At 46.2% G+C, this 115077-nt stretch carries 115 protein-coding genes, 1 other RNA gene, 1 pseudogene and 1 riboswitch (2 of these 118 running past the window's edge); of the genes and pseudogenes, 72 read left to right on the top strand and 45 right to left on the bottom strand.

Annotation, left to right across the window (positions count from 1 at the left end):
• Positions 1-669: the 3' portion of a M14 family metallopeptidase gene (locus tag MJB10_RS19280; RefSeq protein ID WP_314797337.1), read on the top strand. 216 nt of this gene lie to the left of the window's left edge; the window shows 669 of its 885 coding nt (coding positions 217-885); its start codon lies off the left edge, out of view; the stop codon is at positions 667-669.
• 506 nt (positions 670-1175) lie between these two features.
• Here MJB10_RS19280 and MJB10_RS19270 read toward each other — a convergent pair.
• Positions 1176-1355 (bottom strand): hypothetical protein, encoded by a 180-nt coding sequence (locus MJB10_RS19270; protein WP_314797333.1) that lies wholly within the window; start codon positions 1353-1355, stop codon positions 1176-1178.
• A 255-nt stretch (positions 1356-1610) separates the two neighbouring features.
• Positions 1611-3860 (bottom strand): FAD-dependent oxidoreductase, encoded by a 2250-nt coding sequence (locus MJB10_RS19265; protein WP_314797331.1) that lies wholly within the window; start codon positions 3858-3860, stop codon positions 1611-1613.
• A 123-nt stretch (positions 3861-3983) separates the two neighbouring features.
• Between MJB10_RS19265 and MJB10_RS19260 the strand changes: the two genes are divergently transcribed.
• Positions 3984-4763 (top strand): AraC family transcriptional regulator, encoded by a 780-nt coding sequence (locus tag MJB10_RS19260; RefSeq protein WP_314797330.1) that lies wholly within the window; start codon positions 3984-3986, stop codon positions 4761-4763.
• A 78-nt stretch (positions 4764-4841) separates the two neighbouring features.
• Here the strand turns inward: MJB10_RS19260 and ytvI are convergent, their stop codons facing one another.
• From ytvI to MJB10_RS19245, 3 genes are read right to left on the bottom strand one after another with little or no spacing between them, the layout of a single operon-like run.
• Positions 4842-5954: a sporulation integral membrane protein YtvI gene (gene ytvI, locus MJB10_RS19255; protein ID WP_314797328.1), complete on the bottom strand. Its 1113-nt coding sequence runs from the start codon at positions 5952-5954 to the stop codon at positions 4842-4844.
• Between the two features lie 18 nt (positions 5955-5972).
• Positions 5973-6719, bottom strand: coding sequence for a type I methionyl aminopeptidase (gene map / locus MJB10_RS19250; protein WP_314797327.1), 747 nt, complete (start codon positions 6717-6719; stop codon positions 5973-5975).
• Between the two features lie 35 nt (positions 6720-6754).
• The gene (locus MJB10_RS19245) at positions 6755-7114 is read right to left on the bottom strand and encodes a winged helix-turn-helix transcriptional regulator (protein ID WP_314797325.1); all 360 of its coding nucleotides are present in this window, start codon (positions 7112-7114) and stop codon (positions 6755-6757) included.
• A gap of 225 nt (positions 7115-7339) precedes the next feature.
• Between MJB10_RS19245 and MJB10_RS19240 the strand changes: the two genes are divergently transcribed.
• Both MJB10_RS19240 and MJB10_RS19235 read left to right on the top strand, forming a co-directional pair.
• Positions 7340-7642, top strand: a complete 303-nt coding sequence (locus MJB10_RS19240; RefSeq protein WP_314797323.1) for a HesB/IscA family protein — start codon at positions 7340-7342, stop codon at positions 7640-7642.
• Positions 7642-7866, top strand: coding sequence for a DUF1450 domain-containing protein (locus tag MJB10_RS19235; RefSeq protein ID WP_314797322.1), 225 nt, complete (start codon positions 7642-7644; stop codon positions 7864-7866). Before MJB10_RS19240 ends, MJB10_RS19235 begins: the two co-directional genes overlap by 1 nt.
• Positions 7867-7927: 61 nt before the next feature.
• On the opposite strand, the gene MJB10_RS19230 is transcribed toward MJB10_RS19235, so the two are convergent.
• Complete coding sequence (locus tag MJB10_RS19230; RefSeq protein WP_314797320.1) at positions 7928-8422, bottom strand: glutathione peroxidase; 495 nt, start codon at positions 8420-8422, stop codon at positions 7928-7930.
• Positions 8423-8488: 66 nt separating this feature from the next.
• The gene (locus MJB10_RS19225) at positions 8489-9379 is read right to left on the bottom strand and encodes a TIGR01777 family oxidoreductase (RefSeq protein ID WP_314797319.1); all 891 of its coding nucleotides are present in this window, start codon (positions 9377-9379) and stop codon (positions 8489-8491) included.
• Positions 9380-9579: 200 nt separating this feature from the next.
• Here MJB10_RS19225 and MJB10_RS19220 point away from each other — a divergent pair, with 200 nt between their 5' ends.
• From MJB10_RS19220 to MJB10_RS19205, 4 genes are all read left to right on the top strand, one after another.
• Entirely contained in the window at positions 9580-10803 is a 1224-nt protein-coding gene (locus tag MJB10_RS19220) for an MDR family MFS transporter (RefSeq protein WP_314797317.1), read from the top strand.
• A gap of 113 nt (positions 10804-10916) precedes the next feature.
• Positions 10917-11011: riboswitch (cyclic di-GMP riboswitch) on the top strand.
• A gap of 106 nt (positions 11012-11117) precedes the next feature.
• Positions 11118-11423, top strand: coding sequence for a hypothetical protein (locus MJB10_RS19215; RefSeq protein WP_314797315.1), 306 nt, complete (start codon positions 11118-11120; stop codon positions 11421-11423).
• 171 nt (positions 11424-11594) lie between these two features.
• Positions 11595-11993 carry an SMU1112c/YaeR family gloxylase I-like metalloprotein gene (gene gloA2, locus MJB10_RS19210; RefSeq protein WP_314805752.1) on the top strand — a complete coding sequence of 133 codons (399 nt, stop codon included), beginning with the start codon at positions 11595-11597 and terminating at the stop codon, positions 11991-11993.
• Positions 11994-12067: 74 nt separating this feature from the next.
• Positions 12068-12220: a hypothetical protein gene (locus tag MJB10_RS19205; protein ID WP_314797314.1), complete on the top strand. Its 153-nt coding sequence runs from the start codon at positions 12068-12070 to the stop codon at positions 12218-12220.
• Between the two features lie 332 nt (positions 12221-12552).
• Here MJB10_RS19205 and MJB10_RS19200 read toward each other — a convergent pair whose 3' ends face one another.
• Positions 12553-13701 carry a THUMP domain-containing class I SAM-dependent RNA methyltransferase gene (locus tag MJB10_RS19200; RefSeq protein WP_314797312.1) on the bottom strand — a complete coding sequence of 383 codons (1149 nt, stop codon included), beginning with the start codon at positions 13699-13701 and terminating at the stop codon, positions 12553-12555.
• Between the two features lie 145 nt (positions 13702-13846).
• Between MJB10_RS19200 and MJB10_RS19195 the strand changes: the two genes are divergently transcribed.
• Positions 13847-14482, top strand: coding sequence for an O-methyltransferase (locus MJB10_RS19195; RefSeq protein ID WP_314797310.1), 636 nt, complete (start codon positions 13847-13849; stop codon positions 14480-14482).
• Positions 14483-14540: 58 nt separating this feature from the next.
• Here MJB10_RS19195 and MJB10_RS19190 read toward each other — a convergent pair whose 3' ends face one another.
• Positions 14541-14726, bottom strand: coding sequence for a hypothetical protein (locus tag MJB10_RS19190; RefSeq protein WP_314797308.1), 186 nt, complete (start codon positions 14724-14726; stop codon positions 14541-14543).
• A 68-nt stretch (positions 14727-14794) separates the two neighbouring features.
• Positions 14795-15583, bottom strand: a complete 789-nt coding sequence (locus MJB10_RS19185) for a metallophosphoesterase family protein (protein ID WP_314797306.1) — start codon at positions 15581-15583, stop codon at positions 14795-14797.
• Positions 15584-15726: 143 nt separating this feature from the next.
• On the opposite strand from MJB10_RS19185, the gene MJB10_RS19180 reads away from it, so the two are divergent.
• Entirely contained in the window at positions 15727-17004 is a 1278-nt protein-coding gene (locus tag MJB10_RS19180; RefSeq protein ID WP_314797304.1) for a CapA family protein, read from the top strand.
• A gap of 19 nt (positions 17005-17023) precedes the next feature.
• Positions 17024-17650 (top strand): fumarylacetoacetate hydrolase family protein, encoded by a 627-nt coding sequence (locus MJB10_RS19175; protein WP_314797302.1) that lies wholly within the window; start codon positions 17024-17026, stop codon positions 17648-17650.
• A gap of 56 nt (positions 17651-17706) precedes the next feature.
• On the opposite strand, the gene MJB10_RS19170 is transcribed toward MJB10_RS19175, so the two are convergent.
• Positions 17707-18375 (bottom strand): HD-GYP domain-containing protein, encoded by a 669-nt coding sequence (locus MJB10_RS19170; RefSeq protein WP_314797300.1) that lies wholly within the window; start codon positions 18373-18375, stop codon positions 17707-17709.
• Positions 18372-18878: a GAF domain-containing protein gene (locus MJB10_RS19165; RefSeq protein ID WP_314797298.1), complete on the bottom strand. Its 507-nt coding sequence runs from the start codon at positions 18876-18878 to the stop codon at positions 18372-18374. Before MJB10_RS19165 ends, MJB10_RS19170 begins: the two co-directional genes overlap by 4 nt.
• 153 nt (positions 18879-19031) lie before the next feature.
• On the opposite strand from MJB10_RS19165, the gene MJB10_RS19160 reads away from it, so the two are divergent.
• Positions 19032-19847: a DUF92 domain-containing protein gene (locus MJB10_RS19160; RefSeq protein WP_314797296.1), complete on the top strand. Its 816-nt coding sequence runs from the start codon at positions 19032-19034 to the stop codon at positions 19845-19847.
• Here MJB10_RS19160 and MJB10_RS19155 read toward each other — a convergent pair.
• From MJB10_RS19155 to MJB10_RS19135, 5 genes and pseudogenes are all read right to left on the bottom strand, one after another.
• Entirely contained in the window at positions 19831-20127 is a 297-nt protein-coding gene (locus MJB10_RS19155) for a LapA family protein (protein ID WP_397386546.1), read from the bottom strand. The two genes, MJB10_RS19160 and MJB10_RS19155, sit on opposite strands and share 17 nt — an antisense overlap.
• A gap of 118 nt (positions 20128-20245) precedes the next feature.
• Positions 20246-22036, bottom strand: coding sequence for an oligoendopeptidase F (pepF, locus tag MJB10_RS19150; protein WP_314797295.1), 1791 nt, complete (start codon positions 22034-22036; stop codon positions 20246-20248).
• Positions 22037-22262: 226 nt separating this feature from the next.
• A complete protein-coding gene (locus MJB10_RS19145) occupies positions 22263-22445 on the bottom strand; it encodes a hypothetical protein (RefSeq protein ID WP_314797294.1) in 183 nt (60 codons plus the stop codon).
• A gap of 284 nt (positions 22446-22729) precedes the next feature.
• A pseudogene (locus MJB10_RS19140) lies at positions 22730-23371 on the bottom strand (TerC family protein); the annotation flags it as partial.
• A gap of 263 nt (positions 23372-23634) precedes the next feature.
• Positions 23635-23880, bottom strand: a complete 246-nt coding sequence (locus MJB10_RS19135) for a low molecular weight phosphatase family protein (protein WP_314797291.1) — start codon at positions 23878-23880, stop codon at positions 23635-23637.
• A 188-nt stretch (positions 23881-24068) separates the two neighbouring features.
• Here MJB10_RS19135 and MJB10_RS19130 point away from each other — a divergent pair, with 188 nt between their 5' ends.
• Positions 24069-24773 carry a class I SAM-dependent methyltransferase gene (locus MJB10_RS19130; RefSeq protein ID WP_314797290.1) on the top strand — a complete coding sequence of 235 codons (705 nt, stop codon included), beginning with the start codon at positions 24069-24071 and terminating at the stop codon, positions 24771-24773.
• Positions 24774-24912: 139 nt separating this feature from the next.
• Positions 24913-25110, top strand: coding sequence for a cold shock domain-containing protein (locus MJB10_RS19125; RefSeq protein ID WP_028556542.1), 198 nt, complete (start codon positions 24913-24915; stop codon positions 25108-25110).
• Between the two features lie 30 nt (positions 25111-25140).
• Here MJB10_RS19125 and MJB10_RS19120 read toward each other — a convergent pair whose 3' ends face one another.
• Positions 25141-25827, bottom strand: coding sequence for a TetR/AcrR family transcriptional regulator (locus MJB10_RS19120; RefSeq protein WP_314797283.1), 687 nt, complete (start codon positions 25825-25827; stop codon positions 25141-25143).
• A gap of 141 nt (positions 25828-25968) precedes the next feature.
• On the opposite strand from MJB10_RS19120, the gene MJB10_RS19115 reads away from it, so the two are divergent.
• The gene (locus MJB10_RS19115) at positions 25969-28194 is read left to right on the top strand and encodes an MMPL family transporter (protein ID WP_314797277.1); all 2226 of its coding nucleotides are present in this window, start codon (positions 25969-25971) and stop codon (positions 28192-28194) included.
• 49 nt (positions 28195-28243) lie between these two features.
• On the opposite strand, the gene MJB10_RS19110 is transcribed toward MJB10_RS19115, so the two are convergent.
• The 3 genes from MJB10_RS19110 to MJB10_RS19100 form a co-directional block, all read right to left on the bottom strand.
• Positions 28244-28891 (bottom strand): nitroreductase family protein, encoded by a 648-nt coding sequence (locus tag MJB10_RS19110; protein WP_314797272.1) that lies wholly within the window; start codon positions 28889-28891, stop codon positions 28244-28246.
• A 137-nt stretch (positions 28892-29028) separates the two neighbouring features.
• Positions 29029-30207, bottom strand: a complete 1179-nt coding sequence (locus MJB10_RS19105; protein WP_314797267.1) for an MFS transporter — start codon at positions 30205-30207, stop codon at positions 29029-29031.
• Positions 30208-30227: 20 nt separating this feature from the next.
• Positions 30228-31550, bottom strand: coding sequence for a multi antimicrobial extrusion protein MatE (locus tag MJB10_RS19100; RefSeq protein WP_314797263.1), 1323 nt, complete (start codon positions 31548-31550; stop codon positions 30228-30230).
• Positions 31551-31719: 169 nt separating this feature from the next.
• Between MJB10_RS19100 and MJB10_RS19095 the strand changes: the two genes are divergently transcribed.
• From MJB10_RS19095 to serS, 5 genes are all read left to right on the top strand, one after another.
• Positions 31720-32034, top strand: coding sequence for a hypothetical protein (locus MJB10_RS19095; RefSeq protein WP_314797260.1), 315 nt, complete (start codon positions 31720-31722; stop codon positions 32032-32034).
• Between the two features lie 33 nt (positions 32035-32067).
• Entirely contained in the window at positions 32068-32700 is a 633-nt protein-coding gene (locus MJB10_RS19090; protein WP_314797253.1) for a hypothetical protein, read from the top strand.
• A 43-nt stretch (positions 32701-32743) separates the two neighbouring features.
• Positions 32744-33769, top strand: coding sequence for a tetraprenyl-beta-curcumene synthase family protein (locus MJB10_RS19085; protein ID WP_314805749.1), 1026 nt, complete (start codon positions 32744-32746; stop codon positions 33767-33769).
• Positions 33770-33804: 35 nt separating this feature from the next.
• Complete coding sequence (gene pfkA, locus MJB10_RS19080; RefSeq protein ID WP_314797251.1) at positions 33805-34773, top strand: 6-phosphofructokinase; 969 nt, start codon at positions 33805-33807, stop codon at positions 34771-34773.
• 299 nt (positions 34774-35072) lie between these two features.
• Positions 35073-36356 carry a serine--tRNA ligase gene (serS, locus tag MJB10_RS19075; protein ID WP_314797250.1) on the top strand — a complete coding sequence of 428 codons (1284 nt, stop codon included), beginning with the start codon at positions 35073-35075 and terminating at the stop codon, positions 36354-36356.
• 66 nt (positions 36357-36422) lie between these two features.
• On the opposite strand, the gene MJB10_RS19070 is transcribed toward serS, so the two are convergent.
• The 7 genes from MJB10_RS19070 to MJB10_RS19040 all read right to left on the bottom strand — a co-directional run bounded on the left by MJB10_RS19070 (position 36423) and on the right by MJB10_RS19040 (position 41726).
• Complete coding sequence (locus tag MJB10_RS19070; RefSeq protein ID WP_314797249.1) at positions 36423-37379, bottom strand: D-2-hydroxyacid dehydrogenase; 957 nt, start codon at positions 37377-37379, stop codon at positions 36423-36425.
• A 68-nt stretch (positions 37380-37447) separates the two neighbouring features.
• Positions 37448-38641, bottom strand: a complete 1194-nt coding sequence (locus MJB10_RS19065; protein ID WP_314797248.1) for a putative glycoside hydrolase — start codon at positions 38639-38641, stop codon at positions 37448-37450.
• A 154-nt stretch (positions 38642-38795) separates the two neighbouring features.
• Complete coding sequence (locus MJB10_RS19060; RefSeq protein WP_314797246.1) at positions 38796-39029, bottom strand: Sec-independent protein translocase subunit TatA/TatB; 234 nt, start codon at positions 39027-39029, stop codon at positions 38796-38798.
• 121 nt (positions 39030-39150) lie between these two features.
• Entirely contained in the window at positions 39151-39309 is a 159-nt protein-coding gene (locus MJB10_RS19055) for a hypothetical protein (protein ID WP_397386545.1), read from the bottom strand.
• Positions 39310-39475: 166 nt separating this feature from the next.
• Positions 39476-40297 carry a YitT family protein gene (locus MJB10_RS19050; RefSeq protein WP_314797242.1) on the bottom strand — a complete coding sequence of 274 codons (822 nt, stop codon included), beginning with the start codon at positions 40295-40297 and terminating at the stop codon, positions 39476-39478.
• 151 nt (positions 40298-40448) lie between these two features.
• On the bottom strand, positions 40449-41126 hold the full coding sequence (locus MJB10_RS19045; RefSeq protein ID WP_314797240.1) for a DUF4247 domain-containing protein: 678 nt from the start codon (positions 41124-41126) through the stop codon (positions 40449-40451).
• Positions 41127-41189: 63 nt separating this feature from the next.
• A complete protein-coding gene (locus tag MJB10_RS19040; protein ID WP_314797238.1) occupies positions 41190-41726 on the bottom strand; it encodes a DUF4178 domain-containing protein in 537 nt (178 codons plus the stop codon).
• Between the two features lie 286 nt (positions 41727-42012).
• Here MJB10_RS19040 and MJB10_RS19035 point away from each other — a divergent pair, with 286 nt between their 5' ends.
• Complete coding sequence (locus MJB10_RS19035; protein WP_314797236.1) at positions 42013-43623, top strand: DEAD/DEAH box helicase; 1611 nt, start codon at positions 42013-42015, stop codon at positions 43621-43623.
• A gap of 60 nt (positions 43624-43683) precedes the next feature.
• Here the strand turns inward: MJB10_RS19035 and MJB10_RS19030 are convergent, their stop codons facing one another.
• On the bottom strand, positions 43684-43770 hold the full coding sequence (locus MJB10_RS19030) for a sporulation protein YjcZ (RefSeq protein WP_141692673.1): 87 nt from the start codon (positions 43768-43770) through the stop codon (positions 43684-43686).
• Between the two features lie 207 nt (positions 43771-43977).
• On the opposite strand from MJB10_RS19030, the gene MJB10_RS19025 reads away from it, so the two are divergent.
• Together MJB10_RS19025 and ssrS are read left to right on the top strand one after the other, a co-directional pair.
• Positions 43978-44823: a YesL family protein gene (locus MJB10_RS19025; RefSeq protein ID WP_314797234.1), complete on the top strand. Its 846-nt coding sequence runs from the start codon at positions 43978-43980 to the stop codon at positions 44821-44823.
• 51 nt (positions 44824-44874) lie between these two features.
• A non-coding RNA gene (gene ssrS, locus MJB10_RS19020) (6S RNA) lies at positions 44875-45056 on the top strand.
• 53 nt (positions 45057-45109) lie between these two features.
• Here ssrS and xylB read toward each other — a convergent pair.
• Entirely contained in the window at positions 45110-46633 is a 1524-nt protein-coding gene (gene xylB / locus MJB10_RS19015) for a xylulokinase (protein ID WP_314805742.1), read from the bottom strand.
• Positions 46634-46950: 317 nt separating this feature from the next.
• Here xylB and MJB10_RS19010 point away from each other — a divergent pair, with 317 nt between their 5' ends.
• Both MJB10_RS19010 and MJB10_RS19005 read left to right on the top strand, forming a co-directional pair.
• Positions 46951-48297 (top strand): Nramp family divalent metal transporter, encoded by a 1347-nt coding sequence (locus MJB10_RS19010; protein WP_314797232.1) that lies wholly within the window; start codon positions 46951-46953, stop codon positions 48295-48297.
• Positions 48298-48442: 145 nt separating this feature from the next.
• Positions 48443-48832, top strand: coding sequence for a DUF1499 domain-containing protein (locus tag MJB10_RS19005; protein ID WP_314797230.1), 390 nt, complete (start codon positions 48443-48445; stop codon positions 48830-48832).
• A 46-nt stretch (positions 48833-48878) separates the two neighbouring features.
• Here MJB10_RS19005 and tpx read toward each other — a convergent pair whose 3' ends face one another.
• Positions 48879-49397, bottom strand: a complete 519-nt coding sequence (gene tpx / locus MJB10_RS19000; RefSeq protein ID WP_314797228.1) for a thiol peroxidase — start codon at positions 49395-49397, stop codon at positions 48879-48881.
• A 157-nt stretch (positions 49398-49554) separates the two neighbouring features.
• Between tpx and MJB10_RS18995 the strand changes: the two genes are divergently transcribed.
• Complete coding sequence (locus MJB10_RS18995) at positions 49555-50439, top strand: LysR family transcriptional regulator (RefSeq protein ID WP_314797226.1); 885 nt, start codon at positions 49555-49557, stop codon at positions 50437-50439.
• A 55-nt stretch (positions 50440-50494) separates the two neighbouring features.
• Here MJB10_RS18995 and MJB10_RS18990 read toward each other — a convergent pair whose 3' ends face one another.
• The gene (locus tag MJB10_RS18990) at positions 50495-51184 is read right to left on the bottom strand and encodes a zinc metallopeptidase (RefSeq protein ID WP_314797224.1); all 690 of its coding nucleotides are present in this window, start codon (positions 51182-51184) and stop codon (positions 50495-50497) included.
• Positions 51185-51205: 21 nt separating this feature from the next.
• Positions 51206-51646, bottom strand: a complete 441-nt coding sequence (locus MJB10_RS18985; RefSeq protein WP_314797222.1) for a MerR family transcriptional regulator — start codon at positions 51644-51646, stop codon at positions 51206-51208.
• A 306-nt stretch (positions 51647-51952) separates the two neighbouring features.
• On the opposite strand from MJB10_RS18985, the gene MJB10_RS18980 reads away from it, so the two are divergent.
• From MJB10_RS18980 to MJB10_RS18970, 3 genes are all read left to right on the top strand, one after another.
• The gene (locus MJB10_RS18980) at positions 51953-53338 is read left to right on the top strand and encodes an ammonium transporter (RefSeq protein WP_314797220.1); all 1386 of its coding nucleotides are present in this window, start codon (positions 51953-51955) and stop codon (positions 53336-53338) included.
• Positions 53339-53377: 39 nt separating this feature from the next.
• Positions 53378-54457 carry a DUF294 nucleotidyltransferase-like domain-containing protein gene (locus MJB10_RS18975; RefSeq protein ID WP_314797218.1) on the top strand — a complete coding sequence of 360 codons (1080 nt, stop codon included), beginning with the start codon at positions 53378-53380 and terminating at the stop codon, positions 54455-54457.
• A gap of 94 nt (positions 54458-54551) precedes the next feature.
• Positions 54552-55286 (top strand): exonuclease domain-containing protein, encoded by a 735-nt coding sequence (locus MJB10_RS18970; protein WP_314797216.1) that lies wholly within the window; start codon positions 54552-54554, stop codon positions 55284-55286.
• Here the strand turns inward: MJB10_RS18970 and MJB10_RS18965 are convergent.
• Together MJB10_RS18965 and MJB10_RS18960 are read right to left on the bottom strand one after the other, a co-directional pair.
• On the bottom strand, positions 55280-55699 hold the full coding sequence (locus tag MJB10_RS18965; RefSeq protein WP_314797214.1) for a M67 family metallopeptidase: 420 nt from the start codon (positions 55697-55699) through the stop codon (positions 55280-55282). The genes MJB10_RS18970 and MJB10_RS18965 overlap by 7 nt on opposite strands.
• 39 nt (positions 55700-55738) lie before the next feature.
• Positions 55739-56977: an MFS transporter gene (locus tag MJB10_RS18960; protein ID WP_314805739.1), complete on the bottom strand. Its 1239-nt coding sequence runs from the start codon at positions 56975-56977 to the stop codon at positions 55739-55741.
• A 175-nt stretch (positions 56978-57152) separates the two neighbouring features.
• Between MJB10_RS18960 and MJB10_RS18955 the strand changes: the two genes are divergently transcribed.
• Positions 57153-57686: a TlpA disulfide reductase family protein gene (locus MJB10_RS18955; RefSeq protein ID WP_314797212.1), complete on the top strand. Its 534-nt coding sequence runs from the start codon at positions 57153-57155 to the stop codon at positions 57684-57686.
• A 51-nt stretch (positions 57687-57737) separates the two neighbouring features.
• Here the strand turns inward: MJB10_RS18955 and cimA are convergent, their stop codons facing one another.
• Positions 57738-59357 (bottom strand): citramalate synthase, encoded by a 1620-nt coding sequence (gene cimA / locus MJB10_RS18950; protein ID WP_314797210.1) that lies wholly within the window; start codon positions 59355-59357, stop codon positions 57738-57740.
• Positions 59358-59567: 210 nt separating this feature from the next.
• Here cimA and MJB10_RS18945 point away from each other — a divergent pair, with 210 nt between their 5' ends.
• From MJB10_RS18945 to MJB10_RS18915, 7 genes are all read left to right on the top strand, one after another.
• Positions 59568-60872, top strand: a complete 1305-nt coding sequence (locus tag MJB10_RS18945) for a DNA polymerase IV (protein ID WP_314797208.1) — start codon at positions 59568-59570, stop codon at positions 60870-60872.
• Between the two features lie 3 nt (positions 60873-60875).
• Complete coding sequence (mobB, locus tag MJB10_RS18940; RefSeq protein WP_314797206.1) at positions 60876-61379, top strand: molybdopterin-guanine dinucleotide biosynthesis protein B; 504 nt, start codon at positions 60876-60878, stop codon at positions 61377-61379.
• Between the two features lie 66 nt (positions 61380-61445).
• Positions 61446-61679, top strand: coding sequence for a ferredoxin (locus MJB10_RS18935; protein ID WP_029193460.1), 234 nt, complete (start codon positions 61446-61448; stop codon positions 61677-61679).
• A gap of 161 nt (positions 61680-61840) precedes the next feature.
• Complete coding sequence (locus MJB10_RS18930; protein ID WP_314797202.1) at positions 61841-63688, top strand: CHASE2 domain-containing protein; 1848 nt, start codon at positions 61841-61843, stop codon at positions 63686-63688.
• 31 nt (positions 63689-63719) lie between these two features.
• A complete protein-coding gene (locus MJB10_RS18925) occupies positions 63720-65552 on the top strand; it encodes a FecR domain-containing protein (RefSeq protein ID WP_314797200.1) in 1833 nt (610 codons plus the stop codon).
• A 26-nt stretch (positions 65553-65578) separates the two neighbouring features.
• A complete protein-coding gene (locus MJB10_RS18920) occupies positions 65579-67183 on the top strand; it encodes an NHL domain-containing protein (RefSeq protein ID WP_314797199.1) in 1605 nt (534 codons plus the stop codon).
• 129 nt (positions 67184-67312) lie between these two features.
• Positions 67313-68830: a L,D-transpeptidase family protein gene (locus tag MJB10_RS18915; protein ID WP_314797197.1), complete on the top strand. Its 1518-nt coding sequence runs from the start codon at positions 67313-67315 to the stop codon at positions 68828-68830.
• Positions 68831-68952: 122 nt separating this feature from the next.
• On the opposite strand, the gene MJB10_RS18910 is transcribed toward MJB10_RS18915, so the two are convergent.
• Positions 68953-69087 carry a hypothetical protein gene (locus MJB10_RS18910; protein WP_314797196.1) on the bottom strand — a complete coding sequence of 45 codons (135 nt, stop codon included), beginning with the start codon at positions 69085-69087 and terminating at the stop codon, positions 68953-68955.
• 366 nt (positions 69088-69453) lie between these two features.
• Here MJB10_RS18910 and MJB10_RS18905 point away from each other — a divergent pair, with 366 nt between their 5' ends.
• The 8 genes from MJB10_RS18905 to MJB10_RS18870 all read left to right on the top strand — a co-directional run bounded on the left by MJB10_RS18905 (position 69454) and on the right by MJB10_RS18870 (position 77617).
• Positions 69454-70809 (top strand): ABC transporter substrate-binding protein, encoded by a 1356-nt coding sequence (locus MJB10_RS18905; RefSeq protein WP_314797194.1) that lies wholly within the window; start codon positions 69454-69456, stop codon positions 70807-70809.
• Between the two features lie 88 nt (positions 70810-70897).
• Positions 70898-71803, top strand: coding sequence for a carbohydrate ABC transporter permease (locus tag MJB10_RS18900; protein ID WP_314797192.1), 906 nt, complete (start codon positions 70898-70900; stop codon positions 71801-71803).
• A gap of 41 nt (positions 71804-71844) precedes the next feature.
• Positions 71845-72684 carry a carbohydrate ABC transporter permease gene (locus tag MJB10_RS18895; RefSeq protein ID WP_314797191.1) on the top strand — a complete coding sequence of 280 codons (840 nt, stop codon included), beginning with the start codon at positions 71845-71847 and terminating at the stop codon, positions 72682-72684.
• A 144-nt stretch (positions 72685-72828) separates the two neighbouring features.
• Positions 72829-74244: a PTS transporter subunit EIIC gene (locus MJB10_RS18890; RefSeq protein WP_314805736.1), complete on the top strand. Its 1416-nt coding sequence runs from the start codon at positions 72829-72831 to the stop codon at positions 74242-74244.
• Positions 74245-74282: 38 nt separating this feature from the next.
• The gene (locus MJB10_RS18885; RefSeq protein WP_314797190.1) at positions 74283-75116 is read left to right on the top strand and encodes a PRD domain-containing protein; all 834 of its coding nucleotides are present in this window, start codon (positions 74283-74285) and stop codon (positions 75114-75116) included.
• 155 nt (positions 75117-75271) lie between these two features.
• Positions 75272-76369, top strand: a complete 1098-nt coding sequence (locus tag MJB10_RS18880) for a quinone-dependent dihydroorotate dehydrogenase (protein ID WP_314797188.1) — start codon at positions 75272-75274, stop codon at positions 76367-76369.
• A 27-nt stretch (positions 76370-76396) separates the two neighbouring features.
• Positions 76397-77194 carry a GTP pyrophosphokinase gene (locus tag MJB10_RS18875; protein ID WP_314797186.1) on the top strand — a complete coding sequence of 266 codons (798 nt, stop codon included), beginning with the start codon at positions 76397-76399 and terminating at the stop codon, positions 77192-77194.
• Between the two features lie 3 nt (positions 77195-77197).
• Positions 77198-77617 (top strand): DUF309 domain-containing protein, encoded by a 420-nt coding sequence (locus tag MJB10_RS18870; protein WP_314797185.1) that lies wholly within the window; start codon positions 77198-77200, stop codon positions 77615-77617.
• Between the two features lie 60 nt (positions 77618-77677).
• On the opposite strand, the gene MJB10_RS18865 is transcribed toward MJB10_RS18870, so the two are convergent.
• On the bottom strand, positions 77678-78190 hold the full coding sequence (locus MJB10_RS18865) for a thioredoxin family protein (RefSeq protein ID WP_314797183.1): 513 nt from the start codon (positions 78188-78190) through the stop codon (positions 77678-77680).
• A gap of 166 nt (positions 78191-78356) precedes the next feature.
• On the opposite strand from MJB10_RS18865, the gene MJB10_RS18860 reads away from it, so the two are divergent.
• The 8 genes from MJB10_RS18860 to MJB10_RS18825 all read left to right on the top strand — a co-directional run bounded on the left by MJB10_RS18860 (position 78357) and on the right by MJB10_RS18825 (position 92812).
• A complete protein-coding gene (locus MJB10_RS18860) occupies positions 78357-79877 on the top strand; it encodes an RsmB/NOP family class I SAM-dependent RNA methyltransferase (RefSeq protein WP_397386544.1) in 1521 nt (506 codons plus the stop codon).
• A gap of 5 nt (positions 79878-79882) precedes the next feature.
• On the top strand, positions 79883-80629 hold the full coding sequence (locus MJB10_RS18855; RefSeq protein ID WP_314797179.1) for a pseudouridine synthase: 747 nt from the start codon (positions 79883-79885) through the stop codon (positions 80627-80629).
• A 214-nt stretch (positions 80630-80843) separates the two neighbouring features.
• Positions 80844-82055: an S-layer homology domain-containing protein gene (locus MJB10_RS18850; RefSeq protein ID WP_314797177.1), complete on the top strand. Its 1212-nt coding sequence runs from the start codon at positions 80844-80846 to the stop codon at positions 82053-82055.
• A gap of 119 nt (positions 82056-82174) precedes the next feature.
• Complete coding sequence (locus MJB10_RS18845) at positions 82175-88522, top strand: PKD domain-containing protein (protein ID WP_314797175.1); 6348 nt, start codon at positions 82175-82177, stop codon at positions 88520-88522.
• A gap of 109 nt (positions 88523-88631) precedes the next feature.
• Entirely contained in the window at positions 88632-89435 is an 804-nt protein-coding gene (locus tag MJB10_RS18840; RefSeq protein WP_314797173.1) for a Cof-type HAD-IIB family hydrolase, read from the top strand.
• A 117-nt stretch (positions 89436-89552) separates the two neighbouring features.
• Complete coding sequence (locus tag MJB10_RS18835; protein WP_314797171.1) at positions 89553-89933, top strand: hypothetical protein; 381 nt, start codon at positions 89553-89555, stop codon at positions 89931-89933.
• Positions 89902-91386: a hypothetical protein gene (locus MJB10_RS18830; RefSeq protein WP_314797169.1), complete on the top strand. Its 1485-nt coding sequence runs from the start codon at positions 89902-89904 to the stop codon at positions 91384-91386. Before MJB10_RS18835 ends, MJB10_RS18830 begins: the two co-directional genes overlap by 32 nt.
• Positions 91373-92812, top strand: a complete 1440-nt coding sequence (locus MJB10_RS18825; protein WP_314797167.1) for a glycosyltransferase — start codon at positions 91373-91375, stop codon at positions 92810-92812. Before MJB10_RS18830 ends, MJB10_RS18825 begins: the two co-directional genes overlap by 14 nt.
• A gap of 69 nt (positions 92813-92881) precedes the next feature.
• Here MJB10_RS18825 and MJB10_RS18820 read toward each other — a convergent pair whose 3' ends face one another.
• Positions 92882-92965 carry a YjcZ family sporulation protein gene (locus tag MJB10_RS18820; protein WP_314805733.1) on the bottom strand — a complete coding sequence of 28 codons (84 nt, stop codon included), beginning with the start codon at positions 92963-92965 and terminating at the stop codon, positions 92882-92884.
• Between the two features lie 155 nt (positions 92966-93120).
• Between MJB10_RS18820 and MJB10_RS18815 the strand changes: the two genes are divergently transcribed.
• Positions 93121-94206 carry a hypothetical protein gene (locus tag MJB10_RS18815; protein ID WP_314797165.1) on the top strand — a complete coding sequence of 362 codons (1086 nt, stop codon included), beginning with the start codon at positions 93121-93123 and terminating at the stop codon, positions 94204-94206.
• Positions 94207-94286: 80 nt separating this feature from the next.
• Here MJB10_RS18815 and MJB10_RS18810 read toward each other — a convergent pair whose 3' ends face one another.
• A complete protein-coding gene (locus MJB10_RS18810; protein ID WP_314797163.1) occupies positions 94287-94916 on the bottom strand; it encodes a nitroreductase family protein in 630 nt (209 codons plus the stop codon).
• 211 nt (positions 94917-95127) lie between these two features.
• On the opposite strand from MJB10_RS18810, the gene MJB10_RS18805 reads away from it, so the two are divergent.
• The 4 genes from MJB10_RS18805 to queC all read left to right on the top strand — a co-directional run bounded on the left by MJB10_RS18805 (position 95128) and on the right by queC (position 97379).
• Complete coding sequence (locus MJB10_RS18805; protein WP_314797161.1) at positions 95128-95409, top strand: hypothetical protein; 282 nt, start codon at positions 95128-95130, stop codon at positions 95407-95409.
• Between the two features lie 69 nt (positions 95410-95478).
• Positions 95479-95952: a 6-carboxytetrahydropterin synthase QueD gene (gene queD, locus MJB10_RS18800; protein WP_314797159.1), complete on the top strand. Its 474-nt coding sequence runs from the start codon at positions 95479-95481 to the stop codon at positions 95950-95952.
• Positions 95952-96632 (top strand): 7-carboxy-7-deazaguanine synthase QueE, encoded by a 681-nt coding sequence (locus tag MJB10_RS18795; protein WP_314797158.1) that lies wholly within the window; start codon positions 95952-95954, stop codon positions 96630-96632. Before queD ends, MJB10_RS18795 begins: the two co-directional genes overlap by 1 nt.
• A gap of 54 nt (positions 96633-96686) precedes the next feature.
• Positions 96687-97379, top strand: coding sequence for a 7-cyano-7-deazaguanine synthase QueC (gene queC, locus MJB10_RS18790; protein WP_397386643.1), 693 nt, complete (start codon positions 96687-96689; stop codon positions 97377-97379).
• Between the two features lie 47 nt (positions 97380-97426).
• Here the strand turns inward: queC and MJB10_RS18785 are convergent, their stop codons facing one another.
• Positions 97427-98332 carry an AraC family transcriptional regulator gene (locus tag MJB10_RS18785; protein ID WP_314797154.1) on the bottom strand — a complete coding sequence of 302 codons (906 nt, stop codon included), beginning with the start codon at positions 98330-98332 and terminating at the stop codon, positions 97427-97429.
• Positions 98333-98469: 137 nt separating this feature from the next.
• On the opposite strand from MJB10_RS18785, the gene MJB10_RS18780 reads away from it, so the two are divergent.
• The 5 genes from MJB10_RS18780 (at position 98470) to MJB10_RS18760 (ending at position 103073) form a co-directional block, all read left to right on the top strand.
• Positions 98470-99312, top strand: a complete 843-nt coding sequence (locus MJB10_RS18780; protein WP_314797153.1) for a sugar phosphate isomerase/epimerase family protein — start codon at positions 98470-98472, stop codon at positions 99310-99312.
• 2 nt (positions 99313-99314) lie between these two features.
• The gene (locus MJB10_RS18775) at positions 99315-100334 is read left to right on the top strand and encodes a Gfo/Idh/MocA family protein (protein ID WP_314797151.1); all 1020 of its coding nucleotides are present in this window, start codon (positions 99315-99317) and stop codon (positions 100332-100334) included.
• A 280-nt stretch (positions 100335-100614) separates the two neighbouring features.
• Positions 100615-101280, top strand: coding sequence for a hypothetical protein (locus tag MJB10_RS18770; protein WP_314797149.1), 666 nt, complete (start codon positions 100615-100617; stop codon positions 101278-101280).
• A gap of 106 nt (positions 101281-101386) precedes the next feature.
• Positions 101387-101515 (top strand): hypothetical protein, encoded by a 129-nt coding sequence (locus MJB10_RS18765; RefSeq protein ID WP_314797147.1) that lies wholly within the window; start codon positions 101387-101389, stop codon positions 101513-101515.
• A 181-nt stretch (positions 101516-101696) separates the two neighbouring features.
• Complete coding sequence (locus tag MJB10_RS18760) at positions 101697-103073, top strand: MATE family efflux transporter (protein WP_314797146.1); 1377 nt, start codon at positions 101697-101699, stop codon at positions 103071-103073.
• A gap of 149 nt (positions 103074-103222) precedes the next feature.
• On the opposite strand, the gene MJB10_RS18755 is transcribed toward MJB10_RS18760, so the two are convergent.
• Both MJB10_RS18755 and MJB10_RS18750 read right to left on the bottom strand, forming a co-directional pair.
• Entirely contained in the window at positions 103223-103984 is a 762-nt protein-coding gene (locus MJB10_RS18755) for a MerR family transcriptional regulator (RefSeq protein WP_314797144.1), read from the bottom strand.
• Between the two features lie 68 nt (positions 103985-104052).
• The gene (locus MJB10_RS18750; protein WP_314797142.1) at positions 104053-104346 is read right to left on the bottom strand and encodes a Rieske (2Fe-2S) protein; all 294 of its coding nucleotides are present in this window, start codon (positions 104344-104346) and stop codon (positions 104053-104055) included.
• A 96-nt stretch (positions 104347-104442) separates the two neighbouring features.
• Between MJB10_RS18750 and MJB10_RS18745 the strand changes: the two genes are divergently transcribed.
• From MJB10_RS18745 to MJB10_RS18735, 4 genes are all read left to right on the top strand, one after another.
• Complete coding sequence (locus MJB10_RS18745) at positions 104443-105546, top strand: threonine aldolase family protein (RefSeq protein ID WP_314797140.1); 1104 nt, start codon at positions 104443-104445, stop codon at positions 105544-105546.
• A gap of 80 nt (positions 105547-105626) precedes the next feature.
• On the top strand, positions 105627-105821 hold the full coding sequence (locus MJB10_RS26745) for a helix-turn-helix domain-containing protein (RefSeq protein WP_397386543.1): 195 nt from the start codon (positions 105627-105629) through the stop codon (positions 105819-105821).
• A gap of 473 nt (positions 105822-106294) precedes the next feature.
• Positions 106295-106555: a hypothetical protein gene (locus MJB10_RS18740; RefSeq protein ID WP_314797138.1), complete on the top strand. Its 261-nt coding sequence runs from the start codon at positions 106295-106297 to the stop codon at positions 106553-106555.
• Positions 106556-106593: 38 nt separating this feature from the next.
• Positions 106594-107283 carry a metal-dependent hydrolase gene (locus tag MJB10_RS18735; RefSeq protein ID WP_314797137.1) on the top strand — a complete coding sequence of 230 codons (690 nt, stop codon included), beginning with the start codon at positions 106594-106596 and terminating at the stop codon, positions 107281-107283.
• Here MJB10_RS18735 and MJB10_RS18730 read toward each other — a convergent pair.
• Positions 107278-107733: a helix-turn-helix transcriptional regulator gene (locus MJB10_RS18730; RefSeq protein WP_314797136.1), complete on the bottom strand. Its 456-nt coding sequence runs from the start codon at positions 107731-107733 to the stop codon at positions 107278-107280. The two genes, MJB10_RS18735 and MJB10_RS18730, sit on opposite strands and share 6 nt — an antisense overlap.
• Positions 107734-107919: 186 nt before the next feature.
• Between MJB10_RS18730 and MJB10_RS18725 the strand changes: the two genes are divergently transcribed.
• Positions 107920-108138: a helix-turn-helix domain-containing protein gene (locus MJB10_RS18725; protein ID WP_314797135.1), complete on the top strand. Its 219-nt coding sequence runs from the start codon at positions 107920-107922 to the stop codon at positions 108136-108138.
• Between the two features lie 75 nt (positions 108139-108213).
• Here MJB10_RS18725 and rbsK read toward each other — a convergent pair whose 3' ends face one another.
• On the bottom strand, positions 108214-109152 hold the full coding sequence (gene rbsK, locus MJB10_RS18720) for a ribokinase (protein ID WP_314797133.1): 939 nt from the start codon (positions 109150-109152) through the stop codon (positions 108214-108216).
• 181 nt (positions 109153-109333) lie between these two features.
• Between rbsK and MJB10_RS18715 the strand changes: the two genes are divergently transcribed.
• From MJB10_RS18715 to MJB10_RS18700, 4 genes are all read left to right on the top strand, one after another.
• Positions 109334-110719: an ADP-ribosylglycohydrolase family protein gene (locus tag MJB10_RS18715; RefSeq protein ID WP_314797130.1), complete on the top strand. Its 1386-nt coding sequence runs from the start codon at positions 109334-109336 to the stop codon at positions 110717-110719.
• A 119-nt stretch (positions 110720-110838) separates the two neighbouring features.
• A complete protein-coding gene (locus MJB10_RS18710) occupies positions 110839-111687 on the top strand; it encodes an AraC family transcriptional regulator (RefSeq protein WP_314797128.1) in 849 nt (282 codons plus the stop codon).
• A gap of 218 nt (positions 111688-111905) precedes the next feature.
• Positions 111906-113696 carry a sensor histidine kinase gene (locus MJB10_RS18705; protein WP_314797126.1) on the top strand — a complete coding sequence of 597 codons (1791 nt, stop codon included), beginning with the start codon at positions 111906-111908 and terminating at the stop codon, positions 113694-113696.
• On the top strand, positions 113697-115077 hold the 5' portion of the coding sequence (locus tag MJB10_RS18700) for a response regulator transcription factor (protein WP_314797124.1). The gene runs 176 nt beyond the window's last position; only the first 1381 of its 1557 coding nucleotides appear in the window; its start codon is at positions 113697-113699; its stop codon lies off the right edge, out of view.

Here is a 115077-nt window from a genome sequence, read left to right as displayed (position 1 = left end):
GTCGAGGATCTCGCCTGTGCGTATGCACGCGGCACGGCGTGGCGGGAGCGTAATGTGAGACGGATTCTATCCGAGTATTCCCTCTGGGTCGTGCCAATGGTGAACCCCGATGGCGTCGAACTGGTGCTGCAAGGGTTGACGGATGATCATCCGTATCGCGATGCGTTACTGACATGGAATGAAGGTTCTATTTCATTTCTGAATTGGAAAGCGAACATTCGCGGCGTTGATCTCAATGATCAATTCCCTGCACATTGGGAGGAAGAGAAGGCTAGGAGGGAGCGGGAAGGGCCAGGTGAGCGAGATTATGGCGGAGAAGCGCCATTATCTGAACCTGAGGCCGTCGCACTCGCACATTTTACCCAGAGTCATGCCTTCGAACGCGTTCTTGCGCTGCATACACAGGGAAGAGAGATCTATTGGAACTATCGCGACTATGAGCCGCCTGAGTCTGAACATATCGCGTTACTGCTGGCGCAGGCCAGCGGCTATGAAGCCGTCAAGCTGACGGGCAGCGATGCGGGATATAAGGATTGGTTCATCCAACATTTTCGCAAGCCAGGCTTTACGATCGAAGTTGGGTATGGCGTAAATCCGCTGCCTGTGGAGACGTTTGCGTCGCTGTATGAGGAACTTGTGCGGCTGCTTTTGACGGCTTTGGAGATTTAAATGGTGCAGATATGAAATAGTAGGCTAGCACGAATATGTTTCCCCTTCACGCCATGAACCGATTAGCCCAGCCTTCATATACTGGAGGGAGGAAGCTGCAGGGAGGCGTGAATATGGCACCACCTAAAGGGAAAGGCAAGTCAGTCAAGAAGAAGAAGGAACTCTCGAACCGTCCACAGTATACGATGAGGATCGTCGAGTCCGCTACGTGCTCAGTGTGCAAAACCCCATGCTCGCGAGGTATGCGCTATTTATCTATGATGTCGCAGCCAGGGGCAGTTGGCAAAGGAGTCCCATGTATTCTAACTAGAAGGAAAATAAATTAAACGCGATCCGCCTCTCGATGCCGAGGGGCGGATTTTCTTTTGCGGGGGTGCTGGCGCTGGAAGGTGGCGCCGAGCCTCCCGAAACGGGCGTCTCAGCAGCCATCCCCCGTACCCGCGCCCCAAAATAAAAAGCCCTGGGAGCAAGCTCCACAGGGCATTCAGCATGACTTGGTATATAGATTAATGATGGGGTGTGAGTAGTTTGTCTGCTAGACTTTGTTTGACTTTCTTGAGCGCGTCGGTCTCAAGCTTGTGGTTGGCATTGAATTTCGAGCCTGTTAATGCAAGCGCTTCCTTAACGGTCATTTCAATACGAATAATTTCTTCACCATGAGGAATTTGAACGAAATTTTCGGGCATTTTCATCACTCCTATGTCAGCTTTTAAAAGCGAAAACATTGATTCTACGCACTTTTAATATAACACATCATGTAAGGTTACACAAGGGGAATTCATGCCTATTTTCCAACTATTTGGAGCGGCTTGTCCTAGATTTTTGAGTAGGCCCCAGGGCGTAGAAGCGTAGAAAATTCGCCTTTTTCTCTCTTTCTCAGTATGTACCAAAAGAACCGATTTTACCCCTGTGTAGGAGGTAGAATCGGTTCTTTATCGATCTTATGAATAACAACGGAGCTCGACAATCTCCGCATGCGAGCATCCATTCGTTGCGGTGACAACAACACGCAGACGGTCAGCCCTAACCGTCTCGTCGAGCACATGGACATGATGCCGTGTATGATTTTGATTGCCTTCCGCAACGGTCACCCAAGCATCCAGCACCCGAACCTGCACCGAGTAGTCTCGAACTAGCTCAGGCATCACCTCGAACTCCGTACGGTGATGATGCAAATTAATCAAATCTTCATTGACGTCATCATTGAAGGTAATATGCACAGTACGGATCGCTTGAGGCGCTGACCACGACGCCTCCAACCACTCTTCCGCTAGCACGCCTCGCCCCGCGGAAGACCATAGATGCGGCCCGCCGTACGGCCGCTTGTAACCGTCAGCCGCTTTCTCAGCAGCATAAGCGGCTGTAGGCGAGAGAAGTCGGAAGCAGATCGGCTTCCGCAAGAAGTCCTTCGCACTCCAGTCGATGACGGGCTGCGTATGATGCATGTCTCCGAAGTCGACAGTGTCCTCGGAGGAAACATCATGCTTGAAACAAAGCACGCCGGTTCTAGGGCGATCCGATAGATGAACGGACAGCACAGGATTGCTTCTAAGCACCAGGAAAGCGTTCTGAGCTTGCTCCGGTTCCCATTGCAGCCCCAACTTCACCCATTGTTGCTCCCCCACGCCAACAGGCACAGTGACGGACGCGACCAACGCCTGCGGCACATAGTTCTGGGGCTTGCCTGTCTGCCATAATTCAACCGTAAGCTCCGTATCGGCCTCAGCATCCAAGAGCAACTCCAACCCGTCTAGACGCGGATCTACGGGCAACAGAAGCCCGACTGCAGCCCTCAGCGGGCATACGCCAGCTGACTGCTCCAGTGCAAGCTGCGTCAGCGTGCTGGAGGCGCTTAGCGCCGCGCTGCGCACCAGATCACCCTCGTCGCGGTTCGCGACGCCGAGGATCGACGCATCCTGCCGCAGCAGCGTCTGCTGCAGCTCCTGCAAGTGCTGCTGGTACAGCTCGCGCGGCGACACGCCCTTCGCTGCACAGAGCGCGGCGCCTGTACCCGCCGCCTCGCCAATGACCGCGCACGTCGCCATGACGCGCGTCGTGCCAAAAGCGACATGGGACGCGCTAATATTGCGTCCAGCCATCAACATATTCGACACGTTGGTCGAATAGAGCGAACGGAAAGGAATATGGTACGATCCGTCCATATGCATGTGCTTGGAGCCTTTCTCGGTGGCATACATACCTTGAGGCGGGTGCAAATCAATCGACCAGCCGCCGAAGGCGACGCGGTCCTCGAAGAGCTCTTGTGCAATCACATCATTCTGATTGAGCACATAATCGCCGACAAAACGGCGATATTCCCTTTTACCAGGAATCGAACCGATCCATTCCAACGTTAAATTCGCGCTATCGAATTTGCCCGAATTTTTGATATAGTCCCAAATGCCATAGATGACCGAGGATAGCTCGTCACGAATTCGCTCATTATCATGGACGGTATCATGCTCGCCGCCCCATTCAATCCACCAATACGCGCATCCATTATCGCCGCTGCGAATTACACGTTTCATGGGGATTGACGTTTGCGTAATATCTTTGGCGAAGCTAGGAGGGATATATTTTACAGGACGTCCAGCATCTTTGGTGTAGAACAGCAGAGTGCTGCCAAGTGTGATATCATCGGGAACGAGCGGTGCCCATTCTTCCTGAAATTCGCTCTGAGCTTCACGGCCAATTCGAAATTTGGCGCCTGCAAGAAAGCCGACCAAACCATCACCTGTACAATCGAGGAACACGCGGCTTTCAAAACGAATGCGACGCTCCGAGCCCATCATCCACCCCGTGACTGCTTCAATACTGCGGTTCGTTTCATCCCCCGAAGCGTCCACTTCATGGACATCGGTATTGAGGAACAACGTAATATTCGGCTCTGCCTTCACCTTTTCCAATACGACTAAATCCCAGATATACGGGTTGCCATCGATATTGCGATACTGATTTTCAATGAACAATTCGCCCATGATGCCTGTTTCACGCGCATTGCGATGGACACCGTGCGAGGTCGCGCCGCAGACCCAGACACGGATTTCACTGCTGGCATTTCCGCCAAGTACAGGTCGGTTTTGGACCAATGACACCGTTTGACCTAATCGGGCGGCAGCAATGGCTGCACAAACACCCGCGAGCCCGCCGCCAATGACGGTTATATCCGAAATTACAATTTCATGCTTCATAGTAGGAGCACCTCACTAGGTATAGAATGTCTCTGCTTTCATTTTAAAATAGGACATATCCTTTTAACATACAGTGGGTTACAATTGTCATATACTTTATTTCACGTGAAAGGGACGTGACATATGACCTATCAAGATCCAGCAATAAAACTTCTCTCCCACGTCTACTGGGTTCAGAAAAAAGAGTTTATGTACGAGCGAGACGAATACGCCTGCTGGACCTTATTTGCTGTGGAAGAAGGAAGTTTTGACTATGAAATCAAGGGAGATAAAGGCGAAGCTAGGTTCGGAGACGTTGTCATTTGTCCGCCAAGATGCGTATTTCGAAGAAAAACAAAAGAACCGCTGACCTTTCATTTTATCCAATTTATTCGTGATGAAGGTGTGGAGGGGGAAGAGGACTGGTTGGGGAAAATTCGTATAGCGGATACGTCACGCCTCGCTTCGAATTACCGTTATTTGCGCACGTTACAAGGGTGGGATGAAGCGAGTACAGGGCATAAGCTGCATTTGGTCAATGATCTGCTGCGCATGATTCGTATGGAACGGAACGTCAGGGTTGAGGCAGCAGCAGCGATCCAAGACGAGCAAATGAACAGAGCACGCAGTTTGCTGACAGGACAAGCCTTCGGCGAATTATCCATGCTGGAAGTGGCCAGCGGATTAGGACTAACACCCGTACAATTCACACGCCAGTTTCGCAAAGCGTTTGGACAAACGCCCACTGATTTTATTAGTGACTTAAGGATGACTAGAGCCAGATATTACTTGGAAAATACAACATTGACTCTCGATGTCATTGCCTCGCAATGCGGTTACGAGAATGGCTTTTACTTAAGTCGCATCTTCACGCAAAAAGTAGGGATGGCGCCCTCTGTGTATCGCAGCATGTTTCGGGTTTAATCCCGACATAACAACACCCCCAACGCTTCACGAGGAAGTTTCGGGGGTATTCGCTATTTCAATCAGGTTATGTAAGTGTTAATCACCCGTATATGGCAGTGTGCCTTCGGTGTATTCGTTCTCTGGTTTTCGAATCCAGCGTTGTAAATACCCTTGCGTGTGCAGCGCTTTGATGAGAATAATCAGTACGGGGGAGAGAATGACCCCTGCAACGCCGAACAACGACAGAGAAACGATCATGAACGCTAACGTTGTAAACGCGGATACACCAAGGGATTCACCTGTAATCTTCGGCTCCATAATTTGACGGACTAGAATAACGACCAGTAATAAGGCGCTGAGCCAGATCGCGAGCGTCGTGTTGCCGACAATAAACAAGTAAATGATCCATGGAATGAATAACGTGGATACGCCGAGCAGCGGCAGCACATCGAAGATTCCAGATAGCAATGCAATCGAGAAAGCGTTATTCACATCTAAGACAAGCAGCGCTATGAAAATCACGATGAAGGTTAACGTAATCAGCTTGGCCTGAGCTTTGACATACGAAACGATCCCTTTCACTACATTCTCTCTAAGGAAAAAGAATGCCGCTTTGAACGTATTCGGTGTTTGCTCGCTTGCAAGCCGCTTCCATGACTCAATTTCAATACTTAAAAAGTAGGCAAGGATGATTCCGACGATGAAATTGAACATGAAGGTAGAGAAGGAGGTCAAGGAAGCGACCAGTCCAGAAAGGAAAGCGACAAGCAGGGTAGACGCCTTGCCTGCGATTTGCCCAGCGTATTCCTTGGCTTTATCACTAACGTCGGTTGGCAGCGTTTGGAATTGATTATTCAACTCACTGATGCGATGAATGATCTGATCGTTGAACACGGCCTGATAATCGTCGATTTTATCGACTAAACTCATAATCTGGCTGGTGAAAATAACGATGGCTCCTGCCAACGCGCCAAGTATAACGAGCACGAAGAGCAAGGTCGATATGGCGGAAGCCAGCGATTTGCGCATCCCTCTTCGATGCAAGAAACGAGCTAGAGGCTCGATCATCATGAAAATGATCAGAGCCAGAAAGATCGGTGTGGCGATAGCGTATAGGTAACTGAATAACAGCATGAATAAGTAGACGGTAAGTGCAATGAGCGCAATATCAAAAACCGTTCGCCAATATTTCTTGTAAAAAGAGAGCATTCCCTGTTCCTCCAGATCTTATTGTTCCGTCAAAATAACCGGTCCTTGACTAGTGATCGCAATTGTATGCTCATACTGGGCTGAAAGGCTTCCATCGTACGTTCTTGCTGTCCATCCATCTTGGTCAACCTTGGAATGATATTTCCCGACGTTCAGCATCGGTTCAATCGTGAAAACCATGCCTTCTTTAATGCGCGGCCCTTTGCCTGCTGGTCCGTAATGCGGCACTTGCGGCTCTTCATGCATCTCGGCGCCAATGCCGTGACCGATGAAGTCTCTAACGACCGAGAAGCCTTGTGACTCCGCGTATACTTGAATCGCATGGGAGACATCGCCGATGCGATTGCCGACAACCGCTTTCTCAATGCCTTTGTAAAGCGCTTCTTTCGTGACGGTCAACAGCTTTTCTGCGGTTGGTGAAATGTTGCCTACGGCGTAGGACCATGCTGAATCAGCCAGCCAGCCATCAATGCGAACGACCATATCAATCGTCACAATATCTCCGTCATTTAGCGGCTCTTTCTTTGGGAAGCCGTGGCAGATGACATCATTGACTGATGCGCAAGTCGCGTAGGGGTAGCCGTGGTACCCTTTTTGCTCAGGTGTTGCACCGTTTTTAGCTAGGAAGCCTTCAACGAATTGGTCGATTTCCCATGTTGTGATCCCAGGGCGGATCATTTTGGCAATTTCTTTATGACAATCCGCCAGAATGCGGCCCGCTTTACCCATGGCTTGAATTTGTTCTTTAGTTTTGATAGTAATCATCACGTTCACTCCTCAATAAGGTCCCTAATTCATGATTATGTCCATTTTGCGGACCAAAGCTTCATTTCTTTAATAATTTGATGCAGATCCTGCCCTTTTGGTGTCAACGTATACTCGACAGTTACGGGAACCGTAGGAAACGCCATCCGCTCCAGAACGCCATGTTCTTCAAGGTGGCGAAGAATGTCTGTTAGCGATTTCGGGGAGATGCCAACAATTTGACGCTGCAGTTCGCCGAAACGCTTCGTGCCAGAAAACAATTCGCGTAGGACGAGAAAAGCCCATTTACCGCCGATGACTTCCAGCGTTCGTTCAATAGAGCATTCAATTTCCTTGGGGATTTTAGGCACATAATTGCTGAGTGGAGCGACTTTTTCATTTTCTAACGTAGACATAAGACCGCTTCCTTTCATCCAAAGTCAAATACATACTTACCTTAAGGTAAGTAGGTTAAGAAACGATAATAAGGTGCAAATGCACATACTGCTTCTTATTTTAAAGTTCCTACGTAGTTTTGGCAATAGAAGGGAACAATTTGGACATGTTGAGAGCAGGTTGATTTCATGGCGTAGATTCTTTACAATAGAATTAAAATTTATCGTTTCAGGAGATGTGTACATATGAAAGTCAAAATTTCTCGCAATGCAGCAAAAGTACTTCAATTGGAGCTTAATAAAGAAGAAAACCAAGGTTTATCAGTTCGTGTTCAAGTGACGCATAAACATGGTGATCACGCTCACTATGGTTTGGGTCTTGACGATAAAACTCCTAATGACGTTGTAGTTACCACCGATAAAGGCATTGACGTTCTTCTTGATCAATCCGAGCCGCTGCTGGATGGTGTTCGTATTGACTACTTCTACACACCGGAAGAGGGCTTCATGATTACTAACCCTAGCAAGGGGAATCACGGAGACCACTAATGCGCAACGATATTCGCATTTGTGACAAGTGCAAACACATGAAGGTGAAAACGGCCCTAGCCAAAATTGATGTGATTGCACCTGGTACGGAAGTCAAAGTCGCTTGCAAATCGTATTGCGGTCCATGTCAAAGGTATGCATTTATTTTTATTAACGGCCGCTACATTACAGGCGAAACAGAAGATGAAGCCATTGAGAAAGCCAAGAAATATGTGAAAAAATAAAAGCATCCGCCCTCGTGGCGGATGCTTTTATGCTTCTTTAAGCGATAGAGATGGCTTGTGATTATGCGTGAACAGCGGTCTTGGCAAGCAGCTTGCGTACGTATGCCTCGATCTTTTGCGGTTTCGTCGTAGGTGAGAATCGTTTAATGACTTGACCATTCTGATCGACGAGGAATTTCGTGAAATTCCATTTAATGCCTGAACCGAATAAGCCAGGGGCTTTGCTTTTCAGATATTTGTATAACGGGTGCGCATCCGCGCCATTCACATCAATTTTGGAGAAAAGCGGGAAATTGACACCGAAGTTTAATTGGCATGCTTGCTCCACTTGTGCGTCATTGCCTGGCTCTTGATCTTTGAATTGGTTGCAAGGGAAGCCAAGCACGCTAAAGCCTTGATCTTTGTACGTATCATGGAGTTCTTGAAGCCCCTTAAACTGAGGGGCAAACCCGCATTTGGTTGCCGTGTTGACAATGAGCAGAACCTGATTGTTGTAATCGGCAAGCGATTTCTCTTCACCGCGGATCGTGCGGACTTGAAATTGATGAATGCTCATAGGCTCACAACCTTTAATTGTATTTGACATAATTAAATTGTACACAATTTTAATTGAAAAGAAAAGTTATTTTTTCATCAATTGGGCCAGCGCCTCTTGGAGCTGCGGGAACTTCCATACGAAACCATGCTGCTGTAAAACCCGAGGCAGGACCTTCTGACCCTCCAACAATAGCACGGAGAGCTCGCCGAACAATAGCTTCATCATGAAGGCTGGAACTGGGAATATATTCGGTCTTCTCATAACAGTCGCCAATGTACGTCCAAATTGTTGATTCGTCACGGGATTGGGAGCCGTTGCGTTGACAGGACCTTCAATATCATCGTGATCTACGCAGAAATCAATTAAACGCACCATGTCATCGATATGGATCCATGACATCCATTGTCTGCCGCTGCCGACGGTACCTCCAACACCAAGCTTATAAGGCAAAGCCATTTTCGGAAAAGCGCCTTCGAGGTTATCCAGCACAAGTCCAACACGAACTTTCACCACGCGAGTTCCTTGGATTTGATCGGCGGCATGCTCCCACTGCTTAACAACGGATGCTAAGAAATCCGTGTTTCGGAATGGGCTAGTCTCGTCGAAAGTGTCCGTTTCTGACGTTCCGTAATAGGACATCCCGGATGCATTCACAACGACACGCGGCTTCACGTCCATACTTGCAACGAGTTTGGCAACGTTAGCCGCTGCGTCTAAGCGGGACTGAATGATACGAGATTTGGCCGCCGCTGTCCACCGCTGACTGATCGATTCGCCAGCTAAGTTGACAATGGCATGCAGCCCTTGTAGGGTATCGGGCTTCATCTTCAGATCATCCCAAGTAACCGTTGTTACACCTGGGATACGGGTAGCAGAGGAACGTGAAATGTTAATTAGCTCGTAACCTTGTTCTAACCAATAAGCGATTAATCGTTTACCGATAAAGCCGCTGCCGCCTGTGATTGCTATTTTCATCGGAAACACCTCCATACAATCAGTATAAAGAGTTCATCCAATCATTACCAATGGCAGATTTGTGATCATGATGGCATTCATTCGTTTGCAAAATAACGACACCATTCTCGCTTTTTCGTGTATAATAAGTCTTCGGTGTGTATTTATTAACCATTGGTAATTATTTGATTCATCTTCAACCATGAAGGGAGCGCGAGCACATGAATCGTGTACGTCAATTTCTACATGCCTATCATCCGATTGTACATACATTAATTTTGGGCACGGTTATGGCTAGGGCAGCTTCTTCAATGAGTTTGCCGTTCCTCGCTATCTATTTGGCTAAACACTCGGATATGAGCCCAAGTTTGATCGGGATTGTCATTGGGATGGGTGCGTTGGCAGGAACAGTAGGCGGATTTGTAGGTGGTACGTTATCTGACCGATTTGGTCGACGTGTCATCATGCTTGGGGCACTTTTCGGATGGGGCTTCGTCTTCTTAGGTTTTGGCATTGTGAAGCTGCCTGTTCTGTTTATGCTGTTGAACATGCTCAATGGGTTGTGCCGCTCGTTCTATGAGCCAGTGTCTCAAGCGTTAATGGCTGATTTAACGGAACCTGCGAAGCGGAGACAAGTGTTCTCGCTGCGCTATATGGCGATTAACATCGGTGTGGCTGTCGGCCCGCTGCTCGGCGCTTTTTTTGCGACGATGAACGGTGCGCTGCCTTTTCTGCTGACAGGCGTTATTTATTTAATTTACGGCATTACGTTGTACGCGCTCCTCATTAAATTTGGCATCAAGCAAATTGAAGGGGAGAAGAAGTCGAAGATAACGTTCGGATCGGCATGGAATGTCATTCGCAAAGACATGACTTTCCGTTTGTACATCATCGGCGGCATCATTGGGGCGATTGGCTACTCGCAGGTTATGGTAACACTCTCCCAGTATCTTCAGATGGATTTCACCAATGGTGTCAACATGTTCGCGGTGCTCATGAGCGCCAATGCGATTGTCGTGATTGCCATGCAGATTCCGCTTGGTAAGTGGGCTGAGAAGTATCCCCCGTTAACCGCGATCATCGTTGGCAACATCATGTTTGCACTCGGTGATGTGGGATTTGCCTTCTCGCATTCGCTGACTTGGCTCATCATCTCCATGGGTATTTTCACCTTTGGTGAAATTTTGAATTATCCAGCCGCTAATCTGCTGATTGATAAGCTTGCTCCAGAGAACATGCGAGGTACCTATTTCGGGGCGCAAACATTAACGAATCTGGGCCACTTTATGGGGCCTTGGATCGGCGGCTTCTTGCTTGTGTCTTTTGGCGGGAAAACGCTGTTTCTTCTCATTGCAATTTTGTCGATGGTTGGCTCGATTTTCTACTGGAGGGGCACGAAACGTCATATTTCGGTAAAAAGTTCGTCGAAAATGCAAGTTTTTTGATGGATTTCGTAAAAATGGTTCCATGGAACTATTCGAATTGTGAACGACTTCCCTTATTCTTGAGAGTATAAAGATCAACATTACGCTTTATCTAACTATTTGCTTGCACGTCATCTCGACAAAGGCAAAGCTGGCGAAAGCCAGTGACGCAAAGCTACAGGGGCTTTACTTCTCCTGCTTAGGGACAAGCAGCCAGCCAGCCGCCGAAAGATTGGGAATTCATTCAGAACCCCACTAATTCGGATCCCCTTGGTGGGGTTTTTCTCTGTCATAATTTCGATATTAAAAAATTGTAAACAGGAGGCTCACTCAGCATGAAATTGGATCATCACCCACAGGAAGAACAAAAAGCTACCTCATTATGCGGAAACCATGTTGCTCGTTTGGTGCCATCCACGGATGGACCGAAACTGATGATTAACCGCGAAGAGTACGCACTTAACGAAACTTGCTGGGACGTTGAATTGTTTCACGGAAGAAACAACAGCATTCTCATTTTTTATTGGAAGGGCGAAGTTAAGCTATCGGTGAAAATGCCCCCAATGTCGCAAATCGAAGGTTTTTTAACTAGACTTTTTCAATGCCTGACTTCCAAATTAAGAGCGGTTCAGCCTATCTAGGCGAACCGTTCTTTTTTCTCATTGTCACCAATCGACACGAACGGCTATAATGAGGCCATATCCATAAGTAGTCCTAAAGTGCTATATCGAGGGAGTTGCATGGTATGAGATTGATTACACGTTGGGATTGCATGAACAGGCTTAGGTCGTTTATGGAGGTACAAGGTGACTATACACTTCAAACAGATACACCACGTAGCAATTATTTGTTCTGATTATGAACGATCCAAGCATTTCTATGTCGAGCTGCTCGGACTTACCGTTATCCAAGAAACGTATCGTGCAGAGCGGGATTCTTACAAATTGGATTTACGGATCGGGGACACAGATCAAGAGATTGAACTATTCTCTTTTCCGAATCCGCCACTACGCGTAAATCAACCTGAGGCTCGTGGACTGCGGCATTTGGCATTCGTTATCACCAATATGGATGAGACTGTGGAGGCCTTGACACACAAGGGGATCACGGTGGAGCCAGTACGGATTGATCCAATCACGGGGAACCGCTACACATTCTTCGCCGATCCAGATGGGCTCCCCTTGGAGCTGGTTGAAGTAATAGAATGTTAATTTAGGAATAAACATAATCCTCCTCACCAATACTAAGTTTTATCTTGCGATCATGAGGAAGGAATTAACAACACATGGACATTGATGCTTTTTTGGCAGAAGTGCTTAGCTCCAATGAGGATTGGCATGTATCTACGATGGATACCGTAACGGTCATAGACCCGATTATTGCAAAAGATAATCCTGATTTTGATCCTTATGAAGAGTATCAAGCATCAGAATTTTAAGAGGTACAATAGCTTTTAAGCCTGCAAGCCCATGGATAGGGTCGGCAGGCTTATTTCATTTATTTCATGGCGTTGGAATTGCTGATTTGGTAGCGAAACGGAACGTAAATGCGCTATTTTGCCGAAATGGCTGATATTCAGGGTTTGACGGAACGTGGATACTCTATTTATCGGATTTTCGTGGTTTTTGACCACTTTCCGGCAAAATAGCATACTGACGTTCCGCTCGAGGCCCATTTTGATGCTAGAAGAAGTTGTTAGCGCACTCACGTTCCGTTTAGGAGCAATTTCAGGGCTGAAATGTCCGCCTGCCGCCGAAGTCAGCTACATGCTTATCTATCGTGTCTTCGAGGAGGTAACGGACCAAGGTATTGATACAGGTTACACTCGATTCGTCCATTGAACAGCTTGCGCTTCTTATCCGCGCGGCGATTCATATAATGCTCGAGCTGCGTAGTCGGGCTCAGAATGAACAGACTCCACGACGGCATCGGTGTCGTTAGAGCCCCGAGCTGGCGCAGCGCCAGCTCGGCATCCTGCTGTTCACCAAGCCGCTCGCCGTACGGCGGATTGGTGATCAGGCAGCCGTAATCGCCGCGCGGACGCGCCTTGGCGATCGGCTCAACCTTGAGCTGGAACTGCTTCGCCAGTCCAGCGGCCTTAGCGGCTGCCTCTGCCACTTCGATGGCAGCCGGATCGATGTCGCTGCCCACGATGTGCAGCGGCACGTTATCGCGCACGACGTCGAAGGCTTCGTCGCGCGCTTTGTCCCACAGCTTGCGGGGGATATTCCCCCAAGCTTCACTTGGAAAGCTGCGCCGCAAGCCTGGCGCAATGTTCCAGCCGATCATCGCGGCCTCGATCGGGATCGTGCCCGACCCGCAGAACGGGTCGTACAGCGGGCGGTCGACGTTCCAGCGGCTGAGCAGGATCATGGCTGTGGCCATGGTCTCTTTCAGCGGTGCTTCAGTGACCAGCTTACGATAGCCGCGCTTATGCAGGCTCGGTCCTGTCGTGTCGATCGTGAGTGTTGCGATATCGTTCAGTAAAGCGACTTCGATCACGTAGCGAGCTCCGTTCTCAGGGAACCACTCGGTGCCATAGCGCAGCTTCATTTTCTCAACAATGGCTTTCTTCACAATCCCTTGGCAAGCAGGGACGCTGGATAGTTTCGATTTATGGGAACGTCCTTCAACGGGAAACTCGGCATCATTCGGGATCCAGTCCGGCCAAGCCAGCGCTTTCGTCCCTTCAAACAGTTCGTCGAAGGTGAGTGCTTGGAATTGTCCCATATGAATGAGAACGCGATCCGCTGTTCGCAGCCACAGGTTGCAGCGACAGATCGCCAGCTCGTCACCAATGAATCGGACGCGGCCATTCTCGACGGTTACTTCGGTATAACCGAGATCACGAATTTCTCGAGCAACAACAGCCTCAAGTCCCATTGGGCATGTGGCGATTAATTCAATTTTATGCGACATAGTGTTTGTCCTTCCATCCGGGTTGTACAACGCTCAGAAAACTCATACAATAATCAAGTATAGGACAAATAGGTGACACTTACAAACGGATACTGTACAAAATAAGCGAATTCATCTCATTTTAATCACAAGGAGGTCCATATACATGGAAACCATTACAGCAGAAAGCTACATGGAAGGCTTATATCAAGAAGATACCGTTCTTGCACGGGTCAAGGAGGTCATCGTTGCTCATAATATGCCAGAGATCTCGATCGCGCCAGGGTACGGCAGATTGTTGACGATGCTAGTTACGATGATCGGGGCAAAGCGAGTCTTAGAAATCGGGGCGCTAGGCGGGTACAGCGGGATTTGTCTAGCAAGAGGGTTACAGGCTGGGGGAAAGCTGATCTCGCTTGAGTTGAAACAGGAATTCGCCGATGTGGCTAAGCAAAATGTGATCGATGCGGGCCTTGGCGAACACGTGGAGTATCGCATCGGCGAAGCGCTCCATCATTTGAACGATCTGCAAGCAAAGGGCGAACGCTTCGATTTCTTCTTCATCGATGCGGACAAAGTGAATTATCCGAATTACTTGGAGCTGGCAATTCAATTAGCGAATCCAGGTGCGATTATCGCGGGAGACAACACGCTGATGCGCGGCAAAGTAGTCGACGAGAAGCAAACGAAAGCATCCGTCCAAGCGATGCGTACGTTCAATCAACGTATTGCTACCGATCCTAGGTTGGAAAGTACGATACTTCCAGCGTATGATGGGCTAGCCTTAGCGCGTGTGAAATAGAACAAATGAATAAGAGCGAGGGGCTTTGGGCAGCCCGTCGCTCTTTTACTTTATATCTTCATGAACTTGATCGACTCGGGGTTGCAGGTTGAAGCTGTGTAAGAGGAACCTTCGACTGTGACGGAGACACGATGGGAGTTGTCTGCTGTTTCTTCAAAGTCATCGTACCGAGGGTATGCCAGTAGATGAACAAGCACTCGGCACACACGATAATGAGAATAATTTTACGCCAATTAAGTTTCATCAGAAGCTGTCCTCACTTTCCGCTCTACGCTCTATCTTAGCATGGAGTGGAAGTTATTTCCATAAGTTTCAATTCTTCTCCTCTAAATGAACTAACCCCGTCGTAATTTCTAACTCGTAACGCCGACTCCCTGGCATTCTGGCCTCGTACGCGAAACGCACAGCTTGTTCAATATCGTACGGTACACGAACGAACTGAATCGCGAATCCTGCCTGCATGGAAGTATCCGCTTCCCCCTCCAAAATGCAATAACTCGCTTGGGGAATCCCGTCATACGGCACTCCGACACTCCCCACATTGAACAGGATTAAGCCTCGCCGCTCCTTGGAAGCACCAACGCCTTTCTCAGACGGGTTATTCAATGTCAAAAGATAAGGAATATGGATATCCCCATATCCGACGATATCGGGTTCTTTGCCATCGGCAGGCGTTCCGGTCATCGGCGTATGGTGGAACATCGCAAGTCGCTCGCGTTTGGATGCCTTGCGTTTCAGGCGATGAAAGACACTTTCGGCAGATGCGTGGAACAGTCGAATACGTTTTCCGCTGAGCGTCAGATCGATCGCATAGGGGAGCTGCTTCAGATATTGCAACCGCTCATCGCCGAGCAGTTTCTGCTGCCATAATCCCTCTGGAAGCTCCTGCGGATACGTAATGCCCAGATCCCAGTTTCCTTGCACAACAGCTTCGCAGGCTTGCTTCACAAGATCAACGACCTCATTGGAGCTAGGTCCCTTGCCAACCAGATCGCCTAAACAGACGATACGATTTACCCCTCTTTTCTCGATATCTTTAAGCACAGCCTGGAGAGCTGGCAGATTGCCATGTATATCCGAAATGATTGCGATTCGTTCCAATGCAGATCTTCCTTTCTTTATTTTTCCAATAACGAGGATGCTTTGTTTCATTTATACCACACGGCATCCCGTATGAAAATGTGAGTCACTTCCTATTACCCAATAATGTCGTCTTCTGTTATAATTTGTAGGGGGAAAGGGGAATGTTTCGATTGGAATCCAGACAAGATCGTCACCGCAAGCTGAAGAAGGATCGCCAGCAAGGCCAAAAGCCTTCGCTGAAAGTATTGGGTATTTTCACACTCGCTGCAGTCGCTTGTTTTGTCATTGGGAGCGGGGCAGCCTATTGGAGCTCAAATCACAAGAACGCAGAAGAGCAGGGCGCGGCTGCAACGTCGGAAGCAGTCATCTCACCTAAACCAACGCCAACGACAGTCAATGCTTCTCCATCTGCTAAAGTAAGTCCCAAGGCTACAAGCACAGCAACACCGACAGCAACACCTACGACCCCAGTGACCGCAGCAAATTCAACGGGAACGGGCACCCAAGTGAAGTTTTCTTTTGTGGGGGACGTCATCATGGCCGCCAAAGTGGAAGATATTTTAAAGCAAAAAGGTTATGATTACCCGTACACAAATGTAAAAGATTTTTTAACAAAGCCTGATTTTACAATCGCGAATTTGGAATCACCCATTACGACAAGAGGCACCGTTCAATCCAAAGAGTATGTGTATCGTTCCTCGCCTGAGGCATTGCCAGCCTTCAAATCAGCTGGGGTGGATATCGTCAACCTAGCGAACAATCATATTTTGGATTATGGAACGGATGGCTTACTGGATACGATGAAATCGCTGGATGAAATTGGAATTCAGCGAGTCGGCGCTGGCAAAGATATAGCAGAAGCGTATCAACCAGTAATGGTTGAGAAAGACGGCTTGAAAATCGCCGTTTTTGGATTTAGCCGTGTCGTCCCTACGCAAGATTGGAAAGCGGGCAAAGGGCATCCAGGTGTTGCGGAGACGTATAGCTATGTCATGCCCGTTGAAGCGATTCAGAAAGCCAAAGCAACCGCCGATCTGGTCGTCGTTGTGACGCATTGGGGCGTAGAGCGCGATGATAAGCCTGATAAATATCAAACCGAACTCTCCCATCGCTACATCGATGCAGGAGCAGACCTTATCGTCGGCGGACATCCGCACGTGTTGCAAGGCTTCGAGCAGTACAAAGGGAAATGGATTGCGTATAGCTTAGGCAATTTTATTTTTACAACGAATGATAATCCTAAGACATGGGAGACGGTTATTTTAGAAGCTGCATGCTCCAAGGAGAAGTCCTGCGACCTCCATCTTGTTCCGATTTTGACCAAATCCGCGCTGCCGACACCAATGAACGAAGCTGATGGAAGCAAGCTATTCGAACGATTAAGTGGAATCTCCTTCGGGGCGCAGGTTGATGCGCAAGGAAATGTCCGCAAGAAATAAGAAGAGGAGCTCACCCCATATGACAACTACGATCAAAAACATTTATTGCGTAGGGCGTAATTATCGCGCCCATGCAGCAGAACTTGGGAATGATGTTCCAGATCAACCGATGATTTTTACGAAACCTACACATGCTTTAGCACAAATGGACGGGGAGTCCCTAACATTACCGAGTGATCAAGGGGATATCCACTACGAGGCTGAGCTGGTGTTACATATTGCGAAGCCATATGTGCCTGGAATTGGCGTCGATGAAATCGTCGATCAATACGCGCTCGGCATTGATTTCACATTGCGCGATGTGCAGAATGTGATCAAGAAGAAGGGGCACCCGTGGCTGCCAGCCAAGGGGTTTCTGGGGTCGGCGCCACTTACAGCGTTCCGACCATTTCCAGGCGCAGCGTCTTTAGCGGAGTCTAACTTTCAGCTTCGTCAGAATGATCAAGTCGTGCAGGACGGCAATATCGCCAATATGATTTTCGATCTACAGACAATCATCGATTATATTGCGAAGCACTACGGTCTGGGACCTGGCGATATCATCTTCACGGGAACGCCAGAAGGCGTAGGCCCTGTACGGCATGGCGACCGATTGGAGCTGCTATGGGGAGAACAATCCTACGGGGCAGTCACAATCAACAAGTAAGCGAAAAGGGCAGTCTCTTTGGTCATATAGACCTTGGAGAACTGCCCTTATTTTTATTAGCTTAATGCAACATCCGAGTACTCTTCACGAACCTTGAGAATAGCAGGCAATTGCTTGAAAAACGCATCAACGACATCGGGATCGAAATGCTGCCCGCGCTCTTCTTGAAACAATTGGAGTATACGATCCAGCTCCCATGCTTTTTTGTACACACGTTCACTGCCTAAGGCATCGAAGACATCAGCAATGGCTGTAATGCGTCCGTAGATGTGGATCTCTTCCCCTTGAATACCGCGCGGATATCCTCGCCCGTTCCACTTCTCATGATGCTCATGCGCGACGACTGCTGCGGTTTTAAGAATGTGGCGGGTGGAGTTTTTGAGCAAATTGTAGCCGATCAGGGTGTGATTTTGCATAAGCTTGAACTCTTCATCTGTTAATTTGCCAGGTTTATTCAGAACGGCATCAGGAATTGCGACTTTGCCGATATCGTGCATCGGTGAAGCCATTTTGAGCAGCTCAGCTTCCTCTTGGCTCATGCCTAATCCGAGTGCCAGTATATAGGAATACTCGGCCACACGCTTCACGTGATTACCTGTTTCCTTGGAGCGGCTTTCGCCGATTTCGCCCATACGGAAAATAATCTCTTTCTGTGTTTCTTCAATCTCGTTGGTTAAGAGAGCGGATTCGAGGGACTTCCCTGCATAGGAGGAGGCCAATGTCAAATACTCCATATCTTTATCAGAAAATTGCTCGGTTGTGGTAAGCTTATTAATAGCTTGGTAAGCCCCATGATCTCACCTTGGCTATTTCGAAACGGAATAACCATGAGTGCTTTCGTACGGTAACCCGTTTGTTGATCCGTACGCAGGGCGCCATTTTGCAAATAGGATTTATATTCCTCATTGGTATACGCATCATGAATGAATACAGCTTGATCATTCGTCACGGCGTAGCCGACGAGGCCGGCCGAACTTGGAATGCGGATTTCATCTAGACCATGGGCCACTTTGGACCAGAGCTCGTTCTTTTGTGTATCGAGAAGCCAGACGGTACAGCGGTCGGAAACAATCATCTCGCGGCCCATATCCGCCATTAGCATTAGTACTTTATCGAGTGTACGTTCATTCGCAATCTTGGCAGCGTAGTCGAAAATGACACGCAGCATTTCCTCGGGCTCCAGATCTTTTTTCAAACGTGGATTGATTGTAGTGTGCTCTTGCTCCATGTCAGCCTCCTATCGCTTCTCACCTTCATAGTATCACAAAGTTGGTTGTTTATGGTTAACAATTTGCAGATATTAGTGAATCATGTCGAATAAATGATACAATTAATCTGTGAAATGGAATAGGATCGGAAAGGGAAGAGGAGGAAACCAAAGATGGATTGGCTGCTGGGGTGCCTAGGAAGCGTCCTGATTGCAGGCGCAGCATATTGGAAGCAATCATTGTCACGATCCGGGTTTATCGCAGCCGTACTGCTAGGTATGACGATGTACGCACTAGCCAGCGCAGCATGGTTCGGGACATTAATCGCTTTTTTTATATCATCCAGCCTCTTATCTAAGCTCAAGCAAGCGCGTAAAGCGGCAGCGGAGAGCGGATATGCCAAAGGGGGAAGACGCGACGCTGGGCAAGTAGCCGCAAATGGAGGCCTTGGCTTATTGCTATGTATCGGTCACAGCATCTGGCCGAGTTCCATATGGTGGTTCCTCTATGTGGGCGTCATGGCTACGGTGAATGCGGATACGTGGGCAACAGAAATTGGAGGAATGAGCAAGTCTGTCCCTCGGTCTATCGTGAGCGGAAAGCGTGTAACGGCGGGAACTTCGGGCGGTGTTACCCTGCTGGGCTTAACCGCTTCCTTAGCGGGGGGAGCCTTCATTGGCTTGGTTGGAGGCGTCTTGCTGCATGTAGGTGAATCATCGGAGAGTACAAGCGGCGTGGCCATGCTCGTCCTCCAAGGAGCCATTGCTGGGTTAGGCGGATCACTGGCGGATTCTTGGCTTGGTGCAACACTGCAAGTGATGTATCGCTGTGAGATTTGCGACAGGACGGTTGAGAAGCCAGAGCACTGTGGTAAGCAAGGAGTGCACATCCGTGGTCTCCGAGGGATGACGAACGATCTTGTGAACGCAGGATCATCCATCTTCGGAGGGGCGTTATGTTTGATCTTGAGTATTATTCTTCTGTCTTGATTTGCTGGACAGAAGTAGCTGGTGCAGGCGGTTGTAGCGCATCATGAAGCTGCTTCTCCAATTGTTTGAGCTTCCGCTGCAGCTTGTACTGGCGAACCATCCCAAAGAGACCAACAATTAAACCGCCTAGGAGTGTCGACGTTAATATAACGAGAATTAAAGGTGTTGATGTGGTGACGAACAAGAAATTCACTTGGACGGGTTCCACATTGACGACGGCGAAAACCGCTGTAAGCAGTGCGAACACGAGAGCACTGATGAGAATCCATTGCATTTTCATAGGGTGACGTCCTTTCCATTATGGTAAAAAAGGTTGAAAGCCATTGCTTTCAACCTTTTTCGTGCATGAGATATAAGAAAGTATAAGTTTCACTTTATACATTTGCTTATAATATCGCTTACTTCGTCAGCTCTTCCATTTGATCCAGCAACGAGCTGAATACGCTCATCGCTTGCTTGATCGGCTCTGGCGTTGACATGTCGACACCGGCTTTTTTCAAGATATTCAGCGAGTAATCGCTGCCGCCGCTTTTGAGGAAGCCGAGGTAGCGTTCAACCGCTGGCTCGCCTTCATCCAGAATTTGCTTCGCAAAGGAGGTAGCCGCAGAGAAGCCCGTTGCATATTTATACACGTAGAAGCTGTTGTAGAAGTGAGGGATGCGTGCCCATTCCATCTCGATGTCTTGATCAACCACCATGTCATTGCCATGGTATAGCTTATTCAATCCATAGTAGATTTCACTAAACTCTTGCGGTGTTAAGGATTCGCCTTGCTCCGCTTTGTCATGGGTAATCATTTCGAATTCCGCAAACATCGTTTGACGGAACACTGTCGTCCTGAACTGATCCGCATAGTACGTGAGCAGATACATTTTTTCCTTCGGATCTGTTACACGTTTCAACAAGTAGTCCATGAGAAGCGCTTCGTTCAGCGTAGATGCAACCTCTGCCAAGAAAATTGTATATTGCGCGTAGCGGTATTCTTGATTTTCATCCGATAAATAGGAATGAATCGCGTGACCCATCTCATGGGTCAACGTAAACATGCTGTTCAAGTTGTCTTTATGGTTGAGCAACACGTAAGGATGTGTGCCGTAAGCGCCCCAGCTGTAAGCGCCGTTACGTTTGTTCTTATTCTCATACACATCGATCCAGTGGTTATCGAAGCCATCTTGAAGAATTTTCAAGTAATTCTCGCCAAGCGGTGCCAAGCTTTTCTTAATTTCTTCTTTCGCTTGTTGGTACGTAATGTCCATTTTAAACTCTTCAACTAGCGGTGCAAACAGGTCATACATATGTAACTCATCAACCTTGAGCAGCTTTTTACGGAGTTTGAGATACCGTTGCAGCTGCGGCAAAGAATCATGAATGGTGGAAATTAAGTTCGTATACACTTCTTTCTTGATATTGTCGCCGAACAGCGAGGATTCAAGAACAGAAGGGTAGTGGCGGGCTTTGGCATAAAAAATGTTTTTATTGATGTTCGCGGCGAGCGTCGCGCCAATCGTATTCTTGTTGTTGCGGTACGTCTCATACACCGCGTGGAAGGCGTTCTTCCGCACTTCTGGATTGCGGCTTTCCAGGAATTGAATGTAGCTGCCGTGTGTCAGCTCAACTTCCTCGCCGTTCTCATTCTTCACCTTCGGAAACTTCAGGTCCGCATTGTTCAACATGCCGAAAATCGTGCTTGGCGCACCAGCCATCGTGCCAGCTTGTGCAAGCAGAGCTTCTTGCTCTTTGCTGAGCGTGTGCGGCTTCTGACGAATCATTTCTTCTAACGTGTCTTTATAAAAGGATAAGGAAGGTTCATTCACCAGCTCTTGCAGCTTCGCTTCCGACAAGCTCAAAATCTCAGGGGAGACATAGGAGAACGCTTCGCCTACCTCGACACTGATTTTTTTGGCTTTATCAGATAGGGCTTGGTACATGGGTTCAGCTGTATCCTCATGATGCTTCATGTTGGCGTACACATAAAGTCGTTCTGTCTTCAGTGAAACTTCGTCTTCCAATTGGAAAATTTGCTTGATTGTCGCAGCATCGTTGAGCTTTCCTTGGAAGGCACTGATTTTGCTAAGCGAGCCTTTCACCTCTTGAAACTCTCCATCCCATGCTTTCTGATCAGCGAACAAATCTTCCAATTGCCAACGGTTTTCGGCTGGTACTTGCTTGCGTTCCAATAATTGAGCCATCGGAGCCCTCCTGTCCTTTTTTTGAGATTGGGGTAAGCTGGTATCCTTTGCGTGTAAATCAGCCATGGGGACGGAGCTTAACAGAATTCCCATTGCAGCCGTTACATAAATCCATCGCATAGCGGTCACGCTCCCGGCATGTTCCCATGAGGGATGATCTTGATGAAATCCCAGTTCATGGTTTTCACCTAGTATGACCGTTAATGGATGCAATTATCATTATACATCAAGATCCAACATGGAAGAAACTGAGCAAGATGAGTACGAAGGAGATCGAGACCATAACAATCGCTAGCAGGGCAAGATATCGCTTCGTTTGTGCGGGAAGGCTGTCTTTTTTCATAATTAAAATAATCGCAAGGCAAAAGGATACAATTACAAATGTGAGAATAGAGCTTGAATCGGTCATGAGAAATCATCCTTTTTCCTAGAATATGACGTTTGTATCGTAGTCCATGATACTCATTTTCGCTGTGCGGCGTCAAAATTCCTTTTTCAACCAGCATGCTGCTTAGTCGCCTCTGTCGATTCGTCCTCCTCATCTTCCTTGACGAGAATGAAGGTGCCGCGTGCATCCATTTTGACCCTGTAACGGTCTTCTGGTGAAATTTGCGCTTCCTCACTAAGCTCCTTCGGCAATGTTAATTGTCCGCTTTCTCCGACTTGCACCTGATAACCAATCAACTTCGACCATTTGCCAGCACCCAGTACGAGCACGATGAGCAAACCGATGAACAGCCACTTCCCTAAGTGATTCGTCTCGAAAAAAGGAGCCAGGAACCCCTCACCCGTTATCATTTTACCGGCGGTCAAAGCAAGCACGGCTGCGCCGAGATAGACAATTGAAGGATATTTCTCAATCCAAGCAATGAAGAGGGTGCTGCCCCAGACGACGATAGGAACACTAAAGAATAGACCTGTTACGACGAGTAGAAAATTCCCATGCGCAGCGCCAGCAACCGCGATAACATTATCTAATCCCATGACCGCATCCGCGATAATGATCGTTCGAATGGCTCCCCACATACTGTCTTTTGCTTGCATATGTTCATGATTCTTTTTCTCACTGAGCAGCTTATATGAAATCCAGAGAAGCAAAATTCCCCCGATCAAAAGAAGTCCAGGAATTTGCAAGAGTTGAACAACGATAAGTGTAGCGACGGCTCGAATCCCAATAGCACCGATTGTGCCCCATAGAATGACTTTCTTCTGTGTTTCCTTCTTTAAATTACGTGCGGCCATCCCAATCACAATGGCATTATCTCCAGCTAATACTAAGTCGATGAGTATAATGCTAAGCAGTGAAACGAAAAAGCTCGCAGACAACCAATCCATACCGAACACACTCCTTCAAGGTTAGTTTGATACATGCAAAAAGAGCCCACATCGATGTTTGATGAAGGCTCCCATGCATCAAAAAAGACCTTCACCAATAAACATGGCAAAGGTCTTGCTAACAACGTGATCGTTGCCAATAAAGCCGGGATGGGATGAGGATCCGAATTGACGACTTTACTGTATCAGCTACTCCCCTTTGGAGTATTGCTATGAGATTATAGTTTATTTATATGCAACTCATCTCAAAATAGTCAACTTTATTACACTTTCCTGAAAGCTTCCATAATCGCTTGCAATTCTTCTTCCGTTCCATCGAACTTATCTGGAGCAAATCGCTCGCTAGCCCAGTGCAGCATAGCAGGACGTCCAATGAACGTATGGCATTCTTCGCCCCATTGATCCGAGATCTCGGTCAACACAATTTTGGTTCCTTGCACTTCAACATTGAGCATGTTCCATTTATCTTTTTTGTAAATCGTATGTCTTTTAAAAGGTTGATGCGACATGGCTGTTCCCCGTTTCTGTAATAAGCTTATTCCTATATGCCATCGTAACATAATCAGCCTGTTTTTCCAAACAAGCTGTGGTGTTTGACGGGAAAAATCCCTCTTGCACACGCCAAATTCTCGTGGTAGAATTCTCCTAATCCTTTCCAGAGGGAAGGGATGACGAGCCGAGCTGAGGAGAGATGAATATGGAAACAAAGCGAGTTTATGAGCAAATTGGGGTCGCGATGACCTCGAGATCTTTGGTCGAGTACGAGAACATGTTTATGTTAGAGACGGACAGCTACATTGGAAAACGCGTGTTGGATGTTGCAGGCGGGGCCTCGTCATTTACGATGGAAGCGCGCAGCCTTGGCATTGATGCGGAGGCGGTTGACCCGCTGTACGAGAAGTCACCATCGGAGATTGCTAAGCATGGGATGCAAGAGATCGAAGTGGTCGCTGCCAAAATGGCCAAATTAACGGATGTCTATGACTGGACGTTTTACGGTTCTTTGGAGAATCACAAGGCTGGGCGTATCGTCGCATTGCAACGCTTCGTTGACGATTTCTCAAGCGAAGAGGGCAAGTCGAGATATCATGTGGGAGCTCTGCCGCATCTACCTTTTGCCGATGAGAGCTTCGATTTCGTCAGCTGCAGTCATTTTCTTTTCTTATACGAGGAACAATTCGATTATGCGTTTCATTTGGCAGCGGTGAGAGAATTGCTGCGTGTGTGCAAACACGGTGGTGAAGTTCGCTTGTACCCCCTTATGAATTTCAAGACGGTTGAATACTCGCATCTCAGTGCGTTAATCGATGAGGTAGAGAAGGATGGTTGTACCGTTCAAAAGAAGGAAGCTAAATTACCTTTTTTGCCGAATTCTCATCAATTTTTAAGCATAAAAAAGTAGTGTGCTGCATAGTGGAAAACGTTGGTACATCAACAAATTTCGGCTTGTACGCCTCGTAATTTCCGTTGATTTATCCCCCTGTTGATGGTATAATTTCCTTATTCGCCATAGATGGCGATATTTTTAGGAGGTTGTTCACTTGAAGGGTACAGTTAAATGGTTTAACGCAGAAAAAGGCTACGGTTTCATTTCTGTTGATGGAGGCGACGATGTATTCGTTCACTTCTCCGCAATTCAGGGCGAAGGATTCAAAACATTAGAAGAAGGCCAATCCGTTGAGTTTGATATTACTCAAGGTAACCGTGGTCCTCAAGCAGCTAACGTCACCAAATTATAAGATACTGGGGCTCCCTACTTATAAATAGTGTCATAGCACAAGCAAAATAAGACAGTTCTCGGGTTCACTCGAGGCTGTCTTTTTTGTTTTATTTTTTTCATTTGGTGGGAACATGCCATACCAGAGTATATCGATAATTTGCTTCGCAGCTTCTTCCTCGTAGGGAAACATTTTATTCCCGTTACCATCACGTGCGTGGCCCATCATGAGGAGTGAGGTGTAGGCTCGGGCAATTACACGAGAGTCAACGGGACCGATCTCGCCAGTTTCCGCCGATTTTCTGAATTCACTTTCCAACACATCCAGAATACCTTGCTCCGACTTTCGCATCACCTTCATTTGCTCCTCAGAAAGTGTAGCCTCCATCTTGCGCATGAAAGAATGCAGATCGAAATCAATCGCTCTCAGATGGCCGACTGTAATACCAAACAGTCGGTCACGAAGTGGCGTGGGCTCGCTTAAACGCTTAATAGTTATATGTCTTACGTTATCCATTAATTGAATCATGGAAGCTGTAAGTAAGTCTGATTTGGATGGGAAATGATAATAAACGGAAGCTTTGGTTACCTTGCATTCTTTAGCGATATCGTCCATGGAGACAGACTCGAAGCCGCGTGACAAAAACAAGGGGATGGCTGTCATCAAAATTTTCTGATTGAGAGGTAGGTCACCCTGGGAAGCACGGGGTCTGCCCAGTGTTTTCGATTTTTTTTCCATATGTGTCACTCCTGAAACGAATCTAATAAGGTGAATTTAAATAAAACTTGATTAATTAACTATACAGTATATATAATTAATGATAAGCCATGAATCATTATAACACAATACTATTTCACTTATAGGGAGAGATACAACCTTATGCACGAGAATCCTTTGTTCAGTAAGCTTGGCGGATTAGTTGCAGGCCGCCGCAGCAAATGGGTTACATTAGCCGTATGGATTTTACTTACTGGCATTTTATCCGTCTTTTTACCTAACGTCAATTCACAAGAAAATAATGCGGCGCAGCAATTGCCGAATGACGCGTGGTCGATGGAAGCCGCAGCACTCATGAAAGAACATTTTCCGAACAACGAAGGAGTACCTGCGCTTGTGGTCTGGTATCGGAACACAGGACTTACGGATGCCGACTTAGCGGGTGTACAGAAGGTAGCGAAGCAACTTACTGAAGCACCTTTAGCCGCTCAGAAAGGCGTTCCGCCGCTGCATCAGATGCCTGTGCCAGCTCTGAAAGCGATGGTTGCCAAGGATGGCAAGCTGCTCGTGTTGCCGATTTCCTTTATCGAGGGAACGGAAACCGATATTTTGCAGGAGAGTATGAAAAAGCTCGAAGAAGTGACAGTTAGTCAACTAGGCAGCGATCCATTCGAGTCTCCTTTAGATCAAGAGGGGCTGCATGCTAGAATAACAGGTCCTGTCGGCATTCAGACGGATGCTACAGCCTTGTTTAAAGGAGCTGATTTTGCGCTCTTAATGGCTACGGTGTTACTTGTCTTGTTACTGTTGATTTTGCTCTATCGTTCGCCGATATTGGCGATCATTCCGCTTATTGGTGTTGGTTTTGCGTATGGGATCATTTCACCTATTCTTGGCTTCCTGGCCAAGCAGGGCTGGATTACAGTCGATGCTCAAGCAATATCCATTATGACGGTGTTGCTGTTCGGTGCGGGGACCGATTACTGTTTGTTCTTCGTTGCTCGTTATCGTCAAGCATTATTGGCCGAAAAGGATAAGTATGATGCGCTCCGCGTCTCCTTTGGCGGTTCCACAGGTGCGATCGGCATGAGTGGACTGACGGTCATTGTGTCATTGTTAGGTTTACTTTTTGCACACTATGGTTCCAATCATCGCTTCGCCATTCCGTTTAGTGTAGCGATTCTCATCATGGCGATCGCTAGCTTGACATTAGTGCCTGCGCTGCTCGCTATCATTGGACGCGTTTCTTTCTTTCCGTTCATTCCACTGACGCCAGACATGCGCGCAGAGAAGGAGGCTCGGAAAGGAAAAAGAATTCGCGAGCAGAAGCCTGTGAGTGCCATGAACGCTGCATTAGGGCGCATCGTAACGGAGAAACCGAAGAGCGTGCTGGTGATCTCCCTGCTGATTCTGATCTCGCTCGCGGCGTTTGCGCCACAGATTAAATTCACGTACAACATACTGGAATCTTTCCCATCGTCCATGCCATCCCGCGAGGGCTTCTCCTTGCTGTCGGAGCATGTATCACCCGGGTCGCTTGCGCCTGTCAAAGTTGTTGTGAACACGGAAGGGAAGCAAGTGGATATCCCCGGTGCACTAATGAAGCTTCCGTATGTCGAATCGGTGAGTAAACCTGAAGACAGCCAAAAGGACGTCAAATACAAAGCGTTCCAACTGATTTTTAAGCAAGACCCTTATGATCTAGAAGTCATTAATCACATTCCTGAGATCCACAGCACAGCGGATTCAGCGTTGTCTGCAGTAGGTGTGGCTGCGCCGCAAGTGTGGGTTGGCGGTGAAACGGCTACACAGTATGACACCAAAACGGTCGTTGAACGTGATACAAAAATCGTGATTCCAGTCGTCATCGGTGTTATTGCGATCTTGCTGCTCCTCTATTTGCGCTCTATTGTTGCAACACTCTATCTCATCGCGACAGTGCTGCTTTCTTACTTCTCTGCGTTAGGCGCAGGATGGCTTATCCTGCATTATTTCATGGACACAACAGCCATCCAGGGGCTGATCCCGCTATATGCCTTCGTATTCCTAGTCGCGCTAGGTGAGGATTATAACATCTTCATGATTTCAAGCATTTGGCAGGAGCGAAATCGCTTGAAGTTGAAAGACGCGATACGACTCGGCGTAAGTTCGACGAGCAGCGTCATTACGTCGGCAGGCTTAATTTTGGCAGGAACCTTCGCTGTGTTAGCCTCATTGCCGATTCAAGTGCTCGTGCAATTCGGCGTGATTTGTGCCATTGGTGTGCTGCTGGATACGTTCATCGTACGACCGTTCCTTGTTCCTTCGATCACGATGCTGCTGGGCCAAGCGGTATTCTGGCCGAGTAAGGTGAAGCGAGAACACTCCGTGGAGCGAGCGGAGACATAGATTTTGCTTAGAAAAAAGAGCTGCCCGCATGTGCGGACAGCTCTTTCTTTTAGTCGATAATTTCAAGAATATCATCGATTTCCTTGCGAGCCATTTTACCAGGGCGTTCCTTCGGATGGCCAAGGGAAATAACCATGTTGATTTGATACTCGGCTGGAATCTCGAGATAAGCACGGATCTGATCTTGGGCCAACAGGACGGGGCCTGTCATTGGACATGTTGCTAAGCCTCTCGCATGTGCGGCAAGCATCAGGTTCTGTGAAGCTAGACAGGAGCTCTTGATGCCTTCTTCATCCCATACATGGTTGTCGACAAGCTGAATCGGATCGAAGATGCGATCACGGAATTTCGATTCATACGGTGTCGCTAGACAAATGATGAGGACTGGCGCATCGGAAAATGCGGTCGCATAAGGGCCGAAGGAGCGGACCAGCATACGCGCTTCTCTGGAAAGTCCTTTCTCCTCCGCCTCCGCGGCGCGAAGATGGAGCTGATCCCAAGTTAATTGCTCAATATGTTTGATTTTCTCTTTATTTCGAATGGCAATAAACTTCCATGTTTGTGAGTTCGTATCACTGGGTGCATAACGCGCGCAGTCAATAATTTCACGGATATCTTCGGTTGCGACTTCTTGCTCGGTAAAGTTACGAACGCTGCGTCGTTCTAGAACGATCGTTTTAAAATCTTCATACATCATGGTAAGGGTGTACCTGCCTTTGCTGCTCATTTTATACATATGTTCGGTCTTTTTTTTGTTACTTGGTACTAAGACTATATCCTATTATAGGGCAGATGGGTTGATAGATCAACTGCCGTTGCCGCCGCGCATACGGATTAGGATCGACCAGGAAGCGCTTCTTCATTCTGAAATAAATATGTACAGAGGAATCCGATGGCTGAGACGGTGGAAAGGCATGCGGCTATGAGGTAAACCGTGCTTCCGCCTGCTGAATTATAAATAACGCCCCCTAGCATCCCGCTAATTAATCCTGCCACACTGGACCAAGCGACTGCGAAGATCGCTTGACCTGATGAGCGGTATTCGTCCGGAATGATTTGGCTTAAATAGCGATTCGCCGTGAATAAGAAAACGCCGAAGGTTAAGCTATGCAAGAGTTGGATCCCGATGACCCAAATCGGATCATCGATGTAACTCATCATGATGAATCGAAACGCATAAATCAAACCAGCGAATGCAAGCAGAGGAAGCTCTTTAAACCGATGCCCGTGTTTGCTTAAGAAGAAAAAGACAGGAATTTCGCTAAGCGCAGATGTCATCCACGCATAGCCGATAAGGGAATCCGATGCGCCAAGCTGTCGCATATACAGTGCCAGAAATCCATCGTTGAATCGGTGTGAAACCGACATAATGACAACGAGGAGCAGGAACCAGAGAAACTTTTTGGAGCGAATGATGTTCACCATACCGCCGAATGCCATTTTTTTGCCGCCTTGGCGCGTGTCCTTCAGCAGGAAGAGAATGATGAGCGTGCAGCTGATCGTTAAAAAGAGCAGGACTGGCGTGAGTCCCGTCCCATACGCACGAAGCAGCAGACCGAAGCCGCCGGCAGCTATGGCAAAACCAATCGAGCCATAGGCGCGGAAGGAAGCGTAGCTTTTTCCGCTGCTGCGGATATGCAACATAACCTGACTGTCATTCAGAGAGTTCACAGGCTGTTGAAAGAAGAAAAACGCGGCTAGCGACACATAGAGGAGGGAGAACCACCCCGCTGTGGTGACTAGAACGGCCGTCACTAGTTGTCCCAGCACGAGAATAATCATAATCTTCTTAACGGTTTGATAGCGGTCGCTGAGAAATCCCCAAAGCAGGTTCGTCGCGATCCCAATCAGCGGACCGATGGCGTAGAGCATGCCGATTTGAATTTTGGAATATCCTTTATAGTCGAAATAAAGCGGGAAAAAGGTGACCACGATCCCCATGGTCGTGAAGAACGAAAAGGTAAACATTTTGAGCAACACATCGTTGCGTTCGATGGATTTAGATTTGGACATGGTGAATCCTCACGATTTCATTATGTATTTACTTGCGTTTGTCTAGGCTGTTGAACGTCATTCGTTCGCTTTAGTACATAAGTCACAACGAGTAATTCGGCGAGCATGCCCACCGACTGCGCGAAAGCGCCAATCATGCCGTTCCAGCCAGGAACCGTTGCAATGGCAACGATTAAGGACAGTACGGTAGTAGTAGCATTCGCAGATTGCGAGAAAACCATGATCTTGGTTTGACCGCGAAGCATAATAATGCCATTCATATAATCGAGCCATGGGAATACGATCGTCATGATCATGAAAATGCGCAAGGCCTCTAGGCTCGCTTGCTTCAAATCAGCATTCACACCCATGACATGTGTCATAAACCACGGACCTAGCGGTGTATAAGCGAGTATCGCGATCAGTGTTCCTGGTATAAAACTTAATACAAGGATGAATCTTCGCACTTGCCCAGCATCTTTTCGATAAAAATTGAGTACGATTTGATGAATGTAGGAGAAGAAACTCATGACCAATTGTGTTAACGAACCAGCAATCGCAAAGGATGAGATGGCTAGATGGGTATGTGTCGTTTTGCCTAACATCGCATTAATGGACGGTCCGATGATCACGGCGATGACAGATGAATATAATAAGGGTTTGTAAAAGCTGAAGATTTGCCCCTTCGTCTCGATGGGATGATTCGGCGCCTTCTCTGGAATGACACGTCGGATCAAGCTCGTACCTTCCCAAATGGCAACAGCGGCTTCGATAATCATCCCGACAAGGAAAATGATGGCACCCACACGCCCGTCAGAGACGTTGTCTGTCGTGATGAAATACAGGGAGAGCAGGTACATGGCGACAATGCGCACACCCATACCGATGGTTAGCCATTTGGTCCGCATGTTGAAAATAATGATTCCGTGAAATAAGCAGCGCAGTCCTGAGAAAATGCTTACGTACATAAGAATTCGGTACACACTTAGCGTAGATGCCAGCAGGTCAGCCTCGACGCCAAAAAAATAAACAAACACCCATTTGCCAAGCGGAGTGTAACAAAGCAAGAGGCCAAGTAGTATGATACAAGCAAACACATAAGAACTGACAACGCCCATCGCGCGAAACGAGACACGATCTCTTACAAGTGCTGAACAGGCCTGTCTTAACAGTACAACGGGTTTCTCTGTGAGTCCTAGAAGACTGAGGGGGATTGCATAGCTGGCAATGACGAGTTCGGGCTGATCCGCCCTGGCCAATGTGCTATTGATGATAACGTGTGAGAGGGTTACAAGTGTTGCCGATAGTCCGAGGGGGAGGAAAAAGGAGATGAGCTGTTTCCATGTGATTGTGTTCGCATTCATCCAAATCGCACTCCTTCGTTTTATACCAATCAATTCCTAAGTATATCAGAAATTGAAATGAGGATGACATACAATTTTAACTGGAAACCCACGGTTTGAAGTGATACATTAAAAGGTAGAATGTTTCTTGAACAAGGAACATGGTTTTGCCTGCAAGGAGGTACATAGCATGAGCAATTATTTTCAATATGATGAGCGGCTTGGCATTGAGATACCCGTTCTTGAATTGGAATGGGATCAGTACTCGTCAACGATTCGCATGGAAGTTCTCTTTCAATGGGAGCAAATTCGGGGCGTTATCCCGGATCGCATTCTCAAATTGGAAAAGCAAATCATTGAAAAACAAAATAAACTCGACGTGGAAGACGATTTTCTTACAGCCTGTACGCTAAATTCCGATATTGCTGATTTGGCTTCAATCATAAATGATCTTCATCTCTGGTTCCGAACGAATCAAGATTTAGAATCCAAAACCCACCACTAATGGAATGGTTGATAAGGAAGGGAGAATACCTGCATGCGTAGCATCAAGGATGGGAATAATTGGATTGAGACGATTGCGAAACCACTTCTAGCGCATCTGCCTGCCCTATACCCAATTGAAGAGTGGGATATGGCGATGGATACACGTATTGAAGCACTTTCACCCTCGATCATTACACAAGGAGTTCCAGAGCAACTTCCTTATGGGCAAGCGATCAAAGCGGGGCTTTTTCTTCTAAATGAAAGCTTAGATAAGGCTCATGAAATCGCGCAGGAGATTACGAATGCAACAGGCAGCTATTGGCATGCGTTGATGCACCGTATGGAAGGCGATTATAGTAATGCGAAATATTGGTTTAACGATGTTGGTCATCATCCTATTTTTTCTAACCTTATTCAATATGTGAGAGATCATTTATCTACGAAAGATTTCATGGAATTGGAGAATGAAGCGCTTCGTCATAAGCTTGAAGTCCTCGTCACATCACCCGTTTGGAATCCATGCGTATTTGTTGATGTCATAGAAATTCAAGTATCCTTAGTCCAGCATCCGACCATTGATGGTTGGTTGCGTGACATCCAGAGAGCCGAAATGCAATTATTACTTCAATATTGCTATGAACAAAGTTGTGGAGGAAGTTTGCTTGAAGCCATTGGGCAGAAATAGTACAAGAAGCCTAACGAAGGTTCCACAAGGCCCGATTCGTTTAATGCTTAGTGTGTACCGCTATATTTTACCTGAAGTGAATGAGCAGTTGACTGCATGGAAGACGAAGGCTGCAAGTATTCCTGATGGGGAGCTTCGCACGCAGGCTTTAGCCAGTATTGCGACGAAGCAATTCCATTGTCAGGGCGGCGCCGTGTATGCAACTGCTCATTTATCGATGCGTCATGTGCTTATACCGCTGATCGTAGCTTTCCAAACCATTAGTGACTATTTGGATAATTTATGTGATCGAAGTACGTCCTTGGATCCCGTGGATTTCCGCCAACTCCATCAATCGATGCTGGATGCTGTTGATCCCGCTCAGCCTCTGCACGATTATTATGCTTATCGTGAAGAGAAGGAAGATAATGGATATTTAAGTGATCTTGTTCGGCAATGCCAAGCTTCGATTAGCTTAATGCCATCCTACATGAAAGTCGCGGATCAAGTGAAGGAATTGGTGGGCTTATATTGCGATCTACAAGTGTACAAGCATATCCGGAAGGAATTGCGTGAAGCGCAATTGCATCAATGGTGGCACGATCATCATCATAAATATCGACATATTGGCTGGAACGAGTTTGCGGCAGCAACGGGGTCCACGCTCGGTATGTTTATGTTGTTTTTAGCGGCATGTGATCTAGATCTCACGGAGGAGCAGGTGGAGTCGATTCGCGAAGCCTATTTCCCATATGTATGCGGACTACATATTCTGCTGGATTATTTAATTGATCAAGAAGAGGATATTGTAGGCGGCGATCTTAATTTCTGCACGTACTATGATTCCTTGGAAATAACTGTGGAACGAATCGCTTTTATCGTAGAAGAGGCGAGAAGTAAAATTTTGTTCTTGGAACATCCGAGATTTCATCGTATGATAATCGAAGGTTTGCTTGCCCTTTATTTATCTGACCCAAAGGTCAAAACGCAACAGCAAGTGAAGAAAATCTCAAAGCGTCTCATGAAGAACAGTCCATTAACCCGATTGTTTTTCTGGATCAATAGCATGTACATCCGTACGACATCATGAATGTGATGCACACGAATTATGAAGGAGGAAGACAAATGTCAGCAGTAAAGTCAATTGCCGTTCTAACCAGTGGAGGAGATTCTCAGGGGATGAACGCAGCCGTTCGTGCGGTAGTGCGCAGCGCTTTATTCCATGGGCTCGAAGTTTATGCCGTTCAACGTGGGTATCAAGGTCTCATTAACGATGATATTCGTAAAATGGATCTGCGCAGCGTAGGCGACATTATTCAACGCGGAGGCACGATCCTTCAAACGGCGCGTTGTAAAGAGTTTATGACGCTGGAAGGGCAACAAAAAGGCGCAGAGAACTTGCGCAAACGCGGCATCGATGGCTTAGTTGTCATCGGTGGAGATGGATCTTATCAAGGCGCGAACAAATTAAGCAAATTAGGAATTAAAACAATGGGTCTGCCGGGTACAATTGATAACGATATCCCGTTCACAGACTTCACGATCGGCTTCGACACTGCGGTTAGTATCGTGGTTGATGCGATCAATAAATTGCGGGATACAATGACATCGCATGAGCGTTCTTCCGTTGTTGAAGTCATGGGACGTCATTGTGGTGAAATCGCCTTGTATGCTGGACTAGCTAGTGGTGCAGAAACCATTATCGTGCCGGAAGTGCCTGTGGATGTAACGGAAGTGGCGAATCGCATGAAGGAGAACTTCGACCATGGCAAACGCCACAGTATTATTTTAGTTGCTGAAGGTGCAGGAACTGGCGAAGGCGTTGCCAAGCAGATCACGGAAACGAACGGTATTGAACCTCGTGTAACGGTACTGGGTCATATTCAACGCGGTGGGTCGCCAACGCATAATGACCGTATTTTAGCAAGCCGTTTAGGCGATTTTGCTGTGCGTAAACTGATGGAAGGCGATTCTTCCAAGGCTTGCGGCATCATCAAAGGTGAGTTGGTTGCGACGGATATCGATCTCGTTGTCAATACGAAACGAACGTTCAACATGGAACTTTACGAATTGGCAAGCCGTTTGTCCCAATAAGTATACAGGTTCCAGCTTCTACTTGATCTTTCGTTTGGAATGATTTATAATTTCGATTCATATAGCAACATCATGTCAATGAAGAGCTTCCAACTCGGAGACGTTCATGATCGGAAAGTGAAAGCACACTTTCTCTAAATAAACCGGCACCGCCCGTTATCGCGGAACCAAGCGGATGCATGACAGCTTATGTCATCATCAAGTTGGGTGGCACCGCGAGCAGAACGCTCCTCGTCCCAATCGGACTGAGGGCGTTCTTTGTCTTTTTCACACATACGAAGAGGAAGCGGTGACGGGAAATGCTGGATATCAAATGGATTCGGAATCATCAAGAGCAAGTAAAGGCAGCTGCCAAACAAAAAGGAATGGCTTGTCATGTCGAGGAATTACTCCTCATCGATGACAAGAAGAAAGAGTTGCTTGGGCGCGTCGATAAGTTGCGAACGGAACGAAATCGTGCGTCAGATCAGATCGGTGCCCTCTTGACTCAGAAGCGAAGGGCAGAAGCGGAGCAACTGAAGGAACAAGTTCGAGGAACCAATCAAATCCTCGTGAAGCTGGAAGCAGAGTTAACAACATACATGCAACGCTATGACGCACTGATGCTGAAAGTGCCAAATCTTGTTTCGCCAGATACGCCATTCGGCGAGAGCGATCTGGACAATGTTGAACTGAGGAGGGTTGGCGAGAAGCCAACTTTCACCTTCGAGCCGCTTGATCACGTTCAACTAGGTGAAGGGTTAGGGATAATTGACTTTGCGCGAGGCGTGAAAGTAGCAGGCAGCCGCAACTATTATCTCAAAGGAATGGGGCTCTATTTGCATAGAGCCGTTCAACAGCTAGCAATCGATCTGCTGACTGATCGGGGCTTCACGGTCATGGATGTACCGTTGATGGTACGCGAAGAGACGCTGCTTAATGCCGCGTTCTTTCCAGCTGGCAGAGATCAAACCTATGAGCTGTCGGAGGACAACGCTTGGCTAGTCGGTACGTCGGAAGGCCCGTTAGTCTCGTATTATGCGGGCGAGGTTGTTGATTTATCACAAGGGCCTATTCAATTGGCGGCGGTATCCAATTGCTTCCGCAAAGAAGCGGGCTCGGCAGGTCGAGACGTGAGGGGGTTATATCGCGTGCATCAGTTTGCTAAAGTGGAGCAAGTCATTTTGTGTGAAAATGATACGGAAGAAGCGGAACGTCAGTTGCACAGCATTACGCAAAATGCCGAAGATTTGCTTGCGCAGCTTGAGCTTCCTTATCGCGTTGTTGCTGTCTGTACGGGCGATATGGGAGCCAAGAATTACAAGCAATTCGACATAGAGACTTGGATGCCGAGCCGACAAGCGTACGGTGAGACACATTCGTCGTCGAGTTTGCTCGACTTCCAAGCGCGACGCAGCAATTTGCGTTACCGTGATAAGAACGGCGAGCTGCGCTACTGCTACACGCTGAATAACACAGCTGTGGCTTCGCCGCGGATCTTAATCCCGCTGCTGGAGAATCACCAACAAGCGAATGGATCGATCTACATTCCCCATGCGCTTAGACCTTATATGAGAGGACTGGAAGCTATTCCAGCGCCATAATAAAAAGCAACTTATCCTGATACCAGTGTACAGTGATAAGTTGCTTTTTTCATTTTTGTGTAAGGACTAGTAGCCTTCCTCTAGGTTCACGACATTCATCATTTCTCCGCCGTCAAGCATCGCTCTCAGGTTATGATAGAAGATCTTGGAGACACGGTCCGTATAATGCTCAGAAGATCCTGCGATGTGCGGTGTAAGGATAACATTGCTCATGTGCCAAAGTGGAGACGAAGCAGGGAGCGGTTCTTGTTCAAACACATCAAGCGCTGCGCCCGCAATCTTACCTTCTTGGAGCGCGGCAATAAGTGCTTGTTCGTCTAGGACATCACCGCGCGCCAAGTTAATGAAGAAAGCAGTAGGCTTCATAAGCTCAATATGCTCTTGTTGCAGAAAGCCTTTCGTCTTACTCGTGCTTGGGAGCAGAACCACAATGAAATCACTGTTGGTTAGCAGGTAAGCAAGTCCGTCTTCACCGTGAACCGACATATCGAAAGCAGGTTGTGGGGTCCCAGTTCGATTGAGCCCAATGACTGACATGTCAAATGCTTTCGCTTTTCGGGCCACGGCCTCGCCAATGGCGCCAGCGCCGATAATCCCTACTGTTTTGCCGTGCAGCTCACCGAACTGAACCTGATTATCCCATACCTGCTGTTGCTGGTTCGCGTAGAGGACATTCGTTTTTCTTACCCATTGCAGCATGAGGGATAGGGCGAATTCACTCATTTGAATCGTATGTACGCCGCGTGCGTTCGTCACGACAATTCCTCGTTGTTGGAGTTCATCAAGCGGAAGCTTGTCGATACCCGCAGATATTGTTTGCACCCATTGCAACTTCGTTGCGACTTTCAAAATATCAGGGTGTAATCGGCCAGCTGAAAGGATAACATCTGCATCGTGTAGATGCGCGCCAGCCTCTTTGGAAGACGTGAACCAATGAAATTCAGATCGTTCTTGCAGGTCTTGTGGCATTTGAGCTTGCATCGAGGATAAATTCATGCCAGTCATGGCAACGATTTTGAGCATAGGATCACAACTTTCATATGTAATTTGAAAAATACCCTGAGAGCCAAGGCTCCCAGGGTCAAGTGGCGTTAGTAGTCTACCCCCGCCGTGTAGTTATTGTTGGCATTCCACAGCAGGTATTCATTTATACCGTTTTCTTTCAGTGCTCGAATTTGTTCATCCAGCTCATGCTTCCCATACTTAATGTACCCAGGAACCCATGAAGCGGTGAAATCTTGAATCCAAGGGCGAACAACAGGCTTCCAGCCCTTCTGATCGATCGCTTCCAGCTTCTTATTCGTATCTTTGGAAGCGCCATTAATGGTGGCATACGGTGCTGCATCTGGTACTTTCGAGCCGAACCAGCCCGTGCTGTAATGGCTTGGGTAAATCATAGGAGCAATGACATCGACATTCTGTGAAATTTTCTCGAAGTCCTGGCCGATACCCTCAGCTGCGGGTACAGAAGCCGCATAGCCGAAAATATCAACGGAAACGCGTACGCCTAGTGGTGAGAGCTGTTCTCTCGCGTATTTAACAAAAGACGAAACCGCATCGATTCTTGAACGCTCATCTTTCGTATATTTGAGCACGTCGGCTCTCTTTTCGAACCCTTCGGGGAAACGAACATAATCGAATTGGATTTCTTTAAATCCAGCTTTGACCGCCTCTTTGGCTACAGCGATATTGTAATCCCATACTTCCTTGCTATACGGATTAACGAAGCTGTCCGGCGGGTTTTTCCCATTTCCCCACACTGTACCGTCAGGGTTAATATAGGATAGTTCAGGTTTCTTTTTCGCAAGAACGGTGTCCTTAAAAACAACAATCCGAGCAATAGGATAAATATTGTGTTCATGAAGTGTTGTCATCAGGCCAGGCATGTTGCCGATTATTTTCTGAGTGGTTCCCATTGCATCGAGTTCAGTATTGCCTGTTTCCCAAGTAATGTATCCCCAATCATCCTTCACATCGATGACCATGGCATTCAAATCCGTATCGTCCAGGAACTTAACCAGCGTATTGAGGCGTGAACCGCCCGCGCTATGCGCAGTGGAGTAAATGCCTTTTACAACAGGAGCATCTTTCTGTGGATCGATTTTGTTAACAGGAGCGAGTGGATCAGTTTGATCTTGAGAAGGTGCTGGTGTTGCGGGCTGAACGATGGCTACCGCATTCTTCGCATCAAGTGAAGCCTGCACGAGTTGTTCGAAGCTCGCATCGGGGTTGGTCGATGTGATATTGCCCAAGATGAGGGCAAGTGAAGCAAGTAAAATTTCCATGATGAATAAGTCCACTCCAATCTTTGTTTCTAATCTCTATTATAAGGCAAGCGGGATAGTACGCCCATAGGAAATTTGTAGGCTTTTGTTGAAGCGGGTTGAAAAATGGCAAACAAAAAACACCTGGGAGCTTAGGCTCCCAGGTGTCGTCATGTTACTTGCTAATTGGTCCCGATTCACTCTTCGTTACTTCAGGATTAATTTCTTTACGTGCAATGGCTGGCTGCTCATCCGTGGATGTGTTACCGCCGTTTCCATTCGTTGCATCTTTGAATTCACGGAACATTTTGCCAAAACCTCGTCCAAGCTCAGGCAGTTTATTCGGCCCAAATAGCAGCAGGGCAACGATCGCAATAAGAATGATGTGCCAAGGAGATAAAGCTCCCATTCCAGACACCTCCATTATAAGTTATGTTAATCTCATTATATCATGGACTTATCATAACCTATATAGCCTATTTATTACAATTTTAATAACGATACAAGAAAAGGTTGCAAAAAAGACACCCTCAATGATACAGGGTGTCCTTGTGATGTTCCGAAATGCTGAATTGAATAATTTCCATGACATCTTCCGCTGCGAGTGCCTCTATACCGAACCGTAGAACGATCTCGGATTCCAACTCATGGCTGGTTAAAGAGGGATACAACTCGGGTGTTAATTTCAATACAATCCTGGATAATTTGACTGTCTCCACAAGCATCACCCTTCCAATCAGAAGATTAGAATAAGAAACACGCCTGAACCTACCATCGATGAAAACCAGAACTATATGAAATTACAATCATTATAACACAATTCAACACGGAATAAAGGGGCAGTTAGCTGATTTCTTACTTATGTTTGCGGAATTCTCCGACAACACCAACGGTTTCCACAATATTTACGAACGCTTTTGGATCAATTTCCTTAATAATTCGTTTTAATTCAACCAATTCATATCGTGTTGTAACCGTCATCAACATATCATGCTGCTGTTGCGTATAAGCGCCTTCTGTTTTGATCAAGGTAACGCCGCGAGGTATCATAAGCAGCTTGTTGATAATCGCATCTTTATGCTTGGTAACAATGAATGCGGTTACTTTAACATGACTGATATGTATCATATCTACGGTTTTACCACTAATAAAAATAGCTAGCATCGAGAATAAAGCAAGATCCCAATTATTCTTGAAATAGCCGAGTGCGACAATGACGACACCGTTCATCGCAGAGAGAATCATGCCAAGCGGGAAATCATATTTCCGTGTCAAAATCAAACCAACGATATCGAATCCTCCGCTAGATCCGCCGATTCTTAGCGTGATTCCGCTGCCGATGCCAATAAGCACACCGCCAAATACGGCACCAAGCATAGGGTCTTTGGCCACGAAATTGGTTGGAATGATCTGCATCATCCAAGTCGTTAAGACAACCGATGCGACACTAATCATAATAAAACGTCGACCAATGGACACAAGTCCCCAAATCATCAAAGGCAGATTGAACAATAAATACAGAAACCCGATGTTAAAATTGGAAAAATAACCGATGATCATGGCAATTCCAGAAACCCCGCCGCTAAGTAATTGATGGGGGATGAGGAACATATTGAAGCCAACCGCGACAAGCATTGCGCCAACTAGAATGATTAGAACATCCAGCGCCTTTTTCAAAACAAATCACCTCTAGATTAGTATGCAGCATATTGCAAGTATAATTCATTCTTCCAAAACTGCAATCATCATTTAACCAGTGGTTAAATGGTGTGGGGAATATAAAAAGCTGCGCCCCATATAGGGACAACAGCTTATATACAATCACTTGTTAGCGGCGCTTAAATGAACCGGTTTTTTTGGTTGTGCTTGGTTTGCTTGTCGTGGGTTTGGTTACTTTATTCGGCGTAGATCCATCGTTCTTCCGAGTGGTTGAACTGCTTCCCGAGCTTGGGTTGGCCGCGCCGCTTGTGAATCCGCCTGTTCGATCTGAAGTCGTCGGCTTTTTATCCGTTGAAGGTGATGTCGTGGTGCCTGCACCAGACTTGTAATTCGGTGTCTGTGTGTATCCGCGATAATCGTAGGACCCACGGTTGTTAAACCAGTTCCCACCGAATAACGATTGAAGCAGTGTTGCGGTCAAATAGCCCTGTAAGAATGAAGAATCGTAATGAGATTTAGCATATTCGATGCTGTCTATTTGTACTAAGGTATTCTTATTATCAGCGGGATCCTTCTGGATATTAATAACCTTGTCATTGTATACAAGGAACATTTGATCCTCAGATTCCTTACTTTTCTCTTTTGGCTTTTCTTTGGCAGCGAGTTCATTGGCAACAGTGGGTACGTTTTTGCCTTCAACGGCGTACACCTTCGACATGTTACTTCCCTTGCCATCCACACTAACTAACGGGTATTCGTCTTTGATGTAACGGGCAGCATCAGCGCCACATGCAGTAAGAAGCGTAATAATGAGTAAGAGAGAAAGCCACGAAGTCCATCTCTTCATGATGTGATAAGTCCTCCTTTCCGAATCAATCGGAAACCTGTTTCAATGATAGCATATGGATGTTTAAGGCGTCGATTTCAAAAAATTGATCTGATTGCCAGGTGTACGTTCCCCTTCCATAGCAACGAATTTCCCATCTTGCCATTGGAGGAAGAAGTACCGATGATCCGGTCCGAAATAACGCCAAAAAATAATATCATCGCCACTGCGGAAATCGGTATTTCCCTCCGTACGGGAGACGTCGTTGCGGTGGAACTCAAGATCAAAAGTGGCTTCGCCATCCAGCTCCAACCGTGTAGGTACGTCATTCGGGTCATCAAGCGCACCTTCCATGAAGTTGCACAGGAAACAGTCGTAGGTTCTGCCTTTTTCCACAATCAAGCACTGAATATTTTTGCCGCTTTGCAAATAATAAGCATAGCGATGCGGCGCAAATCCGCGGTCGAAATAAACGACTTTGCCTGAAATGACGTATTCTTCTAAGTCTACATTAACAATATCGCCAACGCGTGAATCTTCAAGTGGATTGCCTGTTGAAGACGTTGCAGGTTCTTGTTTCTGGCTGCGCAAAATGTTGCTGACACGTTTGAAAATGGACATGTGAAAACTCTCCTCTGTTCGATTCCGTTTTATTGTTCTCCCTATAATACGAGCGACTTATGCATTCGGTTTCGTCCCGAGGTAGGAAAAGAAGCCACTGGCAATGTGGATATCACTGTGCTATAATATTTTAGATGTTCTTAAGGGCGGCCTGTTGGATCATGGAAGATGTTAAATCGAAAGTGTAATCCACTAAGAAACTATAGAGACGGATAGGAAGTCGTACTTAAGGGTAAAAAAGATACAAGGCATTAGCCTGCCCTGTACAAAAGGAGATTGAATTTATTTGAAAACATTTCAGGAGTTTGGTTTAGACGCATCGGTATTGCGTGCAATTACAGAAATGGGCTTTGAAGAGTCCACACCAATCCAAGAGAAAACAATTCCACTGGCCATGGAAGGCCGTGATTTGATCGGGCAAGCACAAACAGGAACAGGGAAAACTGCAGCATTCGGTATTCCGCTTGTTAACAAAATCAACATTAAAGAAGAGCGCATTTCGGCATTAATCATGTGTCCTACACGGGAACTTGCCATCCAGGTTGCGGAAGAGATTGAAAAACTCGGTCGTTTCAAAGGCATTCGTTCTTTGCCAATTTATGGTGGACAGGACATCGTAAAACAAATCCGTGCATTGAAAAAGAAACCACAAATCATTATCGGTACACCAGGACGTCTTCTTGACCACATTAACCGTAAAACAATTAAGCTTGATGATGTACAAACGGTTATTCTGGATGAAGCGGATGAAATGTTAGACATGGGCTTCATGGAAGATATCCAATCCATTTTGAAGCTTGTACCAGAAGAGCGTCACACGATGTTGTTCTCGGCAACTATGCCTACGAACATTCAACGTCTTGCTCAACAGTTCCTGCGTAACCCAGAGCACGTTTCCGTAATTCCTAAACAAGTGAGTGCCCCTACAATTGAGCAAGCTTATATCGAACTTCACGAGAAACAAAAGTTTGAAGCGCTTAGCCGTTTGATCGATATGGAAGCGCCAGATTTGGCTATAATTTTCGGCCGTACGAAACGTCGTGTAGATGAGCTTGCAGAAGCTCTTCAAAAACGTGGTTACGCTGCTGAAGGTCTACATGGTGACTTGTCCCAAAATCAACGTGACAACGTGATGAGAAAATTCCGCGATGGCAGCATTGATGTGCTGGTTGCAACAGACGTTGCGGCACGTGGACTTGACGTTTCGGGTGTAACTCACGTTATTAACTTCGATCTTCCGCAAGATCCAGAAAGCTACGTTCACCGTATCGGCCGTACAGGTCGTGCTGGTAAAGAAGGTACTGCTTGGACTTTCGTAACACCGCGTGAAATTGATCACCTTCACTTCATTGAGAAGGTTACTCGTCATAAAATTAACAAAAAACCTTTGCCAAGCTTAGCTGAAGCGATCGAAGGTAAACAAAAAATGACAGCTGAGCGTATATTGGATGTTCTTCAAAAAGAAGAGCATTCCGAATTCAAAGGCTTAGCGATTCAAATGCTTGAGCAATACGATTCCGTTAACTTGCTTGCAGCTGCAATGAAATTGTTGACTGGCGACAAGAAAGATTTAACAATCGAATTGACACCAGAAGATCCAATCCGTGCAAGAAAGAAAAAATTCGACGTTCGCAGCTCAGGTCGTCGCGTTGGCGGTGGATATGGTTCAGGTTCAGGCGATCGTCGTCAAGGCGGAGGCTATGGCAGCGGTTCTGGAACAGGTGGTTCCAGCTCCAACTCCCGTTACCCGCGTAAAGATAGCAGAGACTACGGTTCAAACAGAGAAGGCGGAAGCAGCTCTTCCTCCAGAAACCGTGATTACGGCAGCAACAACTCTGGGAACCGCGATCGTTCCAGAGCTCCACGTAAAAGCGAAGATACACTTGTAAATAAATAAATCGCGGCACTAAAAAAGGCGGAGATCCTACGGATCTTCGCCTTTTGTTCACGTTATATTTTAGAGTACGAAAGAGCTAGTGATGATGACTAAAAGGATAAAAAGTACCAAGATTGCACCTGCGGATGTTCCAACTGCGTGAGACATAGTATCAACCTCCTGAAAAAGATTTGGGGGTGGGGCGATTAGACAATACTATACTATGTAAAAGAACCTAGAACGACTAGACGTCTACCTATATATTGAAAAATAGGCTATAATGAAAAACATATCGGAAATAGACATGCTCAGCAGACAGCATGCGACAAACAACGCAGAAAGTTTCCAGATGGAGACGCTAAGGAGGAAGCAGTTTTGGAGTTTAAGGGAGTTATGGGAGGGCTATACCGAATATCGGAATGGATCATGCGATTGTCCGTTATTAATTTGCTTTGGATGCTGTGCTCAATACCGGTATTCTTCTTCCTCTTTATGGGGATGGTTAGCCAGACCGAAGATGCATTGAAAGCGACTTTACCGATACTTGCCATTTTGGCACCGTTTACTTTGTTCCCTGCGACTACGGCGATGTTCGCTGTTGCTAGAAAATGGGTGACGGGCGAAGAAGATGTGCCGTTACTAAAAACGTTCTTCCGCGGATACAAAGAAAACTACTTGCAAAGTATGATAGGCGGCATTTTCTTTGTACTCATTTTCGTAATCATCGGTGTGAATTATTTCTTCTATTTGAAGCAAGGAAGTTCACTGAGAGTGCTTGCTGTCTTATTTATCGCTTTTACAGTTATTATGATGATTGCGTTATTTAATTTCTTCTCCATCCTTGTACATTTACACATGAAAATTACCCAAATCGTGAAAAATTCCATTCTCATTACGATTGGTAACCCGATTAATTCGATCGTACTTTTGATTTGTAATGCGGTAATCGTGTATATTTGTTTAACGAAGTTCAACTTCTTCTTAGTTGTTTTCTTCATGGGAAGTATTGTGGCGACGTTCTCCTTCTGGCAGTTCAATCGCAGCTTTACAAAACTTCAGACGAAACAGCAGGAGCTGGAAGAGAAAGAACAGCAACGATTGGCTGAAGAACAGGAAGCAAGTGAAATGGATGCAGATTCGCACTCCGAGAAATCCGAGGATGAAGACGCAACTGCTATTAACTTGAATAAAAAAAGTGAGAATGAGAAGACTATAGAGTAATCCTTCCCAGTTGATTATCAGCGAGGTAGGATCTATAATAAGAACACAAGAAGAATCCTGCGATGTGCGTAACGGTTTTAAGTTGTTTTAAACCAATGACTGTTTCTAGGGAGACCTATATTGAAGTGTGGCTGACATGCCCTCGAAAGGGGACCTCAAATGCACCTCTGCGGACACCCACCTGCGAGAGCGGGTTTGAAGCACAGAAACCGGACGGCATAGGCGGGTTTCTTCGTATAAAAAAGAGGTTGAACAGGCGGTTCCTGTTCGACCTCTTTTTTTTGTATTAGCTGATCGTATTTGCTAAATCCGTAAGTTGGTGGAACGTGCCTTGCAAGGTTGGGTAGAGGCTGCGATAAACCTTGTAGTAGGCCTCATATTTCTGTTGATTCGCTGGATTAGGTTCTACGCGATTCGTAACTTGAATCCAGTCTTCGCACAGTTGAGCGATATCAACTTGAAGTACGCCTGATGCGGCCATAATTGCAGCGCCATAAGCGGGGCCATCCGTGGAATTCACGGTGACAACGGGAATACCGAAAATATCGGCGATCATTTGCCGCCAGAATGGGCTGCGAGCACCGCCGCCGTTGACACGAAGCTCGGTGACTTTAATTCCGGATTCACGGATCATTTCCATCGAGTCGCGAAGACCGAATGTGATCCCTTCAAGCACAGCGCGTGTTAAGTGGGCTTTCCCATGGCGCAGATTCAACCCGATGAATGCGCCGCGTGCTTTCGGATCAGGGTGAGGGGTCCGCTCTCCCGATAAGTATGGAAGGAACAGTAAGCCTTCACTTCCGAGCGGTGCTCTTTCTGCGTCTGACGTTAAAATTTCATAAACGTCTTTTCCTTCTTCTTGCGCGCGTGCCAACTCTTCGCCAGCAAAGTGGTTGCGCCACCACTGGAAGGAGCCGCCTGCGGCAAGCATCACACCCATGCGGTGCCACTTGCCAGGCACGCCGTGACAGAAGGAATGAAGCCGGTATGCTTCATCCACTTGGTACGTGTCGTCGTGCACGAAGACGACACCGGACGTACCGAGGGCCACCGAGGCGATGCCTTGGCGGACGACGCCGACACCAACGGCGCCGCAGGCTTGGTCGCCACCGCCGACAACGAGCGGCGTGCCTGGCGCTAGGCCAGTCAGCGCCGCTGCCTCCGGCAGCAGGTGCCCGGCAATGTCGCCGGACTCATAGAGCGGCGGCAGCCACGCGAGCGGGATCTCTAACCGCTCGGCGACGGTTTGCGACCAGCTGCGATGGGCCACATCGAGCAGCAGCGTGCCGCTGGCGTCGGCCATGTCCATGCCGAGCGCGCCCGTCAGGCGCAGCCTGACGTAATCCTTCGGCAGCAGCAGATGCCGAACGCGTGCGTAATGCTCCGGCTCATGCTGCCGGAGCCATAAGATCTTGGGCGCGGTGAAACCTGTGAGCGCCCGATTGCCTGTAAGGCGACCGAGCTCGGCTTCGCCGACGGTCGCCTCGATGTAGGCGCACTGCTCCGCGGTGCGCTGATCACACCAGAGCAGCGCAGGGCGGATGACCTGCTGCGCCTCGTCCAGGAAGACCGACCCATGCATCTGGCCGGAGAAGCCAATGCCACCAACTTCAGCACCCGTGACGCCAGTGCTTGTCAGAAGGCCGCGGATACCTGCGACTGTGGCATTCCACCAATCCTCAGGTTGTTGCTCAGCCCAGCCTGGTTGCGGTTGCGATAACGGATATTCAACAGAATGAGAGCCGATGACAGTTCCTTTTTCATCTACGAGAATACATTTGATTGCTGATGTTCCTAGGTCTAAACCCATGAAATAAGTCAAGATAATCACCCTTTTTGTCGTGGATAAAAGCGAATTCTTTGTTTGTTCATTGAATATACAAAGATAAGTATACCATAGTATTCGTTCGCTGAGGTGAATTTCCTTCTTTATCTTTAACAAATTTTATTTTGTTTCTTTGTGGAATGCTTGTTTGTAAAAACTTGTCTAAAAATTTTCCCTACGGAAACATTATTTACTTTGCACATAATTGTTTACCTATAGCATAAGATAGGATTATGTAGTATACTGTCTATAAAAGTTTCCCTCGAACAACATTATTGGTCTTGAGAAAGAAGGGTAAAAACATGGAAGTTGCATATAAAAAGACTGATCAAGAAACTAGCGGCTGGAGAAAAGAATCTTCAATGCCGAGTCTCCCTGAAGTTCATCATAGTATGAGAGTACCTAAGAAAGCAGGCTTCTTCCGCAAATTGCTTGCGTTCGTTGGGCCTGGATATCTCGTGGCTGTTGGTTATATGGACCCTGGCAACTGGGCGACTGATTTGGCTGGCGGATCGCAATTCGGCTATACGTTGCTCTCTGTTATCCTCATCTCGAATCTGATGGCTATTCTCCTGCAAGCCTTGTCAGGGCGTCTGGGTATTGTCACGGGACGGGATTTAGCGCAAGCTTGCCGAGATCACTATAGTAAGCCTGTGTCGTACGCGCTATGGTTCTTGTGTGAGCTTGCCATTGCAGCCTGCGATTTGGCTGAAGTGATCGGCGCCGCGATTGCCTTGCAATTATTGTTCGGCTTGCCGTTGATTTATGGCGTTATTTTAACTTCATTAGATGTTTTGTTAGTGCTGATGTTACAGAAGAAAGGCTTTCGCTACATTGAAGCGATGGTGATTAGTTTAATTGCACTGATCATGGTTTGCTTTGTGATGGAACTCATTTTCTCCAGACCTGAGTTTGCAGCGGTAGCTGCTGGTTTTATTCCAACGACACAAATCGTGACGAATCCAACCATGTTATATATTGCTCTTGGTATTTTGGGCGCAACCGTTATGCCTCACAATTTATATTTACATTCATCGATCGTACAGACACGTAAAATTGAACCGACGATTGAAGGCAAGAAAGAAGCGATTAAATTTGCGACGATTGATTCGACGGTTGCCTTAATGTTGGCGTTGTTCGTCAATGCGGCAATTCTCATTCTTTCCGCTGCAGCATTTCACTCGGCAGGTAAGGAAGTAGCAGAAATTCAAGATGCCTATCATCTCCTGGGGCCTATGCTGGGTACAGGGGCAGCGAGTATTCTCTTCGCCGTTGCACTCCTTGCATCTGGTCAAAACTCAACACTTACAGGAACGCTTGCTGGTCAAATTGTTATGGAAGGTTTCTTGAATATTCGTTTGACCCCGTGGTTGCGACGCTTAATTACGCGCCTCATCGCCATTGTTCCTGCTATTATTGTGATTGGACTGTACGGTGAGAGCGGCGCAACAGATTTGTTAATTCTAAGCCAAGTTATTTTATCCTTGCAGCTATCCTTTGCGGTTATTCCCCTCGTTAAGTTTACATCGGATCGTAAAAAGATGGGTGAGCTCGTTATTCCATCCTGGATGGCGATTCTAAGCTGGGTTGTCGCGATTGTTATCGCGGGGCTCAATGTCTATTTGCTAATAAATACATTTTTTGGATAAATGAGATATGGCGGGGCACAAATCGGGGGAGCGATCCTCCGATTTTCAATTTCCTCTTTTTCTAAAGCATAAACAGTGGTATTATAGAGGATAGTGTTGAAATGGCAAGTGGTTTACATGCACTTGATTGAAGGGGGAAAGGCTTTTGCTAAAGAGAACCTTAATCGGATTAGTACGTAGTCATGAAACAACAGGGGAAAAAGCCAGAGATCCATTGCTTAAAACGAGATACTTTAAGTTACCTAAAGATCAGGTTTGGGAAGAAGTGACGGCGGTTTTAAAGAAGACACCTGGATATAAGCTTCTTCACGAAGTTCCGAATGTAGGGGAAATCCTTGCTGAACGTAGAACAATGACAGGACGAACACAGGATGTTACCTTGACATTGTTTGCAATAAATCCAGTAAAAACCGCGGTGGATATATATTCGGCTTCACGTGGCTCCATGGGAGATCTCGGATCCAACTATCGCACCATTCTAGATATCTATAAACAATTAGATCGTAAGCTAGCTCCATATAAAATTGATGGATAATAAAAACAGCAGGGAAGCTTGGCCTCCTTGCTGTTTTATTTGTGTATTACACTAATTTTTTAACCGCTTCTACAGCTGCTTCGTAGTTCGGGTGGGAAGTCATTTCGCCAAGGTACTCAACGTATTGAACGGTATCGTTCGCATCGATAACGAAGATTGCGCGCATATCCAATTGAAGTTCTTTAATTAATACGCCGTATGCTTCGCCGAAAGATTTTGTTTTGTAATCGGACAAAGTCACAACTTTGTCGATGCCTGCAGCTCCGCACCAACGTGCTTGAGCGAATGGAAGGTCAACAGAAATTGTAAGAACAGCAACATTCTCGCCAAGGCTAGCTGCTTCTTCGTTGAAACGACGCGTTTGCGCATCGCAAACACCTGTATCCAAGGAAGGAACAACAGAGATCAATTTCACTTTACCTGCATAATCTGCAAGGGTAACTTGTGTTACTAGATCTTTGTTCACTGTGAAGTTAGGTGCTTTATCACCTACTTTAATTTCGGGTCCTACTAATGTGATCGGATTGCCTTTGAGGGTAGCAACGCCAGTACGTTCTTGTGCCATTGAATGTTTTCCTCCTTATTTATCCATGCTAATAACAACTTACTCATTATAATCTTTTTGCAGATAAGTTGTCCAATCGGGTGTATACCGCTATAATCGGAAGCGTAGCACGGGATTCGTCCCGTTATCATGACGTGTTGTCGGGGGATTAATTTACGTGGAATTAAGACAATTGCAATACTTTGTGAAAGTGGCAAGGAAGCAGCATGTGACCCAAGCGGCGGAAGAATTGCATGTAGCTCAGTCTGCGGTGAGCAGGCAAATTCATTTGCTCGAAGAAGAGCTGGGTGTTGAACTTTTCGTACAGAAGGGCAGAAATTTGCATTTGACGTCTGTAGGAAATTTATTTTTGAGTCGGGTGGAGGGTATTTTAACTGATCTTGAGCGAGCGGTTGGCGAAATTCACGAATTTCTCGATCCTGAGGCAGGGGAGATTCGCATTGGATTTCCGCACAGTTTGGTTATTAATTTACTTCCTGCGGTTGTCGCGGCTTTCAAAAAAAATCATCCCAATGTGAAGTTTCGATTGCGCCAAGGTACATACACGTCTCTAATTCGAGATGTCTCTAAAGGAGAGATTGATCTCGCCTTTATCTCGCCTTTTCCTGAAAAGCATGAGCATGTCACGGGTGAAATTTTGCTGACGGAAGAGTTGTACGCCATTATTCCTTCTAATCATATACTGGCTGACTATACCGCGATTCGACTTGAACAGTTGAAGAACGAGCCATTCGTCATGTTTAGTGAGGAGTATACCTTACGGACGATCGTGATGGAAGCTTGTCATAAAGCGGGCTTTGAACCTAAGATTGAGTTCGAAGGTGAAGAAACGGATACGATCCGAGGCTTAGTAGCAGCGGGAATGGGTGTTAGTTTACTGCCTGCGATGGCGTTATTGGAAGGTGGGCAAATGCAGCCTGTCAAAATCCGCGTGACGGATCCGCAGGTAACGAGAACGGTGGGGCTGATCTGCCGCAAAGATGTGAAGCTGCCGCTTGTAGCAGAGGTGTTTCGACGTTTCCTATATGAATATTTCAAGTGAAAAAAGCTCTCCCGCAGGTGCATTGGCATTCCTGCTTTGGGAGAGCTTTCGTTGTTTAATTGTCGTTATTTCGACTATTCGAAATCATAATGTATTTCAGTAATTCGAGAACGGAAATGAGCGCGGCGGCAACATAGGTGAGTGCAGCAGCGTTTAACACTTTCGCGACGCCTCGTTCTTCTTCATTGGTAATAAATCCTTGTGCAATCATTTCATCACGCGCTCTTGAGCTGGCATTAAACTCTACAGGCAATGTAACTAATTGAAAAGCAACGGCTGCCGCGAAGAAAATGATGCCGAGTGTAAGGAGCATCGGGATTTGCTGGATTAGAAAGCCTGCAAGGATTAGGAACGGTGCCACACCTGAGGCGAAATTAACAATCGGGAACATCCGATGTCTCGCGACAAGCATAGGGTAATGTACTTGATGTTGAATGGCATGGCCGACTTCATGACACGCAACGGATACTGCGGAAACAGAGTTCTGAAAGTAGACGGGCTCTGATAGTCGAACCGTTCGGGACGTAGGGTCGTAATGGTCAGTAAGTGTACCTGGAACAGCTTCAACAGGCACATTGTAAAGCCCATTCGCATCCAACATGCGTCTTGCTGCTTCCGCGCCAGTCATTCGGGAGCGGATCGGGACTTGCGACCATTTGTTAAATGTTCCTCGCACTCGGAATGAGGCCCACATCGAGAGGGCAAATGCGATAAGAATTAGAAAATCCATCGGGTGAAAAAACATAGGACATTCCTCCGTAATTCATTATGAGAACGGATTTTTACCAAGAAGAACAATAAGTGCTTCAATACAAGCTGCGGTGGGTTGTGTCAGGATCCGATACAGCTTCTTCATCTGATTCGGCTTGAGCTGTTGTATGAGAGGGCTAAGTTCTTTGGCTTCCTTCATCAATTGTTCCAGATGTAATTGAAGCGATGTAAGCTTATCTCTCACAGTATCGTCGGACGACACTTTACTCCACTGCTGCATATTTGCTTTGATTTCCTCTAGTGTATATTTCTCGTTCTTCATGGATTCAATACGTTTGAGACGACTCAAAGTTTCATCACTGTACAGCCTGTAGTTCGTATCTGACCGTTTCTCAGGCTCAATCAAGTTCAGCTTGGTGTAGTAATCAATAGTTCGAGGGCTGACATCGGCAAGCTTTGCAAGCTCCCCAATTTTGTATAGCTTCTCATTCCCCATGCTAATTTCACCTCTACTCCAATGGTATGAATGACTTTCTTCTATATATAAATATGATAACTGATAGTAAACCATACAGTCAAACGTGATGCTTCGCAAACCTGACACTGGGTAATGGTGTAACAATACGTCTTTTACAACGAAAAAGCGTCGAAACACGAATTATGCTTGTTTCATGTCAGGTTATTTTTCGTTTTTTTCAATTTATTAATGAAAATCCTATTGTCAAACCCAATTAACCTGTATATAATGACATTAAGAGTTTCATTACATGTTACTTAATCTAACATTAAAGGAAGTGGTCGTATGGTTAAGAAGTTGTTGTTAGCTTTCGGCGTCATGTCATTGCTGTTCCCTACTCTTGCTTTTGCTGCGGATGAGGCAACGATTCCTCAACTTACCAGCGCAATTGATGCAGTGTGGGTTATGTTGGCAGCAATCTTAGTCATCTTCATGCAAGCTGGTTTTGCACTTTTAGAAGCGGGGTCAACTAGAATGAAAAATGCCGGTCACGTAGCCGGTAAAACGATTTTAACTTTCGGTTTATGTGCGATTGCATTCTGGGCTGTTGGCTTCGGATTTGCCTTCGGTGACGGAAATGCCTTCTTCGGAGAAACAGGTTTCTTCGTAACTGGCTTAGAAGATCAAGCGGCAGCAGCGTTCGGATCACTTTCCTTCTCTGATGTGCCAATCGGTATTAAATTCTTGTTCCAACTTGCTTTCGCGGGTGTATCCTTGGCGATTGCATGGGGCGGTTTTGCAGAAAGAGCGAAGCTTCCTGTTTACTTCATCTTCGGTATCTTGTTCACTGTAGTAATTTATCCAATCGTAGCGCACTGGGTATGGGGCGGCGGCTGGTTGAGCAAATTGGGCATGCAAGATTTCGCAGGTTCAACCGTTGTTCACTTACAAGGTGCAACAGCAGCATTAGTAGCAACGATCTTGCTTAAACCGCGTATTGGTAAATATAATAAAGATAAAACGCCTAACTTGATTCCAGGTCACAACCAAGTCTTGTCTGTACTCGGTGTTATCATCCTATGGATCGGTTGGTTCGGATTCAACCCAGGTAGTACGTTAAGCGCTATGGGTGACGGGTTCTTCGGTTACATCGCTTTGACAACGAACATGGCTGCTGCGGCAGGCGGCGTTGCGGCGCTAGTTATTTCCTGGATGTACTTTGGTAAAGCTGACATTCCTAGCATGTTGAACGGTGTTCTTGCAGCATTAGTTGCGATAACAGCAGCTTGCGCATTCGTTGACACTTGGGCAGCGATCGTTATTGGTGCAGTTGCAGGTATTGTTACCTTCTTTACAGCACAATGGTTCGAAAAAGCGGGTATCGACGATCCGATCTATGCGTTCTCTGTACACGGTATCGCAGGTATTTGGGGTACGCTTTCCACTGGTTTGTTCGCAACACCTGAACTTTCTGGTAAAGTAGGTATTGGTGGAGCTGGTTTGTTCTACGGCGGCGGCTTGCACCAATTGGGTATTCAAGCTCTAGGGGTATTCGGAGCGCTAGCGTTCGTACTTGTTCTTTCCTTTATTATCCTTGGTATTCTGAAAGCGACAATCGGTCTTCGTGTTACAGAAGAAGAAGAAATCATCGGTCTGGATCTGTCTGAGCATGGTTCTTACGGGTACCCAGAACAAATGAAAAAAGCAGCTCAAAACGGCGTGTCCGTTTAATAACACCTATAATTTCTACTAGAGCAAAGGGGATGCAACATGAATCATCTCTCAATGGAACGGGTCCTGGAACGCATCGTTCAATCGGAGCAATTCGATGAAATGCGAGTCACCAGAGATCAGGTGCATGAGATGTTTCGGGAGCATCTCCTTTTTTCCTATAAACCTGAATTAGGTAGTCAGATTAATCAGGTTCATGATGCGTTGATTCAAAGAACGATCGAGATCGCCGAGCATCTCCTTGAGGATGAGGGTTATGGGAAGCCTCCTACACCTTACGCGTTTATTTTGTTGGGCAGTGGCGGCAGACGAGAGCAAACCCTATGGAGTGATCAGGATAACGGTCTTATCTATGAAGAAAGTGACCAGTATGATCATGAGGAATTGGATGTTTATTTTGAAAAGCTGACTTCTTACATTCTCCATGGTTTGGATGTGCTAGGTTATCCGCCTTGTGAGGGGAATGTCATATCCAGCAATCCGCAATGGCGCCAGTCATTGTCTGGCTATCATGATATGATGCTTCGCTGGCTAGAGGAACCGACTTGGGAGAATGTTCGTTATTTATTGATTTTGGCTGATTTTCGCTGTATTTACGGTTCGAAGGATTTGGTGGCTAAGCTGAAACATGCTTTCTTCGATTATGTACAGGAACATCAGCATGTTCTGAAACATTTACTGTCTAATACGCTGCATCACAAAATATCGCTAGGGGTATTTCGGAATTTGATTACCGAACGCTATGGAGAGGATGCTGGCGGGTTCGATATCAAGTATGGCGCCTACATTCCCATCGTCAATGGGATTCGCCTATTGGCTATCCAAGAGGGGATTGCAGCGACTTCTACGATGGAACGGATTAGCCAGTTGAAACAATTGGGCAAGGTTTCGGAGCAAATCGCAAAAGATTGGGAAACTGCTTTTGGCATCGCCTTGCAGCTGCGGGATATGACTCCTTTTCAGATCGAAAATGAGAAATATACGACCAGAGGCAAGCTTCGTGCCGTTCAGTTAAATAAAGAAACGCGCATCTTGTTGAAGCGATGTTTGCTGACGGGCATGGATTTACAGAAATATGTGATGAAATCGATTGAACACATAGAGAGAGAAAAAGGTTAGATCTCTGTTGCAACCGTTACATGCGCAAGGCGATGTCGGTTGTCAACTTACGAAACGGAGTCCACGATTCAGGGCGTAAGGAGAGATGGCACGGATGAAAGATATGCGTCCAGCAGGCCGAATGTGGCATTTGTATAAAATGGGAGGGCTCACGCCAGCGCTTACATCGATGTTTGATGTGCAGAGCGCGCAGCAGATGGCTTTTATACGTTCTATGCTGAAGGAGCAACGGAAAGATTCCTTATTTGAAATCCCCTTGCATTCGATGGAGATAGTCGTTTTTGACTTAGAGACGACAGGATTTTCTCCCTATAACGGTGATGAAATTATTTCTTTTGGTGCCGTATCCGTTATTGGCGGTGAAGTGCAGACGAAAGAAACATTCTACCGAATGGTGAACCCGAAACGCAAGATACCTGACGAGATTGTGCAGTTAACGGGAATTACGAATGAAATGGCAAGTGATGCGCCGGATTTGATCAGTGCGTTAAGTGAGTTCTTGGAATTTGTACAACAGAAAATCTTGGTTGCGCATGCCATAGGACATGATAAAAATTTCTTGAACTCAGCTTTATGGCGAACGTCTAAAGTGAGTTTATCCCATCGTGTGTTAGATATTATGATGATTGCAAAGTGGCTCATGCCGAAAAGAAAGAATCTGAGTTTGGACTCTTTGCTTCACGCCTACGATGTTCCGGTTACGGTTCGACACCATGCCCTAGAGGATGCCTTGATGACGGCAGAGCTGTGGTCACGATTGATGAATGAAGTTAAAGCAAGAAATGTGGATACTTTAGGCGATTTATATGCCTTACTAAGCCATCATTGACCCCGAACGAGCGGAAGCTTGTGATAGGTGGTCGTGATGGTTTTTTTTAGTTGATAGACGGCCAATTCAGGCTGGCTAGGCTTTAGTAAGGATAAGATCCAATACGATGGGATCGTGTGCCAAAGGGTTTGCAAATCCCGCTCAGAAGGGATGGCTGCCGCGGAAGGATGGGAATGAAACAATCCGATCACGGGTTGCTTGTCATTTTGCAAATAGGGAAGTAATTCGAGGGGGTTGATTGTGAATTCTCTTGCTGGATCACCTGCCAGATTGCTCAAAGGGAAGAACTTGCTCGCTTGCAAATGATCACCATGGTTAACGCCAACGATAATTCCGCAAGCTTCTGCGGGGAGTGCTTCCGTGCTATAGGCCACTATGGCATCATAAAGCATGTCTGATAGATAGACGTTCACACGATCACTCCTCGCTGTAGAAAGCATGGAGTTAGTATATCATGTCTGGGGCTTGATAAAGAAGAACACCAAGGCAAGCATAGCGAGAGCTAAGGCGGATACCGTCGTGAAAAGTGTTATGTGTGAAATGCTCATGAGCCATCCGAACAAAGGTGGGCCGAAGGCAACGCCGATGAAACGAAGGCTATTGTACAAGGAAGTGATCATACCGCGCTGTTCACGTTCCACGGATCCAGTAATCATCGTGTTTAAGCAGGGGAGGAGCAAGCCAGTCCCAATGCCGCTGAGTGAAAGAAGACCTATGAATACATAGAGGTTCCCATTTAGGAAAATGGCTAGTGCAAGCGAAACGGTCATCAGGATGAGACCAATGTTCATGAGCCAGCGCATGAGCTTGCCGTTTTGTTTGATTTTAGCGCCAGTTGTATAAGAAGTTATGACAAGGCAGAGCAGCGGGATAGCAAGGACTAGTCCCTTGCGTACGCCTTCGATGTTGTAGGGCTTCTCCTCTAAGATTTGGGAGAGGTAGAAAAGGACGCCGAATAGAATGAAAAGCGTGATGGAGCCAGCGAAAAAGGCGGGCAGCAGCCAGTGACCTTTGCTTTTCAAAATAGATGCAATTTGTTTCAAATATGGCTTGAGAGACTGCGCTTCTTTCTCTTTGGCGGGCTCTTTGATCATGAAGATTACCGCCAGTAAGGCTAATAAACAAAAGATCGGGAAGGCGAAAAATGGCGCGAACCAAGTAATTAGTGCTAGGAGGGAGCCTAAAATGGGACTGACCACTTTGCCTATTCCGTTCGAGGCTTCTATTAATCCTAGCGCTTTGCTCGCTTGAGGGCCTTTGTAGATATCGCCGACGAGCGCCATTGCAATAGGGGCTGTACCGGCTGCTCCAAGCCCTTGTATAGCGCGTGCGGCGATGAGGATAGGGAAGGAGCCCCATACGGCTCCGAGGCCTGCTAGTACCCCTGCGGCTCCGTATACGATGAGGGAAGGGATGATGACAGCTTTGCGTGTGAAGCGGTCCGAGAAGTAGCCTGAAACAGGGATGATGATGCCAGCCGTTAATGAGAACAATGTGATAACCAGCGAACTTTGGAAGCGGGAAATGCCCATTTTGTCCTGCATATCCGGCAGCACGGGGACGAGCATGGAATTGCCAAGCACGAGCACCAAGGGGATGGAGGCGAAAGCAAGATATTGCCAGACGCTGCCTTTTTCATTCGAACTGGATTCTTTGCTATTGGATGGTTCATCATGCTCATAAAAATTCATTTTACCTATCGCAGACTTACCTTTATGCTTGATGGCGGCTTGTTTCATGAACGTAATCCTTTCATCTCCAAGAATAGGATTACTTTTCCCCATTTGGATGAAAGCATACTAAAGCTCGTCCCATTGGAATTTTAGGTGAAATGGAGATAATATAGAGAGAATGGAGGGGAATCGTGTGAAAAAGAATCTCATCGTCATGGCATTCGTCCTTGTTGTGGCAGGCTTGGCCATTTATCAGAATGTGCAGCATAAGGACGAGCAAACCATGATGCCGACGGAACAAGCGGCCAAGGTCAATTTCTTAGCGCCATCCTTTACCCTGCAAGGGCTCGATGGGAAGGACTATACAGTGGGCGGCGCACGTGAGAAACCGATGTTTGTGAATTTCTGGGCATCCTGGTGCGGTCCTTGCGAGGAAGAAGCGCCTGATTTGGTCAACTTATATAACAAGTATGAAGGAAAATTTGATCTCTATGCCGTCAATGTGACGCCTGGAGATAAGATGGACAATATCAAAAAATTCGTGGAGACCTACAAGTATTCATTTCCTGTGTTGCTCGATAAACAAGGCACGAACGCAGATACGTACAATGTCATTGCGATTCCTACGAGCTTCTTGATTGATAGGCATGGCGTTATTCGTGAAATCATTCATGTACTCTCGCCGAAAGAGCTCGATCTGAAAATGGCCAAGCTCCTGGAAGAGTGATGAAAGAAAAAGCTGCAAGTAGACGAGGAAAACTCGCCCTTGCAGCTTTTATTAGTGATTAACAAGTCCTAGACGTTCTTGTTGGTCTTTGTTTACTGGCTCTACACGTTGTCTGCTGATGAGCGCGTAACGTAAGCTGTCCACCAAAGCATACCAACTCGCTTCAATGATGTTGCTCGATACGCCGAGCGTGTTCCAAGTCGACTTGAAGTCGGTTGTTTCCATCAACACGCGAACTTTGCCGGCTGTAGCCCCTTTTTCATCAAGTACACGCACCTTATAATCGGACAGATGAATATTCTTAATGTCAGGGTAGTATTGAATAAGTGCTTTGCGCAGCGCATTATCCAGTGCATTGACAGGTCCATTTCCTTCTGCCGCGGTGTAAATCGTTTCACCATGTACCTTAACCTTAACGATAGCTTCGGAAACGACAGCTTGATTCGCTGATTTCTCCACGAGCATTTTGAAGGATTCTAATGTAAAGATTTCTTCAAGCCCTTCGAAAGCTTCCCGCAGTAAAAGCTCCAGTGTTGCATCTGCGCCTTCGAATTGGTAGCCTTGATGTTCCATTTCTTTGATCTTCTCAATGATTTCTTTGGTTTTCTGATGTTCCTTGTTGAAATCTAGGTTAAGCTCTTGCGCTTTCACCAGCACGTTGCTTTGACCAGCTAGTTCAGAGACAAGAACGCGTTGTTTGTTCCCGACAAGCTCAGGCTTGGTGTGCTCATATGTACTTGCATCTTTGAGGATGGCAGATACATGAATGCCGCCTTTGTGTGCAAATGCAGCGTTACCCACATAGGGTTGATTAACCGGCATATGCATATTGGCGATTTCGCTGATATATCGGGAAACCGAAGTTAGGGTTTGCAGTTCTTCTACGGAAATCACTTCATAGTGAAGCTTTAGTTGCAAGTTGGGAATAATGGAGCTTAAGTTGGCATTCCCACAGCGTTCGCCATACCCGTTAATGGTACCTTGAACTTGTCTTGCTCCTGCTTGTACGGCTGCAAGTGAGTTCGCTACACCTAATTCACAATCGTTATGCGCGTGAATGCCTACGGGAGTTGTTACACTCTTCGTTACAATGGAGACGATTTCGGAAACCTCACCTGGTAAGGATCCGCCATTCGTGTCACAGAGAACGATCCAATCTGCCCCCGCGTCTTGCGCCTTGCGGATGGTTTGGAGTGCGTATTCAGGGTTGTTCTTGTAGCCGTCAAAGAAATGCTCTGCGTCATAGATGACTTCCATGCCACTCTTTTTCAGAAAAAGAACGGAGTCGTAGATCATATTCAAATTTTCTTCGAGCGTCGTTTGGATCGCGGTGGTCACGTGGAAATCCCATGATTTTCCGAAGATCGTCGCAACGCTGGCGCCAGATTCCACGAGACGATTTAAATTAATGTCGTCTGATGCAAGTGAATCTTTGCGTCTTGTGCTTCCGAAAGCAGTAATCTTGGCATTCTTGAATGTCATGCTGCGAGCGCGTTCAAAGAATTCAATGTCTTTGCTGTTGCTGCCCGGCCATCCGCCTTCAATATAATGAACCCCAAGCTCATCCAGCTTGCGGGCAATTTTAATTTTATCCTCGACGGAAAGGGAGATTCCTTCTCCTTGTGTCCCGTCTCGAAGGGTGGTGTCGAAGATTTTGACTGATGTTGGCATAGGTTCCTCCTTCAAAAGCTAGCAAAGTGACTTCGGTGTCTGTTCTGTTTGTGAGTTAGCTTGCTTTAAAGCGCTAATGTATAATTTACGATTATAACATAAGTGCGCAGGTAATGACATCATAACGTAAAAATGCGTTTGCTTGAATGATTATTTTTTTGTATGCTGATTTTGGCTCTGAAAATCGTGTAGAACTGGGAGGAAATGTAGATGGAGTCCGTCAATCATCATTATCCCAAGCAGGGAAGAGTCATTTTACATATTGATATGAATGCCTTCTACTGTTCGGTTCACGAGGCGGTTGAGCCTGATCTCTATAAAGGTAAGCCAATCGCTGTAGCGGGGAGTGTCGAACTTCGTAAAGGAATTATCGTCACTTCATCGTATGCTGCACGGCGATTAGGGATCAAGACAGGCATGCAAGTTAGGCAAGCGATGAAATTGTGCCCCGATTTAATTCTAATCAGGCCTGATTTCGATCTCTATCGAAATTTCTCTAGAAGATTTATGGGGATTGTTTATGGATATTCACCATTAGTAGAATCTATGTCTATTGATGAGTGTTTTGTAGATATCACAGGATCGAAACAGTTCGGGACGCCGATTGAGATTGCGAACAGCATTCAGTTGAAAATCATGAAAGAGCTTGGGCTTCCTTGTTCGATTGGTGTCGCGCCGAATAAGCTGCTGGCGAAGATGGGTTCTGATATGAAAAAGCCGAATGGCATCACCGTGTTAAGGTTAAGAGATGTGCCCGCAGTGTTCTGGGATAAGCCTTGCCATTACTTGTATGGCATCGGGAAGAAAACGGCCGAGAAGCTTACTAGACTAGGGATTCACACGCTAGGACAATTGGCCGCCGGAGATGAAACGCTGTTAAGTAAGCATTTCGGGGTTTTGGGTGCGCATTTGAAGCGTTCTGCCAATGGTATCGATACATCCCCTGTTAACCCTGAACATGAGCAAAGCAAGTCGATCGGTCATACGACCACGCTGCCACGGGATTATACAGATCGTCACGAGATCCATCGTGTCATGTTAAATTTGGCGGATCAAGTCGCGCGCAGGTTGCGAAAGCAAGAACTGATGACTTCTACGATTCAAATTACGATTCGTGACCCTGAGATGAGGACGATCACGCGATCGTTGACACTTGGGACCCCGACTGAACATATGGACGACATCTATCGGACTGCTTGTCAGTTATATGATCATCATTGGGAAGAAGGGAATCCCGTTCGATTGTTAGGTATTACATTGCAAAGTTTGACGGCCAAGGAAGAATCTTACGTGCAGCTGGACTTATTTGATTATGAGAAGCAGCCGCGCAGAGAGAATTTGAATCGGGTCATGGACGGATTACGCGATAAATTTGGTGAAAATGTGATTCTCACAGCAGGGATGATGAGTGATGATCCTTCCTCCTTAATTCGGAATCATAAAGTCAGAGGAACGTCGTTGCAAATGGACCATTTGCGGAATAATCCGCTGCATAAAGAGGGAGGTGAAGGGTGAAAGATGGCGCATTCCATAGGGCTGGCGGGATATTCGAATAGTGGAAAAACGACACTGCTAAGCGGACTCGTCGTTGAAATGAAGCGCCGCGGACATCGCATTGCGGTAATGAAACACGATGCGCATGGGCATTATAAAGAAGCAGTGGGAGCGGATTCCACGGCTTTCGTTGATGCTGGGGCGGATGCCGTCATCACACTCTCTCCCGATGCGGTTCATGTGTATGAACGGAAAAATGCTCCTTCATTAGACGAGCAACTTCTTGCTTATCGGCATCTGGATTATATTTTTATCGAGGGATTTAAGCGGGAAAAACATCCGAAAATTGCCGTCTATCGTACGATAGAACAAAGCTGCATTATTTCGGAAGTGGTACCAGCACCAATCGCAATTGCAACAGATCTGGCAGTGCAAGAAGCGGAGGGGAGCTATCCGCAATTCAATTTAAATGATATCGCTGGAATCGCCGACTTCATTGAGCAGTATTTTAAAGATTGTCAATTTTAAGGTTTGAACTTTGTCCGTATTTATATTATATTTTACAATGAGGATAATTTGAGGAGGAGTAGAAACATGGCTAAGTATACATTCGTTGATAAAGATACTTGCATCGCTTGCGGCGCTTGCGGAGCTACGGCTCCAGACATCTATGATTACGATGATGAAGGTTTGGCTGAAGTGATTTTTGATGGAGATGGTAACAAAGGGGTAACTGAAATTCCTGAAGATCTATTCGACGATCTGCAAGATGCTCAAGATGGATGCCCAACTGACTCCATTAAAGTTGCGGATACACCTTTCAACTAAATCATTAGATTTTGTGGATATTCTACAAAATGTCGAAAGAGCTCGTTTCCTGTGAAGGAAACGAGCTCTTTTTTGGTCGAAAAGCGTGAAATTTGTAACAATTTATTGCCAATTCCTAGTTCCCATCTTACAATAAAGCTAGTAAAGATGGGGAGGATTATATGGGTAAGAAGAAATGGATTAAGACTTTAGTAGTAGGACTACTTTTAACATTGATATCGACATATTTCTACACGGTGAGTTCTAGCGGTTTATTTTACTTTGTAGAAGGTCCGCTCCAAGATAATTTACGCAAAGCGAAATCGATTGATGAACGTCAGCCTGATGATCGGATCAAAATTGTTAAGATCGACGAGAAATCTCTCTCAGCCATTGGGAAATTCCCGTGGGATCGAAGTACATATGCGAAAGTGATTGAAAAGCTAGAGCAGTCGGGGGTTGCGGCGATCGGGATCGACGTTGTATTAGCGGAGCCTTCCAAGAATCCAGCCGATGATAAGGCTTTAGCTGACGTGCTGGCTAAGTATTCGAATATTATTTTGCCTATTCAAATCAACTATCCTTCCAAGCAAAAACAAGCAGGCGATCTCGTTCCTGAAACGATTGATTACCCCTCCTCCACACTCACGACCAAAAGCAATCAGATGGCTCACATCAATGTGCTTGTTGATAAGGATGGCAAGGCAAGGAAGTTGCCTGTCGGCTTACCAGATATCAAAGGTTCATACATACCCGCATTTAGCGTTGCGTTAGCAAATCTAGTTTTAGATGAGAAAGAGAAAATCAAACGGGATGAGACAACGGGTGAATGGATGCTCGGCAATACCATCATTCCAACAAATGAACGGAACCAAGTAACAACGGAATTCTATACGCAGCCTAGACAAAAAGTAGATGCATCCACAGGCTATGAAATGTTATCCTTTGTTGATGTCATGAATAGTACGAAACCGTTGCCGCTAAAGGGAAGTATCGTGCTAGTTGGGCCATTCGTAACAGCCATGCAGGATGAATATCCGACACCGATCTCCTCGGTTAAGATGTTTGGGATTGAAATTCATGCCAATATGATTCAAACGTTGTTAGAAAGCAAGTTTTATAAAGATGCTTCACGGCCTCTTGGGGTAGGAAGTATTCTACTTATTTCATTACTAGCTATTTTCTTATTTGATAGATATAGAGGGAAGACAGCGCTTTTCATCTTCATAGGGATGTTCGTCATCTATGGCGGCATTTGGCTGGCTTTCTATACCGTGAGCTCCATCTTCATACCGCTTATTTATCCGCAATTTGCTTTGGTTTCCATTTATGTGTGGTCCTTAGTCAGTCACTATCTGGAAGAACGGAAAGAACGGAATCGGGTTACAGGTATTTTCGGGCGATTCGTTTCTAAGACGGTGGTGGACGAGCTCCTTCAATCTGGGGAAGATGTGAAACTAGGCGGCAGCCGAAAAGATATTTCACTTATCTTTGTCGATATTCGCGGGTTCACGCCGATGTCTGAACGCTTGGAACCTGAACAGGTTATTCAAGTGCTTAATGAATATTTGGATGTGTGTACGAAAGCGATTTTTAAATTCAATGGTACGTTGGATAAATTCATTGGCGATGGTGTCATGGCGATGTTCGGTGCACCGATCGAGTATGACAATCATCCAGAAATGGCAGTAAGAGCGGCTATTGAGATGAAATCTCAGGCGGATATACTTGAACAGAAATTGATCCGAAACTATGGGATTGGCGTAAAGTTTGGTCTAGGGATTAACAGCGGCCCAGCCGTCGTTGGTAACATAGGGTCTGAAGATTTAAGGCTGGATTACACGGCAATCGGGGACACGGTTAACTTGTCTGCCCGTCTCGAGTCTAATGCGAAGCCAGGACAAATTTTAATTAGTGAACAAACGTATGAACGCGTTAAAGGGCTATTCGAGATTGAAGCCATTGGCGAAATTAAGGTCAAAGGGAAAGAAAAACCGGTTGCTGTCTATGAAGTGATCGGACATTTATAATCAGGATTGCTGGGAGGCATGCAGAGTGGGAATGACGAAGAAATCATTTTTATCCGTCTTATTAAGCTTCAGTTTATTATTTAGTTTGTTATCCGTGTTAATCGTTAAGCCTGTGGATGCGAAAACGGTCCGTGTTGCGCTTATTTCTGAACTGTCAGGTGATGTCACCGTGAAAAAAGGCGGCGGCTCCAAGGTTTATGATGCTTATGAGAATATGAGTTTGAACCAAGGCGACACCGTTTATACAGGTGATGATTCTTCGGTAACGCTCAATTTAAGTAGTGGCGATGCGGATGTTACTTTAGGCGACAATGCGGAATTAAACGTTTCTGATTTGAATTCTTCGAATGGAAACAAGAAATCCAAGCTTAAAGTGTGGGCGGGATCTATGTGGGTGAAGGTGAAATCATTAGCGGGTGCTGATGATGAGTTTGAAGTTGAAACGCCAACAGCAGTCATGGGTGTTCGCGGAACGCAATTCTATGTCTTCGTTGATCCTGTATCTGGCCAAACGAAAATGGCTGTAGGTTCAGGGAGAGTTTCGGCTTCTACAGTCACATCCAATAGTGATGATACGCAAACGACAACGATTACTTATTTGAACCCTACGCAACAGATCACGATGGATGGTCGTAATGAGACGGATGATCTCGGCTTGAAAGTCGAGTTCCTGGATATCGATGAGTTTATCAAGCAAGCTTCACCTGAAATTATTAAGGAATTAATCCAGAATAAAGCTGAAATCGATAAAGAAAACGCAGAGTTTGTTGAGAAAAAGAAGAAAGAACTTGCGGATGGGAAAGTAGTGGATGACCAAACTTCTCTTTCAATAAAGAGTTTATCCGACTTGGGTAAAGTCTCGAGCAACTTAGAGAACTTGGTTGGCAACATTGCTAAAAAAGCGTTGGACGACAAGAAGTTGAGCAAGGATGAGATCGATAAAGCAGTAAAAACTGCAAATGACAAAATTACGGATACGACCAAAAAGCTAGATTTGAACAATGTTAAGCCTCTCGATAAGACTGCTGGGGTTGATCCAGATGCAGAAGCTAAGAAGCAAGAGGCGCTTAAAAAGCTGGAAGAAGCAAAGCTGAAAGCGAAGTTGGAGAAGGAAAAAGCAGAGGAAGAGGCTAAGAAGAAGCTGGCGGATGCGCTAAAAAAGCTGGAAGAGGAAAGGAAAAAGCTGGAAGAAGCGAAGAAAGCCGCAGAAGATAAGGCGAAGGCTGAGGCGGAAGCAAAGCTGAAGGAAGCTTTGTCTGCGAAAGAGAAGGAAGAGTTTGAGAAAGCGAAATCGGCGAACGATGGTAAGACGACAACGACTACTACAACTGGAACAGGTAACTCGAATAGTGGAAGTTCAACAGTTACTCCTCCATCTGTAAGCTTAAACGTTCGCGATGCGCAAACACATGAGGGAGAGGGGACATATACGACCTTCAATTTAGACGTAAACTTGTCTGATTTCACTGGAATTTATGGGGTAGAAGTTCATCTCTTGTATACAGGGGATGTTTATCCAGATTTGTCGACCGTAGAGGGAGATGGTCTGGAAAATGGAACAATTTTTGACTCAAGTACAAGTGCTGACTATTTTAATCACTATGGTAATTATACAAGTGGAGAATTCATCTATGCTGTAACGAAATACGGTACAGTTGATAACACTGTAGCATTCACTGGAGCTAAAAAGCTGGTTACTATTCCGTTGGGGGTTTATGGTTCGGGTCAAGTTTCGGTAGGTAAAATTGTGATCGTACGTAAGGATGGTACGGTAGTTACACAAATTCCAATTGATGTAACAAAGATTCTACCAGTCCATGTTGGTTCAACTAGCACATCTAATACTACTGTTCCACAAGCTTAATTTTCAGTAAGTAAAAGGAGATTCTCATGAAACCATTAAAGCATATATTTGTTTCAAGTTTACTCATTGCGACTTTCCTTGGCGGCTCATCAGCCTTTGCAGCTGGTTTGGACGCGGACGCTTTGAAAAATAGTAACGGTCAAATCCTCTCTGATGTTTCTACATTGGCGGGGATCGGAGAGTTTGACGATATCGACGGAGGTGTACTGCAAGCAGGTTTTCGCGCTCCAGGGAGCGTTTTACAGCTAGCAGACGGCAGCATTTTGGTCGCTGATTCGCGCAATCATGTGATTCGCAAAATTGCCGCTGGACAAGTAACGACTTTCGCAGGGCCTGCAATCGCTGTCTTGAAAAATGCACAAGGTTTCCCAACTGGAGGACTCGTCAACGGGAAGGCATCGGAAGCCTTCTTTAATGAGCCAACAGGTCTAGCGGTTGATCGTAACGGCAACGTCTATGTGGCGGATGCTGGCAACAATGCGATTCGTAAGATTGATGGAAATGGCATGGTAACGACCCTTGCTGGGAATGGCGTCCCTGGAAATAAAGATGGCAAGGGGGCGGACGCATCGTTTAACCATCCAAGCGATATCGCCGTTGCCAATGACGGTACGCTGTATGTGGCGGACTCCCTGAATCACACGATTCGTAAAATCGCAACTGATGGAACGGTTACTACGCTAACTGCACCTGTGAAACGCGTTATTCAAATTCGTCCAGGCGAAGCATCCTTTGCTGGGGAATTCAAGGATGGGCGTCTTGCGGAAGCTTTATTTAACGAGCCATCTGGTTTAGCAATTGACGCAAAAGGAAATCTCTATGTCAGCGATACAGGGAACCATGTAATTCGATATATTGACTTGGGGACAGGTCTTGTTTCAACCGTAGCTGGCTCAACACCGAGCTATGAGAAAAATGACCTGTATGCAGCAGGCGATTTCGCAGATGGCGATGCGCTGAAAGCAAAGTTTGATTTTCCAAAAGGAATCACTGTGACTTCAGAAGGCGGGCTTCTGGTTGCGGATAGTCTAAACCACTCTGTTCGCTATTTACTGAATGGACAAGTGTCTACTCTAGCTGGAACACTTCAAACAGGTGAAGCGGATGGTGTTGATCAAGCGGCACAGTTCTATAATCCGACGGATGTGCTGATTACAGCGCAAGGGAATATCGTTGTTGCAGACATGTCGAACAATAAAGTACGTAAAATTGCGCCGTATCAGTTGCCGTCCAGTATTGCAGCCGATTCGCAAGTGAAAGTCGTCAGTGGCAATAAGCAGATCGAATTTGATGCGCAGCCGGAAATTGAGAATGGACGAACGATGGTTCCTGTGCGGGCGATTAGCGAGACGTTTGGCTACAAAGTTTCCTATGCTGAGCGAGACGGGAAGAAGATTGTTGAGCTCTCCAAAGGCGCAGATTCCGTTGAATTGGTGATCGGTGAAACGGGCATTGTTCGCAAGCAAGCTGGAAAACCAGATGTTAGCGTGAAAACCGATGTTGCACCATATGTGAAACAGGATCGCACGTATGTGCCTGTTCGCTTCTTTGCAGAGCAGATCGGCTTAGATGTACAATGGGATGCGCCGCATCATACGGCGATTCTACGTGTGAAATCTTATGTGAAATAAGTCGACACATGGAAAGAGAAAGCTTGGCATAGGGAGTAACTCCTCTTGCCAAGCTTTTTTTATCTTCACCTTTTGGAAGAATATGCCGATAAAAAGGGAGTAAAGCTGTTAGGATTGGAGGCGATGAGCGTGAAGAGAAATCAGCGGAATGAGCAGCTAGAGCGATTTTTCCAACATAATCCGATTGAAGATCCGATGTATCTGAAGAAATATGTGAAAGATCATCCAAATCATAAAATGGCTTGGTATTTATTAGGCAGAGAGTACACGGCGCAAGGAAAAGCGGGAAAGGCTGCGTATTGCTTTGCACAAGCTGGTGAAATATATGAGGCATTTGAGCAACAGACAATCAGGCTGGAGGACGCTCCCGCACTACTGAAGCAGCCAGAGGCTGTCAAACGTCGTCGCGGCGGAAAGCGCAGACTATTGGCGCTTCTAGTAATGTTCTTGCTCATCACGCTTGTTGCTGGCCAGGATTTTGCGAATACGCAAGGCCGAGAACAGGCGTTAAGCGTACAAGAGGAAGCGAAGACAGAAACTATAGCAATGACACCGCAGAGCAGCGGGGTTGCCCATGGTCAGTCCTTGGTCTATTCGGACGGCGAATGGGGGAAGCAGCTGCAACAAATTGTGCAGTCCTCATCGGGGGGCTCTGAAGAGGTTGTCCTCATCGAAGCTTCGGGAAGCAAAGGAGGGCAATGGAAGGAGTGGCACCGTTCACTTAAGCCTATTCTTAGCGTAACCAAGCCTGCATCGGCTGGAAGCGAGGCTGCGCTGAAATACTATAATTCTCAAACTTGTGCTTGCCAGGCGGTAGATGGTTCGAGTTTGCAACCGGCGATTTCATCTTGGATGCGGGAACGCGAAGAAGCCATTGTGCTGCAGAGCGCGATTGGGGCATATCTGAGCAAGATGGGCGTCCTGCCAGATCAGTCTGCACAACTGACGAAACCGTATCCTGATAATTTGCTGCCAGGGTTAACACCTCAAATGAAAGAGGGATTTGCCGCTGCTGTAGCGCGCCTCAAGGCCGCTGCGCTTCCAACGGTAGACTCCTCAGGATCAAAGGGAGAAACGGGTGTTGAGAAGCCAGCAGGGAGCAGCACGGCTAACCCTGCGCAATCGCCTGAAGGATCTGTACGACTACCGGCATCCGCCGCGGCCCCTCTCGTAGAACCTCTCCGGATCGTAATCGATACGGAACAGCATCAACTCGCCGTTGTCAGCGGTACATTCATCCTTAGACGCTATCCCGTTGGTTTAGGTGGAAGTAAGACACCGCAGGGCGATTTCATTATTAGTGAGAAGGTTCGTAACCCAAATGGCAAATCCAATGGGGAATTTGGCAGTAGAGGGATGACTTTGTCTAATACGCTTTATGCCATTCATGGGACGAATAAGCCATCAAGTATCGGGAAAGACGAATCGCATGGATGTGTGCGGATGCTGCAAGCGGACCTGGAGGAATTATATGATATGGTACCTCAAACAACGAAAGTAACGATCGGTAAAGGGGTTTTGCCAGAGTCAACATTTGATCCTGGTAGCGGCCTTGGGGCAGGGAGTGGAGATCCTAAGCGGGCAATTCAACTGCCGTTAGAAACGAAGGATAATAATCCGAAGAAGACATATAAATGGCTGGACTAGGCATAGGTTGATTGGGAAGGGGGAGAGAGCTAGATGGAATCTGGCTCTCTTTTTAATGCTTGACAGAAAAACAGAAAGCGATTACAATTCAAATTGTGAAGAAAACAATCATTTTAAATGAATCATTTGTTCAAAATGAGCAGTAAAGCCATTAAGATAATAACTACCAGGACTATAGATCCTGTCCAGTAAATGGCTTTCATATTCACTTCATTTTTCGGTCTGCGTGAAGCTGCAACAGGTTTACGTTTGGACATCAGGATCACCTTTTTCATTAGGATTAAAAGAGATGAGACTATCATATCATAAGATAGCCTAATCAAGAAAATGAAAAATGAGCGTTTTAAAATAAGTATTGACGTTCATGTCATTTTATTGTAAGATTCAATCACACAGAACACGCAAAACAATCGAATATGTCAGTTTTAATAACATGTTACCGCAAGGGCATTAGTTATTAGAAGGAATGCAAGTCTTCTTCTATAACTATGCCCTTTTTATTTTGTCAAAAAAGTGATTTATGAAAGGGGTTGGTTGCAAACAAATTGCCAAGATTTACTGACGGGTTCAACGCTTTACCAATAAATAAAGTAGATGAATTAAAAAAGGGAGAAGATGATCAGATGAACATGAAGAAATGGTCAACAATTGGTTTGGCAACATCTATGGCACTAGTTGCTGCGGGTTGCGGGAAAGCAACACCTACAGAAACAACAAAACCAGCTGCGTCCGTAGCTCCAACTGCGGCAGCATCTGCAGCTCCAACTGCAGCAGCAGCGAAAAAACTTTCCGGTGATTTTGAAATTCAATACTTCGTTGGCGGTTACGGCGACAAATGGTGGAAAGCAGTTATTGCTGACTTCCAAGCAGCTAACCCTGATTTGAAAATTAAAGAAAGTGCGGGACCAAAAATCAACGAACAAATGAAACCCCGTTGGATCGCTGGTAACCCACCTGATTTCGTATACATCGACGGACCTGAGTTGTTCGACCGTCAATTGGTTACGGATGGCCAGCTAGATGATTTGACAGATTGGCTCAAAGACGCTAAAAACGTTGATGGCGAGAAAATCATGGATTTGCTTGCTCAAAAACCACAAGAGTTTGATGGCAAGATGTACAACATTCCTTTCGTAATGAGCGCATGGGGTATCTTCTACGATAAAGCCCTGTTCAAAGACAAAGGTTGGGCTGAGCCGAAAGATTTCGAAGATTTCCTAGCTGTAAGTGAGAAAATTAAAGGTGCTGGCATCAATCCTTTCATCCACACTGGTAAATATCCGTACTACATTAATGGTGGGGTGCTTTATCCAGCTATCGTTTCTGCTAACAACAATGACTACAAATTGCTGCAAGATATGTCCACAAACAATCTTGAAGCTTGGAAAAACCCAGCAATTATCAAAGGCTTAAACAAAATCGTTCAAATGCGCGACAAAGGCTACATCGACAAAGCATCCGTACAAATCAACCACACGGATTCCCAATCCTTGTTCCTTCAACACAAAGACGCGTTCATCCCGAACGGTCTATGGTTACCAAACGAAATGGCGAAAGACGTTCCAGGCGGCTTCGACTTCGGATTCCTTCCATCCATCACGCAAGATAAAGGTGGAAAAGTTGTAGCTAATACGTCCACATCCACTTTCGCTATTCCGAAAAAAGCGAAAAACAAAGATGCAGCTAAAGCATTCATGCAATTCGTATTCTCCAAAAAACAAGCTTCTCAATGGGCTGAGCTAAGCGGTGCTCCATCCAACGTTAAAGGTGACATTTCTTCTTCCAAAGCTCCTAACTTCGTTAAGGATGCTGCGAAATTCTTATCTTCACCTGATACTGTAGTAGTACCAACTGTTTCCTTCGCTGCAGACGTAGACAAAGCAATGCAGGATGCAACTCTTGCCTTGACAATCGGTACAATTACACCTGAGCAATGGGTAACTCGTGTAACTGAAGTTGTAGCTAAACAAAAGAAATAGGAACTGAATGAAGCAGTGCGGAGAACATCAAAGGCTTAGCTGCCTAGGGCGTTCTCCGCCATTTTAACGAGAGGACGGTGACGATCGAATGAAGACCAACGCGAAAAAGCTGAAACGGAATTTGTTCATCGCTTCATTCATCATTCCGACTTTTCTATTCTTCTGCGTATTTACGATATATCCCGTTATACAGGCGCTACAGAAGTCGTTTTACGATTGGTCGGGTATGTCTGAAAATAGCGAGTTTATTGGGTTTGATAACTTTGTTGAGATTTTTAAAGATCCAATTATTCTTAGAGCGATTGGAAATGACTATTTCCTAGTTGTAGGTAAAGTGATTGGAATTATGATTCTGGCGACATTCTTCGCCGTGGCATTGACACGTTTTAAACTGAGAAGTGCTGGATTCTTCCGTGCAATCTTCTTCATCCCGAATGTCATTTCAGTCGTCGTTATCGGTGTGCTCTGGAATTTCATTTACAATCCACAGATCGGTTTCTTGAACGCATTCTTGTCTCTATTTACCGAAAAGAAAGTGGATATTACTTGGTTAGGTTTTCCGCAACACACGATCTGGATGCTTCTGCCACCTACAATTTGGGCAGGTATCGGCTTCTATATGATCCTAATGATTGCTGCAATCGTGAATATTCCTGCTTCCTACTACGAGGCAGCTAATATAGACGGAGCTGGTCAGTGGTCGCAATTCCGCCATATCACCATGCCGCTCATTTGGGAGCAAATTAAAGTTTCCGTCGTCAATATTGTTATTACAACACTCAACGGTTCCTTCGTTATTGTTCAGTTAATGACGAACGGCGGACAGCCTGATAATACAACGCAAGTTATGGGTTCTTATCTGTATCGGATGGCATTTCAACAGTATCATTTCGGTTATGGAGCGGCCATTGGTGTCATGATCCTAATCGTGTCACTCATCACGACATTCATCTTGCAGCGTGTCATGCGCCAAGAGGCAATCGAAATGAGCTAATGCTATGTTAAACAAAGATACTGAAGGAGGGGAACCACTTAATGACGATCAAAAATCCATTAGCCAAATTGCTTGTATGGATTATACTTGCGATATGGACGGTCGCGGTGATCTATCCACTCTTGTGGACATTGCTGGACGCGCTTAAAAATAATGAGCAGTTTTTCTTGAATGCACCATGGGCGTTGCCGAAATTTCCATTACTATGGTCAAATTTCTCTTATGTATGGAGCAAATATAACTTTGGAACGTACTTCATGAACTCCATTATCGTGACAGTAGGAAGTACGTTGCTTGGGATGATCCTTTCTGCAATGACCGCGTACATTTTAGCGAGATATGAGTTTAGAGGGAACAAAATTCTCTACACCATTTATATTTCAGCCTTGATGATTCCGTTTGCGCTTGCGTTGATCCCTTTGTTCTTCTTATTAAATGATTTGCATCTCATCAACACTTGGCTGGGATTGATTCTCGTCTACGCTGCGCTCAATTTGCCATTCGGAATTTTCTTGCTTATCGGCTTCTACAAGTCGCTTCCGAAAGAAATCGAAGAAGCAGCCATCATTGACGGGACATCGCATTACGGAACTTTCTTCCGCGTTATGCTGCCGTTATCACAACCAGGCTTGATTACGGTCATGATAACGAACATGCTTAATAACTGGAATGAATACTTCTTAGGGGTCGTTCTAACGAACGAGCCTACCAAGTACACATTGCCGATTGGTTTAGCTGTTATGCAAGCAGAAATGCAATACCGTGTAGAATGGGGGCCATTATTCGCGGGCTTGCTGATCACGACTTTGCCGACTCTTATTGTATATATGATTTACCAACGCCAAATTGCAAGCGGAATTACGGCTGGAGCCGTGAAATAAGAATATGGCAATGCATAGAAAAAACACCTTACCCAAGAGGAATTTATCCTTTCGGGAGGGTGTTCTTTCTACTATAATTGGGATAGGGAAGAGCAAACAAGAAACGGCCAAACTTGTGGGCTAAAGGTGAATCTGATGAGTGTAATGTATGGTTTTCAGAAGATGGGGCGCTCTTTAATGATCCCCATTGCGGTGCTGCCGGCGGCATCCATTCTTCTTCGTATAGGTAAAATGACGTTTCATGATCCGTTCCTTGTTCATGTAGCTCAGATTTTTGAACTGGGTGGGAGTGCAATTTTTGATAATCTTCCTTTTCTGTTTGCCATCGGGATTGCGATTGGCTTAACATCTGGCGATGGCATTGCGGCGCTTGCGGCAGCTGTCGGCTACTTAGTTTTTGACAATGTACTAAAACATTTCCAAGTGGGGTCATCGGTTTCAGAGCCATTGGATATGGGTGTGCTTGGAGGAATGATGGTAGGAGGATTTTCCGCGCTGTTCTTCAACAAGTTTCAACATATTCGATTGCCGAAAGCGCTTGGATTTTTTGGAGGTAAACGGTTCGTCCCCCTCATTACATCGCTAGTGATGGTTTTCCTAGGTGTACTCATGGGTTTTATATGGCCTCCCGTTCAGAGAGAGATTAGTCATATCGGGATGTGGATTGTAGACAACGGAAACATTGGGGTATTCATTTATGGTGTGATGAATCGATTGCTCATTCCAACAGGTCTCCATCATGTCATTAACAATATAGCTTGGTTTCAAATTGGCGATTTCGTGACGCCAGCAGGTAAAACGGTTCATGGCGATATCTCACGATTTTTCGCGGGAGATCTCACTGCGGGTATGTTCATGACAGGTTACTATCCCGTAATCATGTTCGGATTGCCAGCAGCCGCATTAGCCATGGTGCGCAGCTCAGCCTCGAAATCCAAACATTTTATAGCACCAGTGATGTTAAGTGCTGCGTTAACTAGCTTTCTTACAGGGATTACAGAACCGGTCGAATTTGCCTTTATGTTTGTAGCACCTGGCCTTTACGTGATTCATGCCCTTCTAACTGGCTTTTCCATGCTGATTATGAATATTCTTCAGGTCAAAATGGGGTTCGGCTTCTCAGCGGGATTCATTGATTTCCTACTGAATTGGCATTTGGCAACGAATCCATTCTGGATTCTTATCGTAGGCGCAGGTTACTTTGTCCTATACTATGCCACCTTTCGGACGTACCTGCACTTCTTTCCGATGAAGGGCTCCGTGAAGGAAGACTCAGATCAACAAGAAGATGACCAGCAGGTAAGTTTGATTCCAAGTGAAGATCGACCCGCGGCGATTCTCAGGCAAATTGGCGGAGCTTCCAATATTATTTCCGTTGATGCCTGTATCACTCGGTTAAGATTGTTTGTCAAAGAGGAAGTTCTTGTGAAAGACAACGAACTGAAAGAGCTTGGCGCAATCGGTGTCATTCGACTTGGAAAAGGGAATGTCCATGTGGTGTTCGGAACGGAATCCGAACAAATACGTGAAAGCATTAAGCCATTGCTCCTATCCAAATAGATTAGATCAGGACAAACCTAAGTATGCGGAGGTGTCTTATGATTGAACGGACGATTATACATGTTCTTTCCCACAATGTCGTGATGTCGCATCTGAGTTCAGGTAAAAATTCCATCGCCTTTGGCAAAGGGATTGGTTTCAAAAAAACACCTGGCATGACGATTAACGAGGCTGAGATTACACAGGAATTCCTCCTACATACTTCTGAAGTGCTCAAGAATTACGAACAAATATTGAATGCAGTTGATTTGAAAATTATCGGGATTACCGAGGAAGTCATTGCCTATGCGCAAAGTATGTTGGAAGGTGACTTCTCGGAGACAATCCATGCTTCGCTCGTAGATCACATTAACTTTGCGGTTGAGCGGCAAAAGCGCGGCATTTTCATCACGAATCCTTTTGCTTATGAGATTGGTTATATGTATCCAGAAGAGTACAAAGTAGCTAAGAAAGCGGTCGAGTTTCTGAATGAGCACTTGGATGTGAAATTGCCTGAGGATGAAGTGGCCTTTCTAACGATGCATTTCAATAGTGCGCGTAAGAAAGAGCAAGCATCGGACTCACTAGCGGTAGTTCGCGTGGTTTCACAGACGATTGAAGCGGCCAAGGAGCTGGGCTTTTACTTTGATGATTCCTTCTCAACCCTGCGTTTCATCAGTCATTTAAAAGGTGTTATCGAGCGTGTGAAGCAGAAGAAAACACTTCAGAATTCCCTGCTGTCCAAGATAAAAGAAGAATACGGCGACATCTATGTGAAGGCAAAAGTACTCTCCCTCATGCTAAGTGACACATTGAAAATCGAAGTGCCAGATGATGAAACTGGCTACCTAACGATGCACCTTGAACGTCTGCTGCAACGCACAGAAGTGTAGCATAAATTGAATAGTACACATGTATTCCCTAGCAACCTCAGCGGAGCGGGGATTTTTTGTGTGAAGAGGCACTCTAGTACGACCGTGGATTGCATATTTTTACGTTGTCAGCTAAACTGACTGTTAGAGTACTTAGAGAACGGAGTGCATAGGACATGCTGTATAAGAATGTAGCTAAACCTTTATTGTTTCGAATGGATCCAGAGAAAGCGCATCATCTTACCATTGACGGGCTAAGTGTGGTTGGAAATTTGCCAGGTGGAAAGCAATTGCTGAAAACCATGTATGGCGTTTCGGATTCACCGCAATTAACCCAGGAATTATGGGGATTACGCTTTTGTAATCCAGTCGGGCTTGCGGCAGGACTAGATAAAAATGCAAAGGCAGTCAAGGGGTTTTCGCAGCTTGGATTTGGTTTTATGGAAGTTGGCACCATCACGCCGAAGCCGCAGCCAGGCAATGAATTGCCGCGCTTGTTCCGTCTTCCTGAGGATAGAGCATTGATTAACCGTATGGGTTTCAATAATGTTGGGACTGCGGAAATGGCTCAAAACTTAGCGAAAACGGGGAAACGATCCATTCCAGTAGCCGTAAATATCGGCAAAAATAAATCAACACCCAACGAGCAGGCTGAAGAAGATTATCGGGCTTGTATCCATGCTCTCTATACATATGGTGATTTCTTTGTTGTGAACATTAGCTCACCAAATACTCCTGATTTGCGTAATTTACAGCATGGGGATGATTTGAAACGATTGCTGTGGGCGGTTCGGGATGAAATGAAAGCCCAGCACACCAAGCATGGTGGAGCCGCGAAACCAGTTCTTGTGAAAATTGCGCCAGACCTTACGGATGACGAACTCGTTTTAACAGTTCAAATCATTATGGAGAGCGGAATTTCGGGTATTATCGCAACGAATACAACGCTAAGCAGAGAAGGGCTTCGCCATGTCAACCGCGAGCAAGCGGGCGGTCTAAGCGGGCTTCCATTAACGAAACGCTCAACTGAAGTGATCAAACGCGTTTACCAACTATCCCACGGGAAGCTGCCGATTATCGGTGCTGGCGGGATTTTTACTGCGGAAGATGCTTATGAGAAGATTCGTGCGGGCGCAAGTCTAGTAGAAGTATACACGGCATTAATTTATGAGGGTCCAGGCCTGCTAGGCCGTATAAATAAAGGGTTGCAAGAGCTATTAAAGCGTGATGGCTTCACACATATTTCCCAGGCAATAGGTGTGGATTCGCACTAACTTCATTCAGAATGGAGGAAAACATGGATGGATGGACGTGACTGGAAGAAGTTTCTCCTGCCTTATGAGCAAGCAGTAGAAGAGTTGAAAGTAAAGTTCAAAACATTACGTGGTGAGCTCAAAAGTCGTGAAGAATACGCGCCAATCGAATTCGTTACAGGACGCGTCAAAAAAACATCAAGTGTGCTCGAGAAAGCGAAACGATTAAATGTTCCAATGGATCAATTGGAGTCGGGCATCGAAGATATTGCAGGTATTCGAATTATGTGCCAATTCGTTGAGGATACCGAAGTACTGGCAGAACTTATTCGTAATCGACAAGACATGAGCGTCGTTTATGAGAAGGATTATATTACGAATAAAAAGCCTAGCGGCTACCGAAGCTTTCATATTATTATCGAGTATCCTGTACAAACAGCGATTGGTATGAAGAAGATTTTAGCGGAAATTCAGATTCGAACACTGGCCATGAACTTTTGGGCGACGATCGAACATTCCTTGAATTATAAATATAAAGAGCAACTGCCTGTTGATGTCAGGGCTCGTTTAAGTAAGGCAGCCGAAGCGGCTTATATTTTAGATCAGGAAATGTCGAGTATTCGCGGCGAAATCATGGCTTCTCAACGGATGTTTGAAGACAATTCTAATCTTGTGAATCGTGTGCTAAGTAATATTCAAGAGCTTTATTTCTATCACCGTGTTCGTGAAGCAGCCCAATTTCAGCTGAGATTCAATGAAATCTGGGAGACCGAAGAAGGACTGAGCGATTTATCTGCCGACATTGAGGCTGCCATTTCGAGAGCCAAAAAAGGAGACAATAGTTAATCGATGAGCCGATATGACCGATTGTATGTCGCTTTTCTGTACTATTTTAACGATCAGCGGGATTATTTCGAATGTCATGAAGTCATGGAGGAGCTTTGGCTGGAAGAAGGCCGAAATCCGTTATATCAAGGTCTACTGCAAATCGCAGTAGGCCTTTATCATCATTGGAACGGCAATATTAGCGGTTCTATTAAATTATTTCGTGCAGGGCTAGAGAAGCTGGCGCCTTATCCCGAGACCTCACTAGGTATTGATCTGGAACGGTTGCGATTGGAAAGCGAACAGTATGTGAATCAACTTCTCCATATCGAGGAAAAGCCATTTAAACCTTATGATCTGGATATTGTGGTCCAAGACCCTGCCTTGCTTGCGCTTGTGGAAGAGATGAGAATGACTCCGCCGCCAACAGAAGATCATCACTAAGAGATAAAGAAAGGACTTCACACTGTTTCGTGTAGAAGTCCTTTTGTTGATTCATTATGGCTATTTATTGTTCATATTTCGTTGGAAAAATTCTTTGAACTTTTCTGGTGTATTGCCGCCTGCACCAGCTTCTGGCACTCCGCCAACGATACGATCAACTTCAACCCCGTTTTTGTAATAGACAATCGTTGGTGTGGAGTCAATTTTGTAATTCTTCCAACCATCTTTGAATTCTTCCAAATTGAATTGCTTCACATCAATCCCGAGCTCTTTCTCCATTGGAACGAGAACTGGCGTTGTGACTTTGCAATGCGGGCAAGTTGAGGCATAATAATATTGGAAAAAGGTTTCTTTGTTTTTCAATCTTGCGTCTAAATCTTTCGGTAAAATCAGGTTCTGATAGTTCGGATCCGTTAATTGTTTCACCGTCTCTGGATTTAACTTGGAAGCAGCAACACCGTATGGATTACCTGCGTTCGCTTTATCCGAGGACTTGACCGATTGTTGATTGATAAAATACAAACCACCGAATAAAAGAACAACAATGCCTAAATAAATAAGCAGCTTTTTCATCCTTACACCCTCTCTAGTCTGTCTACTATCTACTTTCTTCTGCAAAAAGTATAGCATATCCTGTTGGGAATGCGGAAAAAAATTGGCTGTTTCGTGACAAGTCAGCTATAATACCGTTAGATTTGATGAGACGTGTACGAGTTAGGATTTTACATAGAAAGCGAAGATGTCCATGACCAAGCCCTTACCACCCCTTTTTAGGGAGAAAATGATTGATTTATTAGGTGAAAATGAATTTGAGCAATTTCTGACTTCCTATGAGGATCCGCGCTCTTTCGGTTTAAGAGTTAATACGGGGAAGGTGGACCGTGATGAATTTGCGTCACAGAGTCCATTCCATCTCGAGGCGGTGACTTGGGCTGCGGAAGGCTTTTATTATGAAGAAGGCGAGCGTCCTGGGAAGCATCCCTATTATCATGCGGGTCTCTATTATATTCAAGAACCAAGTGCGATGGCGCCAGTCGAACTGCTTCAGGTGAAGCCTGGTGAGCGTGTATTAGATTTATGTGCGGCTCCAGGCGGGAAGTCCACGCAAATTGCTGCTAAGCTGCAGGGCGAGGGCGTGCTTGTCGTCAACGATATTCATTCGGATCGCGTGAAGGCGTTGGTTAAAAATTTGGAACTTCTCGGCGTACGGAACGCCGTGGTATTGAATGACAAGCCTGAGCGAATGTTGAACGTGTTTGGTGGCTATTTTGATAAAATACTAATCGATGCACCTTGCTCTGGCGAAGGCATGTTCCGCAAAGAAGAAGAGATGATGGGCCAATGGGAGCGCCATTCTGTTCAAGAATTTGCTGCGATGCAGCGGGAGTTGTTGGCACAAGCTGCGGTAATGTTAGCGCCAGGCGGCCGTATTGTTTACTCGACGTGTACGTTCTCGCCCGAGGAGAATGAGGCGCAGATTGCGGAGTTTCTGGACAAGCATTCTGACTTTGCTGTGGTGCCAATCGAAGGATTCGCACCCGGTCGGCCCGATTGGTTGCGTGAGCCATGGTGCGATTCGAACGCGTATAGTTCGAAGGCGAAGGCGGCAGTAGCGGGAACGGCGAGGTTATGGCCGCATCGGTTACGGGGCGAGGGGCATTATGTGGCGGTTTTGGGGAAGGGCGCTGGTACAGGGGCAAGTGCAAATGCGAGTGATGTTGCTGCCGATTTTGTGGCGGCAGCGGAGAAGCGCGGCGGACGTCCTGCGCCGCGCGGGAAGGGTCGTGCCGTGGCTGCGCCCAGCACGGGGGTGAGCTTGGAGCCGCTGGAGGCGTTCTCCGGCGAGCTGCTGCGCAGCGAGCCCTTCGCCCTGGGGCGGCTCGTTTGTTACGGCGAGCACGCATATGCGTCGCCGGCGGGCTTGCCCGAGCTGCACGGACTGAAAGTCGTGCGGCCGGGCTGGTACATCGGCGCGCTGCACCGCGGCCGATTTGAACCGTCCCATGCGTTAGCCATGGGACTACGTTTGCGCGAAGCCAAGCGAGCGCTGAGCTTGGCTTCGAGCGACGAGCGAGCCCTTCGGTACCTGAAGGGCGAGACGCTCGAAGTCGCGGAGAGCGAGATTCTCCGCGACCCGCAAGAGACCCAGGCAGCCAAAGGCTACTGCCTGGTCTGCATTGACGACCATCCCGTCGGCTGGGGCAAGTGGCTCGATGGGATGCTGAAGAACGAATATCCGCCCGGCTGGAGGTGGACCTAACGGTCATGAAACAAACACAACGACTCGATAAAATACTCGCCCACGTAGGCGTTGGCTCCCGTTCTGAACTCAAGCGGCTTGCCAAAGAAGGCGCGATTTATGTGAACGGTGTCAAAGTCAAAGACAGCGGAATGCAAGTGAAGCCTGAGTCCGATATCATTACGGTGCACGGCGAAATCGTGAAATACCGCGAGTTTGTTTATCTCATGATGAACAAACCGCAAGGTGTTGTATCTGCAACTGAAGATAATCGGGATCGAACAGTCGTGGATCTTTTGGACGCGGAATATGTGCCATTCGAAGTGTTTCCAGTTGGAAGACTGGATAAGGATACCGAGGGTTTCCTTTTGCTCACGAACGATGGAAAACTCGCCCACAATCTGCTTTCGCCACGAAAACATGTCCCTAAAACCTACTTTGCCAAAGTAGAATGGGAAGTCAATGAAGCGGATCGCGAAGCTTTCGCGCAAGGGGTTACGTTGGATGACGGTTACGAGACGTTGCCGGGGATTTTAAACATTTTAGCAACAGGAAATGCGTCCTTAGGCGTACCCTCAGAGATCGAATTAACGATCATGGAGGGCAAGTTTCATCAAGTCAAACGGATGTTTCAAGCCATCGGGAAGCAAGTTGTCTATCTAAAAAGAATTTCAATGGGCCCGCTAGCGTTAGATCCAACTTTGGCTTTAGGTCAAGTTAGGGAGTTGAGTGAGGAAGAACTTCAGGCATTACAAAATGCGAATGGCGTTTAAAAATAAGCTATACAATTTTACTAGAATATGGTATTTTATTTTTGAGATGAATATGGTTTGCGGAAGTACCGCCCAGATGTCGCTGATTTTTGCGATTTTGGGCGGTTTTTGTTTTTATTGGAATAAATAGGTAGACATTGTCAGTTGTGTAATGAGATACTACCAATAATTGGGTTATACGAAATGAGACTAAGTGAAGGATGAGGCAGAAACGATGAAAAGAAAGATTCTTGTTTTAATGAGTGCACTTACATTTGCAACGACAACTGGATGTAATAGTGCTGAAATATCGGCTGCAAGTAATGCGGGGGTATCCGCTATTTTATTAAAAGATATTACAGGGCATTGGGCAAAAAGCTCAGTGGAGACGGCAACGCAAAAAGGGTATGTCGATGGCTATGAAGACCAAACGTTTAGGCCTGAGAACAAGGTAAGTCGAGCTGAGTTTATTAAAATGGTCGTTAGAGCACTCAACTTACCTGTGAAGGGTGATACTTCTGGTTCAAAATGGTATGTGCCGTTTGCTACGGCAGCGGCAACGTTGGGAATCTACAAAGGCGCGGATTTTAGCCTGGATGAGATGAATCAGCCGATGACTCGGATGGAAATGGCGAGGGTTGCCTTGCGCGCTGCCGATAAGGATTATCAAGATCCTGCGGCGATCACTAACGATCCGTCCATGATGTATAACGCGACGAAACTGGGGTTAATCCAGGGACTTTCTGGCGGGCAGCTCGGGGAGGATGAAGTTACCACTAGAGCGCAATCGGTCACGATTATTGAGCGGATTTTGAGTGTTAAAGACGGCGGCAAGTTAGAGGTGGATCGGGCGGCGGTTGGTAATGCGGAGTTGGTGTTGAAGAGAACGAATATTTTTACGATGATGCCTGAGTTTTTTGGGGGTAAACAATACAGCGGTGAAGAGTGGGATGTGAGCAAGTTAACCCTTGAAACTGATGACGGTTTGTGGAAGGGGAGCTTTGATCAGATTATTGCAATTGATTTAGCTAATCCGAATGATCCGAATAAGTACTTACTTGGGGACATGGATGATTTGCATTGGTATGATTTAAAGTCTGAGAAAACTAGTCCGTTAGTCAAAAATGGTTACATGGATAGCTATGTTATCTATTTTAAAGGGCATGTAGATTATAACAAGGATACTGAGATTTACAATGATTCTGCAAAGGAGCCGGGATTTGACCTTAATGGATTCAATAGCACTGCTAGAGAGCTAGTAGAACATAAATTAACAGGCCCGGCATCTCTGTTTCACAAGGAACTGGGAGACATACCAGCCTTTATTATGTCTAAATTGGATGTTAAATTAGATAATCATCTAAGGGTTAAGATGTATGCACCAGCAAGACCTCCACATAGTACTTACGTGCATACCTTATTAGGGGTAATGCTTCCTCGCAAATAGCGCGTTTTATATAGAAGGGAGGAAGTCACATACGTTACGCTAAAAGAAAAGTAGGCCTTTTAATTATTACCTTTTTGGTTTTGCAAATAACCACCATTCAATTTCTCGAATTTAGTTGGATGACTGCACATGCAAGTGATATAACCAGTATTAATTTAACTTATTCTGTTAATACAATCACAGGTTATCAGGCGATTTACAGTGATCAAGCTAGTGCCACTACTAACCCAATTTCTATTTCAGCACCAAACGGGCAAATCATTCAAAGTGTTGATGTTTTTCGTGATGATGTGAAAGTAGAAAGTATTCCAGAGGCATCCGGAAAAACTAATTGGTCTGGAACGCAAACCTATTGGGGATATGAACGACAAGTGGAATCCAGAGATAATGACTCATTACAGGGTTATTATGCTTGGTATCGTTATATCCCTGGGGGGGATAAAGGTGTTAAATGGTATGCTGACTTCCCAAGTGGAACAAAATCTTGTGGATCAGCACCGACTGAAAGCATTAATGGTTATAGCATGCCAATATATCCAGGATGCTTCGAAGTCAGTCTTTCACTTACTGCCTCCCGAAATGTCGCATATACGACTTCGGATAATGGAACTGTGATACCTTCATCTGTTGTCAGCAATTCCCAAATTATAGCGACCTCAAAAGTAAATTTGTTTGCGAATATTAATGGTCCTGCTGGAGTAAGTGCTGGTAGAAGCGATTATACAACTACATCAGGCACAGTTACAGCAACCAGTGCCAACAATTACACAGTGACTTATTCCCAAGACTTCGACCATGAGGGACATTCCAAGGAACTCGGAAGCCCTCCCAACGGCGCCAAAGTCATGGTTTACTACGCCGCCTTCACCGTCGATTTAGTGTCCGAAACCTACAAATACCCCGACCACATCGAAGTCACCTACTCTGGAGGCACCTCTACACCCAGCCCCACCCCGACCCCAACTCCAGCTTCTGTATCTGGGGATTTCCAAATAACCCCCTCCACAATCAATTACCGTGACAGTTTCAAGCTACACCCGTTACCTTTTACGATTCCTAGCGGGTGTACCTACACAGATCATTACTACAAAATAGAACGTGGAGGCAGCTTTGTTTACACAGCTAAGGTGTATAATCAAACGCTAGATACCTCGTATAACCAAAGCAATTATCCATCCATCCTTGCAGTAGGCTCGCATCAAATCTCCTTAATGATCGAAGCATCCTGCGGCTCATCTGGCTTTATCGCCACCAAAACCTTAACGATCAATGGCCCGTCCATCAACGGTCCTCCTGATTTCAAAATTGGCTGGGTAAAACCTTCGAACAGAAAAACGCCCCTTCAAACCGCGGTTGTGGGAGATACGTTGGATATGATCTATATCGAAGATCCCTCAGTGCCAACGCCAAGTGATCCTGATGGTGATCTCATCTATTGGGACGACTTTAATTTCAATAGCTCTGACGCGTGGACTCAAACGATCCCAGGCAAAAGTGGAGTAAGTCATTACACGGACGGCTATCATAACATCGTGATGGATACGCCTGGTTTTCACCGTGTTGAAGCTTCCATGCACGATCAATGGGGGGCTTCGACGACAAGATCTACGATCATCGAAGTGCTTCCTCCCAATCCAATTCCAGTATGTTCAGCCCCCAGCGAGATCAAGGAAAACAGAACAATTTCTAATGGTGCTATAAATGCTTCGTCCAGTCATAGTCCGGTAGGTCGTTTGATTGATCACACGAAGGATGTGTGGTCCAATCTACAAACGAGCTATGCCAATGGTACGATGTCGGATATCACAATAACAGTCACACTTGAGAGCGTAACAGACACAGCGGGATTATTATCGCTTGAAAGTTCCGACTGCCATATCACGGTACATCCGGATAAACCCCCAATAGCCAAGCTTGGGGTGCCTTCATTCAGTGTACGTGGCAATTCCACGCATATTCAGAATCAATCTTACTCCACGGATGGTGATACAATTGCTTCAGCCTCGTTTAAATACAAATATGATACGGACAATAATGGCTTCCAGAACGATGCGTGGCAAACGCTTAGTGGCGGGAATGTATCTGGTGTTGATTTTACCCCTGCCCAAATAGGCAAATATCTTTTCTTCGTTACAAGCTGTGAAGATTTCGGTCGTTGCAGTGATAACAGCACGCAGGCTGCTTCTGAAATCACGCTTGATGTGGTGAACAAGGACGGGCCAGTGGTCAGTTTCGAAGTTGAGGGCGAGAATGCACAACCAGCTATCGAACCAGCGGTGCTATACCCAGCTAGTAGAATATTGACGAGTTGGAGCCTTTTTCAAACGAATACGAATAGTGCCATTAACAAGGGTGTTGGATGGACCGCAGGAGCAGCCAATCAGCTAGCTGCAGGTTTAGGCCGAAACACGCAATCTCAGGAATACTATAATTTTAATTATGAGCAATGGGGTCAAACGCAATATCGACAATTCATAACTCCTGCACAAGATTTTGGTTTAGGTCCCAATGGACAGTCACCCTATCGATCTTTTGCTAGCTTTGGGACAATGGATACGCAGCCCCTATTAATTCCAGGGTCTACGGCAGGAACTTGGCAACCCGTGGCTTGGGGCTATGGGCCCCCTGTTTTCAAAACAACGGATACCCATATTTATTTCGGAACGGGTAGTGTCTCTTCTACTGGCGGGTATTCATTTTACGCAATGAATAAAAGCAAGATTGGGCGTTATTCAGGAACAACTGAATATTGCTCGGGGTGTATGTTCCCAGATTATGTACATAAATATTTGGACGGCTCGCCCTATGATTTTATCATCAAAGGAAGCGACATTTTAAATGGTAATTATGGCCCCCCACCGACATACAAGACGGCTGCATTTGATAGTTATGATGCTTTCTCAAGAAAGGATTACACGCACGCGTATGGGGTTTCTACTCGTACACCGTGGCAAGCTACTGTTTTAGGGTATCATGTTGCTGGGAATATCGTATATGCGAAGATACGGTATCCTGCTGAGTATGCTTATTATAGTGGTGGCGAACAGAATAACGTAAGTGTTAATTTGGTCGAGCTCCGAACATTTGATGCAACTACAGGGCAATTCATAAGCAGTTCAATACTGAATGGTTATAGCCCTTTTGACTCATCGTTGGGGAATGGGCAGGTTTATAGTGATAATTATGAGATGAGTGCCCAGAGTACTTTCCCTCCTCAAAATGTTGGAGAAGATTTAGTGGTTGTCGTGGGAGAGAGCTATTACAATGATCTTCAAGTCCGTCAAATTAATCGTCAAGGTCAAATAGTAAAGTCCGTTCCTCTAGCGAATGCGACATGGACCGATCCAGCAATTAACCCAACATCCTCGTGCAGAGACAATGTTCAAAAAAGTTTTAGGGGCGCGGATGGTGAGTTTTACTTTGTTTCACAGCAACAATGCTCGTATACGTCTAGTGGCACTCAGGTTACCGTAGCTGCTGGCGCCGCTATTATTAAGCTTAATGCTGATCTTTCATTTGCTTGGAAAACGAAACTGAAGGGAAGTCAAACCACATACGTTGGTTCTTTCTCTTATGCGCTTGGGGATCATGCTGATGCAATAATCTTAATGGTGGACAATCCCCAAAGAAATCAAATCCAAGTTCGAAGTTACTCTATGATTTATATGGGGCACCAAGCCTTTTACGAGTCCATAGACAAGACTACTGGGGTGGTTTCAGATAGCGATAATCCAGGTTGGGCTTACAATAATCAACCAACCATTAACTGGGATGGCGGTTATTCCACGGGCACACAAACGATTGAAGGTTACAACACAGTTGGTAATACAGTCAAAAACGCAGCAGGGCAAACAGTGGGTACGATCAACGGCCTAGGTGGCTTGCTTTCAATAAGTGCATTTTATGCGGGGTCAACGAATGCAATTTTCAGCTCGCAATATGTTGGTGATGGAATGCTCATGGCCTTATTCTCATCACAATTCGCAGGGTATGATCAGCATAACTTCGTGCCTTGGTTAGCCATCGGTACCCCAAGTACGACGCCAGCAGTGGGCTATCCGACGAAATTAGGCCAGTTTGTATCCGATTTTTCTGTGACAGATGTGGAACTGCAATTCACTTTAAACATGGCTAGTGCCAATGCAAACACAAACAAAGCAGGATTTTCCTTCCGTATGCAGGACCCCAGAAATCGATATGCAGTTGAAACCAATGGGTCCGTGATCTATTTGACAAAGTATGTCAATGGCGCGCCGACGGTCTTAGCTAGTGCTAATTTTCCGTTTCTAGATAATACAGATTATACGTTTGCTATTTCGATGACTGGCAATAAAATTGATCTTAGGTTGAATGGCGTACCGTATCTGAGTATACAAGACAGCACGTGGTTAAGCGGTACGATAGGGCCTTTTACGGACAAGTCCTACACGACTTTCACAAACATAATAAAGAAACCAATCACTACGCCTCAGACGGCTTGGTATGCTGGATTTGCATTGTGGGAAAGTGGATCAGCATCGGCAACAGTCAAGTACGATAACATCTCGTACACGGATTCTGAAAATGATCCCGCAAGTGGCACCTATCAATGGTTTTATAAGCACACACCTAAGTTCTTAAATAATCAAGGGCTTTCGGTGCTGGATAACCAGACTTTCAGTGGTTCGCAAACGGTGTTTGATAAGGTTGGTGTTTACGATATCACCTTATCGGCCAAGGACGATCCGAATCCTACATTTTTTTATCCTAGCATGTTATTCGAGTTGTATCGTAAATCGTCGAATCCGTTCCACTCCTCTATTGTGGTACACCGAAGACCAGTCATACTGAATTTCATAGCCACTTTGCAAGGTGATGGAACGGTGATCTTTACGGATAATTCTTACGATCCAGACCGCTACGATCCATCGACTTCCGCTTGTTCAGCACCAGATGTGACAAACATGAATTATTGTGCTAATCGCGGTGTTGTATCTAGACAATATTCCTTCGTTGATCCGAATGGAAACTTTACGTTAGGTAAACCGTCAAAACCGTCGCTATCAGGATCGTATACCGTCTATTTGCAAGTTGCTGATGAGTATGGAGCTTTGAGTGTTCCTGTATCTACGACATTTACAACTGCAACTCCTGTGCCAGCATCACCCCCAATAGCAACGTTAACGATGCCAAATGGTGCCTTTGCTAACCCGACAATGGTAGGAATTAACCCCGATATAACTTGGAATCAGACGGATCCCGATGGATATGCCTTGACTCATTATCAGGTGCAAGTGTTTGACAGCGGCGGTACTTTGGTGGTAGATAGTGGCATCGTTGATCAAAATCAACTCGATGGTTCGCAGACCTGGCATGTGCCGATCAACTTAACATTAGGTGCAAAATATCAGGTTAAAGTAAGGGTCAAAGATGTGTACAATTGGTCCGCCTGGTCGAATTTTGGGTGGATGCAGATCAATAGCGCTCCCATTGCTACGATGACCGTGCCGAATGGTACACAGGCTTCGCCTACTTTGTTTAATTCAATGAGACCGACATTGAAATGGAACCAGATGGATCTCGATCCTGGTACGACGTTTCAATACTTTCAAATTCAAATCACGAATGAGACCAATAACGTTATGATTTTGGACTCAGGTCAGTATTATCAGGGATCGACATTAAATGCTGGCAGCTGGCAAGTTAATCAGGATCTACCAACGGGTCAAAAGCTTCGTGTTCGTGTCAGGGTTTTTGATGGATTCACTTGGTCTAATTACTCTCCGCAAACCTGGATGTATATCAATCGAGCGCCGATCGCTGATTTTGATTGGAGTCCTAAGCCCGTTTGGGAAGGAGACGAGGTGCACAGTGCCAATGCTTCGATTGACCCTGACGGGGATTCACTCACATATACTTGGACCATAGAAGGGCTGAGCGGGGGGACGAAGTCGTTTACAACCACGAACTTCACGCACAAGTTCTTTGAACCTGGCGACTATAAAGTGACGCTAGCAGTCACAGACGGGATGGTGACAACGACAGCGGTTAAAACCATAACCGTATTACCGCTCACCATTCACTCGGATGTTACGTATACCGATTCATGGCTCATTTTCCATAATCAGCAGGGACATCGTACGCAAGCTGCACCCAAACAGTTTTATTCTGGTGAGATATTTGTTGTGAAAAGTCAAAGCGAAACAGCCCCAGTTGAGGAGGTGCTTTCTTGGATGGATACGGTTGGTTTGGACGGTCAGTCCTTGTATGTCTCTCAAAAGCTAGAACCAGATTCGGGCGATCCAACTCTTTACAAGGGGGAGCTATTCGACAGCAAATTCCAGTCTTTTACGGAAGGTTTGCCCAAAGGCGCGCACACGATACATTTTCAAATTCGATACCGCAATGGCATTGTGAAAACTGAAGATGTACCTATCGAAATCATTGGGAATGTTCAGCAATCGGTTGGTGTACATCGGGTTCAATAAAGAGGGACGGTTATCTTCGGATAACTGTCTTTTTTGTGTAAAAGCGGTGCCCAATGCAAGTTCCTATGGTACAATAGTCGATAAAAATGCGGAAAGGGGGCGAACCCATTTGAACTATCGCTTAGTCGCACTTGACGTTGACGGAACACTATTGACGGATGATCATGAATTAACGGATCAGACGATTGAAACCATTCAACAAGTGTATGATCAAGGGTGTCATATTGTGTTATGCACGGGAAGAGCGCCTGCAAGCACATTGCCGATTCTTGAACAGCTTGGTTTGGAAGGTACCATGATTACGCACAATGGTGCAGTGACGGTTCACGCGGATGAACGAGGTCAAAGCTTGGTGAATGAATTTTCTTTTACAGTTGCAGAAATTGAACCGATGTTGGCATACGCCCGCCGCGAGGGAATTCATTTCGATGTGTGCACCGCGTTTAATATGTTTATCGAACGAATCGGTGAGTATGAGAAAATGATGTACAAAAAGTTCCTCATTCAACCGAAATTAGTGACCTCGGTATCCGAGCTTAGTGTGCCTATTGTTAAATTTACGCTTTTTGGACAACCAGATGTATTAGATCGTGTTCAAAAAGAGTGGGAAGAGCAGAAGCTCTACGGCCATTTGCGTATGATTCGCAGCGGTGATTTGTTCATTGATGTCATGAATCCTGAGGCAAATAAAGGAACCGCCTTGAAGGCTTTGGCTTCTTCATTGAACATTGAATCCTCTCAAATTCTAGCGATCGGTAATTACTATAATGATCTAGAAATGATGAATTTCGCGGGTCTGGGGATCGCTGTGGAGAACTCGCCAGATGCCGTGAAAGAGGCCGCTGACGCCGTCACTTCTTCGAATAATAACCAAGGTGTGCATGAAGCGCTGCGCCAATATTGTTTAACTTAATATATTTCGATAAAACCTCAATTTTTGGGGTTTTTTGTCGTTTTGGGGGTTTTTAGTGCTATTAGCCTATGGTAGAATGAGGGAAAGAATAATAGATGTGGGATGTGATTTTGATTGATGAAACAAGGTAAGCTTTATTCGAAAAAAGAAAAGACGGCTGCTCTTTTGGTGAGTACTGCTTTGGTAGGTGCGCCATTTATTGTTGGGGGTTCTTATGTGTCATATGCGTATGGTACAGAAACATTGCCGTCGCCTAAGCCAGTAACTATCGTTGATGAGATTAGTAACCTAGTCGTTCCATTGCATGAAGAAGAAATTGCAATTCGGGACTTGAAAGCTATTTATGGAAATTATATTACTAATGTTTCTGTAACAAGTACAAACTCAAATAGTAGTGGTTCAGATATTGCATATAATGAGCAGGGCTATGGCTCTGCAGGACTGCTTAAGATACATCCATTACGAGTTGGAAACTGCAACGTTTACGATTTCTTTTAATCAATTTGGGACTCCTTATACGGACAACTTTGATGTAATAGTTGTTGATGAAAATGAGACTCTGGTGGAAAGAAATTTTGATATTCGAGATGTAGTAAAACAATTAACGTCAAGTCCTGCAATATCACAAGGTGATGCAAAAGAACTGTTAAAAGGAATTGGGAAAATTGATTATACTGGAAATGAGCCTGGAAATCATGCGCCTACTTTTAATCTTGCACATCCTAATCATCCCTTTACGAATCGTACAATTGAGAGTGGTTCAGAAATAGAGGTCAATTCGTTGGATGGGGACCTGTCACTCTATTTCAGCGATGAGATTGATGCATTTGAAGATGTTGTTTATGTTGATGTCATTAATCATTCAGTAGAGAATCCAGCAGCGAGTTTCACGCTTGAAAGTGGAAGTTGGGTCATTGCGGCTCATCATGTAGGGACGAGCACATTTACGGCAATTGCGCGTGACGGCCTTGGGGGTGTGTTTGAGCAGACTTTTACAGTTACTGTTACACCTAATACAGCACCTACATTGAATACATCCAATCCTGTAGTTCCATTCTTGAATCATAAAGATGCTGCTGAGAAGCTAGATCATTCCTTGATAATGTCAGGGGGGGCATTGCTGGATTTGAATGAATTTTTCAATGATACAAGCGATGACGAACTTCGTTATCAGTTGGAACTCTCACATGGGTCAAATACGGTGGTAGAATCCGTTTATGTTGACCAACTGAATGAATCATCAAATCTTGTGACATTGTTTGATATGTATGAGGTGTATCCTGAGTCTGTTGGACCTTACAAGATATCCAAAATTACAGCTTATGATGATGAAGGACTTCATACAGAGCTTAATTGTAACATTGTCTTTGATGGCTTTAACGATCAACAAATTCCTGAGAATTTAGATTTATATGCATCCAACGATGCAGGTATCAGTAGTCTAACCATTGAACCGCATACCCAGGGTTGGTTGGAAACTAGTGAGCATATCGTTCATATTTCTACAAAGTCGTACTCGGATTCCACTGTAGTGACACCGTACTATTATCATAATAATACCACTGGCCATGATTATATTAAGTTTGAAGCTGGCACGCAATCAGATAAAAGTGCAACAGTAAAACTATATACAGCGTTTACAGAGAACAGCGAGTACGTTTGGTATCAAAACGATATCCACGTTTATCTGAATGAGCCGGATCGTGATGAAGGAGGGGGCCAGAGTATATCGTTATATTCAGATTTCAAGGCAAATTTCGGCGATTATGTTTCTATGTCAACTGTTGCATCGGTAACTTATAGTTATGATTCAGGTTCCTACGTCGTAACCGTCCGTGACATTCAGAGTCCAACTGGAACGGTATTAACCATTGATCCAGATTTTGGAGCTGGCACAAGCGGTTCTCGCGTCTACACAGTTCCATTCATCAAACCAAATGAAACCAATTAACCACTTCACCACCCTAATTCAATCCCACAAACTCCAAGAAGCCGAAGCCGCGCTCTTCCAAGCGATCCGCCAGACTCCGCTGGATGCGCAGCTCTGGGTCATGCTTGGCGAAACGCTGCTGCTCCAGCAGCAAGCTGGCGCAGCGAAGCGGGTCTTCGACCGCGCTTGGCTGCTAGACCCACAAGCGAAGTGGGTTAATCCCATCTTCAAGCGCATACAGCAGATGCCACCAGGAGATCCTCGAGCAGACATCGAGGATCTCCTGTATGTTCCCAAGGTGACCGTCACCGCGGCGATTCTGTCCCACAACGAAGCTGCGAACATCGCGAAGTGTATCCATGCGCTGCAAGGCGCAGTCGATGAAATCCTGCTCGTGGATTCATCGACGGACGAGACGCGCAGGATTGCCCTTCAATTCCCGAAGGTGAAGGTGATCCCCATCGTGTGGTCGGATAACTTCGGTGCCGCACGTAACCAAGGACTTCAGCATGTGCAAACGGACTGGGTCATTTGGATTGACGCGGACGAGGTTTTGCTTCAAGAGGATGTCCACTCGATTAGAGAGGTTGCAGGTGTGTTCGACCACTTGAACATCATCCCTGCTCTGCACATTTGGCATCTCAACCGAGTGAATGGGACGATTCAGCATGATTTTTCGCAAGTCCGCATGTTTCCAGCACAACGTGATCTGCGCTACTTCGGGCGCATCCATGAGCAGATCGGTACGGCGCAAGGGATTTACCAACTCGATACGTACCGGCGAGCGGTCAAAATCCGTTTGGACCATCACGGCTATGAGCCAGCAGTGCTCCAAAGCAGAGGCAAGCTGGAACGCAATCTGCGATTGCTAACTCTGATGGTGGAAGAGGAGCCTGAAAACCCAGGTCACTGGTTGTTCCACGGGCGCGAGTCGCTTGGACTCGGACTTGAGGAACAAGCACTCTCATCATTATTAGAGGCGGAACGTCTTGGACGACAAACACCGTTATTTGGTCGAATGCCTGAAATATACCGACTGCTTATTCAGATTATGATGCAGCGAAAAAATTACTCAGAAGCGGAAGCATTTTGTCATAAAGCAATTCAACATTCCCCTGATTTCCCAGACGCCCATTACTTGCTGGCCCAGGTACGAATGCGACAAGCGGATGAGCTGCTAAAATCAGCGGAAACGAGTTTGAAACAATCACTCACCTCCTTGCCCAATTACCGCGGCAGTGTTAGTGCCGATTACCAGATTGGTGAGTGGAAGGCAGCAACAGCGTTAGGCGAATTGGCGATGCGTTCGGGGAAGTTAGCGAGGGCGAGAGATATTTTCTCGCATCATAAGGATAAGCCAGGAGCTGGGAAGCTAATTACATCGAAGCTCACTGCCATTGAAACAGAGCGTCTGAAGCTCAACACAACGCAGCAGCAACCCAAATAGAAAAAGACGATCCCCAAGCCAAAAGGCAGGAGATCGTCTTTCTGTATTCTTTTACCTATAATAGGGCGATTAGATAACGAATGCGCTAGTGATGATAACAAGAAGAATAAAAAGTACAAGAACTGCAGCTGCGGAAGTTCCTACTCCTGACATAGACATTCCCCCCCTTTCGTGGTGATTGTTATAAGATAAGATATGTACGTTGGGGCAGAAGTGTATAGACGGATATCCTGATTGCACATATTTTGGACGATGTTGGGCATTCTATAGAAGAATGACACAAGAGCTGTAGAGGAGGCGAGTAAGTCGTGGCCGATATTATGCTAAGACCCGACCTGAAAACAGCAGGCGGTGAAGTCTGCGATATTATGTACAATGGGGAGTTTGTCGGTACGTTAACGCTAGTCTACAGGGAATCGGATCGTCTCAAAGGCGCGATTCATCTGGAGAAGCAGTCCATTTCGCTCCAGGGCAAGCAGGAGGTTTACGATTATGCACAATCGTATATTCAAAGTGCGATCGATGCCTTGGGCATTTCGGAATGTGAAGTGATCGTCAGCTATAGTGATTATGATTTTGTGATTGCGACGGATCATGCGATTGGACCGTCCATCGTGGACGAGGATGAATGGACTAGCGAGGATTTGCTTCATGATGATGAACTCAATTATTCATGGTTGCGGGGAGAGCTTACCATGGTGGATAGGGAGGAGGATGAATCCGTATCCCAAATGGATATGCTGCATGACGTCAGACAGCACCAAGGCTACGAGTTGGTTGTTGTCAGTGAGAATCGGAGCAGTGTTGAGTATCATGTCTTTGAAAAGGACTCGGAATTGGTCGCAGAAGCGAATTTGCACATCTATGGGTCAGAGGTCATTGGTGAGATCATCTGGCGATTCGATCCTTTTGATGCAGAGATGGATATTGTTACGGAGTTGATAGTGGGGGATTTTGATGAGGAGCAAACGGACACGTTCGTCTTCCATATGGTCTACAATGGGGAAACGGTGGATACGGTGGAGTTAACACACATTGATATGCTGGATTTGGTGGATGAAATTCAAGGGGAAGATGATATGTGGATCCCAATGCGAGATGACTATTCCATTGTAATGGTTCGTGATGATCTGGACACGCTTTCCTATGAAATTTATCAACAATCACATGGAGATTTGCCCATTGGCACAGCAACGGTAGATATCAGCTCGCGGCAGCTAACGGGGTTTATTGATTTCCGGGAGCCAGGTGATTCGGATGACCGCGAATTAATTGCGACGCTGCTGCTGGAAGAGTTGGATAAGGAACAAGAGTACGAAACGTTCAATCTCTCCATGTTATATCGGAATAAGCTGATTGATGAGATTTTATTCGAAACCGAACAGCTGCATTAACGCGATTCCATCATTAAAATTAAAAAGGGCATGAAGTCTCAACGAATGAGACCCATGCCTTTTTCATATTCATCAACGAATTAGAAGGAGTTGGAAACGGTAATTTGATCAAGGGAGAAACGGCCTGCAGAACGAGCTGGCGAAGCAGCCAAACCAACTGCGATCAACATAACAGGAACATATCGGGAAGGAACGTTGAAAGCTTCAACGAATTTACCAGCATCATAGCCGCCCATTGGGCAAGTGTCATAGCCAAGTGCTTTCGCAGCAAGCATCAAATTCATCGCGGCTAACGAACCGTTACGGATCGCTTCATCACGAGCAACTTGCGGGTATTGATACGCGCCTTCGATTTGGCCTACAAGTGAATCCATTACAGCTTGAGGCAAGAAGCCGCCTGCTACAGCAGGGCCGAATACAGCTTGCGCGTTTTTGTTCGCTTCAAGATCACCAAGAACAGCGATAACGACGGAACTCTCCACGATTTGCTTTTGACCGTAAGCGATTGGCAGCAATTTTTCTTTCTGTGCTTGATCGTCGATCACAAGCAATTTCCAGTGTTGAAGATTCCATGAGGATGGCGCTAGGGAAGCGGAAGTCAGGATCTGATCAAGATCAGCCTTCGGAATCGTATGCCCTGCTTGGTATTGTTTAACGGAATGACGATCTTCGATGACTTTCAAAACCGCAGTTTGTACTTGTGTACTCATTAGGAATCCCTCCAAGGATAAAATAAGTTCTTTTTATTGTTGTTCATCTATCAAAAAGCATGTGTGTAATTCATTGGAAATTGATCGATGAACTGTAAACAACTTTATAACAATTTACTGTAATCATAAATGTTATAGTTAGAGTTGTCAAGAGAGTCTTTCGCGTTGTCGGAAAATGTTGGATAATGGAGAAAGAAAGGGGTTGTTCCTCTTGAAACTAACACAAAAAGAGTTGAATCATCTTATTTTTTTGAGTGAAGTGGTGTTGACAGGGAATAAGAAGAGCTTGATGGAAGAAACGCTGCAATGCTTGCTATATATCGTGAAATCACTGGAAGAAGTGGAGCTTCCTGAATCTGTCGTTGGACAAATTGAAGCGCTAACTGCTTTAATTGAAGCTGACCTCCGTGAGGAGAACGAGCGCATGCAGGAGATTCGCGGCCATCTGGATTGGATGAACAAAAAGTCACGAAATTCTTCCACGGGGATGTAGGGTGACAATCTGTCCATTTATGATATAATGTAGAGTACTGTTTTTTTTCTATTAAAGAGGTGATAATGAATGAGTTATGAAATCCCAAGAGATGTGCAAGAATTGGGGCGAGACATCCAAGAGAATCAATTGAAATATCACCATAAATCCGTTTTGGTTTCCAAAGAATTTACGTTTGACAGTGCGCATCATCTGCATTGTTATGAGGGAAAATGTAAAAGTCTACATGGCCACACGTACAAGCTGCAAGTGATTATGCGTGGAAAAGTGGATAGCCGAGGGATCGCGATCGATTTTGGAGATATCAAACGCATTACGAAAGAACGAGTGATTGATCGATTGGATCACAAATATTTGAACGACGTTCTGCCTCCGATGAATACAACAGCAGAGAACATGGTGGTATGGATCTACGAAGAGATCCACCAAGCACTGCTTGATGAAAAGCTGTATCCTGCGATTACTTTGGACGAGATTCGCCTGTGGGAAACGCCGACCAGTTATGCAGCCATCACGCGTGCGATGATGGAGGAGGACGTATAATGCGCGATATTCGCATTCCCATGGTCGAGATTTTTGAGACGGTTGAAGGGGAAGGAACCCGTGCCGGGTTCCCGACGATCTTCGTCCGTCTTTTTGGTTGCAACCTGCGCTGCACGTGGTGTGACACCACGTACAGCTACCCGCCGGCGGAAGCCGAGAACGTCATGACCATTGCTGAAATTATCAGCAAAGTTCAGACGTTCCGCTCCCGGCATATTTGCCTGACAGGAGGCGAGCCGCTCCTGTACGGCGACAAGTCGCTCGCACTCATTGAAGCGCTCGCCGCACTTGAGCAGGTCGATGACTTGCACATCGAGACGAACGGGGCGATCGATCTGGCGCCGTTCGTAGCGAAAATCACATCACCCAAGGTGCGCTATGTGATGGATTTCAAGCTGCCGGATTCCGGTGAGATGGATCAGATGATCTACAGCAACTTCGAGCTGCTGCGCGAGCAGGATGAGTTGAAATTTGTGATCGGAAGCGACCACGACTTCGAGACGGCTGTTCGTGTACTGGAGCAATATCCGACAAAGGCATTGCCGATGTTCAGCCCCGTCTGGGAAACGATGCCGCCGCGCAAGCTGGTGGACTTGATGCTGGCAGCGGGCTTATCCAAGGTGAAGCTGAACATGCAGCTTCACAAAATCATTTGGGATCCAGCGATGCGAGGCGTTTAGGCGGCAGCATCGCTCCGTTATATTTTAGATAAAGAGGTGTAAGTCATGGGTGAAATGAAGAAAAGAGCTGTTGTCATCCTGAGCGGCGGTTTAGATAGCACGACATGTATGGGACTAGCCCAAGAAGCGGGATATGACTTATTCCCGATCTCATTCGACTACGGTCAACGTCACAAGATTGAAATAGAGAATGCCAAGCAGGTTGCTGAGCATTATGGCGTAAGCGCTCGCCACAAAATCATTAAATTGGATTTCCTGCGTGATTTTGGCGGAAGTGCGTTGACGGATGATGCGATTGATGTGCCTGATGTGATGAACGGAACCGCGGCGGATGCTTCTGAAATTCCAGTCACTTATGTACCTGGGCGCAATCTGCTTTTCCTTTCGATCGCAACCTCATATGCTGAAGTAACGGGCTCCCAAGCGATCTACATCGGTGTGAATGCTTTGGATTACAGCGGCTATCCGGACTGCCGTCCTGAATTTATTCATAAGGTTGAAGAAGTGATTGCGCTAGCGACGAAGGTTGGCGTTGAAGGGAAAGGCATTACAATTGAAACGCCATTAATTTCTTGGACGAAAGCACAGATCATTGAAGAAGGCTTGAAAATTGGCGTGCCTTACGAGCTGACAACGTCTTGTTACAATGGCAAAGCGGAAGCTTGCGGTGTGTGCGACTCCTGCCGACTGCGTTTGAAAGGCTTTGAAGAAGCAGGATCGACCGATCCGATACCTTATTTAACTTAAAGCAAAAGCCGCCTGCTGGTAGAGAAATCTACGAGCGGGCGGCCTTTTTAGCTATAAACTCTGGCTTTCACCGATTTCGCATAATCCGAGGGCGACATGCCAACCGTTTTCTTAAAATCCCGTGAAAAATAATGAATACTCGTATAACCGAGCAAATTTGCAACTTCGGTGATATTGTAATTGCCTTCACGCAGATAGGTTTTAGCCTGTTCAATTTTGAGTGATTTGAAGGCTTCCATCACGCCTATTCCTTTCTGGGATTGGAATAGATCTTTCATCCGGCTTTTGCCGAGATGAAACGTTTGGCAGAGATGATCGAGCGTAAAGGAATCGGCAAGATGGTCGTTTAAATAGGTGATGATTTGCTGAACCTTCAGCGACTCGGCCTTTTCCTTTTGCAAGGAGGATTGCTTAAATTTCTGCGTTTCGGGCTGAGCACCCGCCTCTTGCTTGCGGATTAATGTGATGAGCAGCATTTCCAAATAGGATTTGATCAGTTGTTCACTGGCAAAGGGTGCTTCCGGATTTCGTTCTAATTGATGTTCTGAAGGGGAATCGAAGGGAGGGAGAAAAGCGTTAAACCCTTCCTGCGTAAGCATAGACAGCATATTGCGCTCGCGATCGGAGAGAGATACTACTTTATTCGCTAACTTCGACATGGCGGTTGACTCACACGCGAAAGCGATCACGATGAGGTTGGGCGGTTTATGCGCATGACTGACATGCACGGTATGGAACTCTTCAGGTTTATGAAAGATCATATTCCCTTGTTGCAACACATGGACGACATCATCGGCGCGCACTTCGACTTCACCTTTGTCCACATAGAGAATTTCCCAGAAGTCATGCTGCTCACCGTCGAATACAAAGCCTTTGGCATATTCAAAATAGTGAAAGGAAATCAGATGCCCGATTGAAAGGGATTCTTGTAAATAAATGCGAGGGAATTCCATGCTGTCCGTCCTCTCTAGGGGGTTATTGCTATTTTACCACAGCATATTTGGATAAAGTGCAAATAATTCGGCTGAATAGATAAATCAACGCGCCTGCTCCTCTTTTATAATAAAGCTAAGAGACGGAGGAGATAACGATGAAAAAAGGGATCAATATTTGGTCATTTCCAGGTGGTACTACAGTTGAAGACGCAATCGTTTTAGCGAAAAAAGCAGGTTTTGACGGCATTGAACTCGCTTTGAATGAAAGGGGGCATTTAAGCCTCGAAAGCTCGGAAAGCGAAATCCGCAGTTACCGTCAGCTTGCAGATGAAGTTGGTATCGAAATCAGCTCACTGGCAACAGGTTTGTTCTGGTCCTACTCCTTGACGAGTAGTCAACCGCAAACGCGTCAAAAAGCGAAAGATATCGTGAAGAAACAGCTTGAATTTGCAGCCATACTTGGCGTGGATACAATTCTGGTCGTTCCAGGTGCAGTTGGTGTGGATTTCATTCCAGATTCCGAAGTGGTACCTTATGACCAGGCTTATGACTATTCCTTGGCGGCGATTACAGAGCTTTCCAAGGTTGCGGAAGAGCTGAAAGTTTCCATCGGAATCGAGAATGTGTGGAACAAATTTTTACTATCACCGCTGGAAATGCGGGATTTCATTGATAAAGTAAATTCGCCGTACGTTGGGGCGTATTTCGATGTAGGCAACGTGATTTTCTCAGGATACCCGGAGCATTGGATTGCTATTTTGAATCATCGTATCAAAAAAGTACATTTCAAAGATTATCGCCGCGCGGCAGGCGGTTTGCATGGTTTCGTCGATCTTCTTGCTGGCGATGTGAACTTTCCGGAAGTGGTAAAAGGTCTGCAAGCCATCGGGTATCAAGACTATGTGATCGCTGAAATGATTCCTGGATACACCCATCATGGTAATCAAATTATTAATAACACATCTGGTGCTATGGATGCTATTCTGGGGAGGAAGTAAGCATGCTAAGAATCGGACTCGTCGGTTTAGGATTCATGGGTAGAACGCATTTGGAGAACTACGTACGCTTGGAAGCAGAGGGAGTTGCGATTCAGGTAGTAGCTCTATGCGATATTGATCCTGTGAAGCTCGAAGGTAATGCTGTAGCAGGTAACATTGACACGGGTGCTTCTAGCATTGATTTCAGCAAGTATAAGAAATATACGGATGTCGAAGAAATGATTGAGAAAGAGCAGCTAGATTTCGTAGACTTAGCCCTGCCGACATATCTGCACCGTGATATCTCTGTTCAATGTTTGAATGCAGGACTTCATGTGCTATGTGAGAAGCCGATGGCGTTGAATGCGGAAGAGTGCCAAGATATGATTGCGGCGGCTGAGGCGAACGGGAAACAATTGATGATTGGTCAATGTCTTCGTTTCTGGCCAGCCTATGTGTACCTGAAAGAAGTCGTGGAAAACGGAACTTATGGTCAAGCAACTGGCGGTTACTTCTACCGCGGCGGTGGGACGCCAACTTGGGGACCATGGCTGCTTGAGAAGGAGAAGAGCGGCGGTGCGCTGCTAGATATGCACGTTCATGATATCGACATGGTGAACTGGCTGTTCGGCAAACCAGAATCCGTATCCTGCTTGGCGCGCAATGTGGTTCCAGGCAGCGGTTACGATATGGTTTCTGCGAACTATAAGTACAGTGACGGCAAAGTTGTCAATGCACAAGCAGATTGGACGCTTCAAGGCGACTTCGGTTTTGATATGCAGTTCCGTGTTAATTTTCAAGGCGGCAACTTGGTATTTAACAGTGACGGCTTGAAAGTAAACCCGAACGACAGCGCAGGCTTCAAGCCAGAGTTGTCGCCAGAAATGGGCTATTATTTAGAGTTAAAATATTTCATCGAAACGTTGCTTGCGGGCGGTACGATTGTGACTGCAGCGCCATTGAGCACAAAGGATAGCATTGAAATTGCTGTGGCCGAGATCGCTTCAGCGGATGGGCAAGGGGCTTGGGTGCAGGTGAAGTAGAATGTGGGGAAACCTTGGGGGATGTTGCCAAGGTTTTTTCGATTTGTGGGGGATTTCTAGGTGGGGGAGCAGGGCTTGCAGGAGAGAGGAAGGCTTTGCGAAACAAGCGAGAATCTGTTAAGGTGAGTTTATAGCAGTGCGATTAACTTGCCCACATCGCGCGCCATCATGGCAGAAATAATCAATTACAATCATCAACCATTCTAAGCGTGAAGCACACGCCGTTAGCTCCTTTTATTGGAGTTGCGGCGTTTTTTTATTCTCTAAGGAGGCGATTGAGGTGTTTGAGAAGGAGTTTGAGAGTTTCTTGAAGGAGCAGATAAAAGGAGCCAGTGGTCAGAGGCTGGAGATGTTAGGAAGGGATTTAACGGGTACGAAGAAACTTCTAGAGGAGGTGTTGATACCTGTTTTGGGAACGTTTGATGGTTTGATGCTTGAATTTGAATTGTTGAGCTTGTCGGGGACGAAGATCTATGCAGATGTCTGTCATCCTATGCTGCGAACCGTGTTCGAGGAGGACAGCTTCGTTACACACGCTGAGAGAATTACGAGAGACCGCTTCTCCTTCGAGAGAGCACGTGCGCGTTCAGTTGCGATACTGGGGTATACATATTTTCCTTATAGTAGAGATGAGCTGGAGAAGAAGCCGATTTTCTGCCAAAGGAACTTGTATGAGTTAATAGGTCGGGTAGGACATGTGGAGGGTGCAGGGTTGCTCCAATTGCCTGTCTATGAGCGGGAGGTGTTAAGGTGCGGCATACTTAGGAATGAACCTTTTCAGCTAGCTGATGTATCCAAGTGGCTTCAACTTAGGAGAGAGGCTTGCAGGAGGGTGGTACGTAATTTGAAAGCCAATAGTTTGATAGAATCAATTGGGGGGAGCGATTTCAGGTGCCATAAATTTAGAATAACGGAGAATGGGGTGAAGCTACTGCATCGGAGGTAGGCACAAAGGCCGATTTGGCGAGATTGACGGAAAAACCGTCTATCTCGGTGCTGGATGAGGCGGAATTGGGCGAGATTGACGGAAAAACCGTCTATCTCGGTGCTGGATGAGGCCGAATTGGGCGAGATTGACGGAAAAACCGTCTATCTCGGTGCTGGATGAGGCGGAATTGGGCGAGATTGACGGAAAAACCGTCTATCTCGGTGCTGGACGAGGCCGAATTGGGCGAGATTGACGGAAAAACCGTCTATCTCGGTGCTGGACGAGGCCGAATGATGTGAGATTGACGGAAAATCCGTCTAACGCCCCATCCCGCCTCCCCACCCGCGCCCACACCCACACCAATTTTTATCATTTGACTGCAATCGCTTACGTGTTCTATGCTAGTTTCATTTGCAACTAGAGGGTGATCACGTATGAAAGGCATAGAATCAGCCGCGTCCTGGACGAAACTCAGTCTCTTCCCGGTGACCTGGCCGATTTTTATAGATTCTGTCCTGCGTATGATGCTAGGCACGGCGGATGTGTTCATGCTGAGCCGCATTTCGGATGAAGTGACAGGTGCCGTGGGTTTGGCGAATGAAATTATTGTATTTTGCATTCTGATGTTCGGGTTTGTCGGGATTGGTACGAGTGTGGCCGTTGCGCAGCATTTGGGCGCGGGGAAAGTGAAGGAAGCAAGCCATATTTCGGCGCTGGCGATCACGATTAATTTCATTTTCGGCGCCATCGTAAGTATCGCATTAATCACCTTTGCTGAACCCTTGATGCATCTCATGAATTTGGCTCCAGAGCAAATTGCGATTGCGAAAAAGTATCTGAATTTGATCTCAGCTTTTATATGGATCGAGGCGCTTTCCTACGCGATTTCTTCCATTCTACGCTCTAACGGACATACGCGGGACGTTATGTATGTGACGCTAGGTGTGAATGTGATTCACGTCGTGGGGAACAGTCTTTTGATTTTCGGTAACCTTGGATTCCCAGAGTGGGGAGTTACCGGGGCGGCGGTTTCAACCATCGTCAGTCGGTTAGCCGGTCTCATTGTCCTTTTAGTTATCCTATACAGACGCTTGCAAGTACCAATTCTATTAAAACATTATATGAGTTTTGATCGGCGCATTATGAAGCAAATTCTCAGTGTTGGGCTCCCGGCTGCAGGTGAGCATATCTCGTGGCAGTCGCAGTATTTAATGATTTTCAGCTTTATTAATATTATTGGGGCTACCGCTTTGAGCGCACATGTGTACGTCATGAATGTGACAAACTATTTCATCTCGCTCGGCATGGCGATCGGAATGGGAACTGAAATTATTGTCGGCCATATGGTCGGTGCAGGCGCTTTCAAAGAGGCCTATCACAAATTGCTTCGCAGCCTCAAGATCACGTTTCTCGTCACTTTCATCGTGGTTAGCATCACCGCGATATTTCGGAAAGGCCTGCTTGGCCTGTTCACGGAAAATCAGGACATCATAGCGATGGGGTCGATGATCCTCTTGCTGTCTATCATTTTAGAGCCTGGCAGGACATTCAATTTGGTTGTTATCAATTCATTGCGAGCAGCGGGTGATGCTAGATTCCCAGTTTTGATGGGCGTTGTATCGATGTGGGGGATCGCGGTGCCATTGGCATACTGGCTAGGCATTCGGATGGAAATGGGCTTGCTCGGGGTGTGGATTGCGTTTACCGCGGATGAATGGGTACGAGGATTGCTTATGTATGTACGCTGGAGAAGCCGAATTTGGCAAACGAAAGCGCTCGTGAAACCTCACGGTGAAACGATCGCCAGCTAACGAAGAAGCACAAGACTCTTGGTGGGGAGGCTTGTGCTTCTTTAGTTAAACAGAGGTGACACGAGGTTGGTTGCTGGCGGCTGGTAATGCTAGTATATGCAATCTCTTGTAAAAGTTTTGGATTCGTATGGAGTTTCATAGAAAACGTGCTAGTGTACCCCTGTATAAATGTGAATCGCATCGCGGAGGAACTCAGCCGTCCCAGGCTGCTTCTCGTCGTAGTAGGCCTTAAAGCGCTCATCGGCCACATACATTTCGGCAAGCCCAGCATGCGCTTCTTTGCTATATTCGGTCCAATAGAAACAGAGCCATTGCTTGTGCAAGTCGGCTGCTTTTTGAGCCAGCTCACTGGCGGGGTCTCCTAGCTTGAAAGCTTCAGCAAGCGCAGCTGTGACCTCGCCAGCCAAACGAGTCACCTCGTCGTGCTGCTCCTGCGTCATATTTTTAACCCGCTGATTACTCTTATTGACTTGTTCGTCCCCGTATTTCTCACGAATTTCTTTCCCATATTTCGCTTCGTTCTCATCGATCAGCTTTTGCTTGAAGCCTTCGAATTTCGCTCTATCTGTCATCGTAATTCTCCCTTCATTGGCAGCGATGGTTTGCTCAACGTTGGCAATGAGCGCATCCAGCTGTCTTCGTTTGTCGAGGAGTTGCTCGCGATGGTCCTTCAGTGCACGGGTGCCGTCAAAGGTAGGCGACATCATGATCTCGTTGATTTGCTCCAAGGGGATGCCTAACTCCCGATAAAATAAGATGTGCTGAAGTCGGTCAACCTCGTCCTGCCCATAAATACGATAGCCCGATGAGTTGATTCTTGCCGGCGTAAGAAGTCCAATCTCATCATAGTAGCGAAGCGTACGGGTGCTGACCCCTGCCAACTTACCCAAGTGCTGAACGGTATATTCCATCTCTTCACCTCCTGACACCTTTACTGTAAAGCTTTACGTAGCGTGAATGTCAATACCTTATTTATAAATTAGTCCATCTGTACGAACAGCTCGCCATCGCGATCTATAACTTCATAGGATTGCAGTCTTGCGCTCGGAATATTGTGGCAGCGTCCCGTGTGCACTTCGAAGGTCCAGCCGTGCATCGGACATTCAAGCTCGCCATTCTCTAGCTCAACAGCAAATCCAGCGTGCGGGCAGCGACTTGAAAGCAAGGAATAGACACCATCTGCTTCCGTGAGAAAGAATCGTTTGCCGTTCACTTTCACTTCGGTCGGACTTGCAGTAAACTGTTCTTTATAGCCGATAAGGAATTCATTCATAGGGAAGCTCCTTTTCACAGGTTTTCTTTTTATTATAAGCCAATCGACAGCAAAGATCTCTATCGAATGGAGACTCAGAAGAAGGAGCATGATCAAATGAGCACATTGTCCCCTTTAGCAGCCGCTTTTCGCCAAACGGAGTATCCCGTTGGTGGGCATGGCCGCAGAAATTTGGACGTTTTGAAAGAAGTTATCAATGAGCTTGATGGAACGGTTGAGAGTGATATTTATGGCACCGGCGAAGGCATCGAAGCTTTTCAAGCGGAAATGGCCGCGTACTTAGGCAAAGAGAAAGCCGTGTTCTTCCCGAGCGGCACGATGGCACAGCAAATTGCCCTTCGCATTTGGTGCGATGAGGCAGGCATTCGGAAAGTGGCCTACCATCCGCTGAGCCATCTCGAAATTCACGAAGAAGATGGACTGAGGGAGCTGCATCAGATCCAGTCGATTCTCCTCGGTGAGAAGGATCGCCTCATTCGTTTAGACGAGATTCTCGAGCTGCAGGAAGATATCGCTTGTCTGCTCCTAGAGCTGCCTCAGCGGGAAATTGGCGGTGAATTGCCGCCGTTCGAAGAGCTTGTCGCGATCTCGGCGCATTGCCGTGCCAAAGGCATTAAACTGCATCTAGATGGCGCTCGTTTATACGAAGTGCTGCCGTATTATCAGAAGACCGCGGCGGACATTTGTGCGCTTTTTGACAGTGTATATATCTCGTTCTACAAAGGCATTGGCGGGATTGCAGGCGCTATTCTAGCTGGTGAAGAGGCGTTTACGGCGAAGTCGAAAGTGTGGAAAAGACGTCATGGCGGCGATCTAATCTCCCTCTATCCGTATTATTTGACCGCAGGTCACTATTTCAAGCAGCGGGTACATAAAATGCCCCAGTACTATGAGCAAGCTGTAGAACTTGCTGCGCTGTATAATAGCTGTCATCTGGTTACGACGCTGCCGCGGGTGCCTGTAACGAATATGTTCCACGTTCGCGTAGCGCTTCCGAAGGACAAGCTGGAGCCTATTCTGATCGCATTGTATGAAGAGACAGGCGTGGGGTTGAGCCACTTTTTGCGTGAGATTAATGAGCATACATGCGGGTTCGAGGTCAGCATTGGCGATTGCTATGCGAGAATTCCGAAGAATGAATTGAAGCGCGCCTTGGAGCGTTTGGATGCAAGTTTGCAAGAGGTTAATTGGCCGATGTAAAAATTCTCCCGTTTTCTAGAGCGGGGATGAATGACAATGGTCTAATCTAAGTTTAGATATTGAACCTTTTTATACGAATCATGCTAAGAGCATATAAATATCGCATCTATCCTAGCCTCGAACAGCAACAATATCTTGCAATGGTATTCGGCTGTGTTCGGATTATCTATAACAAAATGCTTTCTGATAAGATCGAGCATTATAGGCAAACAGAAACCATGCTCAAGAATACCCCAGCTCAGTACAAAAAGGAGTACGAACTGGCTAGCAACTAGCCTATAAAGCTTGGGTAAACTTGGAGCATTAGCTGCATTGATCAAGAAGCACCCACTTCTTAGTTGGTGTGTAGTTCACCAACAACTGGACACAGCTTGCTCTTACCAATACAACAATTAGCACGAACACATGGTACCACATGAAGGTCGTTATTAATGAGGTGAATATTAAGGTGTATTCGGCAATAGTGTGAGCTTTGACAATATTTCGGTTAATTAAAAGGAAGAGCCTTCGGGCTCTTTTTTTATTGGAGAAGCTCACCGTACGATTGACAACCAATCGTAAGATTCTCCCCTTTTTCCCGCAAGGCTGCTCGGAGAGATCTTACGTTTGTTCCCTTAAATAGACGGTTTTATCGGTTTTGACTGAACTTAAATCCCTGTAAAGTTAGAACCAAGGAAAGCCCTTACATCCGAATGAAAAGGCATTCAATTCAACCATAAACCAAAATGAGAGAGGGTTGTGTATCACCATGAAAAAGAAATTTACAAGCTTACTCACCGCAACATTATGCCCCTTCCTGCGTTATTCGGGAGTCAGGCCCAGTGGGGGAGCTCGCATACGCTCGGCTTATCAAGACCTGCCGTACCGCAAGCTGCCGCAAACGGATAAATACGCGACGATGTTCACAACGCTCTCCGAGGATTTGCAAAGTATCGTTATGAGCGGGCTGGATCCAGAGGAAGGGCTTGTGCAGCTAGAGAAGAAAATGAATAGTATTCTGGCAAATTAGATAAGATGAGCTAATAAACATTAAGGGAGCTGAATGGTTTGAACATCATTTTTCATGGACAGAGCTGTGTTGAAATTGAGTTCGAGGGGCATACCATCATCATTGATCCGTTCTTAACAGGCAATCCGCTCGCGACCGCTAAAGCGGAAGATATCAGGGCTGATTATATTTTGGTCACGCATGGGCATGGAGATCATGTCGGAGATACGATATCGATTGCCGAACGCAATCAGGCTACAGTCATCGGACCGAATGATTTGTGTAGGTATCTCGGGTTTCAAGGGGCCAAAACGCATGGTATGGGGATCGGCGGGGCGTTCCAGTTCCCGTTTGGGAAAGTGAAATTGACACTTGCACTGCATGATTCTTCGTACAGTCCATATGGAAGCACGGAAAACATCTATACAGGCATGGCCAGCGGCTTCCTTATTACGGCTGAAGGCAAAACCATTTATCACGCGGGAGATACGGGATTATTCAGAGATATGAAGGAGATTGGCAAGCACAACGACATTAATCTCGCGTTCTTGCCAATTGGCGACAACTTCACGATGGGGCCAGAAGATGCGGTGATGGCGGCGAAGTATCTGAAAGCTGACACCGTCGTTCCGATGCACTACAACACGTTCCCCATCATCAAGCAAGATCCAGACGCATTCGTGCGAAGCTTAGCTGAAGAAGACATCAAGGGCATCGTGATGACGCCTGGGCAACAATTGAAACTATAAGGGCAGGGGCGTATCAGGGGACCCACTTTCCTCTTGATCCGCCCCTTTGTTCGCTTGACGTTCCTTCCAGAAGAGGACCGTAAGCATACGTTCTACCCACTCCTTATCTTCAGGCGTCAGAAGGATGCCGTCGAACATTAATTCATTTTCACGAAGAAAACGCCGCAGATTGACGGGATTGCTTTGGAATTGTTGCTGGGTCTGGGAGTTTTCCAAGTAACCCGCGATGTCCATCAGTTCGGAATAAGAAGTGTTGAGTCCTTCGGACAACTTCATTAGAACTTCCGGGGAAGGGATGCCGCGGTTGCCGTTCTCCAACTGTGATATATAGGCCGTCGAGACGCCGGATCGATCCGCGAGCTCACGAATGGTATAACCTTTTAATTTACGTAAATCTTTTAATTTATCGTAGAAATACATGGTCTCATCCTCACTCGTCCAAGTAAACATTAGTAAACGTTTTAATACTATCAGTTTACTATAGTAATTACAAGATATCTGTATCTACAAACATAGCGGAACTTCACGGCGTGATGCTTGATTACTAAAGTAAATTTTAGTGATTGCATAAGTGAAGTGTGATGGGTATAATACAGAATATGGGAACGATGGGAGAACGGAGGTCTGGAATCAATCATGCACATTCGAATCGTAGTCAAGACGGATGCCTTTATTCGAGCGAGAGTGACGAAAGGGTACTCACAGCGAGAACTTGCGAGACACACAGGGCTAAGCCATGCGTACATCAGTTTAATGGAACGGGCGATTAAATCCGTAGGTCCTTCGACGGCGAAGCGATTGAGTGAAGCGCTGGAGAGAGAAGTAGATGAGCTGTTTTATATTAATATGGCTTGAGGGGCAAACAGAAATAATAACAGCTCGAGGAAGGGGATATACGCCTTTCTCGAGCATTTTTTCTCATTGAGGGATTTACGTGAGTTGACGTGGGATCGGGGCCGCTTGTGTGAGCATAAAAGCAGCGATTTCTGCTTCGCTGGGCACGCTGCTTTGAGCACCGGATCGTGTCACGGCTAACGCTGCGGCAGCAGATGCGAATGTTAAGCTCTCAAGTGGGGCGAGTCCTCTTATCCAAGCGGATGCGAAAGCGCCGATAAAGGTATCGCCTGCAGCGGTCGTATCCACAGGCTGAACGACATACGCAGGGAGGTACTGAATCCCTCCGGTTTCATCACTAAATAGCAGGCCTTTGCTTCCAAGGGTCAAGACGACACGGCGAATTCCATCGTGCAGCAGTTGAGCAGCGGCCTTCATGGCTTCCCCTTCACTAGAAATGGATTGACCCGTCAACACTTCAGCTTCTGTCTCATTCAGAATTAAGGTATGAATGAAGGCGTATAATTCAACTGGCAAGGCAAACGCAGGCGCAGGATTCAGCCAAACAGGGATTCCGTACCGATGCGCAGTTTGGATCACCGTTCTGGTCAGTTCCCAAGGGATTTCGTTCTGAAGCAAAATCAAGCCTGCTTCTTGCCAGAGCTCGGCAGGGAGATCGTCTACGGTCAATTGCTTATTGGCTCCTGGAGACAGGATAATGCAATTCTCCCCCTCACCATTTACAGTAATGAAGGCTAAACCAGATTCACAGGCTTTTTCTAACACATGCGAAGTTCCTACGCCATTGTTCGCCAGAGACGCTAGGAGAGGCACCTTAAAAGCATCATGGCCGACCGCGCCGGTCATTTGAACCTGAGTACCAGCCTTAGCTGCTGCTACAGCCTGATTAGCACCTTTTCCTCCAGGTTGATAATGAGTATGCAATCCTTCTACCGTCTGCCCAGGGAGGGGGAATTGACCTACTTCGTTAACAATATCCATGTTGATGCTGCCCACCACATAAATGGTTTTCATGTCGATTTCTTCCTTTCTTTTCGTATCACTAGGGCCATTATAAGCGTTTACACTCGATCTGGGTATGCACATCGCTTCATTCGCAAGAAATGAGAATGATCTGCATAAACTGGTAAGCGCTAAAGCCCAATTTCCCGTAAACTTTGAAATAAAGCAGAATTACAGGGTGGAGGAATTGGATATGGCTGGATGGGTTGGATTAAAGGATTTATTAATTGCGGAAGTACAGCAGCGCAGAGATGAAGCGTGTCTCGTAGATGGATTTCTAGAACGGATTGAATCATCAGGGGATGATCAAGCAACATTAATGGCGATTTATGCAGAGCTGCAGGCCTTGAAACCCACGGTGCCGAATCTAGATGAGCCGAATGAATTAGCGGACATTCGCCGGCTTCGCCCGTCAGGTCCGCGTACGATGGACAAGGAGTTGAGTCCTGAGCAATGGTCGGACAAGTTCTACGGTGCTTGGTTGGGCAGAGCGATCGGCTGCGCATTAGGCAAACCGCTGGAATGGCCGAACTTTATGGCGGGTTCGCATGGCCGAGCGGGCTGGGAAAATGTACGTCTCTGGTTTGAAGGTGCAAATGCTTGGCCCATCAACGACTACACACCTGGCCATTCTACCGCGAAGGAACAATATGGAATTGACTTGGCATTTTGGGGGATGGAAAGCACACGAGAACGTATTGCCTATATGCAAACCGATGATGATATTCGATACACGGTACTCGGGCTCATGATGCTTGAACGAAAAGGACTGGACTGGGATTCCTGGGATATCGGCAAGCTATGGCATGAGGTGCTCAGCTATCAACAAGTATGTACGGCGGAAACGCAATCCTATTTAAATTTCGCGCAAGTTACCTATCATTATGGAGAACAAGTGCGGCCTGCGGATTGGGAGCAAAAGAAAGATTGGGTACGCACACACTTGAACCCGTATCGTGAATTTATCGGCGCGCAAATTCGCGCAGACGGCTTCGCTTATGGAGCGGCGGGCCAGCCAGAATTGGCAGCCGATTTCGCTTGGCGAGATGCTTCTTTCTCGCATGTTCGCAACGGCATTTATGGCGAGATGTTCGTCGCTGCCATGATCGCAGCTGCATTTGTGGAGTCCGATCCAATCAAAATCGTGGAAATTGGACTTAGTGAAATTCCAGCTAACTGCCGCCTGGCACGAGACATCCACAAAGCGGTAGAAATTGCTAGACAGACCGAAGATCAACTCACATTAGTTGAGAAGATTTGGGATGCTTTTAAACACTACGATCCAGTTCATACCAATAATAATGCTGCTTTAGTCGCAGCGTCTCTGGTATATGCTAAAGGTGATTTTACGAAAGCGATCAGCACTTCCGTACTAGGCGGGTGGGATACGGATTGTAATGGAGCTACTGTAGGTTCTATCATGGGGGCTTCGCTTGGAGCAAAGTCTTTGCCGAGCCATTGGGTGGAACCGCTCCATGATACGTTGTATTCGGCGGTTATCGGATTTCACCCCATCGCGATTTCAGAATGTGCACAGAGAAGCCATGACGTCTTTTTGAAACTGAAACAGAAGAAGTAAGTTCATATTGAGAATGCGCTGCCCTCGGCGCTCGGTTCAGGATATTTTATTCCTTTACCGAGCGCTTCCTTGGTATAATGATAGGTAATCGACTCTATGACAAAGGAAGGACCATCTCGATGATTTTGCCTATCACATATGATAATAAAGAGCTTCCCATTGATATCTTTAAGTGGACGCCAAGCGCTTGTCTTGAACCTCAGCATCATCACCATAGCTTTGAGATGGGCTTATGTCTTTCCGGCCGAGGCAGCTTTTATTTTGGTCAAAACGTTTACACGGTTGCTCCTGGAGATATATTCATCGTGAATGTCTTGGAAAGTCATATTGCTCAGTCGGATCCCGATGATCCGTGCGAGTTTGTGTTTCTATACTTTGATTCGGAGTTGCTTGCGAAAGAAGAGCCTGAACTCATGGTCCCTTTTCGCTATTATCCGTTTCATCTTCGTAATCGATTGCAAGGCGATGCACAACTAATCGAGCAGTTGCGGTATAAGATTGAACAGATGTACGTAGAGAAAAAAGAACAGGCACCAGGCTACAAAACCGCGCTCAAAAGTTTGCTATTGTCCATTTGTGTTGACCTGTTTCGTATGTCCAAAGAAGAAGTCAGCCGGTCATCCTGGTTGGATGGTATGCGGAATTATGAGCATATTCGTCCCGTCTTACACTACATTGAGCAGCACTATCAGAGAGATCTTGACCTGACTCAGCTGGCTCAGCTATTTCATATAAGCCAGTCTCATCTATCCAGATTGATTTTAGAAGCTACGGGGCGTAAATTTAAAAGTCATCTCATTACACTTCGAATTCAACATGCAAAGCGGTTATTAGCATTAACGGCCAGCAGTGTCACCGAAATTTCGTATGAGTGCGGTTTCCAGAGTATGGCAACCTTTTATCGGAATTTTAAGGAGTACGTTATGATGTCGCCCGAGGATTATCGACGTTTAGTGTTCGTTGCTTAGGTAAAGTCATTGCAGAATACAGAAGCAGCTGAATGAGTTTTTGAAAAATAAGCCTTGAGTCGATGTTCGCTCGCCATACCGCTTTTCCCCAGCCTCGCTGACGTGCGGGGTCTTTTTCTATTTTACCCATGTTTAAATGAATAGCGGGAATACGAATAATGTTGTTATAATATCGTCACAGAACTATCAACCATGCATACAAAGGGGTAAATGAGACGATGTCCTGGATTCGGAATCTCATCGGTATTAATCGCAGCTTCAGGGTAAAGTTGATTCTCAGTTTATCTGTCATTATTCTCTTCGCCTTCTGTGTGACGGGCTATTTAACGTACCGTTATAACTTAACGATGTTTGAGGAAGAAATCAGCAAGCAGTTTTCAAGCACGAATAAAGAGGCGTTGGCGAAATTGGATCTTAAAGTCCAAGAGGTTGTTCGTATTTCGCAAACGATTGTGTTTAATCCTGCCCTCGAGAAGGTTATCTCACGAATGAATTCGGGTAAAGAATTAGACCCATACGAACAATACGCTAATAAAATGCAAATCGATGATCAAATGTTCCAACTCAAGTCAGATGCTCCCTATATTACAGGGATGTATCTCTATGACTTAAAGGGAGAGCCCTCGTATTTCAGTTATACAACGTCGTCCATAAAAACACCCAATGAACAAATATTCAGTGTGATTCATGCGAAGCTGTTCAATACATCAGGGGATCTCGTCTGGATGAGCATGTCTCTACCATCCTCCATTGAGCCCAGTGGCTATCGAAATACGATTGTTGTGGCACGCTGGATGAAAAATAGCAATTTGGCGACATACGGTGTACTTGTCATGGCTTTCGACGAATCCTTTTTCTCAGGCTCGCTGAAGGAGCTGACCCAAGAAGGAGAAGGGCAAGTCTATTTATTTAATAAGGATAACGAACTTTTATTTACGAACTCGCCATTAGGTCTAGATCAATTAAATATCCTTAGAGGGTTAAATCGAACCCAATTAATGGAACATCATCTGTTTGTTCAGGGTCAGTCGGATGTGACCTCCTTCAAGCTGGTCAGCGGCACCTCGCTATCGCAGATTCAATTGCGGAGCCAGGATTTGTTTAAGAAAATTGTCTACTCGGGTTTAATAAGCATTCTGCTTTCGAGTGTGTTGATCGTCTTATTTACTGGAAATCTATTAAGGCCGATTAAGGATTTGCTGCAGGGATTACGCAAGTTGAGATCGGGCGATTTCGATGCGCGAATCGAAATTCGAACGCATGATGAATTGGCTTACATGGGGGAGAGCTTTAATGCCATGGCCGAGCAGGTTGGACGTCTGATTAAGGAAGTGTACCTCACGCAGCTTAGTGAGAAAGAAGCGGAGCTGAAGGCGCTGCAAGCGCAATTGAATCCCCATTTTCTACACAATATGTTCAATGAAATTTATTGGAAATTGTATTTGCAAGATGAGACCGAAACGGCAGCTTTGATCGCCGCGATCTCGGAAATGCTGAAATACTCATTGATGCCAGTGCGAACGTTAACGACGGTGAAGGAAGAGTTCCAGCAGATCCGGAATTATTTGAAAATACAAAAAGAGCTGTTTGAAACCGATTTGGAGACGATCGTTCAAGTCGATGAAGAGGTGATGAATGTTCAGGTGATGCGGTCATTGCTCCAGCCCCTGGTGGAAAATGTGTTTATGCATGCCTTTCGTAATATGGTGACACATAAAGTGCTGATCATGAAAGCAAGCAGCCGCGACGGCTTCCTAGAGATCGAAATCACGGATAATGGCTGCGGCATGGATGAGAAAGCCATTTCACAAATTTTCGGTGTTCAGGGCTCCGCTCTGCCATATCGTTCAGATGGGCGAGAGAGCCTCGGTGTGCGCAGTGTTGTGCGGAGAATCGAACTGGTCTATGGAAAGCCATATCGCTTGGACATCACGAGCAGTTTGGGAAGTGGAACGACGATGCGGCTTGTTTTACCGCTACAAACACAAGTGGAGCAGGAGGTGCAATAGATGAGAAGCGGGCGAGTATTCATTGTGGAAGATCAGTTGAATTTTCGAAAAGGACTCATCAAGATGCTGCAAGGCAGGGAGCTAGGCTGGCAGGTCGTTGGTGAAGCGGGCAATGGGCAGGATGCGTTAGCGATGCTGGCGGAGCTGCAGCCTGATCTCGTCCTGACGGATATCCGAATGCCGGTGATGGACGGGCTCGAATTCGTAGCGGAGCTCCGTAAAAGTTATCCAGATATGCTGGTAATCATTTTGACTGGATACAAAAATTTCGAATACGCACAAGCCGCTGTACGGCTGGGTGCGCTGGATATTCTGATCAAACCGTGTACAGAAGAAGATGTGCGCCAGATTATGAATAAAGCCTCTGAGCGGTTCTATGAGAAATACGCACTTCAGCAGAAGCAGCACATGCAGCTGCAACTGCAACTAGATCAGGGGCTGCGTGCGGTGTTGTTAGACTTGCCATATGAGATGAGCATTTTGCAAGGCTTGAATGAGGCGCTGGCTGGTAAACATCTGTGGCTGTTGCACATGAACAATGAAGATATGGCGCATAGGTCCAATGGGAAAAGGGATATGAGCCTGCTGCAATTTGCCTTCTCCAATATTGTCGAAGAGCTGGTAAAGGGAGCAGGACTGGAAGCGCAGCTTCTGTTGGTTGAGCATGGCACGTTTCTCTTAGTGACGGATCGTCCGTTGATTGATGATTCTCTGCAAGAGGCTATTCCTGCAGCTTCGTTGGCCTATTTGAAAATACGGACGGTCATGATGGCCATGGGGCCTGCGCCATCTGCGAATGAACTGTCAGAGCTGTATCTCTTGACGAAAGAGGCGGTATCTGGGCCCATCGATCTTCCTGTCGTGAGCGGTCAGGAGACGGGCTCTGGCATGGTGTTATCGCTCAATCAAGCGAGGGTCAGAGAGATGGAAGTTCAGCTCATGTCTGCGATCCTCGTCGGACAAGAAGACAGTCTACATGACCTACTTCAACGTGTGCTCGCTGAGCTGAAAGCAGCAACGACGGAGGAAATGCGAATCAGCGCATTGTCCCTTTCGATTGCAATGAACAGCACGATTCAGAAGCAATTTGATCCAGAGGACTCTGGGGCGCTTGCTAGGATTCCTAATGAAATGCCGCAGCTCCATTGGACCTCGGAAGAGGTACTGGACTGGGCAGAGAAGCAAGTGAAGAACTTCGTGCTCCAGTTCAATCAATGGCAGGCTTCCAAAAGTGATAATGTCATTGAGCGAGCGGTCAAATACATCGAGGAGCATTACAACGAAGAATGCCGTTTAACGGATGTTGCGAGCCATATCCATTTAAATCCGAGCTATTTCAGTGTTGTATTCAAGAAAGCGACAGGAGAAAGCTTTACTCGTT

This window comes from Paenibacillus sp. MBLB1832, assembly GCF_032271945.1.
GTDB lineage: Bacteria > Bacillota > Bacilli > Paenibacillales > NBRC-103111 > Paenibacillus_E > Paenibacillus_E roseopurpureus.
Note: the sequence above shows the minus strand (reverse complement) of the source record. Positions and strands in the feature narration are given on the sequence as shown.

What these genes read in the sequence shown, in the direction of transcription:
- MJB10_RS19270 (WP_314797333.1), bottom strand. Translation starts at nt 1,355, where the DNA reads ATGCCCGAAAATTTCGTTCAAATTCCTCATGGTGAAGAAATTATTCGT.
- MJB10_RS19265 (WP_314797331.1), bottom strand. Translation starts at nt 3,860, where the DNA reads ATGAAGCATGAAATTGTAATTTCGGATATAACCGTCATTGGCGGCGGG.
- MJB10_RS19260 (WP_314797330.1), top strand. Translation starts at nt 3,984, where the DNA reads ATGACCTATCAAGATCCAGCAATAAAACTTCTCTCCCACGTCTACTGG.
- ytvI (WP_314797328.1), bottom strand. Translation starts at nt 5,954, where the DNA reads ATGCTCTCTTTTTACAAGAAATATTGGCGAACGGTTTTTGATATTGCG.
- map (WP_314797327.1), bottom strand. Translation starts at nt 6,719, where the DNA reads ATGATTACTATCAAAACTAAAGAACAAATTCAAGCCATGGGTAAAGCG.
- MJB10_RS19245 (WP_314797325.1), bottom strand. Translation starts at nt 7,114, where the DNA reads ATGTCTACGTTAGAAAATGAAAAAGTCGCTCCACTCAGCAATTATGTG.
- MJB10_RS19240 (WP_314797323.1), top strand. Translation starts at nt 7,340, where the DNA reads ATGAAAGTCAAAATTTCTCGCAATGCAGCAAAAGTACTTCAATTGGAG.
- MJB10_RS19235 (WP_314797322.1), top strand. Translation starts at nt 7,642, where the DNA reads ATGCGCAACGATATTCGCATTTGTGACAAGTGCAAACACATGAAGGTG.
- MJB10_RS19230 (WP_314797320.1), bottom strand. Translation starts at nt 8,422, where the DNA reads ATGAGCATTCATCAATTTCAAGTCCGCACGATCCGCGGTGAAGAGAAA.
- MJB10_RS19225 (WP_314797319.1), bottom strand. Translation starts at nt 9,379, where the DNA reads ATGAAAATAGCAATCACAGGCGGCAGCGGCTTTATCGGTAAACGATTA.
- MJB10_RS19220 (WP_314797317.1), top strand. Translation starts at nt 9,580, where the DNA reads ATGAATCGTGTACGTCAATTTCTACATGCCTATCATCCGATTGTACAT.
- MJB10_RS19215 (WP_314797315.1), top strand. Translation starts at nt 11,118, where the DNA reads ATGAAATTGGATCATCACCCACAGGAAGAACAAAAAGCTACCTCATTA.
- MJB10_RS19205 (WP_314797314.1), top strand. Translation starts at nt 12,068, where the DNA reads ATGGACATTGATGCTTTTTTGGCAGAAGTGCTTAGCTCCAATGAGGAT.
- MJB10_RS19200 (WP_314797312.1), bottom strand. Translation starts at nt 13,701, where the DNA reads ATGTCGCATAAAATTGAATTAATCGCCACATGCCCAATGGGACTTGAG.
- MJB10_RS19195 (WP_314797310.1), top strand. Translation starts at nt 13,847, where the DNA reads ATGGAAACCATTACAGCAGAAAGCTACATGGAAGGCTTATATCAAGAA.
- MJB10_RS19190 (WP_314797308.1), bottom strand. Translation starts at nt 14,726, where the DNA reads ATGAAACTTAATTGGCGTAAAATTATTCTCATTATCGTGTGTGCCGAG.
- MJB10_RS19180 (WP_314797304.1), top strand. Translation starts at nt 15,727, where the DNA reads ATGTTTCGATTGGAATCCAGACAAGATCGTCACCGCAAGCTGAAGAAG.
- MJB10_RS19175 (WP_314797302.1), top strand. Translation starts at nt 17,024, where the DNA reads ATGACAACTACGATCAAAAACATTTATTGCGTAGGGCGTAATTATCGC.
- MJB10_RS19165 (WP_314797298.1), bottom strand. Translation starts at nt 18,878, where the DNA reads ATGGAGCAAGAGCACACTACAATCAATCCACGTTTGAAAAAAGATCTG.
- MJB10_RS19160 (WP_314797296.1), top strand. Translation starts at nt 19,032, where the DNA reads ATGGATTGGCTGCTGGGGTGCCTAGGAAGCGTCCTGATTGCAGGCGCA.
- MJB10_RS19155 (WP_397386546.1), bottom strand. Translation starts at nt 20,127, where the DNA reads ATGAAAATGCAATGGATTCTCATCAGTGCTCTCGTGTTCGCACTGCTT.
- pepF (WP_314797295.1), bottom strand. Translation starts at nt 22,036, where the DNA reads ATGGCTCAATTATTGGAACGCAAGCAAGTACCAGCCGAAAACCGTTGG.
- MJB10_RS19145 (WP_314797294.1), bottom strand. Translation starts at nt 22,445, where the DNA reads ATGACCGATTCAAGCTCTATTCTCACATTTGTAATTGTATCCTTTTGC.
- MJB10_RS19135 (WP_314797291.1), bottom strand. Translation starts at nt 23,880, where the DNA reads ATGTCGCATCAACCTTTTAAAAGACATACGATTTACAAAAAAGATAAA.
- MJB10_RS19130 (WP_314797290.1), top strand. Translation starts at nt 24,069, where the DNA reads ATGGAAACAAAGCGAGTTTATGAGCAAATTGGGGTCGCGATGACCTCG.
- MJB10_RS19120 (WP_314797283.1), bottom strand. Translation starts at nt 25,827, where the DNA reads ATGGAAAAAAAATCGAAAACACTGGGCAGACCCCGTGCTTCCCAGGGT.
- MJB10_RS19115 (WP_314797277.1), top strand. Translation starts at nt 25,969, where the DNA reads ATGCACGAGAATCCTTTGTTCAGTAAGCTTGGCGGATTAGTTGCAGGC.
- MJB10_RS19110 (WP_314797272.1), bottom strand. Translation starts at nt 28,891, where the DNA reads ATGATGTATGAAGATTTTAAAACGATCGTTCTAGAACGACGCAGCGTT.
- MJB10_RS19105 (WP_314797267.1), bottom strand. Translation starts at nt 30,207, where the DNA reads ATGTCCAAATCTAAATCCATCGAACGCAACGATGTGTTGCTCAAAATG.
- MJB10_RS19100 (WP_314797263.1), bottom strand. Translation starts at nt 31,550, where the DNA reads ATGAATGCGAACACAATCACATGGAAACAGCTCATCTCCTTTTTCCTC.
- MJB10_RS19095 (WP_314797260.1), top strand. Translation starts at nt 31,720, where the DNA reads ATGAGCAATTATTTTCAATATGATGAGCGGCTTGGCATTGAGATACCC.
- MJB10_RS19090 (WP_314797253.1), top strand. Translation starts at nt 32,068, where the DNA reads ATGCGTAGCATCAAGGATGGGAATAATTGGATTGAGACGATTGCGAAA.
- MJB10_RS19085 (WP_314805749.1), top strand. Translation starts at nt 32,744, where the DNA reads ATGCTTAGTGTGTACCGCTATATTTTACCTGAAGTGAATGAGCAGTTG.
- pfkA (WP_314797251.1), top strand. Translation starts at nt 33,805, where the DNA reads ATGTCAGCAGTAAAGTCAATTGCCGTTCTAACCAGTGGAGGAGATTCT.
- serS (WP_314797250.1), top strand. Translation starts at nt 35,073, where the DNA reads ATGCTGGATATCAAATGGATTCGGAATCATCAAGAGCAAGTAAAGGCA.
- MJB10_RS19070 (WP_314797249.1), bottom strand. Translation starts at nt 37,379, where the DNA reads ATGCTCAAAATCGTTGCCATGACTGGCATGAATTTATCCTCGATGCAA.
- MJB10_RS19065 (WP_314797248.1), bottom strand. Translation starts at nt 38,641, where the DNA reads ATGGAAATTTTACTTGCTTCACTTGCCCTCATCTTGGGCAATATCACA.
- MJB10_RS19060 (WP_314797246.1), bottom strand. Translation starts at nt 39,029, where the DNA reads ATGGGAGCTTTATCTCCTTGGCACATCATTCTTATTGCGATCGTTGCC.
- MJB10_RS19045 (WP_314797240.1), bottom strand. Translation starts at nt 41,126, where the DNA reads ATGAAGAGATGGACTTCGTGGCTTTCTCTCTTACTCATTATTACGCTT.
- MJB10_RS19040 (WP_314797238.1), bottom strand. Translation starts at nt 41,726, where the DNA reads ATGTCCATTTTCAAACGTGTCAGCAACATTTTGCGCAGCCAGAAACAA.
- MJB10_RS19030 (WP_141692673.1), bottom strand. Translation starts at nt 43,770, where the DNA reads ATGTCTCACGCAGTTGGAACATCCGCAGGTGCAATCTTGGTACTTTTT.
- xylB (WP_314805742.1), bottom strand. Translation starts at nt 46,633, where the DNA reads ATGGGTTTAGACCTAGGAACATCAGCAATCAAATGTATTCTCGTAGAT.
- MJB10_RS19010 (WP_314797232.1), top strand. Translation starts at nt 46,951, where the DNA reads ATGGAAGTTGCATATAAAAAGACTGATCAAGAAACTAGCGGCTGGAGA.
- tpx (WP_314797228.1), bottom strand. Translation starts at nt 49,397, where the DNA reads ATGGCACAAGAACGTACTGGCGTTGCTACCCTCAAAGGCAATCCGATC.
- MJB10_RS18990 (WP_314797224.1), bottom strand. Translation starts at nt 51,184, where the DNA reads ATGTTTTTTCACCCGATGGATTTTCTAATTCTTATCGCATTTGCCCTC.
- MJB10_RS18985 (WP_314797222.1), bottom strand. Translation starts at nt 51,646, where the DNA reads ATGGGGAATGAGAAGCTATACAAAATTGGGGAGCTTGCAAAGCTTGCC.
- MJB10_RS18980 (WP_314797220.1), top strand. Translation starts at nt 51,953, where the DNA reads ATGGTTAAGAAGTTGTTGTTAGCTTTCGGCGTCATGTCATTGCTGTTC.
- MJB10_RS18975 (WP_314797218.1), top strand. Translation starts at nt 53,378, where the DNA reads ATGAATCATCTCTCAATGGAACGGGTCCTGGAACGCATCGTTCAATCG.
- MJB10_RS18970 (WP_314797216.1), top strand. Translation starts at nt 54,552, where the DNA reads ATGAAAGATATGCGTCCAGCAGGCCGAATGTGGCATTTGTATAAAATG.
- MJB10_RS18960 (WP_314805739.1), bottom strand. Translation starts at nt 56,977, where the DNA reads ATGAATTTTTATGAGCATGATGAACCATCCAATAGCAAAGAATCCAGT.
- cimA (WP_314797210.1), bottom strand. Translation starts at nt 59,357, where the DNA reads ATGCCAACATCAGTCAAAATCTTCGACACCACCCTTCGAGACGGGACA.
- MJB10_RS18945 (WP_314797208.1), top strand. Translation starts at nt 59,568, where the DNA reads ATGGAGTCCGTCAATCATCATTATCCCAAGCAGGGAAGAGTCATTTTA.
- mobB (WP_314797206.1), top strand. Translation starts at nt 60,876, where the DNA reads ATGGCGCATTCCATAGGGCTGGCGGGATATTCGAATAGTGGAAAAACG.
- MJB10_RS18935 (WP_029193460.1), top strand. Translation starts at nt 61,446, where the DNA reads ATGGCTAAGTATACATTCGTTGATAAAGATACTTGCATCGCTTGCGGC.
- MJB10_RS18930 (WP_314797202.1), top strand. Translation starts at nt 61,841, where the DNA reads ATGGGTAAGAAGAAATGGATTAAGACTTTAGTAGTAGGACTACTTTTA.
- MJB10_RS18925 (WP_314797200.1), top strand. Translation starts at nt 63,720, where the DNA reads ATGACGAAGAAATCATTTTTATCCGTCTTATTAAGCTTCAGTTTATTA.
- MJB10_RS18920 (WP_314797199.1), top strand. Translation starts at nt 65,579, where the DNA reads ATGAAACCATTAAAGCATATATTTGTTTCAAGTTTACTCATTGCGACT.
- MJB10_RS18910 (WP_314797196.1), bottom strand. Translation starts at nt 69,087, where the DNA reads ATGTCCAAACGTAAACCTGTTGCAGCTTCACGCAGACCGAAAAATGAA.
- MJB10_RS18905 (WP_314797194.1), top strand. Translation starts at nt 69,454, where the DNA reads ATGAACATGAAGAAATGGTCAACAATTGGTTTGGCAACATCTATGGCA.
- MJB10_RS18900 (WP_314797192.1), top strand. Translation starts at nt 70,898, where the DNA reads ATGAAGACCAACGCGAAAAAGCTGAAACGGAATTTGTTCATCGCTTCA.
- MJB10_RS18895 (WP_314797191.1), top strand. Translation starts at nt 71,845, where the DNA reads ATGACGATCAAAAATCCATTAGCCAAATTGCTTGTATGGATTATACTT.
- MJB10_RS18890 (WP_314805736.1), top strand. Translation starts at nt 72,829, where the DNA reads ATGTATGGTTTTCAGAAGATGGGGCGCTCTTTAATGATCCCCATTGCG.
- MJB10_RS18885 (WP_314797190.1), top strand. Translation starts at nt 74,283, where the DNA reads ATGATTGAACGGACGATTATACATGTTCTTTCCCACAATGTCGTGATG.
- MJB10_RS18880 (WP_314797188.1), top strand. Translation starts at nt 75,272, where the DNA reads ATGCTGTATAAGAATGTAGCTAAACCTTTATTGTTTCGAATGGATCCA.
- MJB10_RS18875 (WP_314797186.1), top strand. Translation starts at nt 76,397, where the DNA reads ATGGATGGACGTGACTGGAAGAAGTTTCTCCTGCCTTATGAGCAAGCA.
- MJB10_RS18870 (WP_314797185.1), top strand. Translation starts at nt 77,198, where the DNA reads ATGAGCCGATATGACCGATTGTATGTCGCTTTTCTGTACTATTTTAAC.
- MJB10_RS18865 (WP_314797183.1), bottom strand. Translation starts at nt 78,190, where the DNA reads ATGAAAAAGCTGCTTATTTATTTAGGCATTGTTGTTCTTTTATTCGGT.
- MJB10_RS18860 (WP_397386544.1), top strand. Translation starts at nt 78,357, where the DNA reads ATGTCCATGACCAAGCCCTTACCACCCCTTTTTAGGGAGAAAATGATT.
- MJB10_RS18855 (WP_314797179.1), top strand. Translation starts at nt 79,883, where the DNA reads ATGAAACAAACACAACGACTCGATAAAATACTCGCCCACGTAGGCGTT.
- MJB10_RS18850 (WP_314797177.1), top strand. Translation starts at nt 80,844, where the DNA reads ATGAAAAGAAAGATTCTTGTTTTAATGAGTGCACTTACATTTGCAACG.
- MJB10_RS18845 (WP_314797175.1), top strand. Translation starts at nt 82,175, where the DNA reads ATGACTGCACATGCAAGTGATATAACCAGTATTAATTTAACTTATTCT.
- MJB10_RS18835 (WP_314797171.1), top strand. Translation starts at nt 89,553, where the DNA reads ATGAAACAAGGTAAGCTTTATTCGAAAAAAGAAAAGACGGCTGCTCTT.
- MJB10_RS18825 (WP_314797167.1), top strand. Translation starts at nt 91,373, where the DNA reads ATGAAACCAATTAACCACTTCACCACCCTAATTCAATCCCACAAACTC.
- MJB10_RS18820 (WP_314805733.1), bottom strand. Translation starts at nt 92,965, where the DNA reads ATGTCAGGAGTAGGAACTTCCGCAGCTGCAGTTCTTGTACTTTTTATT.
- MJB10_RS18810 (WP_314797163.1), bottom strand. Translation starts at nt 94,916, where the DNA reads ATGAGTACACAAGTACAAACTGCGGTTTTGAAAGTCATCGAAGATCGT.
- queD (WP_314797159.1), top strand. Translation starts at nt 95,479, where the DNA reads ATGAGTTATGAAATCCCAAGAGATGTGCAAGAATTGGGGCGAGACATC.
- MJB10_RS18795 (WP_314797158.1), top strand. Translation starts at nt 95,952, where the DNA reads ATGCGCGATATTCGCATTCCCATGGTCGAGATTTTTGAGACGGTTGAA.
- queC (WP_397386643.1), top strand. Translation starts at nt 96,687, where the DNA reads ATGAAGAAAAGAGCTGTTGTCATCCTGAGCGGCGGTTTAGATAGCACG.
- MJB10_RS18785 (WP_314797154.1), bottom strand. Translation starts at nt 98,332, where the DNA reads ATGGAATTCCCTCGCATTTATTTACAAGAATCCCTTTCAATCGGGCAT.
- MJB10_RS18780 (WP_314797153.1), top strand. Translation starts at nt 98,470, where the DNA reads ATGAAAAAAGGGATCAATATTTGGTCATTTCCAGGTGGTACTACAGTT.
- MJB10_RS18775 (WP_314797151.1), top strand. Translation starts at nt 99,315, where the DNA reads ATGCTAAGAATCGGACTCGTCGGTTTAGGATTCATGGGTAGAACGCAT.
- MJB10_RS18765 (WP_314797147.1), top strand. Translation starts at nt 101,387, where the DNA reads ATGAGGCCGAATTGGGCGAGATTGACGGAAAAACCGTCTATCTCGGTG.
- MJB10_RS18760 (WP_314797146.1), top strand. Translation starts at nt 101,697, where the DNA reads ATGAAAGGCATAGAATCAGCCGCGTCCTGGACGAAACTCAGTCTCTTC.
- MJB10_RS18755 (WP_314797144.1), bottom strand. Translation starts at nt 103,984, where the DNA reads ATGGAATATACCGTTCAGCACTTGGGTAAGTTGGCAGGGGTCAGCACC.
- MJB10_RS18750 (WP_314797142.1), bottom strand. Translation starts at nt 104,346, where the DNA reads ATGAATGAATTCCTTATCGGCTATAAAGAACAGTTTACTGCAAGTCCG.
- MJB10_RS18745 (WP_314797140.1), top strand. Translation starts at nt 104,443, where the DNA reads ATGAGCACATTGTCCCCTTTAGCAGCCGCTTTTCGCCAAACGGAGTAT.
- MJB10_RS26745 (WP_397386543.1), top strand. Translation starts at nt 105,627, where the DNA reads ATGCTAAGAGCATATAAATATCGCATCTATCCTAGCCTCGAACAGCAA.
- MJB10_RS18740 (WP_314797138.1), top strand. Translation starts at nt 106,295, where the DNA reads ATGAAAAAGAAATTTACAAGCTTACTCACCGCAACATTATGCCCCTTC.
- MJB10_RS18730 (WP_314797136.1), bottom strand. Translation starts at nt 107,733, where the DNA reads ATGTTTACTTGGACGAGTGAGGATGAGACCATGTATTTCTACGATAAA.
- MJB10_RS18725 (WP_314797135.1), top strand. Translation starts at nt 107,920, where the DNA reads ATGCACATTCGAATCGTAGTCAAGACGGATGCCTTTATTCGAGCGAGA.
- rbsK (WP_314797133.1), bottom strand. Translation starts at nt 109,152, where the DNA reads ATGAAAACCATTTATGTGGTGGGCAGCATCAACATGGATATTGTTAAC.
- MJB10_RS18715 (WP_314797130.1), top strand. Translation starts at nt 109,334, where the DNA reads ATGGCTGGATGGGTTGGATTAAAGGATTTATTAATTGCGGAAGTACAG.
- MJB10_RS18710 (WP_314797128.1), top strand. Translation starts at nt 110,839, where the DNA reads ATGATTTTGCCTATCACATATGATAATAAAGAGCTTCCCATTGATATC.
- MJB10_RS18705 (WP_314797126.1), top strand. Translation starts at nt 111,906, where the DNA reads ATGTCCTGGATTCGGAATCTCATCGGTATTAATCGCAGCTTCAGGGTA.